105 protein-coding genes and 3 tRNA genes are annotated in these 101,077 nt (G+C 68.4%); 18 read left to right on the top strand and 90 right to left on the bottom strand.

What is annotated here, in order from left to right:
- Positions 1-90: 90 nt before the first annotated feature.
- A complete protein-coding gene (locus ACZ7NC_RS33705; protein ID WP_471493789.1) occupies positions 91-1,020 on the bottom strand; it encodes a L,D-transpeptidase family protein in 930 nt (309 codons plus the stop codon).
- A gap of 98 nt (positions 1,021-1,118) precedes the next feature.
- On the opposite strand from ACZ7NC_RS33705, the gene ACZ7NC_RS33700 reads away from it, so the two are divergent.
- The 3 genes from ACZ7NC_RS33700 (at position 1,119) to ACZ7NC_RS33690 (ending at position 4,552) form a co-directional block, all read left to right on the top strand.
- A complete protein-coding gene (locus tag ACZ7NC_RS33700) occupies positions 1,119-1,490 on the top strand; it encodes a holo-ACP synthase (protein WP_471493787.1) in 372 nt (123 codons plus the stop codon).
- A gap of 382 nt (positions 1,491-1,872) precedes the next feature.
- Positions 1,873-3,309 carry an NAD(P)H-hydrate dehydratase gene (locus ACZ7NC_RS33695; RefSeq protein WP_471493785.1) on the top strand — a complete coding sequence of 479 codons (1,437 nt, stop codon included), beginning with the start codon at positions 1,873-1,875 and terminating at the stop codon, positions 3,307-3,309.
- A gap of 61 nt (positions 3,310-3,370) precedes the next feature.
- Positions 3,371-4,552, top strand: coding sequence for an FAD-dependent monooxygenase (locus tag ACZ7NC_RS33690; RefSeq protein WP_471493783.1), 1,182 nt, complete (start codon positions 3,371-3,373; stop codon positions 4,550-4,552).
- Positions 4,553-4,716: 164 nt separating this feature from the next.
- On the opposite strand, the gene ACZ7NC_RS33685 is transcribed toward ACZ7NC_RS33690, so the two are convergent.
- Both ACZ7NC_RS33685 and ACZ7NC_RS33680 read right to left on the bottom strand, forming a co-directional pair.
- Positions 4,717-5,667: a hypothetical protein gene (locus ACZ7NC_RS33685; RefSeq protein WP_471493803.1), complete on the bottom strand. Its 951-nt coding sequence runs from the start codon at positions 5,665-5,667 to the stop codon at positions 4,717-4,719.
- Positions 5,668-5,771: 104 nt separating this feature from the next.
- Positions 5,772-6,182, bottom strand: coding sequence for an ATP-binding protein (locus tag ACZ7NC_RS33680; RefSeq protein WP_471493781.1), 411 nt, complete (start codon positions 6,180-6,182; stop codon positions 5,772-5,774).
- 199 nt (positions 6,183-6,381) lie between these two features.
- Between ACZ7NC_RS33680 and ACZ7NC_RS33675 the strand changes: the two genes are divergently transcribed.
- The gene (locus ACZ7NC_RS33675) at positions 6,382-7,233 is read left to right on the top strand and encodes a helix-turn-helix domain-containing protein (RefSeq protein WP_471493779.1); all 852 of its coding nucleotides are present in this window, start codon (positions 6,382-6,384) and stop codon (positions 7,231-7,233) included.
- A gap of 5 nt (positions 7,234-7,238) precedes the next feature.
- Complete coding sequence (locus ACZ7NC_RS33670; protein WP_471493777.1) at positions 7,239-7,460, top strand: DUF397 domain-containing protein; 222 nt, start codon at positions 7,239-7,241, stop codon at positions 7,458-7,460.
- On the opposite strand, the gene glmS is transcribed toward ACZ7NC_RS33670, so the two are convergent.
- The gene (gene glmS / locus ACZ7NC_RS33665) at positions 7,421-9,268 is read right to left on the bottom strand and encodes a glutamine--fructose-6-phosphate transaminase (isomerizing) (RefSeq protein WP_471493775.1); all 1,848 of its coding nucleotides are present in this window, start codon (positions 9,266-9,268) and stop codon (positions 7,421-7,423) included. The two genes, ACZ7NC_RS33670 and glmS, sit on opposite strands and share 40 nt — an antisense overlap.
- A 642-nt stretch (positions 9,269-9,910) precedes the next feature.
- Here glmS and ACZ7NC_RS33660 point away from each other — a divergent pair.
- The 4 genes from ACZ7NC_RS33660 to ACZ7NC_RS33645 all read left to right on the top strand — a co-directional run bounded on the left by ACZ7NC_RS33660 (position 9,911) and on the right by ACZ7NC_RS33645 (position 17,324).
- The gene (locus ACZ7NC_RS33660; protein ID WP_471493773.1) at positions 9,911-14,812 is read left to right on the top strand and encodes a polymorphic toxin type 27 domain-containing protein; all 4,902 of its coding nucleotides are present in this window, start codon (positions 9,911-9,913) and stop codon (positions 14,810-14,812) included.
- An 82-nt stretch (positions 14,813-14,894) separates the two neighbouring features.
- Positions 14,895-15,254 (top strand): hypothetical protein, encoded by a 360-nt coding sequence (locus tag ACZ7NC_RS33655; RefSeq protein WP_471493771.1) that lies wholly within the window; start codon positions 14,895-14,897, stop codon positions 15,252-15,254.
- Between the two features lie 136 nt (positions 15,255-15,390).
- The gene (gene coaA / locus ACZ7NC_RS33650) at positions 15,391-16,359 is read left to right on the top strand and encodes a type I pantothenate kinase (RefSeq protein WP_471493769.1); all 969 of its coding nucleotides are present in this window, start codon (positions 15,391-15,393) and stop codon (positions 16,357-16,359) included.
- Between the two features lie 17 nt (positions 16,360-16,376).
- Complete coding sequence (locus ACZ7NC_RS33645; protein WP_471493766.1) at positions 16,377-17,324, top strand: DUF389 domain-containing protein; 948 nt, start codon at positions 16,377-16,379, stop codon at positions 17,322-17,324.
- On the opposite strand, the gene ACZ7NC_RS33640 is transcribed toward ACZ7NC_RS33645, so the two are convergent.
- The 5 genes from ACZ7NC_RS33640 to ACZ7NC_RS33620 form a co-directional block, all read right to left on the bottom strand.
- Positions 17,321-17,815, bottom strand: coding sequence for a hypothetical protein (locus ACZ7NC_RS33640; RefSeq protein WP_471493764.1), 495 nt, complete (start codon positions 17,813-17,815; stop codon positions 17,321-17,323). The two genes, ACZ7NC_RS33645 and ACZ7NC_RS33640, sit on opposite strands and share 4 nt — an antisense overlap.
- 89 nt (positions 17,816-17,904) lie before the next feature.
- The gene (gene glmM / locus ACZ7NC_RS33635) at positions 17,905-19,263 is read right to left on the bottom strand and encodes a phosphoglucosamine mutase (RefSeq protein ID WP_471493762.1); all 1,359 of its coding nucleotides are present in this window, start codon (positions 19,261-19,263) and stop codon (positions 17,905-17,907) included.
- 228 nt (positions 19,264-19,491) lie between these two features.
- Positions 19,492-20,016, bottom strand: a complete 525-nt coding sequence (gene rpsI / locus ACZ7NC_RS33630; RefSeq protein ID WP_356583573.1) for a 30S ribosomal protein S9 — start codon at positions 20,014-20,016, stop codon at positions 19,492-19,494.
- Between the two features lie 42 nt (positions 20,017-20,058).
- Entirely contained in the window at positions 20,059-20,502 is a 444-nt protein-coding gene (gene rplM / locus ACZ7NC_RS33625) for a 50S ribosomal protein L13 (protein ID WP_030046395.1), read from the bottom strand.
- Positions 20,503-20,719: 217 nt separating this feature from the next.
- A complete protein-coding gene (locus ACZ7NC_RS33620; RefSeq protein ID WP_471493758.1) occupies positions 20,720-21,922 on the bottom strand; it encodes a glycosyltransferase family 87 protein in 1,203 nt (400 codons plus the stop codon).
- A 70-nt stretch (positions 21,923-21,992) separates the two neighbouring features.
- Here ACZ7NC_RS33620 and ACZ7NC_RS33615 point away from each other — a divergent pair, with 70 nt between their 5' ends.
- Entirely contained in the window at positions 21,993-22,874 is an 882-nt protein-coding gene (locus tag ACZ7NC_RS33615) for a hypothetical protein (protein ID WP_471493756.1), read from the top strand.
- Positions 22,875-22,913: 39 nt separating this feature from the next.
- On the opposite strand, the gene ACZ7NC_RS33610 is transcribed toward ACZ7NC_RS33615, so the two are convergent.
- The 5 genes from ACZ7NC_RS33610 to ACZ7NC_RS33590 form a co-directional block, all read right to left on the bottom strand.
- Positions 22,914-23,990, bottom strand: a complete 1,077-nt coding sequence (locus tag ACZ7NC_RS33610; RefSeq protein WP_471493753.1) for a C40 family peptidase — start codon at positions 23,988-23,990, stop codon at positions 22,914-22,916.
- Positions 23,991-24,010: 20 nt separating this feature from the next.
- Entirely contained in the window at positions 24,011-24,493 is a 483-nt protein-coding gene (locus ACZ7NC_RS33605; RefSeq protein WP_030950648.1) for a poly-gamma-glutamate biosynthesis protein PgsC/CapC, read from the bottom strand.
- 75 nt (positions 24,494-24,568) lie between these two features.
- Positions 24,569-26,257 carry a poly-gamma-glutamate synthase PgsB gene (pgsB, locus tag ACZ7NC_RS33600; protein WP_471493749.1) on the bottom strand — a complete coding sequence of 563 codons (1,689 nt, stop codon included), beginning with the start codon at positions 26,255-26,257 and terminating at the stop codon, positions 24,569-24,571.
- Between the two features lie 6 nt (positions 26,258-26,263).
- Positions 26,264-28,519 carry a HAMP domain-containing protein gene (locus ACZ7NC_RS33595; protein ID WP_471493799.1) on the bottom strand — a complete coding sequence of 752 codons (2,256 nt, stop codon included), beginning with the start codon at positions 28,517-28,519 and terminating at the stop codon, positions 26,264-26,266.
- Between the two features lie 209 nt (positions 28,520-28,728).
- Complete coding sequence (locus ACZ7NC_RS33590) at positions 28,729-29,877, bottom strand: CapA family protein (protein ID WP_471493747.1); 1,149 nt, start codon at positions 29,875-29,877, stop codon at positions 28,729-28,731.
- A 221-nt stretch (positions 29,878-30,098) separates the two neighbouring features.
- On the opposite strand from ACZ7NC_RS33590, the gene ACZ7NC_RS33585 reads away from it, so the two are divergent.
- Positions 30,099-30,911: a hypothetical protein gene (locus ACZ7NC_RS33585; RefSeq protein WP_471493745.1), complete on the top strand. Its 813-nt coding sequence runs from the start codon at positions 30,099-30,101 to the stop codon at positions 30,909-30,911.
- A gap of 14 nt (positions 30,912-30,925) precedes the next feature.
- On the opposite strand, the gene truA is transcribed toward ACZ7NC_RS33585, so the two are convergent.
- The 50 genes from truA to ACZ7NC_RS33335 form a co-directional block, all read right to left on the bottom strand.
- Positions 30,926-31,786 (bottom strand): tRNA pseudouridine(38-40) synthase TruA, encoded by an 861-nt coding sequence (truA, locus tag ACZ7NC_RS33580; RefSeq protein WP_471493743.1) that lies wholly within the window; start codon positions 31,784-31,786, stop codon positions 30,926-30,928.
- Positions 31,787-31,930: 144 nt separating this feature from the next.
- Complete coding sequence (gene rplQ, locus ACZ7NC_RS33575) at positions 31,931-32,422, bottom strand: 50S ribosomal protein L17 (protein WP_471493741.1); 492 nt, start codon at positions 32,420-32,422, stop codon at positions 31,931-31,933.
- 85 nt (positions 32,423-32,507) lie between these two features.
- On the bottom strand, positions 32,508-33,530 hold the full coding sequence (locus ACZ7NC_RS33570; protein ID WP_003966937.1) for a DNA-directed RNA polymerase subunit alpha: 1,023 nt from the start codon (positions 33,528-33,530) through the stop codon (positions 32,508-32,510).
- 120 nt (positions 33,531-33,650) lie between these two features.
- Positions 33,651-34,055, bottom strand: coding sequence for a 30S ribosomal protein S11 (gene rpsK, locus ACZ7NC_RS33565; protein ID WP_003956432.1), 405 nt, complete (start codon positions 34,053-34,055; stop codon positions 33,651-33,653).
- A 70-nt stretch (positions 34,056-34,125) separates the two neighbouring features.
- Entirely contained in the window at positions 34,126-34,506 is a 381-nt protein-coding gene (gene rpsM, locus ACZ7NC_RS33560) for a 30S ribosomal protein S13 (protein WP_471493738.1), read from the bottom strand.
- 184 nt (positions 34,507-34,690) lie between these two features.
- A complete protein-coding gene (gene rpmJ / locus ACZ7NC_RS33555; RefSeq protein WP_003998809.1) occupies positions 34,691-34,804 on the bottom strand; it encodes a 50S ribosomal protein L36 in 114 nt (37 codons plus the stop codon).
- Between the two features lie 58 nt (positions 34,805-34,862).
- Positions 34,863-35,084 (bottom strand): translation initiation factor IF-1, encoded by a 222-nt coding sequence (gene infA, locus ACZ7NC_RS33550; protein ID WP_003948620.1) that lies wholly within the window; start codon positions 35,082-35,084, stop codon positions 34,863-34,865.
- 206 nt (positions 35,085-35,290) lie between these two features.
- Entirely contained in the window at positions 35,291-36,127 is an 837-nt protein-coding gene (gene map / locus ACZ7NC_RS33545) for a type I methionyl aminopeptidase (protein ID WP_471493735.1), read from the bottom strand.
- A 201-nt stretch (positions 36,128-36,328) separates the two neighbouring features.
- On the bottom strand, positions 36,329-36,991 hold the full coding sequence (locus ACZ7NC_RS33540) for an adenylate kinase (protein ID WP_471493732.1): 663 nt from the start codon (positions 36,989-36,991) through the stop codon (positions 36,329-36,331).
- Positions 36,991-38,304, bottom strand: a complete 1,314-nt coding sequence (gene secY, locus ACZ7NC_RS33535) for a preprotein translocase subunit SecY (RefSeq protein ID WP_471493729.1) — start codon at positions 38,302-38,304, stop codon at positions 36,991-36,993. The genes ACZ7NC_RS33540 and secY overlap by 1 nt, the downstream gene beginning before the upstream one ends.
- A 244-nt stretch (positions 38,305-38,548) precedes the next feature.
- On the bottom strand, positions 38,549-39,004 hold the full coding sequence (rplO, locus tag ACZ7NC_RS33530) for a 50S ribosomal protein L15 (protein ID WP_031477826.1): 456 nt from the start codon (positions 39,002-39,004) through the stop codon (positions 38,549-38,551).
- 2 nt (positions 39,005-39,006) lie between these two features.
- Positions 39,007-39,189: a 50S ribosomal protein L30 gene (gene rpmD / locus ACZ7NC_RS33525; RefSeq protein ID WP_005481207.1), complete on the bottom strand. Its 183-nt coding sequence runs from the start codon at positions 39,187-39,189 to the stop codon at positions 39,007-39,009.
- Positions 39,189-39,794: a 30S ribosomal protein S5 gene (gene rpsE / locus ACZ7NC_RS33520; protein ID WP_007494753.1), complete on the bottom strand. Its 606-nt coding sequence runs from the start codon at positions 39,792-39,794 to the stop codon at positions 39,189-39,191. Before rpsE ends, rpmD begins: the two co-directional genes overlap by 1 nt.
- A 41-nt stretch (positions 39,795-39,835) precedes the next feature.
- A complete protein-coding gene (rplR, locus tag ACZ7NC_RS33515; RefSeq protein ID WP_007494754.1) occupies positions 39,836-40,219 on the bottom strand; it encodes a 50S ribosomal protein L18 in 384 nt (127 codons plus the stop codon).
- A 3-nt stretch (positions 40,220-40,222) separates the two neighbouring features.
- Positions 40,223-40,762 carry a 50S ribosomal protein L6 gene (gene rplF, locus ACZ7NC_RS33510; RefSeq protein ID WP_215167410.1) on the bottom strand — a complete coding sequence of 180 codons (540 nt, stop codon included), beginning with the start codon at positions 40,760-40,762 and terminating at the stop codon, positions 40,223-40,225.
- Between the two features lie 24 nt (positions 40,763-40,786).
- The gene (gene rpsH / locus ACZ7NC_RS33505; RefSeq protein WP_015658459.1) at positions 40,787-41,185 is read right to left on the bottom strand and encodes a 30S ribosomal protein S8; all 399 of its coding nucleotides are present in this window, start codon (positions 41,183-41,185) and stop codon (positions 40,787-40,789) included.
- 212 nt (positions 41,186-41,397) lie between these two features.
- On the bottom strand, positions 41,398-41,583 hold the full coding sequence (locus ACZ7NC_RS33500) for a type Z 30S ribosomal protein S14 (RefSeq protein ID WP_003948630.1): 186 nt from the start codon (positions 41,581-41,583) through the stop codon (positions 41,398-41,400).
- 5 nt (positions 41,584-41,588) lie between these two features.
- A complete protein-coding gene (gene rplE / locus ACZ7NC_RS33495; RefSeq protein WP_016434630.1) occupies positions 41,589-42,146 on the bottom strand; it encodes a 50S ribosomal protein L5 in 558 nt (185 codons plus the stop codon).
- A complete protein-coding gene (rplX, locus tag ACZ7NC_RS33490) occupies positions 42,146-42,469 on the bottom strand; it encodes a 50S ribosomal protein L24 (protein WP_030671805.1) in 324 nt (107 codons plus the stop codon). Before rplX ends, rplE begins: the two co-directional genes overlap by 1 nt.
- 2 nt (positions 42,470-42,471) lie before the next feature.
- Positions 42,472-42,840, bottom strand: a complete 369-nt coding sequence (rplN, locus tag ACZ7NC_RS33485) for a 50S ribosomal protein L14 (RefSeq protein ID WP_003998823.1) — start codon at positions 42,838-42,840, stop codon at positions 42,472-42,474.
- 105 nt (positions 42,841-42,945) lie between these two features.
- A complete protein-coding gene (gene rpsQ / locus ACZ7NC_RS33480) occupies positions 42,946-43,233 on the bottom strand; it encodes a 30S ribosomal protein S17 (protein WP_053753927.1) in 288 nt (95 codons plus the stop codon).
- The gene (rpmC, locus tag ACZ7NC_RS33475) at positions 43,233-43,457 is read right to left on the bottom strand and encodes a 50S ribosomal protein L29 (RefSeq protein WP_005481220.1); all 225 of its coding nucleotides are present in this window, start codon (positions 43,455-43,457) and stop codon (positions 43,233-43,235) included. The genes rpsQ and rpmC overlap by 1 nt, the downstream gene beginning before the upstream one ends.
- Positions 43,457-43,876, bottom strand: a complete 420-nt coding sequence (gene rplP, locus ACZ7NC_RS33470) for a 50S ribosomal protein L16 (protein ID WP_030745246.1) — start codon at positions 43,874-43,876, stop codon at positions 43,457-43,459. Before rplP ends, rpmC begins: the two co-directional genes overlap by 1 nt.
- Positions 43,877-43,881: 5 nt before the next feature.
- On the bottom strand, positions 43,882-44,706 hold the full coding sequence (gene rpsC, locus ACZ7NC_RS33465; protein WP_383420660.1) for a 30S ribosomal protein S3: 825 nt from the start codon (positions 44,704-44,706) through the stop codon (positions 43,882-43,884).
- A complete protein-coding gene (rplV, locus tag ACZ7NC_RS33460) occupies positions 44,706-45,053 on the bottom strand; it encodes a 50S ribosomal protein L22 (protein ID WP_062706767.1) in 348 nt (115 codons plus the stop codon). Before rplV ends, rpsC begins: the two co-directional genes overlap by 1 nt.
- A 43-nt stretch (positions 45,054-45,096) precedes the next feature.
- Positions 45,097-45,378 carry a 30S ribosomal protein S19 gene (gene rpsS / locus ACZ7NC_RS33455; RefSeq protein WP_147995160.1) on the bottom strand — a complete coding sequence of 94 codons (282 nt, stop codon included), beginning with the start codon at positions 45,376-45,378 and terminating at the stop codon, positions 45,097-45,099.
- A gap of 12 nt (positions 45,379-45,390) precedes the next feature.
- The gene (gene rplB, locus ACZ7NC_RS33450) at positions 45,391-46,227 is read right to left on the bottom strand and encodes a 50S ribosomal protein L2 (protein ID WP_189933359.1); all 837 of its coding nucleotides are present in this window, start codon (positions 46,225-46,227) and stop codon (positions 45,391-45,393) included.
- A 40-nt stretch (positions 46,228-46,267) separates the two neighbouring features.
- A complete protein-coding gene (gene rplW, locus ACZ7NC_RS33445; RefSeq protein WP_471493717.1) occupies positions 46,268-46,687 on the bottom strand; it encodes a 50S ribosomal protein L23 in 420 nt (139 codons plus the stop codon).
- Positions 46,687-47,343, bottom strand: a complete 657-nt coding sequence (gene rplD, locus ACZ7NC_RS33440) for a 50S ribosomal protein L4 (RefSeq protein ID WP_471493714.1) — start codon at positions 47,341-47,343, stop codon at positions 46,687-46,689. The genes rplW and rplD overlap by 1 nt, the downstream gene beginning before the upstream one ends.
- An 8-nt stretch (positions 47,344-47,351) precedes the next feature.
- Positions 47,352-47,996 (bottom strand): 50S ribosomal protein L3, encoded by a 645-nt coding sequence (gene rplC, locus ACZ7NC_RS33435; RefSeq protein ID WP_471493712.1) that lies wholly within the window; start codon positions 47,994-47,996, stop codon positions 47,352-47,354.
- Positions 47,997-48,013: 17 nt separating this feature from the next.
- Complete coding sequence (gene rpsJ / locus ACZ7NC_RS33430; RefSeq protein ID WP_003948644.1) at positions 48,014-48,322, bottom strand: 30S ribosomal protein S10; 309 nt, start codon at positions 48,320-48,322, stop codon at positions 48,014-48,016.
- 403 nt (positions 48,323-48,725) lie between these two features.
- Positions 48,726-49,847, bottom strand: coding sequence for a pyrroloquinoline quinone biosynthesis protein PqqE (pqqE, locus tag ACZ7NC_RS33425; RefSeq protein ID WP_471493710.1), 1,122 nt, complete (start codon positions 49,845-49,847; stop codon positions 48,726-48,728).
- Positions 49,844-50,116 carry a pyrroloquinoline quinone biosynthesis peptide chaperone PqqD gene (gene pqqD / locus ACZ7NC_RS33420; protein ID WP_471493707.1) on the bottom strand — a complete coding sequence of 91 codons (273 nt, stop codon included), beginning with the start codon at positions 50,114-50,116 and terminating at the stop codon, positions 49,844-49,846. The genes pqqE and pqqD overlap by 4 nt, the downstream gene beginning before the upstream one ends.
- Positions 50,113-50,844: a pyrroloquinoline-quinone synthase PqqC gene (gene pqqC, locus ACZ7NC_RS33415; protein WP_471493705.1), complete on the bottom strand. Its 732-nt coding sequence runs from the start codon at positions 50,842-50,844 to the stop codon at positions 50,113-50,115. The genes pqqD and pqqC overlap by 4 nt, the downstream gene beginning before the upstream one ends.
- Positions 50,841-51,740: a pyrroloquinoline quinone biosynthesis protein PqqB gene (pqqB, locus tag ACZ7NC_RS33410; RefSeq protein WP_471493702.1), complete on the bottom strand. Its 900-nt coding sequence runs from the start codon at positions 51,738-51,740 to the stop codon at positions 50,841-50,843. Before pqqB ends, pqqC begins: the two co-directional genes overlap by 4 nt.
- An 8-nt stretch (positions 51,741-51,748) precedes the next feature.
- The gene (gene pqqA, locus ACZ7NC_RS33405; protein ID WP_471493699.1) at positions 51,749-51,889 is read right to left on the bottom strand and encodes a pyrroloquinoline quinone precursor peptide PqqA; all 141 of its coding nucleotides are present in this window, start codon (positions 51,887-51,889) and stop codon (positions 51,749-51,751) included.
- A gap of 40 nt (positions 51,890-51,929) precedes the next feature.
- Entirely contained in the window at positions 51,930-53,033 is a 1,104-nt protein-coding gene (locus ACZ7NC_RS33400) for a PQQ-dependent sugar dehydrogenase (RefSeq protein WP_471493696.1), read from the bottom strand.
- A 38-nt stretch (positions 53,034-53,071) separates the two neighbouring features.
- Positions 53,072-54,175 carry a PQQ-dependent sugar dehydrogenase gene (locus ACZ7NC_RS33395; RefSeq protein WP_471493694.1) on the bottom strand — a complete coding sequence of 368 codons (1,104 nt, stop codon included), beginning with the start codon at positions 54,173-54,175 and terminating at the stop codon, positions 53,072-53,074.
- 116 nt (positions 54,176-54,291) lie between these two features.
- Complete coding sequence (locus tag ACZ7NC_RS33390) at positions 54,292-54,780, bottom strand: FAD synthase family protein (RefSeq protein ID WP_471493797.1); 489 nt, start codon at positions 54,778-54,780, stop codon at positions 54,292-54,294.
- Entirely contained in the window at positions 54,777-56,300 is a 1,524-nt protein-coding gene (locus ACZ7NC_RS33385; RefSeq protein WP_471493691.1) for a fibronectin type III domain-containing protein, read from the bottom strand. The genes ACZ7NC_RS33390 and ACZ7NC_RS33385 overlap by 4 nt, the downstream gene beginning before the upstream one ends.
- Positions 56,301-56,392: 92 nt before the next feature.
- Positions 56,393-57,880 carry an oligosaccharide flippase family protein gene (locus ACZ7NC_RS33380; RefSeq protein WP_471493688.1) on the bottom strand — a complete coding sequence of 496 codons (1,488 nt, stop codon included), beginning with the start codon at positions 57,878-57,880 and terminating at the stop codon, positions 56,393-56,395.
- A 53-nt stretch (positions 57,881-57,933) separates the two neighbouring features.
- The gene (locus tag ACZ7NC_RS33375; protein WP_471493686.1) at positions 57,934-59,529 is read right to left on the bottom strand and encodes a hypothetical protein; all 1,596 of its coding nucleotides are present in this window, start codon (positions 59,527-59,529) and stop codon (positions 57,934-57,936) included.
- The gene (locus ACZ7NC_RS33370) at positions 59,504-60,964 is read right to left on the bottom strand and encodes a hypothetical protein (protein ID WP_471493684.1); all 1,461 of its coding nucleotides are present in this window, start codon (positions 60,962-60,964) and stop codon (positions 59,504-59,506) included. The genes ACZ7NC_RS33375 and ACZ7NC_RS33370 overlap by 26 nt, the downstream gene beginning before the upstream one ends.
- Before the next feature lie 7 nt (positions 60,965-60,971).
- The gene (locus ACZ7NC_RS33365) at positions 60,972-61,661 is read right to left on the bottom strand and encodes a class I SAM-dependent methyltransferase (protein ID WP_471493794.1); all 690 of its coding nucleotides are present in this window, start codon (positions 61,659-61,661) and stop codon (positions 60,972-60,974) included.
- 119 nt (positions 61,662-61,780) lie between these two features.
- Positions 61,781-62,983: a glycosyltransferase family 4 protein gene (locus ACZ7NC_RS33360; RefSeq protein ID WP_471493682.1), complete on the bottom strand. Its 1,203-nt coding sequence runs from the start codon at positions 62,981-62,983 to the stop codon at positions 61,781-61,783.
- A 28-nt stretch (positions 62,984-63,011) separates the two neighbouring features.
- Positions 63,012-63,992 carry an NAD-dependent epimerase/dehydratase family protein gene (locus ACZ7NC_RS33355; protein ID WP_471493680.1) on the bottom strand — a complete coding sequence of 327 codons (981 nt, stop codon included), beginning with the start codon at positions 63,990-63,992 and terminating at the stop codon, positions 63,012-63,014.
- Positions 63,993-64,115: 123 nt separating this feature from the next.
- Positions 64,116-65,228: a glycosyltransferase gene (locus tag ACZ7NC_RS33350; RefSeq protein ID WP_471493678.1), complete on the bottom strand. Its 1,113-nt coding sequence runs from the start codon at positions 65,226-65,228 to the stop codon at positions 64,116-64,118.
- Positions 65,225-65,773 (bottom strand): LbetaH domain-containing protein, encoded by a 549-nt coding sequence (locus tag ACZ7NC_RS33345; RefSeq protein WP_471493676.1) that lies wholly within the window; start codon positions 65,771-65,773, stop codon positions 65,225-65,227. Before ACZ7NC_RS33345 ends, ACZ7NC_RS33350 begins: the two co-directional genes overlap by 4 nt.
- Positions 65,774-65,808: 35 nt before the next feature.
- A complete protein-coding gene (locus tag ACZ7NC_RS33340) occupies positions 65,809-66,369 on the bottom strand; it encodes a CDP-alcohol phosphatidyltransferase family protein (RefSeq protein ID WP_471493673.1) in 561 nt (186 codons plus the stop codon).
- A 324-nt stretch (positions 66,370-66,693) separates the two neighbouring features.
- Positions 66,694-68,103, bottom strand: coding sequence for an exopolysaccharide biosynthesis polyprenyl glycosylphosphotransferase (locus ACZ7NC_RS33335; protein WP_471493670.1), 1,410 nt, complete (start codon positions 68,101-68,103; stop codon positions 66,694-66,696).
- 421 nt (positions 68,104-68,524) lie between these two features.
- Here ACZ7NC_RS33335 and ACZ7NC_RS33330 point away from each other — a divergent pair, with 421 nt between their 5' ends.
- Positions 68,525-69,043: a hypothetical protein gene (locus ACZ7NC_RS33330; RefSeq protein ID WP_471493668.1), complete on the top strand. Its 519-nt coding sequence runs from the start codon at positions 68,525-68,527 to the stop codon at positions 69,041-69,043.
- Positions 69,044-69,143: 100 nt separating this feature from the next.
- Here ACZ7NC_RS33330 and tuf read toward each other — a convergent pair whose 3' ends face one another.
- The 16 genes from tuf to ACZ7NC_RS33250 form a co-directional block, all read right to left on the bottom strand.
- Positions 69,144-70,337, bottom strand: coding sequence for an elongation factor Tu (tuf, locus tag ACZ7NC_RS33325; protein ID WP_062706810.1), 1,194 nt, complete (start codon positions 70,335-70,337; stop codon positions 69,144-69,146).
- 154 nt (positions 70,338-70,491) lie between these two features.
- On the bottom strand, positions 70,492-72,618 hold the full coding sequence (fusA, locus tag ACZ7NC_RS33320; protein WP_471493666.1) for an elongation factor G: 2,127 nt from the start codon (positions 72,616-72,618) through the stop codon (positions 70,492-70,494).
- A 39-nt stretch (positions 72,619-72,657) separates the two neighbouring features.
- Positions 72,658-73,128 carry a 30S ribosomal protein S7 gene (rpsG, locus tag ACZ7NC_RS33315; RefSeq protein WP_003992340.1) on the bottom strand — a complete coding sequence of 157 codons (471 nt, stop codon included), beginning with the start codon at positions 73,126-73,128 and terminating at the stop codon, positions 72,658-72,660.
- A 2-nt stretch (positions 73,129-73,130) separates the two neighbouring features.
- Positions 73,131-73,502, bottom strand: a complete 372-nt coding sequence (rpsL, locus tag ACZ7NC_RS33310; protein WP_003948652.1) for a 30S ribosomal protein S12 — start codon at positions 73,500-73,502, stop codon at positions 73,131-73,133.
- A gap of 352 nt (positions 73,503-73,854) precedes the next feature.
- Positions 73,855-74,457, bottom strand: a complete 603-nt coding sequence (locus ACZ7NC_RS33305) for a DUF1707 and DUF4190 domain-containing protein (protein WP_471493664.1) — start codon at positions 74,455-74,457, stop codon at positions 73,855-73,857.
- A gap of 172 nt (positions 74,458-74,629) precedes the next feature.
- Positions 74,630-78,529 (bottom strand): DNA-directed RNA polymerase subunit beta', encoded by a 3,900-nt coding sequence (locus tag ACZ7NC_RS33300; protein ID WP_471493661.1) that lies wholly within the window; start codon positions 78,527-78,529, stop codon positions 74,630-74,632.
- Between the two features lie 94 nt (positions 78,530-78,623).
- On the bottom strand, positions 78,624-82,109 hold the full coding sequence (gene rpoB, locus ACZ7NC_RS33295; protein WP_471493657.1) for a DNA-directed RNA polymerase subunit beta: 3,486 nt from the start codon (positions 82,107-82,109) through the stop codon (positions 78,624-78,626).
- A 579-nt stretch (positions 82,110-82,688) separates the two neighbouring features.
- Positions 82,689-83,075, bottom strand: a complete 387-nt coding sequence (rplL, locus tag ACZ7NC_RS33290; RefSeq protein WP_471493791.1) for a 50S ribosomal protein L7/L12 — start codon at positions 83,073-83,075, stop codon at positions 82,689-82,691.
- Between the two features lie 110 nt (positions 83,076-83,185).
- A complete protein-coding gene (rplJ, locus tag ACZ7NC_RS33285; protein WP_055622549.1) occupies positions 83,186-83,716 on the bottom strand; it encodes a 50S ribosomal protein L10 in 531 nt (176 codons plus the stop codon).
- 290 nt (positions 83,717-84,006) lie between these two features.
- The gene (locus ACZ7NC_RS33280; protein WP_471493655.1) at positions 84,007-84,894 is read right to left on the bottom strand and encodes an SCO4651 family lipoprotein; all 888 of its coding nucleotides are present in this window, start codon (positions 84,892-84,894) and stop codon (positions 84,007-84,009) included.
- A gap of 114 nt (positions 84,895-85,008) precedes the next feature.
- Complete coding sequence (locus ACZ7NC_RS33275) at positions 85,009-85,821, bottom strand: SCO4651 family lipoprotein (protein WP_471493653.1); 813 nt, start codon at positions 85,819-85,821, stop codon at positions 85,009-85,011.
- Between the two features lie 129 nt (positions 85,822-85,950).
- Positions 85,951-86,676 (bottom strand): 50S ribosomal protein L1, encoded by a 726-nt coding sequence (gene rplA, locus ACZ7NC_RS33270; RefSeq protein WP_129799294.1) that lies wholly within the window; start codon positions 86,674-86,676, stop codon positions 85,951-85,953.
- A gap of 78 nt (positions 86,677-86,754) precedes the next feature.
- The gene (gene rplK / locus ACZ7NC_RS33265) at positions 86,755-87,189 is read right to left on the bottom strand and encodes a 50S ribosomal protein L11 (RefSeq protein WP_028805116.1); all 435 of its coding nucleotides are present in this window, start codon (positions 87,187-87,189) and stop codon (positions 86,755-86,757) included.
- A 264-nt stretch (positions 87,190-87,453) separates the two neighbouring features.
- A complete protein-coding gene (gene nusG, locus ACZ7NC_RS33260) occupies positions 87,454-88,287 on the bottom strand; it encodes a transcription termination/antitermination protein NusG (RefSeq protein WP_471493649.1) in 834 nt (277 codons plus the stop codon).
- An 80-nt stretch (positions 88,288-88,367) separates the two neighbouring features.
- Positions 88,368-88,649, bottom strand: coding sequence for a preprotein translocase subunit SecE (gene secE, locus ACZ7NC_RS33255; RefSeq protein ID WP_471493647.1), 282 nt, complete (start codon positions 88,647-88,649; stop codon positions 88,368-88,370).
- 110 nt (positions 88,650-88,759) lie between these two features.
- Positions 88,760-88,832: transfer RNA gene (locus ACZ7NC_RS33250), tRNA-Trp, on the bottom strand.
- A 283-nt stretch (positions 88,833-89,115) separates the two neighbouring features.
- Between ACZ7NC_RS33250 and ACZ7NC_RS33245 the strand changes: the two genes are divergently transcribed.
- Positions 89,116-90,342, top strand: a complete 1,227-nt coding sequence (locus ACZ7NC_RS33245; protein ID WP_471493644.1) for a pyridoxal phosphate-dependent aminotransferase — start codon at positions 89,116-89,118, stop codon at positions 90,340-90,342.
- 125 nt (positions 90,343-90,467) lie between these two features.
- Entirely contained in the window at positions 90,468-91,496 is a 1,029-nt protein-coding gene (locus ACZ7NC_RS33240) for an adenosine deaminase (protein WP_471493641.1), read from the top strand.
- Positions 91,497-91,512: 16 nt separating this feature from the next.
- Here the strand turns inward: ACZ7NC_RS33240 and ACZ7NC_RS33235 are convergent, their stop codons facing one another.
- Positions 91,513-92,109 (bottom strand): TetR/AcrR family transcriptional regulator, encoded by a 597-nt coding sequence (locus ACZ7NC_RS33235; protein ID WP_471493639.1) that lies wholly within the window; start codon positions 92,107-92,109, stop codon positions 91,513-91,515.
- 105 nt (positions 92,110-92,214) lie between these two features.
- Between ACZ7NC_RS33235 and ACZ7NC_RS33230 the strand changes: the two genes are divergently transcribed.
- Positions 92,215-92,847 carry an NAD(P)-dependent oxidoreductase gene (locus ACZ7NC_RS33230; RefSeq protein WP_471493636.1) on the top strand — a complete coding sequence of 211 codons (633 nt, stop codon included), beginning with the start codon at positions 92,215-92,217 and terminating at the stop codon, positions 92,845-92,847.
- 32 nt (positions 92,848-92,879) lie between these two features.
- Here ACZ7NC_RS33230 and ACZ7NC_RS33225 read toward each other — a convergent pair whose 3' ends face one another.
- From ACZ7NC_RS33225 to ACZ7NC_RS33185, 9 genes are all read right to left on the bottom strand, one after another.
- Entirely contained in the window at positions 92,880-93,935 is a 1,056-nt protein-coding gene (locus ACZ7NC_RS33225; protein ID WP_471493634.1) for a UDP-N-acetylmuramate dehydrogenase, read from the bottom strand.
- Positions 93,936-94,021: 86 nt separating this feature from the next.
- Positions 94,022-94,402, bottom strand: coding sequence for a DUF3291 domain-containing protein (locus ACZ7NC_RS33220; protein WP_471493632.1), 381 nt, complete (start codon positions 94,400-94,402; stop codon positions 94,022-94,024).
- A gap of 69 nt (positions 94,403-94,471) precedes the next feature.
- The gene (locus tag ACZ7NC_RS33215; protein ID WP_471493629.1) at positions 94,472-95,944 is read right to left on the bottom strand and encodes an MFS transporter; all 1,473 of its coding nucleotides are present in this window, start codon (positions 95,942-95,944) and stop codon (positions 94,472-94,474) included.
- Between the two features lie 98 nt (positions 95,945-96,042).
- The gene (locus tag ACZ7NC_RS33210) at positions 96,043-96,606 is read right to left on the bottom strand and encodes a TetR/AcrR family transcriptional regulator (protein WP_471493627.1); all 564 of its coding nucleotides are present in this window, start codon (positions 96,604-96,606) and stop codon (positions 96,043-96,045) included.
- Positions 96,607-96,734: 128 nt separating this feature from the next.
- A complete protein-coding gene (locus tag ACZ7NC_RS33205; protein ID WP_471493626.1) occupies positions 96,735-97,163 on the bottom strand; it encodes a MaoC family dehydratase in 429 nt (142 codons plus the stop codon).
- A gap of 6 nt (positions 97,164-97,169) precedes the next feature.
- Positions 97,170-97,634 carry an FAS1-like dehydratase domain-containing protein gene (locus ACZ7NC_RS33200; protein WP_471493624.1) on the bottom strand — a complete coding sequence of 155 codons (465 nt, stop codon included), beginning with the start codon at positions 97,632-97,634 and terminating at the stop codon, positions 97,170-97,172.
- A gap of 150 nt (positions 97,635-97,784) precedes the next feature.
- Positions 97,785-97,949, bottom strand: a complete 165-nt coding sequence (gene rpmG, locus ACZ7NC_RS33195; RefSeq protein WP_003948671.1) for a 50S ribosomal protein L33 — start codon at positions 97,947-97,949, stop codon at positions 97,785-97,787.
- 89 nt (positions 97,950-98,038) lie between these two features.
- Positions 98,039-98,111, bottom strand: a tRNA-Met gene (locus ACZ7NC_RS33190).
- Between the two features lie 46 nt (positions 98,112-98,157).
- Positions 98,158-98,230, bottom strand: a tRNA-Thr gene (locus ACZ7NC_RS33185).
- Between the two features lie 230 nt (positions 98,231-98,460).
- On the opposite strand from ACZ7NC_RS33185, the gene ACZ7NC_RS33180 reads away from it, so the two are divergent.
- The 3 genes from ACZ7NC_RS33180 (at position 98,461) to ACZ7NC_RS33170 (ending at position 100,986) form a co-directional block, all read left to right on the top strand.
- Positions 98,461-99,726: an amidohydrolase family protein gene (locus ACZ7NC_RS33180; RefSeq protein WP_471493622.1), complete on the top strand. Its 1,266-nt coding sequence runs from the start codon at positions 98,461-98,463 to the stop codon at positions 99,724-99,726.
- A gap of 220 nt (positions 99,727-99,946) precedes the next feature.
- Positions 99,947-100,603, top strand: coding sequence for an SDR family oxidoreductase (locus tag ACZ7NC_RS33175; protein ID WP_471493620.1), 657 nt, complete (start codon positions 99,947-99,949; stop codon positions 100,601-100,603).
- 2 nt (positions 100,604-100,605) lie between these two features.
- Complete coding sequence (locus tag ACZ7NC_RS33170; protein ID WP_471493618.1) at positions 100,606-100,986, top strand: nuclear transport factor 2 family protein; 381 nt, start codon at positions 100,606-100,608, stop codon at positions 100,984-100,986.
- Positions 100,987-101,077 lie beyond the last annotated feature (91 nt).

The raw sequence follows: 101,077 nt of genomic DNA, 5'->3' as shown, positions 1-101,077 counted from the left end.
CGCAATCCACACCGAACCCAGGGGCCCTCACCTCGTTCAAGGACCACTCACGGGCGTGTCGCCCGTCACCAACGTCCCCGGACAACACACCTAGGCCGCCGGCTTGTGCCCCCACACGTACACCCGGTCGTTCTTCTTCAGCAGCCCCCACAGCTTTCGGGCGTCGCCCATGCGCAGATTGACGCAGCCCATGGAGCCGGGGCCGGTGAAGACGTTGCCGTAGATGCCGTGGAAGGCCTGGCCCCCGCTGAAGAACTGGGAGTAGGGCATGGGGCTCTTGTAGAGCGACGACACATGGTTCTTGTGCCGCCAGTAGATGCGGTGCCACCCGTTCCGCGTGCCGTACCCGTCCCGCCCGCTGCGGATGTGCACCGGCCCGTACACGACCTTGTTGCCCTGCTGCACCCAGGCCATCTGCCGGTCGAGATCGACGCAGGCGACCCGGTACTCCCGTACGGGGCACTGCTTGGCGGCGTTGGGGTTCGCGCCGGCCGAGAGCAGCTGCATGGTGGCCCAGGTCACAGGGCCGGCGTATCCGATGGCGGGCCTGATCTTGTACTTCTTCTGAAAGGTGCGGATGGCCCGGCAGTCGTCGGCCGACTGCTTACCGTCCACGCGCCGCTTCAGCCACTTCTCGACCTCGCGCTGCCGCAGGCCCGTCTCCTCGCTGCACTTCACATCCCCGAAGGAGTCCATGGGATCGACGTACTCGACGAGGTCGTCCGCCCCCTCCGGCGCGTCCTGCGGCTCGACGTCCTCCTCCTCGACGCTGGGCGTGTACACCTTCGGCGGCAACGCCTGGTCGGGCGTGTCGGTCTGCCAGAGCGGGAGCAGGCTCAGGGGGATTCCGGGCGCGACCTCCGCGTCGGGCCCGGACACCGGGGGTGCGGGGTCGGACTGCGGTCCGGAGACCGGTGGTACGGGGTCGGCGGTGTCCGCCGATGCGCTGCCGATGGGCCACAAGGTGGCCCCGGCGAGCAGCACGGCGATGCTCCGGCATGCGATACGTCCGCTGATCATGCGCACAGGGAAGCGTGAGGGTCCGCCCGGGCGGGGACGCCGCGCGGCGGGGTCACTCTTTTGAGGACCATGTTTTCGGGCCCCATAGGGTGCTCGGCATGAGCATCATCGGGGTCGGCATCGACGTGGCCGAGATCGACAGATTCGAAGCGGCACTGAAGCGCACACCCGGGTTGGCCGAACGGCTCTTCCTGGAGCGCGAGTTGCTGCTGCCCAGCGGCGACCGCCGGGGCATCGCCTCACTCGCCGCCCGCTTCGCCGCGAAGGAGGCCCTCGCGAAGGCGCTGGGCGCACCGGCGGGCCTGCTCTGGACCGACGCCGAGGTGTGCGTGGAGGACAGCGGACAGCCACGCCTGCGGGTGACGGGGACGGTGGCGGCCCGCGCGGCCGAACTCGGCGTCCGGTCCTGGCATGTGTCGCTGAGCCATGACGCCGGGGTGGCTTCGGCGGTGGTGGTGGCGGAGGGCTGAGCCGGGGCGGCGAGGAGTTGGCTTGGCCGGGGCCGAGTCTCGGCGGCGAACAACCAAGACGGCTGGGGCTGATCCGGGGCGGCGAACAACCACCACAGCCAGGGCCGAATCGCGGCGGCGAACAGCCGCCAGGGCCGGGGGCCAGCCGCGGCGGCGAACAACCACCACAGCCGGAGGCCAGCCGCGGCAGCGAACAACCAACACGGCCGGAGCTGAGCCAGGGCGGCGAACCGCCCACACGGCCGACCGCTGAGCCACGACGGCGAACAACCGCCCCAACCACGGACCGAACCACGACAACGAACCACCGCCACAACCGCCAACTGAGCCACGACGGCCAATGAATGCGACGCGCCTCGCCCCGTGCGGGAGACTCGTTCCCATGCGGACTGCATACAGCGTGGAGACGGTAAGGGCGGCCGAACGGGAGCTGATGGCACGGCTTCCGGACGGGACGCTGATGCAGCGGGCGGCGGCCGGACTCGCCGCGGCCTGCGCGGATCTGCTGGGCCGGGTGTACGGCAGCCGGGTCGTGCTGCTGGTCGGCAGCGGCGACAACGGCGGCGACGCCCTGTACGCCGGCGCCCGCCTGACCCGGCGCGGCGCGGGAGTCACGGCGGTGCTGCTGTCGCCGGAGCGAGCGCACGCGGAGGGGCTTTCGGCGCTGCGGCGGGCGGGCGGCCGCGCTGTCGGCATCGATGCGGCCGGGGAGTTGATCGAGCGCGCGGATCTGGTCCTGGACGGAATCGTCGGGATCGGCGGCAAGGGCGGCCTGCGCCCGGATGCGGCACCCCTGGCCGACGCGGCGGCGCGGTCGAGGGCCGCGGTGGTCGCCGTTGACCTGCCGAGCGGCGTGGACGTGGACACGGGCGAGGTACGCGGCACGGCGATGCGGGCCGACCTCACGGTCACCTTCGGCACTCACAAGCCGGGCCTGCTGATCGATCCGGCGCGGGAGTACGCCGGTGTGGTGCGGCTGGTGGACATCGGACTGGCGCTGCCGAACGACGCGGTGGAGCTGCAGGCGCTGCAACACGCGGACGTGGCAGGGCTGCTGCCGCTGCCGGCGGCGGAGACGGACAAGTACCGGCGCGGGGTCGTGGGCATCGCGGCGGGATCGTCGCGGTACCCGGGCGCCGCCGTGCTGGCCGTGTCGGGCGCGCTGCGGGGCGGGGCCGGGGCCGTACGGTACGTCGGTCCGGCCGGGGACGCGGTGATCGCCCGGTTCCCCGAGACGCTGGTGTCGGACCGGGGGCCGAAGAAGGCGGGGCGCGTGCAGTCCTGGGTGGTCGGCCCGGGCGCCGGTGACGACGCGGCGACGGTGGCGGAGGTGCTGGCGACGGACGTACCGGTGCTGCTGGACGCGGACGGGCTGCGGCTGGCGGACGCGGATGCGGTACGGGGCCGTACGGCACCGACCCTGATGACCCCGCACGCCGGGGAGGCGGCGGCGCTGCTCGGTGTCTCCCGGGAGGAGGTCGAGGGGGCTCGGCTGGCTTCGGTACGGGAGTTGGCGGGGCGGTATGCGGCGACCGTGCTGTTGAAGGGGTCGACGACGCTGATCGCGGACGCGGGCGGCACCGGGCCCGTACGGGTGAACCCGACGGGAACCGGCTGGCTGGCCACGGCCGGCAGCGGGGACGTGCTGTCCGGCCTGGCGGGATCGCTGCTGGCGGCCGGGCTCACACCGCTGGACGCGGCGAGCGTGGCGGCGTATCTCCACGGCCTGTCGGCGAGGTTCGCGGCGGACGGGGCGCCGGTCGGGGCGCATGACGTGGCGGAGGGGATTCCGGAGGCTTGGCGGGATGTGCGGGGGTGAGCGGCCAATCATCACCGGGACATGAACAGGCGGGCAGATCCGGCGGAGTGAGGTCGTGGGGATGCGGGCGATCGTCGTGGGAGCGGGCATCGGCGGACTGGCGGCGACGCTGAGCCTGCGCCGCGCGGGTGCCGAAGTGACGCTGGTCGAGCAGGTACAGCGCTTCTCGGAGACCGGCGCCGGAATCCAATTGGCTCCCAACGCCACGAGGGAGCTGCGCCGCCTGGACGTACTCGACGCGGTCGCCGCACAGGCCGCCCACCCCGCCCACGTGACCTTCCGCACCTGGTCGGACGGGTCGGAGATCTGCCGTTACGCGCTTGGCCGTGAGGCGGAGGAAGAGTTCGGGGCGCCGTACCTGGCGATCCACCGAGCGGATCTGCACGGCGCGCTGGCCGCCGCGGTGCCGCCGGAGTCGGTACGCCTGGACACCACGGTCGTCGGAATCGACCAGGACGACGACGCCGCCCATGTGACGACGGCGGCCGGCGAGCGCCTGACCGCGGATCTCGTGGTGGCCGCCGACGGGATCCGCTCCGCGGCCCGCCAGTGGCTCTTCGGCAAGGACGAGGCGGTCTTCTCGGGAACGGCCGCCTACCGGGCCCTGCTCCCGTCCGCCGAGGTGGCCGATCTGGACCTCCCCCCGCTCGCCGTCTGGCTCGGCCCGGCCCGCCACTTGGTGCACTACTGGGTGCGTCGCGGCGAACTGCTCAACATGGTGGCCGTGTTCAGCACGGAGGCGGCGGCACAGGAGTCATGGACGGCGAAGGCGGAACCCGGCGAGCCGCTGCGCGCGTTCCCCGACTGGGCCCCCCGGGTCCGCACGCTCCTCGAACGCGCGGGCCAGGTCTTCCGCTACGGCATCTACACCCGCACGCCCCTCACCCGCTGGCACGTCGGACGCGTAACGCTCCTGGGTAACAGCGCCCACGCGATGGTCCCGTTCCAGGCGCAGGGGGCGGCCCAGGCGATCCTGGACGCGGCGGTACTGGGCGACGCCCTGAAGGCCGCGACCCCGGCGGAGGTGCCCGAAGCCCTCGACGCCTACGTCCACCGCCGCCTGGCAACCGCGACCGGCATGGAGTCCCGCTCGGCCCGGGCAGGCGACGAATTCCACTTCCCGGACGGCCCACAGGCGCAGGCGCGCAATGCCCGGATGGCGGCGTACGCGGCCGAGCACAGGTTCATGCCGCAGGCGCAGGCGTGGAGAGTGGACGTACTGGAGGAGAAGCCGGAGCCGTGAGCAGCGCATCATCGGCCCCCGGGCGTTCTACGATCCGGCCGGCTCACAGGTTGACGCCCCGATGGAGATGTTTGTCGAACACGACTCCGCGCGCGTCCAGGACGGGCAGGACGGCTGCCGCCCAGGCCGATCGATACCCCTCGGCGAAGCCTGCCGCCCACTCCTCAGGATGGTCCGTGGCCTCCCCCGCCTCCCGAACCTGCGCCCGGGAGGTCCGGGTCCTCGGCGAACAGGTCCTCGGCCCGCTCGACCGTACGGGAACGCTCCAGCCAGGCATCCATGCGATCGAGGTCGGTACAGCTGGTGATGCGCTCACGCACACTGTCCGGTACGGGGATGCCACGCACCTCCAGCACGGACAGGATCCCCTTGGCCTCGCCTTTGGCCTGGCCTTTGGCCTGGCCTTCGGCTTCGCCGTCGGCCTTGCCTTCCAGGTAGGCCGTCTCACGGACCGTCCCCCGGCCGGGGAAGTAGCTGACGAACGTCGACATGATTGCCTTCCATTTCTCTCCGGCTGGAGTCTTACCCAGGGTGACTTCCAGGAAGTCGAAGAAGTACTTGGCGGTGTCAGGATCGGTTTTCTGCAGTTCCTGAAGGGCGCTGCTGATGGCCTCCAGTATGGCGCCGCACTCGGGGCTGCGGGCGTGTGCCAAGGCGGAGAGCGCGGCCATTGGGAGGTTTTTCGCCGCGGTCCGGGCGTCGGTGATCACCGGTAGGTTGTCCGGCCCGGCGACCAGGGGAAACGTCCGCAGAGCCGTCCAACCGCTTGTGCCGCAGTCGAAGGGACCGGCGGCCCACTTGGCCGTGGCTCTGTCCTGACAGACGACGAGAAGCAACACGGGCAGCCCGTACTTCGCCTGGAGGTAGCCGATGTAATACGCCCAACTCCACTCCTTGCCCGCGACCTTGCCCGACTGTGCCTCGACGGCAAGCAGAAAGTCCTCGCCGTCGGACGGGCCGATGCGCAGCACGGTGTCCACGCGACGTTCCAGCGGCCGGGTCTCCGTCACGTCCGTGGTGACGGCATCAACAGTCGCCTTCGCGGATAACGGCACACTCAGCACCCCGAACACGGGAGCCAGGATCTCGGGCCGCTCCTGGAAGATGCGGTGCATGCCCTCGTGAGCTGATGTGACCATGTGTGCAACCTTGATGGCGCGATGGATCGAAGATCCAGATGATGAGGGTACGTTCACTCTTTCGAGCAGCGAGTAAACGTTCACGCCGCCGAGGTCAGCTCGCACCACACGTATTTACCCGGGTTGCCGTCTCTGGTCAGCGGCTGCCACCCCCAAAGATCGGCACACGCCCGCACCAGAGCCAGCCCCCGCCCCTCTTCGGCCTCCCCGAGCCGCTCCAGCTCCCTCGGCGGCTCAGGCGGTTCGGGATCCGCATCCCACGCCCCGATCCGCAGCACGCCGGCCGACCAACGCACCCGTAGGGCAGCGGGCCCTTTGGTGTGGCGTACGGCGTTGGCGACCAGCTCGGTGGCGAGGAGTTCGGCGGTGTCGGCGAGGTTGATGAGGCCGTGCATGGTGAGGATGAGCCGGAGGGTTCGGCGGGAGACGGTGACGGCTCGGACGTCGTTCGGGATGTACAGCGTGTACTCCCAGGGTTCGGATTCGGGCATGCGTGAACTCCGTTCTGATGGAGGGGAGTTGTGCGGTGTCATTGCCGCGGCCGTCATGGCAGGACGGAGCGGTGCACTTCCGCAGCGTGTGCGTTGCATCACCGACGGTAGACCTTAGATTTAAGAAACAGCAAGCCGATCGCATACTCTGACCCCCGAACGAGTCGCGCTCACAAGCGCGTTGCACCGAGGAGCGTCGATGGGGACGAAACGCGAACCAACGGCACGTCAGATGCGTCTAGCAGTCGAACTACGCAGACTCCGCGATGCAGCAGGACTCAGCGCCCGCGAGGCGGCAGCGCTGCTCGGGGTGAACTCCGTCCAGATCAGCCAGATCGAATTCGGCACCTCAGGCGTGAGCGAGAAGCGCCTGCGTCGCATGGCGGCCCACTACGTGTGCGCGGACGAGGAGTTCATCGGCGCCCTGGTCGCCATCGCGACCGACCGAACACGCGGCTGGTGGGAGGAGTACCGGGGCCTGTTGCCCACGCCCTTCCTCGATCTCGCCGAACTGGAACACCACGCCACGTCCCTGCGAGAGGCCCAGTTTCTGTACGTCCCCGGTCCGCTACAGACGGAGGGCTACGCTCGCGCCGTCTTCTCCTACAGGGTTCCTGAACTACCCCAGGAGGAGCTGGAGTTGCGCGTCCGACACCGGATGCAACGAAAGGTGATCCTCGAGGGCCCTGCCCCTACACCGTACGAAGCCGTCATCCACGAGGCGGCACTGCGCATCATGGTGAGCGACCGCGCCACCTCACGGCTCCAGCTCGCCCGCCTCCTCGAACTCTCCGAAGCGGACCACGTCACCGTACGTGTCGTCCCCTTCGACTTGGAGGGGTTCGCCGGCGCCGCCAGCGCCATGACGTACGCGAGAGGCGCCGTACCCAGGCTGGACACGGTCGTACGCGATGGCCCCCATGGCGCGGCGTTCATCGATTCCGAAGGCCAGCTCGGCGCCTATCGAACGCTCTTCCGTAAAGTGGAGGACGTATCGCTCGATCCCGAGCGTTCGCGTGACTTCATCCACCGGCTGGCGAAGGAACTGTGAGGCCCATGGACACCCCCGACGCCTGGCGGAAGTCGTCCTACTCAGGCCCCGGCGACGGCGACTCCTGCGTGGAAATCGCAAACCGCCGCACGCAAATAGCCATCCGGGACTCGAAGGATCCGGCCAGGGCAACCCTCACCTTTCCAGCCGGATCCTTCGCAGCCTTCCTGGACGGCGTAAAAGCCAACTACTCCACCGTCACCGACTTCGCCAGGTTCCGAGGCTGATCCACCTCGTTCCCCCGGGCGGTGGCCAGCTCACAGGCGAAGACCTGAAGCGGCACCGTGGCCACCATCGGCTGAAGCAGGGTCGGAGTCGCCGGAATCCGGATCAGGTGATCCGCGTACGGCACCACCGCCTCGTCCCCCTCCTCCGCGATCACGATGGTCCGCGCACCCCGGGCCCGGATCTCCTGAATGTTGGACACGATCTTGTCGTGCAGAACGGACCGCCCCCGCGGAGAAGGCACGACCACAACCACCGGCAGATCGTCCTCGATCAGAGCGATCGGCCCGTGCTTCAACTCCCCCGCCGCAAACCCCTCGGCGTGCATATAGGCGAGTTCCTTGAGCTTCAGCGCACCCTCAAGGGCGACCGGATACCCCACATGCCGGCCGAGAAAGAGCACGGTGTTCTTGTGAGCGAGGCTCCTGGCCAACGCCCGCACCGGCTCCATGGTCTCCAGAACCCGCTCGACCTCACTACCGATGTGCGAAAGATCCCGCACCACGGCGTGAATCTCGTCCCCCCACTTGGTGCCACGCACCTGCCCCAGATAGAGCGCGACGAGATAACAGGCCACGAGCTGCGTCAGAAAGGCCTTGGTGGACGCGACCGCGACTTCCGGCCCGGCATGCGTGTAGAGCACCGCATCCGATTCCCTCGGGATGGTCGACCCGTTCGTGTTGCAGATCGCCAGCACCTTGGAGCCCTGCTCACGGGCATGCCGTAGCGCCATGAGGGTGTCCATGGTCTCGCCGGACTGAGAGATGGCGATGACGAGGGTCTGCTGATCGAGAATCGGATCCCGATACCGGAACTCACTCGCCAGCTCCACCTCACACGGAATCCGCGTCCAGTGCTCGATGGCGTACTTGGCGATCAGCCCGGCGTGAAAAGCCGTACCGCACGCGACAATCACCACCTTGTCGACTTCCCGCAGCTCGGAGGCGCTGATCCGAACCTCGTCCAGCGTCAGGGAGCCGGCGGCGTCGATGCGCCCCAGCAAGGTATCGGCGACCGCCTTGGGCTGCTCGGCGATCTCCTTGAGCATGAAGTAGTCGTAGCCGCCCTTTTCCGCGGCCGAGGCGTCCCAGTCGATGTGATACGGCCGCACATCCGCCGGCCGCCCGTCGAACCCGGTGACGGTGACCCCGTCCCTCCGCAGCTCGACGACCTGGTCCTGTCCCAGCTCGACCGCGGAGCGGGTGTGGTCGATGAACGCGGCGACGTCGGAGGCGAGAAAGGCCTCCCCTTCCCCCACGCCCACCACAAGCGGCGAGTTCCGCCGCGCCCCGACGACGACATCGGGCGCATCCGCATGCACGGCAACGAGCGTGAAGGCGCCCTCCAGCCGCCGACAGACAAGCCGCATGGCCTCGGCGAGATCGGCACAGACGGAGAACTCCTCGGCCAGCAGATGGGCCACGACCTCGGTGTCGGTCTCGGAGCCGAGCTCATGCCCCCGCTCCTCCAACTCGGCCCGCAGCCCGGCGAAGTTCTCGATGATCCCGTTGTGCACGACGGCGACGCGTCCGGCGTTGTCGAGATGCGGATGAGCGTTGGCATCGGTGGGCCCGCCGTGAGTGGCCCACCGGGTGTGCCCGATCCCGGTGGTCCCCGTCGGCAGGGGCCGCTCGGTCAACTCCTTCTCGAGATTGACGAGCTTCCCGGCCTTCTTGGCGGCCGCCAGCCCTCCGTCCGCGAGGACAGCGACCCCCGCCGAGTCATACCCCCGGTACTCCAGCCGCTTCAGCCCGGCCATCACGATCTCAAGCGCCGACTGCGACCCCACGTATCCCACGATTCCGCACATGCGGGGCAGCCTACGACCGAGTCGACGCCGGAAAGGGCCTGCGCGTGCCCGGATTCGGAAATTTCCATTGGCTGCGTGACTGACGAGTGCCTCATCAGGACCGTCGAAAATCGGCCATCTCTGCGAGCGTCGAACGCCGGACTTACACGACTCATACACAGCTGCCCCACAAGTTTCCCCACGATATGAGGGAATCGTGCACTCCGGAACGCGTTACCGGGCGGTAGGAGGTTTTACGCCAGCCACATCCGACCAGGTGGCCACCCCTTGTCCCGGCCTGCCGCCGTATGCCTATGGTTGCGCCCGCGCATGGCCGGATCTTGACCAGTCCGTCGCCGCGCGAGCCAATCAGCGACCGGGGGAACGGTGTCGCTACGGGGAGGGACCTTCTGTGCCGCAGTACCTGCAATCCGCGCGTCCCGCGCCGGCCTGCTCCTGGCGTTCCTGACACCGGGCAAAGCCGACTCGCTCGCTCTCAACGCCGCCTGAGCCTCGGTGCGCTGTGCATCCGCAGGCTCCGGGCCGGTTCCTTGCGATGAAAGGGACACGCTCTTGCGTTCCAGACCACCAACCTTCCTGACCCCACGGCCGGGAAGAAATGGGCTCTTCGCCCGAATAATTCTTCAATCGAGCATGGTGGCGATGCTGGCCTCGCTCGCCGTGCCGCCCGCTCTCGCGGCGCAGCCGGCGGGTAATGCCACAACCCGGTCCAGCGAACGGCCGGACGACTGGTTCGAGACCACGGCCGACGAACAGCTGCGGTTCGACCAGTGCCTGATGGCCGACGCCGTACGCCTTGGCGCCCCGCGCATGTACGGCTTCGCCCAGGACGCCCTCAACCAGACACCGCAGAAGCTGCGTGAGCTGGCCACGCTGGACGGCGCGTTCGACGGACCGCTGCGACAGGCCCACGAGAAGGACCGGAGCGACTGGAGCGCCACCTGGGAGCGCCTCCACGCGCGCAGGGACGCGTGGGAGAAGCCTCTCGACGGGCTGGAGACTCCGGGGGGATTCAACGAGACCACGTTCCACTGGGTCCCCGGCGTGCACAACGGCGATGACTTCTACGACCAGACCGGCCTGGGCAAGTGGGCCGGCGGCCTTCCGGACTGGAACAAGAGTTTCGACTTCTACGACCCGACGCCTGAGGCCGACGACAAGACCGCCAAGGCCGTCAAGGATCTCGGCACTCCGCTCTACGGTCAGGACCCCCACCCCGACCCGTCGAATCCGAATGACGACTGGAACCGGCGGTACTACGAACACCAGGCGTTCGAGGCGCTGTTCGACACCTTCCACGGTGACGGCGCCGATGACGCCCGTCTCTTCCTGGCCTCCGGTGGCTTCCCCCGCACCGCCCCCCAGCCGGGCACGGCCGAGTACCGCATCGCCGTGGAGGACATGAAGACCCGCTTCGCGTCCTGCGCCTGGCGGGACCCGATCGACCCGAACAAGGCCCTGCGCGAGGTGGAGGACACCGCCGCGCAGGAGTGGCAGCAGGAAATCACCTCCCAGGCCGCCGAGCGCAACCAGATCCTCAACGCCAATCGTGACGCCACGGCAGCGCTGACCAAGGGCGCGGAGTCGATGGCCGATCTGCTCGGCCAGTCGTGGATCGCCGACCACCTGGCGCGCTGGCAGGACTACTGGGCCCCAGGCGGTCTTGGCTGGATCGGTGATTCGCCGATGGTGATCCAGGTCGAAGCGGCCAAGGGCAAGTGTCTCGACGTCGCCGGGGGCAAGAAGGACAACGGCACCCCTGTACAGCTCTACACCTGCAACAACGGCGCGGCACAGCAGTGGCAGCTCTACCACAGCGATGGCGGCTTTGCCCTCTCCAACGTCAATTCCAACAAGTGCCTGGATGTGCAGAACGGCAACTCCGCCAACGGCACGAAGATCCAGATCTGGTCGTGCGACAGCGGCAAGGCCGTGAAGTGGCAGTTCGACGTGCGTGCTGCGGGCGAGCTGCGCAACGTGGCCACGGGTAAGTGCCTTGACCTGCACACCTTCGACAACAGCCAGGACTCGTGGCTGTGGACGTGCAACGGCTCCAACCCGCAGAAGTTCCGGATCGTCCCCAAGGGCCACCAGGGCGCGGACAGCCTCGGCTACCCGGACAAGGCCCAGTTCACCAAGGCCAAGGCGGGCATCACGGCCGCTCAGGCGCAGGCGGCCAAGCAGTTGGCGGCGCTGAAGGCGCAGTTGGCGACGGCGAAGAAGGCTGCCACCGCGAGCGACACCGCCGAGCAGGCCGCCTACAAGATCGCGGACACCAACGGCGCCCCGCGCGGCCGAGGTCTGCTGGTCGGCCAGCAGAAGGCCCAGGTCACCAAGGGCGCCGTCGCTGGTCTGGAAGCATTGGTGAAGGCCGGTGAGACGGCCGAGGCCGCCACCCGCGCCTCCGCCGGGGACAGCGAGACGATCACCCAGCGCGCTCTGGCACAGGCCGCGCAGTCGAAGGCCGAGTTCCGCAAGGCCGCCGCCGCGGCGGCAGAGGCGCAGGCCAAGGCCGCGGCGGATGCGGCCAAGCTGCACCGGGACAACGCCAAGAAGGACAAGGAGACGGCGGAGGCCAAGCTCTCCGTCGCGCTGAAGGCCGAGGGCGACGCGAAGGCGGCCGCCGCCGACGCCCACGCCAAGCGGCTCGCGGCCGAGGCCGAGGAGAAGACGGCCAAGGCGGAGAAGGAGAAGGCGGAGGCCAAGCAGGCCGAGGCCGCCCAGCACCGCAAGAACGCGGAGTCCGAGGCGACGAAGGCCAAGAACGCCAGGGACAAGGCCGAGTCCGCCGAGAAGACCGCCGAGGGCAAGCGCGACGACGCGGTCAAGGCCCGCGACAACGCCAAGGCCAAGCGCGACGACGCGTGGGACGCCGAGCAGAAGGCGGACGCCGCCCGCGCCAAGGCGGACGCGAAGGCCGCCTACGCCGACTCCCTGGACTCGGGCGAGGCGGCGGAGGCCGCTCGTGCCGCCGCCAATGACGCGGACAAGCACGCCGACGACGCCGAAGCAGCCGCCGGCCGGGCCCGTTCCGAGGCCAACGCCGCCACACAGGCCGCTGCCGACGCGGACGCGGCAGCCACCCGCGCCGAGGCGGCCGCCAAGCGGTCCCGCGCCGACGCCGACGCCGCGCAGGCCGCGAAGCTCAAGGCCGACGCCGCGGTGAAGACCGCGACCAGCGCGGCAGCGGACGCGATCGCAGCGGCCAAGCACGCCGCTTCCGAAGCGAAGGCCGCGGTCAAGCTGGCCGACGAGGCGGAGCAGCACGCCAAGGACGCCAAGTCCCAGGCCAACGAGGCGAACAAGGAGGCCGCCAAGGCCCTGGCCGCCTCGGCGAAGGCCGCCGGCTTCGCCCACGTCACCGCCCAGGCCGCCGTCGACGCCGGCAAGGCCGCCGCCAAGGTCGCCAAGCCCGCCAACGACGCCATCCAGCTCGGCTCCCCGTACGTCGACACCGACTCCGCCGCAGGCCTCGTCGTCCTGACCGGACAGGCGTCGAAGTCGATCGCCGACCAGCAGAAGGCCGTCGCCGACACCCACGCCAAGAACGCGAAGGCGGAGGCCGACGCGGCCAAGAACCTGGCCGAGCAGGCCAAGGGCGACGCCAAGGCCGCCTACCAGCACGCCGCCAACGCCGCCGCCTACGCGGCTGACGCCCGCGGCTACGCCAAGGAGGCCCTGGGCTACGCCGCCGACGCCGCCAAGGCAGCCTCACAGGCCTCGGCATCCCTGGCCCGCACCATCGAGTACGACCGTCAGGCCACCGAAGACGCCGCGGCCGCCGACAAGGCAGCAGGCCGCGCCGAGGGCTACGCCAAGGAAGCCCGCGACAGCGCCGACCAGGCAGCCCTGGACGCTGAAGCCGCCCGCTCGGCGGCCTCGGAGGCCGAGCAGGCCGCCAAGGACGCACGCGCCGCGGCCGACCGTGCCGACGCCGCCGCCACCGAAGCCGAAAAGGCGGCGAAGGACGCGGAGAAGTACGCCAAGGAAGCCCAGGAGGCAGCTCGGCGAACGGAGACCAAGAACCGCAACGACGAGATCGAGACCGGCGCCGGCGGCGTCGATGGCGTCTTCTTCAAGACGCGGGTCGAACCCGTCGGTGACCCGGAGATCCTGAACAAGGAAAACTGCAACGTCATCGTCCACTTCGGTGACTGCGTCATCACCGCGAACATCACCGCCAAGACGATCGTCGATGTCTACCTGTGCACGGCCACGAACATCCCGGATGTGCAGTCCGGATGCCCCGCTTCCGAAACCCTGTTCCTCGACACCGTCGAGCTGAAGCCTGAGACCAAAAAGGTCACCTACACGATCTCGCAGGCGGAGTTCAACGACGCCGTCGCCAAGGGCTTCGTCAAGGCCCTCACCGAGAACTTCACCGGCTGCTGGGACCGGATCACAGGTAGCGGCGGAACCCTGGGCAACTGCGGATGGGCACTCTTCGACATCGGCACCCTCGTCTTCGGCAACTTCGCCATCAAGGCCATCAAGGACGGCGTGACGGCCCTCGATGCCGCCTTGAGAACCGGTATCGCCATTGAGGATGCCTGGAAGGCCCTGCGCACGGCCGGCCTCACCCAAGCCGCCATCGAGGGAGTGACCTCAAAGCTCCTGCTGACCAGGTGCTTCCCGGCCGGCACCAGGGTGGCGACGGAAAACGGTCCCAAAGCCATCGAGGACGTCGAGGTCGGTGACCGGGTCTGGTCGCAGGACCAGGTCACGGGCAAGAAGTCCCTGCAGCCGGTGCTGAACCTGTTCCGCCACACCGTCGACTCCCTGGTCCGGATCAGAACCGCTGACGGTCACGTCGAAGCGACCGACTCGCACCGCTTCTGGGTGAGAGAACGGGGCTGGGTCGAGGCCGGCGAGCTGCGCGCCGGGGACACCCTGGAGGCGCGGGACGGCGGCGCCACACACGTCCTTGGCACCACGGTGGTCAGGGGATCTGTTGAGGTCTTCAACTTCGAGGTGGCGCGAAGCCACACGTACTACGTGTACACGGGATCGACGCCGGTCCTGGTGCACAACGAGTGCCTCGAGGGGATCGTCAAGGAACTCGTCAAGGACGGCGACCACATCGTTCTGGGGATCAATCCGTACTCCGATACGCTGGCCAGAGGGACCCTGGGCGGTGTCGGCGGCCTGAGCGGTGCCGGGGCACGGACGTTCAACCACAAGCTCCTCGGCAAGCCGGCCCCCAACGGTGACGGTCGTCCCATCTGGATGGTCGGCGTGGAGAAGGCGCTGGACAATCCGTCGGTGAAGTTGAGCATTTCACTGGACGGTGTACCGGACGCGAAGACCGCGGCGGAAGCCCTGAGCAAGCTTGTCGACCGTGGGAAGCCCTTGGTCGGCGGCGACTGGCAGACGGTGGCCAAGGTGGGAAGCAACAACGGCACCGCATGGGAAGTGGCGACGCTGCGTCTCAAGGTGATCCTCGGCCGCCGGGACTTCGACGCCGTCGACTGGTACTTCACCAAGCCGGGTGACAAGGCGCCGAGCCTGGTCAAGGACATGCCGAAGCCGGACTGGGCCCAGTGACCCGAAGACCGCGAGAACAGGAAAAACACAGAGAATGCCAGATTTGGTACGAGAGGGACGTCTGTTCCGGGTGGTCAGCTTCATGGCATCGCACCGGCAGCTGCTGCTGCGCAGCGACGCCACCGCCGTCGACGGAACGGACACCCGGGTCGAGGTGTACTTCGGACATGTGGAGCTCATGCTCCTCAAGCCCATCTACCCGAAGGGCATCCATGTCCGGCCGGCGTCGGAGGCGGAGTTCGCGGTGCTGAAGGAGCGGCATGACCTCCCAGCGGGGGATGCGGGCTTCACCTGGATGATCGAACCGGACGGGGACAGCTTCGTCGTCTCCGCCGAACCTGCGTGGCGCGAGGCGGACCGCAAGTTCGAGGACCCGTCCCTGTTCGACTTCGCCCAGCCCTGGCCCCCGGACTTCCCCGTGGAGTACGGCAGCGTCGGCTGACGCGAATGAGACGCTGAGGGCGCCACCTGCCACAGGGGGCGCCCTCAGCGCCAGAATCGTGAGGGCGTGACACACCCCACCCCCCACCCCGTTCAAACAGCGTTAACAATGGACTGTGATCTCTCCGGTCTCCCCGATGCCCCGGAGCGCCCACCGGCAGCGGCCGGAGGCGACTCCCTACGTCGACCTCACCCGCGCCGAGTGGAGCGCACTGCGCGAGAAGACCCCCCTCCCGCTCACCGCGGAGGAGGTCGAGAAGCTGCGCGGTCTCGGCGATGTCATCGACCTCGACGAGGTCCGCGACATCTACCTCCCGCTCTCGCGCCTGCTCAATCTCTACGTCGGCGCCACGGACGGCCTCAGAGGCGCGCTGAACACCTTCCTCGGCGAAAAGGGCTCCCAGTCGGGCACCCCCTTCGTCATAGGAGTCGCCGGCTCGGTCGCCGTAGGGAAGTCCACGGTCGCCCGACTCCTCCAGGCCCTGCTCTCCCGCTGGCCCGAGCACCCGCGCGTCGAGCTGGTGACGACGGACGGCTTCCTCCTGCCCACCAAGGAGCTCCAGGCCCGCGGCCTGATGTCGCGGAAAGGATTCCCCGAGTCCTTCGACCGCCGCGCGCTCACCCGCTTCGTCGCCGACATCAAAGCGGGCAAGGACGAGGTCACGGCCCCCGTCTACTCACACCTGATCTACGACATCGTCCCCGACCAGCGGCTCACGGTCCGCCGCCCGGACATCCTGATCGTCGAGGGCCTGAACGTGCTCCAGCCCGCCCTGCCCGGCAAGGACGGCCGCACCCGGGTCGGCCTCGCCGACTACTTCGACTTCAGCGTGTACGTCGACGCCCGCGCCGAGGACATCGAGCGCTGGTACCTCAACCGCTTCAAGCGACTGCGCGAGACCGCCTTCCAGAATCCCTCCTCGTACTTCCGCAAGTACACCCAGGTGTCCGAGGAGGAGGCCCTCGACTACGCCCGCACGATGTGGCGGACCATCAACAAGCCCAACCTGGTGGAGAACATCGCCCCCACACGCGGGCGGGCCGCCCTCGTCGTACGCAAGGGCCCGGATCACAAGGTGCAGCGGCTGAGCCTGCGCAAACTGTGACGGCTAGTCTGCCGTCCATGCTGCACCTGCGCCTGATCACCCCGGCCGACAAGACCGATGACGTGGTCCGCCTGATCGAGAATACGGTCGGGACGACCCACCTCGTCGTCCTGCCCGGTGCGGCCCGCGATCCCGCCGGGGACGTGGTGATGTGTGACGCGGCGCGCGAGGCGGGCGACGAACTCCTCACCGGACTCCAGCAGTTGGGCATCGAGGCCAACGGGTCCATCGCCGTCGAGAACATCGACCTGTCACTGTCCAAGCGCGCCGACAAGGCCGAGGAGGAGGCACCCGGCGAGGGCGCGGACGCGGTGCTCTGGGAGCACCTGGCGGACGCGACGCACGAGGAGTCGACCCTCTCCATCACCTACCTCGCCTTCATCACGCTCGCCACGATGATCGCGGCCTGCGGTGTGGTGCTGGACAACGCGATCCTGATCGTGGGCGCGATGGCGGTGGGGCCGGAGTTCGGCCCGCTGGCCGGCATCTGCACGGCCGTGGTGCAGCGGGCGCCACGTCTGGCACTGCGCTCGCTGATCGCCCTCCTGGTGGGCTTCGCCGTGGCGATGGTGGCGACGGTGGGCTTCAGCTACTTCATGGACGCCGTCGGCCTGTTCACGGAGGCCAAGCTGGAGGCCGACCGGCCCAACACCGGCTTCATCTACGCCCCCGACTGGTTCTCCTTCGTCGTGGCGGTACTCGCCGGCGCCGCCGGCACCCTCTCCCTGACGTCCGCCAAGTCCGGCGCCCTGGTCGGCGTCGCCATCTCGGTGACGACGGTCCCGGCCGCCGCCAACGCGTCCGTAGCCCTGATCTACGGCGATTCCAAGCAGACCTGGCTCTCGACGGGCCAGCTGCTGCTGAACCTGCTGGGCATCATCCTGGCGGGCACGCTCACGCTGCTGGCCCAGAAGTGGCTGTGGGCCAGGCAGCGCGAACTCAAGGCGAAGGCGGACGTCGTCTAGAAGCGCTGTTCGCAATCGGCGGCGATGTTGTCACCGACGTCGCGGAACACCACGTCCGCGCCGCCGTTACAGGTCACCGTGTCGCCGGGCATGCCGTCGCTCACGCCGATCGTGTCGTTGCCGGCGCCGGTCGCCACACTGTCGGTGCCCGGGCCGGCGTCGACGGTGGTGCGGACCGTGATCATTCCCTGGAAGGTGTCGTTCCCGTCGCCCATCCCGATCGCGAGACGCCCGACGGTGGCGGCGCTGCCGCAGTCGGCACTCGTGGCGGACAGTCGCGTACAACCCGGTCCCACCGCGACGCCCGTGGTGTCCATGAGGATCAGACGACCGCTGACGACGCTGGCCGTCATATGGTTCGCCACGCCGGCGCGTGCGCTGAGGAAGGCGTTGCCGAAGACACGGAACGCGGTGGAGCCGGGAGTCTGGGCCGCCGCCGGGGTGGCAAACGCGGTGACGAGGAGACCGGCGGCCAGGGCCGGGCCGACCACTCGCCTCAGGGTACCAGTCACCGGATGCGCACTCTTTGTTGCGCCGCCGGGGCAGCAGACCGAACCGCCCCGGACGGCGTCCCGTGGAACTAGCCCAGGGCCGACTTCACCACGTCGGCCAGCCGACCCGCCACAGACCTGGCCTGCTCGATGTCCGCGGCCTCGACCATCACCCGCACCAAGGGCTCGGTACCGGAGGGCCGCAGCAACACCCGCCCCGTCGAGCCGAGTTCCCGCTCCGCGTCGGTGACCGCCGCCGCGAGCTCCGCCGATGTCTTCACCCGCGACCTGTCCACGTCGGGCACATTGATCAGCACCTGCGGCAGCCGCTCCATCACGGCGGCGAGGTCCCGCAGCGTACGACCGGTCTGCGCGACCCGGGCCGCCAGCAGGAGCCCGGTCAGGGTGCCGTCACCGGTCGTCGCGTGATCGAGGATGATGACGTGCCCGGACTGCTCGCCACCGAGGGCGTAGTCGTGCTCCTTCATCTCCTCCAGCACATACCGGTCACCGACGGCGGTCTGCACCAGCTTCAGCCCCTCGCGCTCCATCGCCAGCTTGAAGCCGAGGTTGGACATCACGGTCGCCACCACGGTCTCGGACCGCAGCGCGGACCGCTCCCGCATCGCGAGCGCGAGCACGGCGAGGATCTGGTCGCCGTCCACCTCGTCGCCGGTGTGGTCCACGGCGAGGCAACGGTCGGCGTCACCGTCGTGCGCGACGCCGAGGTCGGCCCCGTGCTCGCGGACGGCGGCCTTCAGCTTGTCCAGATGCGTGGACCCGCAGCCGTCGTTGATGTTGAGCCCGTCCGGCTCGGCACCGATGGTGACGATCTCGGCCCCGGCCCGGGTGAACGCCTCCGGCGAGACGCCCGCCGCGGCACCGTGCGCCTCGTCGAGGACGATCTTCAGCCCGTCCAGCCGGTTGGGCAGGACACTGAGGAGGTGGGCGATGTACTCCTCGAACCCTTCGTCGTACGACCGCACGCGCCCGACAGCCGCCCCGGTCGGCCGCTCCCACGGCTCGCCGTGCCGGTGCTCGTCGTAGACGGCCTCGATACGGTCCTCCAGCTCGTCGGCGAGCTTGTGGCCGCCGCGGGCGAAGAACTTGATGCCGTTGTCGGGCATGGCGTTGTGGCTGGCGGAGAGCATGACACCGAGGTCGGCGCCGAGCGAGCCCGTGAGGTACGCCACCGCCGGCGTCGGCAGCACACCGACGCGCAGGACGTCCACGCCGGCGCTCGCGAGGCCCGCGACCACGGCGGCCTCCAGGAACTCCCCGGACGCGCGCGGGTCCCGCCCGACCACCGCTTTCGGCCGGTGGCCCGCGAAGGTGCCCGCCTCGGCCAGTACGTGCGCCGCCGCCACGGACAGACCGAGCGCCATCTCGGCCGTCAGATCCGCGTTGGCGACACCACGCACGCCGTCCGTGCCGAAGAGTCGTCCCACTTGTCCTCCTGAGGAAACATCAGTTCCGGAAGCGGAGCCGGCGCTCGCTGTGCCGCCGGGGGCTCCCGCTTCCAGGCATTCCATGCCTGGGCATCGGATCACACAAGCCTTTGAACGTCTTGTGCCGTTATACGCCCGAGGCCGGGGATAAGACGAACGCCCCGGCGGCACTGTGGCGTGCCGCCGGGGCGTTCGGAGTACCGGAGTACGAGCAGAGGCAGCTTGCGCTTAGCGCTTGCTGTACTGCGGGGCCTTGCGGGCCTTCTTCAGACCGGCCTTCTTGCGCTCGACCGCACGGTCGTCGCGCTTGAGGAAGCCGGCCTTCTTCAGCGGGCCGCGGTTGTTGTCGACGTCGGCCTCGTTCAGCGCGCGGGCGACACCGAGACGGAGCGCACCGGCCTGGCCGGAGACACCGCCACCGGCGATGCGGGCGACGACGTCGTAACGGCCCTCGAGCTCGAGGACCTTGAACGGCTCGTTGACTTCCTGCTGGTGCACCTTGTTGGGGAAGTAGTCCTCAAGGGTGCGACCGTTGATCTTCCACTTGCCGGTGCCCGGAACGATCCGGACGCGGGCGATGGCGTTCTTGCGACGGCCCAGGCCGGCGGCCGGCTGGGGCTCACCGAAGCGCGAGGCGAGGGACTCGGAGGTGTACTCACCCTCCACCGGAACCTCGGACTCGGTGGTGTAGCTGTCGATGTCGATGTTCTCGACGTTCTCGTCGAGCGGCTGCTCGGCAGTGGTCTCGGCCACGATTCTCCTCAGATTCTCTTCAGTCTTAGGGGGTGGCCGGACTTACTGCGCGACCTGGGTGATCTCGTACGGCTGCGGCTGCTGCGCGCCGTGCGGGTGCTGGTCACCCTTGTAGACCTTCAGCTTCGAGAGCATCTGACGGCCCAGCGTGTTCTTGGGGAGCATGCCCTTGACGGCCTTCTCGATGGCCTTCTCGGGGTTCTTGTCGAGCAGCTCGTCGTAACGGACGGAGCGCAGACCACCCGGGTAGCCGGAGTGGCGGTACGCCATCTTCTGGGTCCGCTTGTTGCCGGAGAGGTGCACCTTGTCGGCGTTGATGATGATGACGAAGTCACCGGTGTCGACGTGGGGCGCGTAGATCGGCTTGTGCTTGCCCCGCAGGATGGAGGCGGCGGTGCTGGCGAGACGGCCCAGGACGACGTCCTGAGCGTCAATGACGTGCCACTGGCGCGTCACATCGCCGGGCTTGGGGCTGTACGTACGCACGGTTCGTAGCCTTCGCTTCGAGTGAATGGTCCTGAACAGGTCACCGAAACGATCACGACAGCCTGAGCCACTGCGGCGACGCATACCGCGTACGTGGGGTTGCTGGTCATCGGCCCGGTGGACCGGTGTAAGGGCCCGTCCCGTGAGAATGAGCAAGCCAATACACAACGAACATGCAGGATACCCGCGGGGCCGTGGCCGGGTCAAAACGGGACGGCTACCGCTGGGCAACCCCCATTTTACGGGCTTCCGGCACGGTGCTGCGCACGCCGGGCCGACGCTCCCCGCTTCTGGAGCAGTGCACCGCCAGCGTCACCGCCAGACCGCACAGCGTCACCGCGTCCCTGAAGGCCCGCCGCTGCACCGTTTCCAGATAGGGCCACGTCACCCCGGGCAGCTGCGGCACCAGTACCAGCCAGAACCAGGGCCCCCGCCCCACCGATCCCTCGCACGGCAGCCCGGACAGCAGCACCGGCACGACGACCAGCAGATAGTGGTCGTACGACGGCCTGGAGACCAGGAACGCCGAGAGCATCAGCATCGCCCCCGTCTCCGCGAACCTCAGCGGCCCCCCGCTCCCGCTCCGCCACCGCCGGTACGCGCACCCCACCCCCACCCCGGCCATCCCGAACGCGATCAGCCCGGCCGCCGTCCCCGGCACCCCCACCCGCGGCAGCACCGCGACCGGCGACGCCTCATAGAGCCGTACGAAACCGTCGTCGCCGCGGAGCAGAAACGGCAGGGTCCGAGTGAGGAACCCCGCAGGGTCCGGCAACGACAACGCAGCCCCCACGGACGCCGCCACCGGCACCCCGGCCATCGCCCCCAGCCCCCGCCACCGTCCCGCGAACACGAACAGCAACCCCATCGGCGCCAGCAACGGCTTCAGCGCGACCGCCGCCCCGAACACCACCCCCGCGGCCACCCACCGCCCCCGTCCGGCCAGCAACAAGCCGAACGGCAGAGCGAGCGCGGCCGTCGCCGTCCAGTTGCCCAGCAGGACGAGATGGGCGAACGGCGCGAATCCGGCCGCGAGGCCGATCAGGCCGAGGGCCGCGAAGCGGCTGCGCAGACCGACACCGTGCAGCCGTAGCGCGCACACCCAGCCGGCCACCAGACATCCGGTCACCGCCACCGGCACCAGCACACTCAGCGCCCACCGCGGCACCAGCGCCTGCGGAGCCGCCGCCAGCACCGCGCTCGGCAGATAGAGGAAGTGGGAGTCGTCATACGGCGAACCCCCGGCCAGCCAGACCCGCGCCGCCCGCACGACGATCGCGTTGTCCATCCCGCCGTCCGAGGTCACCCGCGCCGTACGCACCGCGAGGGCGACCAGTACGGCCCCGAGCGCCGCCCACAGATGCCACGTGGCGCGTCGTACCAACCACCCGGAGATGTCGCTTTTGTGCTCGCTCACCATGTGAACGCTAGGTGCCTGTGCGCCTCTTGGGGCGGACCGGCACACCCCGGCTCCGTCTAAGATGCGGCCCATGAGCTATGGGCAGCAGGGGGGACCCCAGTCCCAGTGGGATCCCTGGAAACCGCATTCCCAGCAGCCGTGGAACGACGGCGCCGACGGGACCCCGGACTGGGCCGCGCTCGCCGAGGCGTCCGAGAGCCGCAACAAGCGGCGCCGGCTGCTGTTCATCGGCGGGGGCGCGCTGGCCACCGTCGCCATCGGTGCAGCCGTCGCCGTGGCCGTGGTGTCGGCGAACGACGGCAACTCGACGGCAGGCAAGCCGACTTCGAACCTGCCCGCCACGGCGGATCTGCCGGGCGAGTCCGCCTCGGCGCCGTCGTTCGAGCCGACGAGTGCTCCGCCGCCGCTGGACCCGAAGGACTTCATCTCCAGCAAGAGCAAGGACACCGCCCCGCTCGGCGCCCAGATCCTCTTCCCGGGCACACAGCTGACCATGGGCGAGACGGTGTACAAGAAGGGCCCGACGGACGACACGAAGAACTGCTCCGCGGTCACCAAGGGCGGTCTCCCGAAGATCCTCACCACGGGCGGCTGCACCCGCTTCCTGCGCGTCTCCTACATCAGGGACGGCATCGCGGTGACGGTCGGGGTCGCCGTCTTCGACTCCGAGGCGCAGGCCGCCAAGGTCAAGGGCCAGGTCAACACCAAGAAGGACATCGTCAGGTCCCTCTCGGGCAAGGGCGTCGCGGACTTCTGCACCTCGTCCGTCTGCCGCTCGACCTCCAACTCCTACGGCCGCTACGCCTACTTCACCATCACCGGCTTCACCAACGGCCGGGACATGACGGACAAGGACACCAAGGCGTTCCAAACCGGCGACGACCTGGCCGAGTTCACGTTCCGCCAGATCCGCAGGCGGGGCGAGGCACAGGCGTCGGCAGCCGCCGAGTAGCAGGAGCGGCCGGCGACTCGTCCGCCGCCGGCCGCCCGCTCACAACCGCTTCGCGCTGCGCAGCGTCTTCGCGTAGTACCCGTTGCCGTCGAGCCGGGACACTCCGCCGACGTCGCCGATGGTCGGCCCATTGACCTCCTCGCGGCTCGACACGAAGATCAGATGCCCCTCGGTGTCATGGCCGAGGACCATGCCGACGTGGTCGAGTCGCTCGCCGGTGCGGGTGTCGAGCTTGAAGAAGACGAGGTCGCCCGGCTGGAGCTGGTCGATGGCCGAGGGCCGGTCCTTCGCCGAGATCCCGGCGAGCGGCAGGATGTCGACGCCCGCCTTGGAGCGGGCCATGCCGTTGGCGGTACGGGGCAGTCCGTCGCCGGAGGTGTCCGAGGACATCAGGGGGTAGCGGGCCCGGTAGCCCAGCACCATGCGCATGAAGCCCGAGCAGTCGATCGAGCGGGCCTTGGCGCCCTCCGGCTGCCCGACGACGCCGTCCCGGAACGGGTACTGCACCCCGAGGTAGTCGTAGAAGTCGGACTGCTCCAGGCGCAGGTCCCCGCCCTCGGCCCCGGTCGTGTTCAGCGGACCGAAGTTCGCGTCACCGGCGTAGACGGTGCCCTGCGCGTCCTTCTTCACCGGTGCGCCCGCCACGTACTGGAAGGCGAACGCGAAGATGTCGTCCTTCTTGCTGTCCTTGAACTCGGCGTACCAGTCCTTGAACCACTTCTTCCGCTCCGCGCCCTTGGCCCACGGCTCCGGCATCAACCGCACCCAGTCCGTGGTGCTGACCTTGGACGCGGTCGAGGCCGGCTCCTGGAAGGTGCGGGCCGGCCCGGTCAGGGTCGCGGTGCGCGCGCCGTCCGTGAAGACGGCCTTGATCTGGCCGTCGGACCCGCGCAGCACGGAGCGCGCCGGGTTCTCCAGCCGGGACCAGGTCTGCTTCCCGGTGTCCGTGGAGGCGGCGGTGCTGCGGCCGCCCTCCAGGACGCCGACGTTGCGCACCTCGGTGACGCCCTGTTCGTCCTGCCCCCGCAGTTCCACCGTGAGGTAGCCGGAGGTGCCGACGAGCGCCAGCAGTACCAGGCCCGTGACGACGGGCCGCGACTTCTTCTTCCCTGCCATCGTTGTGTGCTCCTCGGTTCTCAGACGGTCGGCATGACGCCGAGCAGCAGGCCGGCGGCGACGACGATGTAGGCCATGAGGGAGACGGTGCCGGTGGCCAGCAGCGTGGCCCCCTTGGGCTGGCGCACCATCTGGTAGGCGATCAGGCCCGGCACGATGAAGCCGAGCGTCTGGTTGCCGTACAGCAGCGGGAATTCGAGCGAGAGCACGATCATCACCGTGGCCTGCAACAGCACGCCCAGCAGCACCACCGCGGCGAACAGCCGCTTGCCGTACAGGATCACCAGCCGCTGCATGATCTTGGTGCCGCCATAGGTCAGGGCGGTGACGCCCACCACCATGGCCGCGCGCTGGAGGTCCTCGATGAGGGTGAGCGCGAGCCAGCCGGGGGTGATCATGCCGCCGGGCGACAGATTGGTCGTGAGATAGCAGAGCAGCGAGAAGAACAGGCCTATGGCAATGCCGAGGGCAGCCATCTCGGGGGTCAGGGCGGCGGTGGTCAACGGGGTCTCCGGACGAGGGGATGCGGGTTCAGGGGCGGAGCGGGCACACGGTCGGCGCCGGGCGCGGGACGGGTGTCAGGCGCGCGGCGGGTGTCCACCTCCGTCGTCGTCCGCCGGCCGGCGGAAGGGATCGTCGCCGTACGGCTGCTCCGGACCCGGGCCCTGCCCCTGGCCCTGACCGGGCCCGGGCGACGGCTGACGCGCGGTGCGGAACCATGCCGAGACCTCCGGGTGCCCGCCCTCGTACGGCTCCTGCCCCGAGCCCTGGGGCCCGCCGGAGGCGTACGACGGCCCTCCGCCGTGCGGCAGGCCCTGGCCGTACTGCCCGCTCTCCCCGTGGTACTGCCCCTGGCCGTACGACTGCGCCCGGTGCTCCCCGCCCGGCGCGGCCGAGGCATACGCCCCCGGCGCCTCGGCGTACCGCCCCGACGGCGGCCCCGGGATGGTGATCACCGGGATCTCCTGGGTCTGCGAGGCCTGGTACCGCTCCTCGTAGGCCGTGGGGTACGAGGCGTAGGGGTCCAGGCGCTGCGGCTGGTGCGGTGCGGCGGCGGCCGGCTGCCCGGGCTCGTCCGCGTCGCTCTCGTCGGCGGGGAGCTCGGCCAGGTATTCGAGGAGTTCCTCGCCCTGTCCGTGGATGTTGCCGATGGCGACCAGGGAGGAGCCGTCGGACATCCGGCCGAGCAGGGTCGGCATGAACTCGTCCGCCGCGCGGCGCTCACCGCCCAGGTCGACCGCACGGTCGCGCCAGTCCGCGGGGATGGCGTCGATGGCGCTCTTGGAGGGGTGGCCGATGACGAAGACGTTGTCCGGTTGCAGGTCGGGGATGATCTCGCCCATCTGCCCGTTGCGCTCCACCCGGTCCGGGCGGCAGTTGATCACGACGTTCAGCGGGCGGCGGATCGCGCCGAGGTCGAGCAGCTGGTTGATGTTCATCAGCGTCGACTCGGGGTCGTTCGCCGCGAACACGTTGGCGAAGGCGAGCCGCTTGCCGTCGGGGGCGACGTACTTTTCCACGGACAGCACGCCCGGGTCCGGCGGGGCGTCGTACATGCCCTGCAGCGCGACCTTGCGCTCGACGCCGAGCAGCTCCGCCACGACCAGCGCGATGGCGACGTTCTCCTTGAAGGTGAACCAGCTGAAGCCGCGCAGCTCCTCGTCGGTGACCGTCTCCGGATCGGCGTAGACCAGCTTGCAGTTACGGGCGTCCGCCTCCTCCTGGAGGATGTGGAAGCGCTCCTTCTCCGCGGTGACGCAGATGCCGTCCTCCGGCATCGAGCGGCACAGCGAGCGGGCCACGTCGTCCAGGGTCGGGCCCATCTCGGCGAGATGGTCCTCACGGACGTTGCACAGCACGCCGATCGTCGAGCGGATCAGCTTGCTCTGGTTGACCTCCTGGAGGGCCGGCATGACCGCCATGCACTCGATGACGAGGGCGTCGGGACGGTAGGTGGCGGCCCGGCGGACGATGCCGATCTGCTCGACCACGTTGGCGATGCCGAACTTGCGGTAGACCGGCTCCTCCGTCGCGTCCGGGTGGATGAAGCGCGCGGCGGTGCCCGTCGTCTTGGCGACGGTGACCAGGTCACCGCCGCGCAGGGCACCCGCGCACAGCCGGGTGATGGAGGACTTGCCGCGGATGCCGTTGACCAGCACCCGGGAGGGGATGGTGTGCAGGGCGGCGTAGTGCCTGCGCTGTTCGATGATGCCGGCGATCAGCAGGAACACCCCGCCGATCAGCAGCACGAAGTAGAGGTAGAGCACGGCCGGTCACCTTCCTCCGGCGCCGAGCCGGGGCTCGGCACTTAGGCGCGCCTGGTTCTGCCTGCGGGCCTGCAACTGCTGCCGGACCAGTTCGAGGCTGCGGACGACGGCCCCCACCTCGTCGTGATAGCGGGGGTACAGCACGGTCTTGAGGTCGCCGTCGGCCAGCTTCTCGGCGCTGCTCGCGAGGGCGCGCAGCGGCCGGACCACGACCAGGTGGATCCAGCCCAGGCAGACCACGATCAGCGCGAGCCCGAGCATCCCGGCGAGCACGCTGCGGTCCTCGCGCTCGTACGGGGCGATCTCGAAGTGCTTGGCGTTCTGCCAGCTGACCACGGTCCAGCCGACGTCGGCCGCCACACCGCCGCCGGAGAAGGGCGCCGCGGCGGCGACCGTGACCGAGCGCCCCTCACGGATGAGCAGCCCGTTCTCCACCGGACCCGCGCCGACGTGGACGCCGCCCGCCCGCACGAGGTCGGAGAGCGACTCGCGCGGCAGGTTCTCGAAGGCGAGGAAGCCGTCGCTGCCGGCGATGGTCCTGGCCTTGGTGTCGACCACGCGGACCTCGCCGAGGCCGGGCCGGACCAGGAGCGAGTTGAGGAACTCCACCCGTACCTCGCCGACCAGGGTCATGCCCTTGTGGTCCGGTACGGCGGCCCCGGCCTGGATCACCGGCTTCTTGCCGCCCTCGCCGGACACCCGGATGAGCGAGTCGCCCCCCTCTTCCTCACTCCAGTCGGCGTGCGGCTCGTCCCCGGCGCGGGCGACCATGTCGCCGCCCCGGTCGACGACGTACAGGGAGCCGTAGCGGGTGTGCTTGCGCAGGGCGTCGTCGAGCACGCCGGTTGTGGCGTCGGGCTCGTCCACGTCGATCAGCCGGGTGATGGAGACCAGGTCGGCCTGGGCCTCGTTGAGGGCCCGGCGGACCCGGTCGGCGACGAGGTCGGTGCGGTCGCGCTGGTCGTTGACCATGGTGCTGGGCACGCTCACCGAGGCATCCGTGCGGTTGAGCAGCAGACCGACGGGCACGCACCACAGCAACAGCAGTACGGCGGTCAGCGCCAGCGGCACCCGCAGCCCGAGCCGGGCCCTGCGGCCACCGCCCTCGCCGGAGCGGGGCTGCGCTCCCCCGCCGGACAGCTGCCCGCGCAGCCGTTCCAGGGCGGCGCCCACACGGGCGGCCTCGCCCCAGCGGGGCACGGCGACGGGGCGGGTGAGGTCGCCGCGGGCGAGCCGGCGGGACTCCAGGAAGAGCGCCAGCAGGGGCCGCTGCACCGCCATCCACAGCAGGGCCGCCGCAAGCAGCCCGAACACCACCAGGACTCCGGCCGCCACCAGTCCGTACAGCTCCCGCTCCTGCCCGACGGCGTGTTCCTGCACCACGGGCAGCATGGCCACGACGGTCAGGCCGAGGCCCGCGCCGACGCTGTGGCGCTGCTCCGGGTCGGCGGAGGCGAGGGAGGCGTATCCGGCGGTGGCGATACGGCCGTTGTAGGAGTTGCCGAGCAGGGTCCCGCTGACGCCCGGGTAGCCGCGGGAGCCGGGCTCGCGCGCGCTGACCGGGTCCGCCTCGGTCTCCTTCGCCGCCCGCTCGGACAGCCGGGTCATCTGCTTCGACAGGAAGGAGAGTTCTTTGCGCTCCGCGTCCGAGTTGAGCGCCTCGGCCTGCTCGAAGCCGGCCGTGGCGAGGACCTCGCCGCCCCGGGCCACGACCGCCATCGCGCGGAACGGGCCCAGGTTGATGGCGGGCACGGAGAGGCTGTTGGAGGCGATCAGCAGCTGCTGCGGACGGTCCTTCCAGTCGAGGAGGGCCATCGTCATCAGCCGTACGTCACCGGTCTCCAGGCGCACCATGCGGGGCGTCAGGGCGTGCTCACCGGTGAGGACGTCCTTGTCCAGCCAGGCGAGAGGAATCGTTTCACCCCTGGCGGCGAGCACCTTCCCGCTCTCCAGGTCCAGCACCGTGGTGCCGGTCCACTTCTGGTACGTGTTGCTCAGATCCGAAAGCACCCGCTCCGGGTCCGCGGGCTTCCCCGCGTTCAGCGCGGCCGCCGTGCGGTTCAGGTCGGTGACCCGCTCGTCGATCGACGCGCGTAGTGCGATGGCGCCGTCCTGCGCGAAGTGCTGCTGGGAGCCCAGTACCGCCTTCGGCACGGCAGGCTCGCCCGCGGGGCCGAGCACCTTGGCGGTCAGTGCGGCCAGGGCCAGGATCAGCAGGCACAGCAGCGCGATCGGCGGTCGTATGCCGCCCAGGAGCGGCATGTCCGCGCGTCTGCGCAAGCGTCGCCGCCCGCCCCGTCCGGGACGCGGCGCGCCTTGGGTTGAAGTCACCGGTGGTTTCCTTCGCCTCTTCACTACACAGGCGCTCGCAGGAGCCACCGCTGACGCGGGCATGAGACGCCGTCCCTTTAAAAGACTGTTGGCACGCGCCGGGGTTGGGTTCCGACGGGCAACACTGTCTGTGTCGCTCGTCACGTCCCCAAAGACAGCTGCTCAAGACCGTCGCCGCCCGGGGCGCCCCGGTTGTAGAGGAAGCCGCGGGTGCGGTCGGCGGCGAGCTGGTACCGGGCGAGCCGGTCCTCCGACAAGTCGCCGGGGTGGTCGAGCATCTGCTGAACATCCCTCAGCCGGTGGTCCACGACCGCACCCTCGGGCGCCTTCTCCCCGGCCTCCAGCTCCGGCGGGATGTCGACCAGGGTGGTCCGGTAGCGGGCGCCGACGTCCCAGCCGTCGGCCGTCTCCTTGAACTCGAACCAGCCGATCGCGCCCTCCTCGGTGAGCCCGCTCGGCGAGGAGTGCCGGGCCACCTGGTTGCCCAGGCCGTAGGCGATCCAGGTGCCGTTGAGCTTCTGGATGGGCTGCACCACATGGGCGTGGTGGCCGATCACCAGGTTGATCCCGGTCTCCTTGGTGATCCGCTCCGCCAGCTGCAGCTGCGGGACGCTCGGCTCGTTGTAGTGCTCCAGGCCCCAGTGGACCGAGAGGATCACCACCTCGGCGCCCTTCTTGCGGGCCCGCGCCTCGGCCTTCCTGATGGCGTCGATGCCGATCCGGTTGAAGGCCCAACGCTCCTTCTCGGGCGTGGGGTTGAGGAAGGACTCCCAGGAGAAGGCGAGATGGGCGACCTTGACGCCGTTGACGTCCCGGATGTTGATCTGCTCTGCTTCCTCGGGCGTACGCGCGGAACCGGTGTGACCGAGGCCCGCCTTGTCCATCGCGTCCAGGGTGCGCTTCACGGCCCCCAGGCCGTGGTCGTAGGTGTGATTGGAGGCCGTCGAGCAGGTGTCGTAGCCCACGTCCTTGAGGGTCGTGAGGATCTGCGGTGGAACGAGAAACTCCGGGTATCCCTCGAAGGGGCCCTTGGGCGTGCCGACCGGCGTCTCCATGTGACAGATGGCCAGATCGGCCTTGCTGATGACCGGCTTCACCCCGGCCATGAGCGGCCCGAAGTCCAGCCCGGCCTGTCCCTCACCGGTCTTCTTGGCGTCCTTGGCCGCCTGTTCGACCAACTCGGGGTGGATGAGCACATCACCCGCGGCGGCGACGGTGAACGAGCGTCCACCAGGCTTCAGCTGAGACCCGGACGGCCCGGAGGTACAAGCGGCGACCAGACCGGCCACAGCCCCCAGAACCGCCAGAGAGCGACCTATACGGAGAGACTTACGAAATGTCACCGCGACATATTCACACGCGCCTCACAACCCAACCGGTCTCTCGCGTCACAAGACAGTCACGTTTCGCTCGCATTCTTGCTCAAACGGTTTTGATTCTGGCGTTGGCCGGTTGTGACACGGCATCACCCGACGGGTCGGAACACTCGGTTCCGCAGGCTCGGGAGCTCGTGGACCTCCGCAGCCGGATCCTCACGTACACGGCCGACTTCGCGCCCGACGACCCGTACACCCCGCCCGGCGAGAGCCGGCTGGAGGAACTGGCACGCGGCGTCGCGCGCCTCCTGGACGGCGACGCGGCGGAGGCGGAACGGCTGCTCGCCCCGCTCGGCCTCGGCGTCACCCGCCTCACCGACACCGACTCCGGCCGCCGCTACGACGAGATCGCCGCCCTACGACCGAACGGCGAGGCCGCTCGCTGGGGCCGCCTCTATCTGACCGCGGACTCCGCGGTGCGCTGGAACGTACAGGTGCCGCACCCGGTGTCCGACCGCGACACCGAGGCACTCGGCGTCCGGCTCCTTGAGAACACCCCCTCGGGCTCCCTGGTGGTGGCCGGCGCCCACCGCCGCGCCGGCCGCACGGACGCCGCGGACGTCGCCCACCGCGAGGACAGCGCCTTCCACACCATCGTCGTCGAACTGCAGAAGCGCGGGGTGCCCGGTCTCCAGCTCCACGGCTTCGGCGAGTCGGACGACCGCCCCTACGAGGCCGTCGTCTCCGGCGGCTCGGCCCAGAGCACGTCCCGCGAGGCAACGGCGCTGGCCGACCGACTGGAGGCCGACGGGCTGCGGGTCTGCCGGGGCTGGTCGGCACGCTGCCCGCTGGAGGGCACCACGAACGTCCAGGGCATGTCCGCCGAGCGCCGGCACGCCGGCTTCCTGCACGTGGAACTGGCCCCCGACGCCCGGGACGACGGCCCCGACTCCGACGAGACCGCGGACGCCCTAGGCGATCTCCTGAGGAGCTGGGCGAACGGCTGAGGCCCCGGCCCCGCTCAGCAGCAGCCGGCCGGCCCGGGCAACGACCGCTTGTTCCGCGCCTCCTTGTTCCGCGCCGCGAGCAACTCGTCGGCGGGGTACCCGACCTCTTCGAGGGTCAGCCCATGCGGCCGTACGACATGCACGGCAGAGTCCCTGACGCCCGCGGCGAGCACCTTGCCGGGCCAGTCGGCGGGCCGGTGCCCGTCCCCCACGAACAGCAGCGCCCCGATGAGCGAGCGCACCATGTTGTGGCAGAAGGCGTCGGCGCGCACGGTGGCGGTGACGATCCCGTCGTCCCCCCGCACCAGACTCAGCTCCTGCAGCGTACGGATGGTGGTGGCGCCCTCCCGCTTCTTGCAGTAGGCGGCGAAGTCGTGCTCACCGAGCAGCCGTTGGGCAGCCTCGTTCATGGCGTCGACGTCGAGCGGCCAGTCGTGCCAGAGGACGTGACCGCGCAGCAGCGGGTCGACGCCGCCGGGATTGTCGGTGACGCGATAGGCGTAGCGCCGCCAGATCGCCGAGAACCGCGCGTTGAAGCCGCCGGGCGCCTCCCTGAGGGCCCACACCCGCACGTCCTTGGGCAGCCGCCCGGCGAGCCGCTTGAGCAACTTCCCGCTGTGCTCGGCCCACACCTCCCGCGGCAGATCGACATGCGCGACCTGCCCCCGCGCATGCACCCCGGCATCGGTCCGCCCGGCCACGGTCAGCTCGTACGTGGTGCCCCCGGACCGTGTGACAGTCCGCAGCGCGTCCTCGATCTCCCCCTGCACGGTCCGCCGCCCCCCGGCCTGCTTGGCCCACCCGGAGAACTCGGTCCCGTCGTAGGACAGATCGAGGCGGATACGTACGTGGTCGGGCTGTACTTCGTCACTCACCCCAGGATCCTCTCAAGTACACAAAAGCGGGCCCGCCCCTCGAAAGGAACGGACCCGCTGACGCGCCCCTTCAGGGGCGCGGGGAACTGCGCGAGCAACCACGACAAACCCGCAGCCGCAAACCGACCAGCACCCCGCAGACGCTTACGCGTCCTTGCTCTCCTCGGCGGAGCCCTCGTCGGCCTTGGTCGTGTCGACCTTGGCCTCAGAGACCTCGGCGTCCTTGGCAGCGCGCTTCGTCGCGGCCTCGGCCTCACCCGTCGCCTCCTGAGCGACCGTCAGCGCCTCGACCAGCTCGATGACAGCCATGGGCGCGTTGTCGCCACGGCGGTTACCGATCTTGGTGATGCGGGTGTAGCCACCCGGACGGTTCTCGTAGCGCGGGCCGATCTCGGTGAAGAGCGTGTGGACGACGCTCTTGTCCGTGATGACCTGGAGCACCTGACGGCGGTTGTGAAGGTCGCCCTTCTTCGCCTTGGTCACCAGACGCTCGGCGTACGGCCGCAGACGGCGGGCCTTCGCCTCGGTGGTGGTGATACGGCCGTGCTCGAAGAGCGCCTTCGCGAGGTTCGCGAGAAGCAGCTTCTCGTGCGCGGCACTGCCGCCCAGACGGGCACCCTTGGTGGGCTTCGGCATTGTTCTTCTCCTGTGTGTCTGCCCCGGCCGTGTCAGGTACCGGGGTCAGGAACCCGATGAGCGGATGCTCACCGGCAACGACCGATCAGTACTGCTCGGTCTCCACGAAACCCGCGTCCGCGTCGTCGTCGGCGCCGAAGGCGTCGGCAGCGGCCGTGGGGTCGAATCCGGGCGGGGAGTCCTTGAGCGCCAGGCCCATACCCGCCAGCTTCGCCTTGACCTCGTCGATGGACTTCGCACCGAAGTTGCGAATGTCGAGGAGGTCGGCCTCGGAACGAGCCACGAGCTCACCCACGGAGTGGATGCCCTCGCGCTTGAGGCAGTTGTACGACCGAACGGTGAGCTCCAGCTCCTCGATCGGCAGCGCCAGATCGGCGGCAAGGGCGGCGTCCGTGGGGGACGGGCCCATGTCGATGCCCTCGGCGTCGATGTTCAGCTCGCGGGCGAGACCGAACAGCTCGACCAGCGTCTTACCGGCGGAGGCCATGGCGTCACGCGGACGCATCGCCTGCTTGGTCTCGACGTCGACGATCAGCTTGTCGAAGTCGGTGCGCTGCTCGACACGCGTGGCCTCGACCTTGTACGTGACCTTCAGCACCGGCGAGTAGATGGAGTCGACCGGGATACGGCCGATCTCCTGGCCCACCTGCTTGTTCTGCACGGCGGAGACATAACCGCGGCCACGCTCGACCGTGAGCTCCATCTCCAGCTTGCCCTTGCCGTTGAGCGTGGCGAGGACGAGGTCGGGGTTGTGCACCTCGACACCGGCCGGGGGCGCGATGTCGGCGGCGGTGACCAGACCCGGGCCCTGCTTGCGCAGGTACATCACGACCGGCTCGTCGTGCTCCGAGGAGACGACCAGCTGCTTGATGTTGAGGATCAGGTCGGTGACGTCCTCCTTGACGCCCGGCACGGTGGTGAACTCGTGCAGCACGCCGTCGATACGGATGGACGTGACCGCCGCACCCGGGATCGAGGACAGGAGGGTCCGGCGCAGGGAGTTGCCGAGGGTGTAACCGAAGCCCGGCTCCAGCGGCTCGATCACGAACCGGGAGCGGAACTCGTCGACGACCTCTTCGGTCAACGAGGGACGCTGAGCGATCAGCATGTTGCGTTCCTTCTGTCAGGGGCGCCCGCTATTTGACGCCCTGATGTATTGCAAGGGTACGGGCGATACAGCCCCGAAGAGCCGTACCGCCCGAAATACCTCAGACCGAGCAGCCGTGCGTCAGACGCGGCGGCGCTTCGGCGGACGGCAGCCGTTGTGCGGGGTCGGGGTGACGTCCTGGATGGAGCCGACCTCGAGGCCCGTGGCCTGCAGGGAGCGGATCGCGGTCTCACGACCCGAACCCGGACCCTTCACGAACACGTCGACCTTGCGCATGCCGTGCTCCTGAGCGCGGCGGGCAGCCGACTCGGCGGCCATCTGCGCGGCGAACGGCGTGGACTTCCGGGAGCCCTTGAAGCCGACGTGGCCGGCGGAGGCCCAGGAGATCACGTTGCCGGACGGGTCCGTGATGGAGACGATCGTGTTGTTGAACGTGCTCTTGATGTGCGCGTGGCCGTGAGCGACGTTCTTCTTTTCCTTGCGGCGCACCTTCTTGGCAGCGCCCTGACGTCCCTTGGGGGGCATCTACAAACTCCTACGGGGAGGTGGTCGGTCCTACAGCGAAGACCGCTGATGAAGCGTTGTCCGCTGCGGACTACTTCTTGCCCGGCTTCTTCTTGCCGGCGATGGCGCGACGCGGGCCCTTGCGGGTGCGGGCGTTGGTGCTGGTGCGCTGACCGCGGACGGGCAGGCCGCGGCGGTGACGCAGACCCTGGTAGCAACCGATCTCGACCTTGCGGCGGATGTCGGCCTGGATCTCGCGACGGAGGTCACCCTCGGTCCTGATGTTGTTGTCGACGTACTCACGAATCGCGACGAGCTGCTCCTCGGAGAGGTCGCGAACGCGGGTGTTCGGGTCGACGCCGGTCGCAGCCAGCGTCGCCTTCGAGAGGGTCCGGCCGATGCCGAACACGTAGGTCAGGGCGACCTCCACGCGCTTTTCGCGCGGGATGTCAACACCGGAAACGCGTGCCATTCAATGGCTCCTGGTGATCTTCGGAGGTCTTCCGCAGAATCGGATCCCAGCCGCCGTACCAGGTACGAACTGGGTCCCCGGCCTCCGAACCGGGGGTGTCAGGCGAACGCCTGGATCCTGCGTATGAACATATTCAGCTCGCGTCGCGCGAAGTACTGCGAATGCAGATGGAGCGGTCTTGCGATCAGCCCTGGCGCTGCTTGTGGCGCGGGTTCTCGCAAATGACCATGACCCGACCGTGACGGCGGATCACCCTGCACTTGTCGCAGATCTTCTTGACGCTCGGCTTGACCTTCATTGGTGAGGTTCTCCGGGTCAGTGCCATCACCCCGGGGAGCCCGGGGCGCGGGCAAGATCTACTTGTACCGGTAGACGATCCGGCCACGCGTGAGGTCGTACGGAGACAGCTCCACCACGACCCGGTCGTCAGGGAGGATGCGGATGTAGTGCATACGCATCTTGCCGCTGATGTGTGCCAGGACCTGGTGGCCGTTCTGGAGCTCGACCTTGAACATGGCGTTCGGCAGAGACTCGACGACAGTGCCCTCGATCTCGATGGCACCTTGCTTCTTGGCCACGCTTCGCCCTTCGGAATCGACTACCTTGATCAGCTCTCGCGAAACTTTCACACCGCCTGCGAGTGCATGCGGACATGCGGGTACACGAGAGCCGACGAGTCAGTCTACGTCAGCGCATCCGGAAAGACGAATCGGGGAAGTGTGCCCAGACAGGCAGATCGTTAAGCGCCGGGAGGGTACGCCGTCAGGAGCGCCGTAAGGCGGACTCAGGCCAGCGGATCCGGAGCCGCGACGATCCCGTGCTCCGCCAGCTTCGCCTTGCCGCCGTCGGGAGCGGTGAGCACCAGGGGCCCCTCTTCGGTCAGCGCGACCGAGTGCTCCCAGTGCGAGGACCAGGTCCCGTCCGTGGTGATGACGGTCCAGTCGTCCGACAGGACCTCCGTCTTCGGCGTACCCAGCGACACCATCGGCTCGATCGCGAGGCAGAAGCCGGGGACCAGCTTCGGGCCCTTGCCGCGGCGCTTCTCGACGTAGTTCAGCAGGTGCGGGTCCATGTGCATCTCGGTGCCGATGCCATGACCGCCGTAGTCCTCGATGATCCCGTAGCGGCCGCCGCCCGGCTTCGGCTGGCGCCGGATGTACGTCTCGATGGCACGGGAGACGTCGACGAGCCGGTTGCCCTGCTTCATCGCCGCGATGCCGGCCCACATCGACTCCTCGGTCACCCGGGAGAGCTCGATCAGCTCCGGAGCGTGACCGGAACCCACGAACGCGGTGTAGGCGGCGTCGCCGTGCCAGCCGTCGATGATGGCACCGCAGTCGATGGAGATGATGTCCCCGTCCTTGAGGACGACGTCCTCGGACGGGATGCCGTGGACGACGACGTCGTTCACGGAGGTGCAGATCGTCGCGGGGAAACCGCCGTAGCCGAGGAAGTTCGACTTGGCGCCGTTCTCGGCGAGCACCTTGCGGGCGACCTCGTCCAGATCCCTGGTGCTGGCCCCGGGCACCGCGACCTCACGCGTGGCCGCGTGAATGGCGGCGACGACCAGCCCCGCCTCACGCATCTTGGCGATCTGCTCGGGGTTCTTGATCTGCACCATGATTGGTTGCGCCCTCCTGGCCACTGGTATCGCGGCGATCCAGGATACGCGTACGTCCAGGCCTACGGCGAAGCGGCCGAGGCCTCGTATGAGCCACGGCCGCCGGGCGGCCGCATACCCGCCGAGCCCAGCCGGCCACTCACGCCGGACGCCCGGCCGGGAAACCCCGGCCGGGCGTCTGCGTACACACGTGGAGCGGTTCTACTGGCCGTCCTCATCACGCTTCAGCGCCTCCATGGCGCGAGCCGTGACCTCCTCGACCTTGCCGAGCGCGGAGATGGTCACGACCAGCCCCTGCGCCTTGTAGTAGTCGATGATCGGCTCGGTCTGCGTGTGGTAGACCTCCAGCCGCTTGCGGACGGTCTCCTCCGAGTCGTCGTCCCGCTGGTACAGCTCGCCGCCGCAGACGTCGCAGACGCCTTCCTTCTTCGGCTGGCTGTATGTGACGTGGAAGACGTGGCTGGAGTCCTTGCGGCAGATCCGGCGCCCGGCGATCCGCTTGACGACCTCTTCCTCGGGGACCTCGAGGTCGAGCACCGCGTCCAGCTTCATGCCCTCGGACTGCAGCATCTCGTCGAGCGCCTCGGCCTGGGACACATTGCGCGGAAAGCCGTCCAGCAGGAAGCCGTTCTTGGCGTCCGGCTTCTCCATGCGGTCCTTGGCCATCCCGATGGTGACCTCGTCCGGCACCAGGTTGCCCGCGTCCATGTAGGACTTCGCGAGCTTCCCGAGCTCCGTCTGCTGGCTGATGTTGGCTCGGAACAGGTCGCCCGTGGAGATGTGCGGGATCGACAGGTTCTTGGCCAGGAACGCGGCCTGCGTTCCCTTTCCGGCACCCGGCGGCCCGACGAGGACGATTCGCATCAGCGGAGGAACCCTTCGTAATTGCGCTGCTGGAGCTGGCTCTCGATCTGCTTCACCGTCTCAAGACCGACACCCACGATGATCAGGATGCTGGTCCCGCCGAACGGGAAGTTTTGGTCTGCCCCAAAACCAGCCAACGCCATCGTTGGCACGAGAGCGATCAGGCCCAAGTACAGCGAGCCCGGCCAGGTGATCCGGTTGAGCACGTAGGAAAGGTACTCAGCGGTCGGTCGGCCAGCCCGGATGCCCGGGATGAAGCCACCATACTTCTTCATGTTGTCCGCGACTTCCTCGGGGTTGAACGAGATCGCCACGTAGAAGAACGCGAAGAAGACAATCAGGAAGAAGTAGAGAGCGATGTGAACCGGCGCCGACGTCTTCGCCAGGTTCTGCTGGATCCAGGTCGACCATCCAGAATCCGAATTCGTGAACTGGACGATCAATGCGGGGATGTAGAGCAGCGACGACGCGAAGATGACGGGAATCACACCCGCCTGGTTCACCTTGAGCGGGATGTACGTAGACGTACCGCCGTAGGAACGGCGGCCGATCATGCGCTTGGCGTACTGCACGGGGATACGGCGCTGAGCCTGCTCGACGAAGACCACCAGGCCGACCATCACCAGGCCGACCAGGATGACCGTGCCGAACTCGATCCAGCCGTCGGCCAGGGTGCCCTGCTGCTTGATGGCCCACAGAGCGGCCGGGAAGGTCGCGGCGATCGAGATGAACATCAGGATCGACATGCCGTTGCCGATACCGCGGTCGGTGATGAGTTCGCCGAGCCACATGACGACGGCCGTACCGGCGGTCATGGTGATGACCATCGTGATGGTGGTGAAGATCGAGCGGTCCGGGACGATCTGGCCGGCCACCTGGCAGTTCGGGAACAGTGAGCCACTGCGGGCGGTGGCCACCAGGCCGGTGCCCTGCAGGATGGCGAGCGCCACGGTCAGATAACGCGTGTACTGCGTGATCTTCGCCGTGCCGGCCTGTCCCTCCTTCTTCAGGGCTTCCAGTCGCGGGATCACGACGGTCAGCAGCTGCAGGATGATGCTCGCCGTGATGTACGGCATGATCCCGAGCGCGAAGATCGTGATCTGCAGCAGCGCGCCGCCACTGAACATGTTGACCAGGCCGAAGATGCCCTGGTTGGTGCTCGCCTGGTCGACGCAGACCTGAACGGCCCTGTAGTCGACGCCGGGGATCGGGATGTGCGTACCGACCCGGTACACCACGACGATGCCGAGCGTGAAGAGCAGCTTCTTGCGCAGGTCGGGCGTCTTGAACGCCCGGGCGAACGCGGTGAGCACGGTGCCTCCTGCGACCCCCGCGCAACTGCGTCAAGGGTGACGGTCTTGAGGTTCGACTAATAGGACGACTTAGCTAACGGTCAACTGCCGCTCAGAGTGCCTCACAAGAAGCACTAAGTAGAAGTGGGCAGTGCAGGCCACCTTACCGGCGAGACCGCCCCCCTTGGAACGACCAACCGGGGATACCCCATTTGTGGGGTATCCCCGGTCGGGATCGCTCAAGTCATCGAGACGCCTGATTCGTTCAGACGAGCTCGGTGACGGTACCGCCGGCGGCGGTGATCTTCTCCTTGGCGGAGCCGGAGACGGCGTCGACCGTCACCTGCAGCGCCACGGAGATCTCGCCCTGGCCGAGAACCTTGACGAGGCTGTTCTTGCGAACGGCACCCTTGGCGACCAGACCCTCGACGGTGACCTCGCCACCCTCGGGGTACAGCGACGCCAGCTTGTCGAGGTTCACGACCTGGTACTCGGTCTTGAACGGGTTCTTGAAGCCCTTCAGCTTCGGAAGACGCATGTGGAGGGGCATCTGGCCACCCTCGAAGCGCTCCGGAACCTGGTAACGGGCCTTCGTGCCCTTGGTACCACGACCGGCCGTCTTACCCTTCGACGCCTCACCACGACCAACACGGGTCTTGGCGGTCTTGGCGCCCGGGGCGGGACGGAGATTGTGGATCTTGAGCGGGTTCTGCTCCGCCATGATCAGTCGACCTCCTCGACCGTCACGAGGTGGCGGACGGTGTGCACCATGCCGCGGAACTCGGGGCGGTCCTCCTTGACGACCTGCGTGTTGATGCCCTTGAGACCAAGGGAGCGCAGGGTGTCACGGTGGTTCTGCTTGCTGCCGATGTACGACTTCGTCTGCGTGATCTTGAGCTGTGCCATTACGCACCAGCCCCGGCACGCGCACGCAGCAGAGCCGCGGGGGCGACGTCCTCGAGCGGCAGACCACGGCGGGCCGCGACCTCCTCGGGACGCTGCAGGCCCTTCAGGGCCGCCACGGTCGCGTGCACGATGTTGATCGCGTTGTCGGAGCCGAGCGACTTCGACAGGATGTCGTGGATACCGGCGCACTCGAGCACGGCACGCACCGGACCACCGGCGATAACACCGGTACCGGGCGACGCGGGCTTGAGCAGCACGACGCCGGCAGCCTTCTCACCCTGGATCGGGTGCGGGATGGTGCCCTGGATACGGGGGACCTTGAAGAAGTGCTTCTTGGCCTCCTCAACACCCTTGGCGATGGCGGCCGGCACCTCCTTGGCCTTGCCGTAACCGACACCCACGGTGCCGTCACCGTCGCCCACCACGACCAGCGCGGTGAAGCTGAAGCGACGACCACCCTTCACAACCTTGGCGACACGGTTGATCGCGACAACGCGCTCAACGTAAGCGGTCTTCTCGGCGGCAGCTGCGCCGCCGTCACGGCCCTTCCGGTCCCGCCGCTCGCCGCCACCGGCACCGCCACCGCGGCGCTGGGGTCCAGCCATTGGAATTACCTCTCTCTTTTTCCGCTAGCTACGGAAGCGGCTCAGAACTTGAGCCCGGCTTCGCGGGCGGCGTCCGCCAGGGCGGCGATGCGCCCGGCGTACTGGTTGCCACCACGGTCGAATACGACGGCCTCGACGCCGGCGGCCTTGGCGCGCTCAGCGACCAGGGCACCGACCTGCTTGGCCTGCGCGGACTTGTCGCCCTCGCCACCGCGGATCGAGGTGTCCAGGGTGGACGCCGACGCGAGGGTGTGCCCCTTGATGTCGTCGATCACCTGGGCCACGATGTGGCGGTTCGAGCGGGTAACGACCAGACGCGGACGCTCCGCCGTTCCGTTGATGTGCTTACGGATCCGGATGTGGCGGCGCTTGATCGCGGCGCGCTTGTAGGCGTCGCCCTTGAGGATCTTCTGTCCGTATGCCATGGCTTACTTACCCGCCTTTCCGACCTTGCGGCGGATGACTTCGCCCTCGTACTTGACGCCCTTGGCCTTGTACGGGTCGGGCTTGCGCAGCTTGCGGATGTTGGCCGCAACCTCGCCGACCTTCTGCTTGTCGATGCCCTCGACCGAGAAGCGGGTGGGGGCCTCCACCTTGAAGGTGATGCCCTCGGGCGCCTCGACCAGGATCGGGTGGCTGTAACCGAGGGAGAACTCCAGGTTCGAACCCTTGGCGACAACGCGGTAACCGACACCGCTGATTTCGAGCTTCTTCACGTAACCCTGGGTCACGCCGGTGATCATGTTCGCCACCAGCGTGCGGGACAGGCCGTGCAGGGCCTTGTTCTGACGCTCGTCGTTGGGGCGGGTGACGTTGAGCACGCCGTCCTCACCCTTGGCGATCTCGATCGGCGCCACGACGGTGTGGGTCAGGCTGCCCTTGGGGCCCTTGACCGAGACCGTCTGGCCGTCGATGGTGACGTCCACGCCGGCGGGAACCGCGATGGGGAGCTTGCCGATGCGCGACATAGCTGTTTCCTCCGTTCCCTTCTGCTACCAGACGTAGGCGAGGACTTCTCCGCCTACGCCCTTCTTGCCGGCCTGCTTGTCGGTGAGAAGCCCGTGGGACGTGGAGATGATCGCCACGCCGAGGCCGCCGAGCACCTTCGGCAGGTTGGTGGACTTCGCGTACACCCGGAGACCGGGCTTGGAGATCCGCTTGATGCCCGCGATGGAGCGCTCACGGTTCGGGCCGAACTTCAGCTCGAGGACGAGGTTCTTGCCGACCTCGGCGTCCTCGACCTTCCAGCCCGTGATGAAGCCCTCCTGCTGGAGGATCTCCGCGATGTGCGACTTGATCTTCGAGTGCGGCATCGCCACGGTGTCGTGGTACGCCGAGTTCGCGTTCCGCAGACGCGTAAGCATGTCTGCGATCGGATCAGTCATGGTCATGAATTGGCCTTCGGCCTCTCTCGCCGGGGTTTCCTGGTGCGCCATCCCTCTCCCCGATCCGAGACGGGACGGGTGCGGCGCGGTGGACCTACGGCGTAGTAAGTCGTACGGGCGCGACAGGCGCCCAACCCCACAAGCCTAAGCCATGCGGGGGTGGGCCCCTGTCCACCCAGATGCTTACCGAGAGACTCCGGAATCCCTTATTAAGGGGATTACCAGGAGCTCTTGGTCACGCCCGGCAGCTCGCCACGGTGAGCCATCTCACGAAGGCACACGCGGCACAGGCCGAACTTGCGGTACACGGAGTGCGGACGGCCGCAGCGCTGGCAGCGGGTGTAGCCACGCACACCGAACTTGGGCTTGCGAGCAGCCTTGGCAATCAGAGCCTTCTTCGCCATCTCGCTCACGCCTCCTTGAAGGGGAAGCCGAGGTGACGAAGGAGCGCGCGGCCCTCAGCGTCGTTGGTCGCCGTGGTGACCACGGTGATGTCCATACCCCGGACGCGGTCGATCTTGTCCTGGTCGATCTCGTGGAACATGACCTGCTCCGTGAGACCGAAGGTGTAGTTGCCACGGCCGTCGAACTGCTTGGGGGACAGACCACGGAAGTCGCGGATGCGCGGGAGCGCGAGCGACAGGGTGCGGTCCAGGAACTCCCACATGCGGTCGCCACGAAGCGTGACGTGGGCACCGATCGGCTGGCCCTCACGCAGCTTGAACTGCGCGATGGACTTACGGGCCTTGGTGACGGCCGGCTTCTGACCGGTGATCGTGGTGAGGTCGCGGATGGCGCCCTCGATCAGCTTGGAGTCGCGGGCGGCGTCGCCCACACCCATGTTGACCACGATCTTGACGAGACCGGGAATCTGCATGACGTTCTCGTACTTGAACTCGTCACGCAGCTTGCCCGCGATCTCCTCGCGGTACTTCTGCTTCAGACGCGGAGTGGTGGTGGTAGCCATCAGATGTCCTCACCCGTCCGCTTGGCAACGCGGATCTTGTTGCCTTCGTCGTCGAAGCGGTAGCCGACACGCGTGACGACCTTGTTGCCGTCCTTCTCAACGACCAGCTGGACGTTGGAGACGTGGATCGGCGCCTCGGTCGTGACGATGCCGCCGGCCTGCGAACCGCGAGCGGTCGGACCGGCCTTGGTGTGCTTCTTGACCCGGTTGACACCCTCGACCAGGACACGGTCCTCGCGGGGGTAGGCCGCGATGACCTTGCCCTGCTTGCCCTTGTCCTTACCGGTGATGACCTGGACCAGGTCGCCCTTCTTGATCTTCATGCTTACAGCACCTCCGGAGCCAGCGAGATGATCTTCATGAACTTCTTCTCGCGCAGCTCGCGCCCGACCGGGCCGAAGATGCGGGTGCCGCGAGGGTCGCCGTCGTTCTTCAGAATGACGGCGGCGTTCTCGTCGAAGCGGATGTACGAGCCGTCCGGACGGCGGCGCTCCTTGACGGTGCGAACGATGACCGCCTTGACGACGTCACCCTTCTTCACGTTGCCACCGGGGATCGCGTCCTTGACGGTGGCGACGATGACGTCACCGATGCCCGCGTAGCGGCGACCGGAGCCACCGAGCACACGGATGCAAAGGATTTCCTTCGCACCAGTGTTGTCGGCGACGCGCAGTCGCGACTCCTGCTGGATCACGTCTATCTCCTGTGTGTCTGCCGGTTCCCGGCAGGGGCCGCCTCGTTACGAGGCGAGCCCCTGCCGAGCCTGGCGGAACTGACCTGCGGGTTTGCCCGCAGGAAATTACTTGGCCTTCTCGAGGATCTCGACGATGCGCCAGCGCTTGGTCGCCGACAGCGGACGCGTCTCCATCAGGAGGACGCGGTCGCCGACGCCGGCAGCGTTCTGCTCGTCGTGCGCCTTGAGCTTGTTGGTACGGCGGATGACCTTGCCGTACAGCGCGTGCTTGACGCGGTCCTCGACGGCGACGACGACGGTCTTGTCCATCTTGTCGCTGACGACGAGACCCTCACGGGTCTTGCGGAAGCCGCGGGCCTCTGCAGTCTGCTCAGTCACGTTGCTCTCACTCATCAGGCGCTCTCCACCGTCTCGATGCCCAGCTCGCGCTCACGCATCAGGGTGTAGATCCGCGCGATGTCCTTACGGACGGCCTTGAGCCGACCGTGGTTCTCGAGCTGGCCCGTCGCCGCCTGGAAGCGGAGGTTGAACAGCTCTTCCTTGGCTTCGCGGAGCTTGTTCAGCAGCTCCTCGTCACCCAGTTCGCGCAGCTCGGACGCCTTGGTACCGGCCGACATCACGCTTCACCTGCCTCGCGCTTGACGATCCGGCACTTCATCGGCAGCTTGTGGGCCGCACGAGTCAGCGCCTCACGGGCGATCTTCTCGTTGGGGTACGACAGCTCGAACATCACGCGTCCGGGCTTGACGTTGGCGATCCACCACTCCGGAGAACCCTTACCGGAACCCATGCGGGTCTCGGCGGGCTTCTTGGTGAGCGGACGGTCCGGGTAGATGTTGATCCAGACCTTGCCACCACGCTTGATGTGACGCGTCATGGCGATACGAGCGGCCTCGATCTGACGGTTCGTCACATACGCCGGGGTGAGCGCCTGGATGCCGTACTCGCCGAACGCAACCTGCGTTCCACCCTTGGACATACCGCTGCGCTTCGGGTGGTGCTGCTTGCGGTGCTTGACCCTACGGGGGATCAGCATTTCGGTCAGGCCTCCGTTCCGGTGCTCTCAGCCGGAGCGGACGCGGGAGCCTCGGCCTTGGGGGCCTCGGCGCCGGCAGCCTGCTGCGGCTTGCGACCGCGCCGCTCGCCACCACGGCCACCACGGGCCGGGCGGTCGGAGCCGCCACCGCGAGCCGGGCGGTTACCCGCACGGGCGGCAGCGTTCTCGGCGCGGACCTCGGCGATGTTCTTGACGTCGCCCTTGTAGATCCAGACCTTCACACCGATGCGGCCGAAGGTCGTCTTGGCCTCGAAGAAGCCGTAGTCCACGTTCGCGCGGAGCGTGTGCAGGGGCACACGGCCCTCGCGGTAGAACTCCGAGCGGGACATCTCGGCGCCACCGAGGCGGCCACCGCACTGGATCTTGATGCCCTTGGCGCCGGCCTTCATGGCGGACTGCATGCTCTTACGCATGGCCCGACGGAAGGAGACGCGGGAGGAGAGCTGCTCGGCAACGGCCTGGGCAACCAGCTGAGCGTCGGTCTCGGGGTTCTTGACCTCGAGGATGTTCAGCTGGACCTGCTTGCCCGTGAGCTTCTCGAGGTCACCGCGGATGCGGTCGGCCTCGGCGCCACGGCGGCCGATGACGATGCCCGGACGCGCGGTGTGGATGTCCACGCGGACACGGTCACGGGTGCGCTCGATCTCAACCTTCGAGATACCGGCGCGCTCCATGCCGGACGTCATCATCCGACGGATGGCGACGTCTTCCTTGACGTAGTCCTTGTACAGCTTGTCGGCGTACCACCGGGACTTGAAGTCCGTGGTGACACCGAGCCGGAACCCATGCGGGTTAACCTTCTGGCCCATTACCGGGTTCCTTCCTTGCTGGCGACGACCACGGTGATGTGGCTGGTCCGCTTGCGGATCCGGTAGGCACGGCCCTGGGCACGCGGACGGAACCGCTTCAGGGTCGGGCCCTCGTCGACGTACGCCTCGCTGATGAACAGCGAGGTGGCGTCCGGGTGGTCGTAGTTGTGCGCGGCGTTGGCAATGGCGCTGTCGAGCACCTTGCCGACCGGCACGGAGGCTGCCTGCGGAGCGAATCGCAGAACAGCCTGGGCCTCCGTGGCGTCCATGCCACGGATGAGGTCCACCACGCGGCGGGCCTTCATGGGCGTGACGCGGATGTACCGCGCCTGGGCCCTGGCTTCCATGGTTGTCCCTTCAGTTTCTTACGTGTCTGAATGCGATCCGCTACTAGCGGCGCTTCGACTTCCGGTCGTCCTTGACGTGGCCCCGGAAGGTGCGCGTCGGCGAGAACTCGCCGAGCTTGTGGCCGACCATCGACTCGGTGACGAACACCGGGATGTGGGTCTTGCCGTTGTGCACCGCGAGCGTGTGGCCGAGCATGGCCGGCACGATCATGGAGCGACGGGACCAGGTCTTGATGACGTTCTTGGTGCCTGCCTCGTTCTGCGTTTCCACCTTCTTGATCAGGTGGTCGTCGACGAAGGGCCCCTTCTTGAGACTGCGCGGCATCTAAACCCGCTCCTAGCGCTTCTTGTTCGTCTTGCGGCGGCGGACGATGTACTTGTTCGAAGCCTTCTTCGGCGAACGAGTACGACCCTCCTTCTGACCCCAGGGGCTGACCGGGTGGCGACCACCGGAGGTCTTGCCCTCACCACCACCGTGGGGGTGGTCAACCGGGTTCATCGCCACACCGCGAACGGTCGGACGAACGCCCAGCCAGCGCTTGCGGCCGGCCTTGCCCCAGTTGATGTTGCTCTGCTCGGCGTTGCCGACCTCGCCGACGGTGGCGCGGCAGCGCACGTCGACCAGGCGGATCTCACCGGAGGGCATGCGGAGGTGGGCCATCGAGCCCTCCTTCGCGAGCAGCTGCACGGAGGCACCGGCGGAGCGGGCGAACTTCGCGCCGCCACCGGGACGGAGCTCGATCGCGTGGATCGTGGTACCGACCGGGATGTTGCGCAGCGCCAGGTTGTTGCCCGGCTTGATGTCGGCCCCGGGACCGTTCTCGACGCGGTCACCCTGCTGCAGGTTGCGCGGGGCGAGGATGTAGCGCTTCTCGCCGTCGGCGTAGTGCAGCAGCGCGATGCGCGCGGTGCGGTTGGGGTCGTACTCGATGTGCGCGACCTTCGCCGGCACGCCGTCCTTGTCGTGACGACGGAAGTCGATCACGCGGTAGGCGCGCTTGTGGCCACCACCCTGGTGGCGGACGGTCACACGACCGGAGTTGTTACGGCCACCCTTGCTGTGCAGGGGGCGGACCAACGACTTCTCCGGCGTGGACCGCGTGACCTCGACGAAGTCGGCGACGCTGGAGCCACGACGGCCCGGCGTAGTCGGCTTGTACTTGCGGATTCCCATTTCTCAGTCCTCGTCCGATATCGGACGATCCGGACCGCCCTTAGGCGGTCGGACCGCCGAAGATGTCGATACGGTCGCCCTCGGCAAGGGTCACGATCGCGCGCTTGGTGCCGGCACGCTGGCCGAAACCGGTGCGGGTGCGCTTGCGCTTGCCCTGGCGGTTGATCGTGTTGACCCCGGTGACCTTGACCTCGAAGACCGCCTGGACGGCCTGCTTGATCTGGGTCTTGTTGGCGCTCGGGTCAACGATGAACGTGTACTTGTTCTCGTCGAGAAGCGCGTAGCTCTTCTCGGAGACGACCGGCTTGATCAGGACGTCACGGGGGTCCGTGTACGCCTTGCTCGCCGGGGTCTCGACGGTGTTCTTGCCCTCGGCGGCGTGGCGACGCGCCTTCGCGACGCGCGCGGCCTTGGCGGCCTTGGCCGCCTTGGAGGCAATGCTCGGGTGACGCGTAGCCATCAGGCCTCGCTCCCTTCGGTGTCATTGGCCTTCGGGCCGGACACGAAGGACTCGAAGGCGGCCTGGGTGAAGACCACGTCGTCCGAGACGAGAACGTCGTACGTGTTCAGCTGGCCCGGCTCCAGGATGTGGACCTGGGGCAGGTTGCGGGCGGACAGCCACGCGGCCTCGTCGGCGCGCTCGACGACCAGGAGCAGGTTCTTGCGCTCCGAGATCTTGCCGAACAGGCTCTTGGCGGCCTTCGTGGACGGGTTCTCGCCCTCGATCACGCCGGAGACGACGTGGATGCGGTTGTTGCGGGCCCGGTCGGTGAGGGCGTGGCGCAGGGCCGCGGCCTTCATCTTCTTCGGGGTCCGCTGCGAGTAGTCACGCGGCACGGGACCGTGCACGACGCCACCACCGGCGAACTGCGGCGCGCGGGTCGAACCCTGACGGGCGCGACCGGTGCCCTTCTGGCGGTAAGGCTTCTTGCCACCACCACGGACTTCGCCGCGGGTCTTGGTCTTGTGCGTGCCCTGACGGGCAGCGGCCAGCTGCGCGACGACGACCTGGTGAAGCAGCGGAACGCTGATCTTCTCTACGTCGAAGATCTCCGCGGGGAGCTCGACGGAACCGGCCTTGTCGCCCGCCGGCGAAAGGATGTCAACAGTGCTCATCGGTTACCTCAGGCCCCCTTGGCCGCGGTGCGGACCAGGACGAGGCCGCCGTTCGGACCGGGAACCGCGCCCTTGATGAGCAGCAGACCCTTCTCCGCGTCAACGGCGTGGACGGTCAGGTTCTGGGTGGTGACCCGCTCGTTGCCCATGCGACCCGCCATGCGGAGGCCCTTGAACACACGGCCCGGGGTGGCGCAGCCACCGATGGAACCGGGAGAGCGGTGCTTGCGCTGGGTGCCGTGACCGGCGCCGAGGCCCTTGAAGTTGTGACGCTTCATGACACCGGCGAAGCCCTTGCCCTTGCTCTTGCCGGTGACGTCGACCTTCACGCCTGCCTCGAAGACCTCAGCCGTGACTTCCTGGCCGAGCGTGTACTCGGAGGCGTCAGCGGTGCGGATCTCGACGAGGTGGCGACGGGGGGTGACGTCGGCCTTCGCGAAGTGACCCTTGAGGGGCTTGTTCACCTTGCGCGGGTCGATCTCGCCGAAGGCGAGCTGCACGGACTCGTAGCCGTCGGCGTCGTTCGTACGGACCTGGGTGACGACGTTCGGGCCGGCCTTGACGACGGTGACCGGAACAACACGGTTGTTCTCGTCCCACACCTGCGTCATGCCGAGCTTCTCGCCCAGGATGCCCTTGATCTGCTTAGCCATCTTTCAGATCACCGGCCTCAGAGCTTGATCTCGATGTCGACACCGGCCGGGAGGTCGAGTCGCATCAGAGAGTCAACGGTCTTGGGGGTCGGGTCGAGGATGTCGATCAGGCGCTTGTGCGTGCGCATCTCGAAGTGCTCGCGCGAGTCCTTGTACTTGTGCGGCGACTTGATGACGCAGTACACGTTCTTCTCAGTGGGCAGCGGCACCGGGCCCGCGACCGACGCACCAGTACGCGTCACCGTCTCGACGATCTTCTTCGCCGAGCTGTCGATGACCTCGTGGTCGTAGGCCTTGAGCCGGATGCGGATCTTCTGTCCCGCCATGGCTACTCAGTAGTCCTGTCTCTCTTACGCTCTGGAACCCGGTGTTCCCTTGCCCTGCTCCGACCCACGCGGTCGGGCGTGTCGCACTCCCGCTGACACAGATGCCCCTTGTTCGAACATCCCTGCGTGGGAACACGGCCCTTCCGGAACCGCAAGCCGGGAGCTAGGAGGCCCACCGGATGCCTGGCCGGTGCCGCGCTCACACTTCCCGGAAGATTCCCGTACGTCCGCCCCAGCGCTGCCTTACGGCAGTTAGGGCGACGAGTACTGTGGGACTCGCTTCCAGTCCTCCCGGCGGGAGGCGCGCAGCATCAACACTCGACCGAGCAACTCGGACAGTCTGCCATACGGGGCCCGGGCTCCGCCAATCGAGCCGGAGAGAATACCCCGAGGGTGACGCAGATCAAACCCTGCTCGCCGCGCCCTTGGACCGGCCGGGTACACGCCGTTGGATCTGTACGTTTCCGTCCGGCTTGTCCTCGGTCAGCGCCCGGATCACCCCATGATCCGGGGACAGCCGGCACGCGGGATCCGTCCGGGCGGCGTCCCCGGTGAGTGCGTAGGCCTGGCAGCGGCAGCCGCCGAAGTCCTGGTCGCGGCGGTCACAGCCGCGGCAGGGATCCGGCATCCAGCCGGTGCCGCGATAGCGGGTGAAGGCCCGGGAGTGGTCCCAGATCCAGTCCAGCGGATGGTCCCGTACGTTCGGCGGGTCCAGGTCCGGCAGCGCGGCGGCGGCCGGGCAGGGCAGGACGGTGCCGTCCGGGGTGACGGTGAGCGAGACCGCTCCCCAGCCGCCCATGCAGGGCTTGGCGACCCCGTCGAAGTAGTCGGGGACGACCCAGACGAGCTCGGGCCCGCCCGGCAGCCGCTCCCGCCACCGCCGCACGGCGTCCCGCGCCCCGGCCAGCTGCTCGCGCGTCGGCAGCAGCGCGGCGCGGTTGAGCAGGCCCCAGCCGTAGAACTGGACGTTCGCCAGCTCGACGCGGTCCACGCCCCAGGCCACCCCCAGCTCGACAAGGGCGTCGAGGGCGTCGAGATTCTCGCGGTGCAGGACGACATTGAGGCCGAGCGGGAGGCCGGCGGCCCGGACCAGCTCGGCGGCCCGTTCCTTCGCGGCGAAGGACCGACGTCCGGCGATCTTGTCGGAGGCGTGCGGGTCGGCGTGCTGGACGGAGAGCTGGACGCTCTTCAGCCCGGCGCGGGCGAGCTCGGCCAGGCGGGCCTCGTCCAGGCCCACGCCGCTGGTGACCAGCTGGGTGTAGATCCCGGCGGCCTCGGCGGCGGTGACGATCCGGTCCAGGTCCCGGCGCAGCAGCGGCTCGCCGCCCGACAGATGGGTGTGGACGACGCCGAGCTCGCCCGCCTGGCGCATCACGTCCGCCCACTGCTCGGTGCTCAGCTCACGCGAACGGCGCGTCAACTCAAGGGGGTTGGAGCAGTACCCGCAGCGCAGCGGGCAGGCGTGGGTGAGCTCGGCCAGCAGGGCCCAGGGGCGTGCGGGCGGTGGCGGATCGGCCGGGGTCATCGGAGCCAGCCCTCCTCGCGCAGCCGCTGGAGGAAGGGAGGGACCTCGGTGGCGACTGGGGCGCCGGGGAAGCGGGTGGCCAGCTCGTCGACGATGTCGCCCACCGCGCGCGTGCCGTCGCACAGGCCGACGACCTCTGCGGCCGAGCCCCTCAGGACACCGACGCGCTCCGGGAGGAGCAGCAGGTCGGCGTCCCGTACGGGGTCGTGGCGGCGCACGATGGCGGGGGCCAGGGCGGGCCGCCAGTCGGTGCCGGGCGGCGTGCTCACTCCTGCTCCCGGTGGCCCGCACGGTCCACGGCGTCCAGCAGCGACCACAGGACGTCGCACTTGAAGCGCAGCGCGGCCACCGCACGCTCCTGGTCGTCGCGGGCGCGGGCCCAGCCCAGCACCAGGTCGAGCGCCTCGCGGCTGTCGCGCCGCCCCTGGGCGACCCGGGTGCGGAAGTAGGCGAGGCCGTCGGACTCGATCCACGGGTAGTGGCGCTCGAAGGCGTCGATGCGGGTGCGCATCAGGTCCGGCGCGGACAGTTCGGTGAGCGAGGCGGCGACGGCTTCGAGAAGTGAGCGCAGCCGGCAGAAGTTGACGTATCCGTCGACCGCCAGCCGCACGCCCGGCAGCGCCGAGTCGGTGCGCAGCATCGTCTCGCGGTCCAGGCCGGCTGCCTCCCCGAGCCGCAGCCAGCGCTCGATGCCGCCCTCGCCGGTCTGCGCCCCGTCGTGGTCCTGGATCCGGCGCAGCCACATCCGGCGCAGCTCGGAGGTGGGGAGCTTGGCGGTGATCAGGGCGTCCTTGACGGGGATGTGGCGCTGGTAGTGGAAGCGGTTGACGATCCAGCGGCGCAGTTCCTCGGGGCTCAGGTCGCCGCTGTGCATCCGGATGTTGAAGGGGTGGCGGTGGTGGTAGCGCTCCTCCCCCACCGCGCGCAGTCGTGCCTCGAACTCCGCTGGGCTCCAGGGCTCCCCGAGCGGGGCGAGGGTCGTGGCTGCCGTGTTCATGGCTCGATCACCATCCCGTCGTGCGCCACCTCGATGCCCAGCCGGGCGAGCCGCTTGTGCTGGGGTGCGGCCGGGTCGACGAGGGGGTTGGTGTTGTTGAGGTGGGTGTACAGGCACCTCGCGGAGAGCTGGGCCAGCCGCTCGGCGGTGCCGGCCGGCCCGTCGATGGGCAGATGGCCCATGCCGGTGGCGGTGCGGGAGGAGATGCCGGTACGGCGGGGCTCCTCGTCGTCCCAGAAGGTGCCGTCCACGATGACGCAGTCGGCCTCCTCGGCGGCCTGCTGAAGGCGCTCGGGCCAGGCGGCCAGCGCCGGGGCGTAGAGGGCGGAGGTACCGGAGGCGGGGTCGTACAGGCGCAGCGCGACGACCCAGGCCTCGTCGTCCGGGGCGTCGGCGGCGTACCGCGGGCGTTTGCCGGACACCGGGATGCCGCTGATCTGCAGGCCGGGGGCGTCTGCGGCCAGTGGCTCGGCACCGTGCCCGGGCAGTTCCCGCCAGGTCACGTCGGTGTACGGCGCCAGCACCTCGCCGAGGCGCAGGCGCTCCAGCAGCGCCTGCCGGACCGGGGCCGTCGCCAGCACCTCGAAGCCGTCGGCCTCGCGCAGCCGGGCGATGCCCAGGGTGTGGTCGAGTTCGGCGTCGGTGAGGATCACTCCGGCGAGCGGGGTCTGCCGGGGGCCGGGGCCCGGGTGGAGCTCGGGCCGGTCTTCGATCTGGTCACCGAGGTCGGGGGTCGCGTTGACGAGGTACCAGCGGCCCTCGCCCGTCCGAACCGCGAGCGAGGCATGCCGGCGGCGCCGCCGCGGATGGGCGCGTGCACCGGAGCAGCCGGGGCACGCGCAGTTCCACTGGGGGATGCCGCCGCCGGCGGCCGTGCCGAGTACCAGCAGCAGCATGGCGGCCGCTAGCGCGTGCTGAGGGAGTAGGCGGTGACCTCCAGCGCGGTGTCGACGACCTCGAAGGCGGGGGCCTGCCAGGTGGCGTCGTCCTGCCGCGCCGAGGGGGTCTGCTCAACCGGCTTCAGCGGTTCCTTGGTCTCGTGCATCGCTCGTACGTCCTTTCCCTGTCGGTTACTTGACGGTGGGTCACTTGATGGGGACGCGGAGGATCTTGTCGTTGCCGTACCCCAAGTCGCTTGTGCCGACCCACAGTTCGTTCGCGCCGGGCACCTTGGCGATGGCGCGCAGCCGGCCGTACCTGCCCGGGTAGAAGGCGGTCTTCGTGCCGAGGCGCTCGCTGTTGCCGTCGATTGGGACGCGCCACAGCCGCCGGCCGCGCAGCGACGACACGTACAGGACGTTGCGCACGACGGCGATCTGGGCGGGCACGCCCCGCTCCGGGCTGAAGGTGGCCTTGGGGTCGGTCATGCCCTTGCGGGAGCAGGTGCCCTCGCAGTGGGGCCAGCCGTAGTTGGCGCCCCGCTTGATCAGATTGAGCTCGTCCTTCGCTTCCTGCCCGATCTCCACCGACCACAGCCGGCCCTTGCGGTCCCAGGCCAGGCCCTGCGGATTGCGGTGCCCGTAGCTGTAGATGTGGTTGCCGAACGGGTTGCCGGGGGCCGGCTTCCCGCTCTTGGTGATCCGCAGGATCTTCCCGTTGATCGAGTTCTTGTTCTGCGCGAGCCTCGGCTGAAGCGCCTCGCCGGTGGAGACGTAGAGGTACTTGTCGGGGCCGAAGGCGATCCCGCCGCCGTTGTGGTCGCCGCCCCGCCGGATGCCGGTGAGGATCGGCCGGTAGTTGCGGAGCGAGGAGCCGTCGTAGTCCATCCTGACGACCCGGGTCTCGGTCTTCGTGGTGTGCATGAAGAACACCTGCTTGTCCTTCCTGCCGTCCCAGGTCGGAGACGGGGCGAGACCCAGGAGCCCGCCGGCGCCCTCGTCGTACGGCTCGGGGACGGTGTACGGCACCTCGCCGACCCATCTCTTCCTGCCGTCCCGGTCCAGGCGATGGACCTGGTACGACAGCCGCTCGGTCACCAGGGCGGTGCGGCCGTTCGGCAGGAACGAGATGCCCCAGGGGGTGTGCCATCCCTTCGAGAGCGTCTTGACGCCGGCCGGCGCGCCGCCGTCGGCGTTCGGGGCGGCGGACACCGGCTGCGCCAGGCCGGTCGCCAGCAGTGCGGCCGCGGTGGCGAACGAGGCTAGGCCGAACCGGGATGAATGCGCCGTCGAGCGGCGTATGTCGGTCATGGAGACGTCCTTCGTCCTTGCTCGGGGCGTGCGGCCGGCTAGCCGACGGTCACGCGAAGGATCTTGTCTTTGCCGTCCGCGCTCCTCGAAGTGCCCAGCCACAGCTCGTCCTTGCCGGGAACCTTCGCGAGGGCGCGGAACGCGTAGCCGGAGTGGACGGCGGTCTTCGCGCTGTCGCCCCTGCCCGCGAGCGCAGCGTCGACGGGGACGCGCCAGAGCTTCCAGCCGCGCAAGGTCGACACATAAAGGTGGTCGCCGGCGACAGCGATCTGGGCGGGAGCCGTGGTGTGGTCCCAGGTGAGCTTCGGGTCGGTCATGCCCTTGGCGGAGCAGACGCCCTCGCAGCCGGGCCAGCCGTAGTTGGCGCCCCGCTTGATCAGATTGAGCTCGTCCTTCGCTTCCTGCCCGATCTCCACCGACCACAGCCGGCCCTTGCGGTCCCAGGCCAGGCCCTGCGGATTGCGGTGCCCGTAGCTGTAGATGTGGTTGCCGAACGGGTTCCCGGGAGCCGGCTTCCCGCTCTTGGTGACCCGCAGGATCTTCCCGTTGATCGGGTTCTTGTCCTGCGCGAGCCGCGCGTGGGTGGCCTCGCCGGTCGCGACGTAGAGGTACCTGTCCGGGCCGAAGGCGATCTTGCCGCCGTGGTGGTTGGAGCCCCGCTTGAGTCCTCCGAGGACGACCTTGTAGCCGCTCAGCGACTTGCCGTCGTAGTTCATCCGCACGACCCGGCTCTCAGACGCCGTGGTGTGCATGAAGAACACCTGCTTGTCCTTCCTGCCGTCCCAGGTCGGAGACGGGGCGACCCCCAGCAGCCCGCCCTTCGCGGCGTCACCGGGCTGGAAGACGGCCACCTTCGGGACCTTGCCGATCAGGGTCCGGGTGCCGTTGTCGCGGAGGCGGTAGACGCGGGCGGACTCGTTCTCGGTCACCAGCGCCGAGCGCCTGCCGGGGAGGAAGGAGATGGCCCACGGGTTGGACCAGCCCGTGGAGAACGTCGATACGTCGACGGCGGCTCGCGGCGGGAGATCGCCGGCCGCGGCGGCGGTGGCCGGTACCGCGCCGGCCAGCAGGGCGGCCGCAGCGGTGAGTGAGGTTATGCGGAACCGGGACGAGAACCGCACCCAGTGGCCTGAACGTGCCATGCCGAACCTTTCGTGATCCCCTCACAGCAATCTCCGCGAGGCGTGATCGGCATGCCACTTGGGTGGGCCGCGGGGGTGAGACCCCGCGGCCCCCGCGGCCGAGATGGTGGCGAGCCTCAGCCCTCCACCCGGCCCCGGCGCGGCCCGGCGAGTTGTCGCGGGGCCGGCTCGGACGGGTCCTGCGGGGCGAGAAGGCGTAGCGCTTCCCGTAGCAGCGTGCTTGAGGTGTGCACGGTGTAGGGGAAGTAGACGACCTCGACGCCCACCCTCGCGAACTCGGTCTCGTACGTCGTCCAGACCTCCGTACCGAGCCAGTCGTCACCTTTGAAGATGACGTCGAAACCGACTTCCTTCCAGATCTCGATCTTGTCGTCCACGGTCGCGACGAAGGCCTCGTCCACATGACGCACACTGCGTACGATCTGCAGCCGTTCCGAGAGCGGTACCACGGGCGGCCTGCCTTTCAGGCGCGCCACGAGTTCGTCGGAGCAGACGCCGGCGATGAGCCGGTCGCAGTGCCCGCGCGCTCGGCGCAGGATGTTCAGATGGCCCACGTGGAAGAGGTCGAAGACCCCCGGCGCGTAGCCGAGACGTTCTCCCATCAGCGCTTTTCCTTCGGACGCTCATCGGCGACCGGGGTGACTACGAGCGCGTCCGACCTGAGTGAGGTGTTCTTGCCGTCGGTGACGGCGATCCGGTAGCGATGACGGGAGCCGGGGACGACGGAGTCCGTGTACTTCATCGTGGGGCGGTTCCACTCCGCGGACCGCCGCGTCGGCGAGGCCACGAGCCTGCCGTCCCGGTAGATCAGATACGTGAGCTCCGCGTCGTCCCGGTCCCATGAGGCACGCCAGGTGAGCGTGACACGACCGGCGCTCGAGGTGGAGGCCTTGAGCTGGGGCACCTCTTCCGGGGCGCCCTGGTCGGGCCCGGGCGAGAAGCGGGTCAGACTCTGCTGGGGCCTGCCATTGACCATGGTGAACTCGCCGCCCGCCCAGAGGACTTCACCGGCCATCTTCAGCGTCCGGGGGCCGTTGCCCTCGCCGGTCCCTCCGTCCGTGTCGGGGAACCAGTGCAGGATGTGCCGGTCGCGGACGGACTGGGCCAGGAAGTGCTGGCGGCCGTTGTGCTCGGGGAAACCGCCGGGTGTGTCACGGCAGTCGTGGGCGTGGGACCCGCTGTAGAGAACGCCGTTGTGCACGGCGACGGCCTGAGTGGCGCCCAGGCAGGTGTCCTTCCACACCATCTTGCCGCTGCCGAGGCGCCCGGCGAGACGGCCGTCGAAGATGCCGGTCCCCCTGCCCTCAGCCGCGACGTAGAAGTTGGTCGCGTCGCGTGTCAGCGCCTTCACGGACGATCTCGGCGGCAGCCAGTCCGCGTACGAGGTCACCGTCTTGCCCGTGACCGGATGCAGGGCGACGAGCGACTTCTCCAGCTCGCCGTTGAGCAGGTAGAAGTCGCCGCCGACGAGGAGCTTGCCGAACTCCGGCGCGGCGAGGACGGCGTGTACGGGAGCGTCGATCTCCGCCTTGAAGGGCAGCAGCTTCCCGCCGCGGGTGAACGCCGCGATGCGCTCCCTGTCCTGACCGTTGACGAGCGTGAAGTCGCCCCCGAGATAGACCGCGTCCTTCGTGACATCGATGGCCCGCACCCACGACGACATGGTCGGACGGAAGTCGTCGCGCAGCGAGCAGCCGGCGGTGTTGAGCGCGGCCGCACCGGACGCCCCGGACGTACCGGCCCTGGTGAACGAGCCACCGACGTACAGCACCTTGCCGCCAGGCGACGCCTTCAGCGCCCGTACGGTGTCACCGCTGCCGGAGAACGGCAGGGCGCACGGCAGGAGCCTTCCGGTGGCGGCGTCGAACGCGGCGAAGTTCTTGCGTGCGACCTCGCCTTCACCGGGCTTCGCGCCCGGAGGGCGGACCTTGTCGAAGGTTCCGCCGACGTACACGACACCGTTCGCGTACTCGATCGACCAGACGATGCCGTCGGTCTGCCAGGTCGCCAAGGTGTCGGCGGTCAGGGTCTTTTCGTCGCCGACGGCTGCCGAAGCGGTGGCGGTGAGGAGCGAGGCAGCCGCGAGGAGGGCCACGGCCGATGCCGTGGTGGCCCCCCTCTTCATGCTTTTTCTGAGGCGCATGGAACTTCCCGGGTTGCAGCGAGTACGAGTGATGAGAGGGAGAGAGGGTGTGGCTGTCTCGATCGGAGACGGCCTCATGTGGCGCGTTCGCGCAGAACACCGACGAGTTCACGCACCCCCAGAGGTGTGCGAAATCGCCACAAACTTATACCAAATACGGAAAATCCCGTCGCCATTGCGACGGCAAGTCCGACGGCCGTGTCACCCACCAGGAACCTCGTGGGAAGGACCAGAGCCGCCGTGAGGCAGAGGCCGGCACCGGTCGCCATGAGGTACCCGCCGTCGACGATGGAGAAGCCCGGGTGTCGTCGCACCAGGGCAGCCGACGCGACGTTCTCGACGACGATCGCCGCTCCCCAGGACAGGGCGGCTCCCAGGGCGCCCCATCGGGGCACCGCGAGAAGACCGACGGCCAGCTGCACCGCGAACGCGGCGCCGGTCACGGCGAGATGCCATGAACTCTTACCGGCCATCAGAAGCACCGTCTGGGCGTTGCCCACCCCGACATTGACCGCCGAGGCGAAACAGAGCAGGACCAGCGCGTCCGCCCCCTGCACGAACTCGGGCCCGAACAGGGAGAGGACGGTGCCGGGGAAACTCACGAGGAACACCAGCAGCGGCCAGGAGAACAGCACGCTCCAGCGCGTCGAGATGCGATGCAGATGGCAGGCCAGCTGCTTCTCGTCCACGGCGAGGAGGCGGCTGATCTCCGGAGCGACGGCCAGGCGGATGGCGAGCTGGAGCAACGTCGCCGCGACGATGACACGGCCGACGGCTGTGTAGATGCCCGCCTCTTCGCTGGTGGCCAGGCTCGACAGCAGGATGACGCCCACCCAGATCGCGCTGATGTCGAACACGGAGGAGATCGCCCGCGGTGCGGAGAATGCCCAGAATCCGTGCCGTGGGTCAGCCACCTCGGGTCCGGGCGGGTGTCCGAGGCTTCTACGGCGGCACCGGCGCACCGCGTACCAGGCGACCAGGACACCGCCCAGGGCGGGAACGAGCCAGGCGGCGGCCAGACTCAGCACACCGGGAGCCAGCAGCGCGACCGGTACGGCGATCAGAACGCGCAGTACCGGTTTGCCGATCTGCTCGACCCCGACCAACGCAATCACCGTGCCGTAGCCCTGGGTCGCGCCGAGCAGGATCAGGGTGACCGTGGCCAGGGGGAGAAACAGTGCGAAGAGCCGGACCAGAGTGACCGCGTCCTGCGGAGGGAGGTTCGGCAGCAGTGAGGTGGCGGTCGCGGGAGACAGAAACAGCAGCGCGGCGGCCCCGGTGCTCACCACGGCTCCCGGTAGGAGCGCCGTACGCAGCAGCGCCCCCACCTGCCGGCCGCCGCCTGTGGCCACGTCACGGGAGACGAAGCGCACCAGTCCCGTGTCGGCGCCGAGCTTGCAGGTGTTGCTGAGGATGGTGAAGACGGCGACGCCGGTGAACACCGCTCCCGCCCCATGCGCGCCGAGGGCACGAGTGACCAGCATGACGAGGACGTAGCCGAAGACGGCGCTGACCGTCGAACCCAGGAAGCCCCACCAGCCGCCCCGAGCGGTGGCGGCCACCCCGCTCCGGGTGGCCTCACCGCCTGCGCCGACAAGGGTCGTTCCGGAGGCGCTCATCCTTTGGCGGCGCTGAGCGTGTCGTCCTGGGACAGGCCCTGGGCTCCGTCGGCACGGGCGGCCGGCATGGCGAGCGAGCCCGGCCCGCCCGGACGGCGGCCACCGTCCGCGGCACCGGGGAGCAGGCTCCGCCGGGTGCCCGTGCAGAGCACCACGCCCACGATGCGTCCGCCCGAGCAACCCATCAGCTCGCGGACCTGTCTGAGGTGGTCGCGCCTGGTGTGCTCCAGGCCGCCCACGATGAGGACACCGTCCGCACGTTGGGCGACCGCGAGGCCGTCGGCGTGTTCGAGCAGAGCCCTCGTCACGACGACCTTGGACCTTTCGGGACCGGCGCCCGCGACGGCACGCGTCACCATCAGGGACATCGGGATGTCGCCGGTGGTGGTGTCACGTGTGTCGGGAGAGAGCGTGATACGCCCCGCCGTACCCGCGTCGACGACGGCCCGGCCGTCCACGAGAGGGAGCGCGTCGGCGTCGTCACTCGGGTCCTCCGTCGTCAGCGGCAGGCGTGCCGCGAGGCCCGGTGTACTCGCCGTGGCGTCCACCAGCAGTACGTCCTCACCGAACTCGGCGAACGCTGCGGCGAGATTGACTGCGGCCGCCTCGGCGTCGTGGACCCGCTTCGGCGCCACGACCAGCAGTGTGCCGCCGGCCGTACGGGCCGCGCCGTGCCGGAGGTGGAGGGCGAGAGCGCGGTACGACTCCGCGCGGCTGCTCGCGACCCGGCCGACCTCCAGCAGTTCGCCGTTCGCGGCGGTGCCCGGGATGATGGCCAGCACCGGGGCGCCGACGGCGCCTTCGGCCTCGCCGAGCGAGCGGATCCGTGGTTCGAGGGCGGACCGCAGCCAGGCGAGCACGATGGCCAGGACAAGACCACCCATCAGGCCGAGACCGATGAGCGCCACGGGCCCCGGTCCCGCCGGGTGCTTCGGGGGTTCGGCCTTGCGTACGACATCACCTCCGGTGGTGTCGCGGGATTCGAAGTCGGAGATCCGCTTCTGCAGCGCGTTGATCTGCTCCCGCAGAGCCGCGTTTCCTTTGCCGCCTTCCGCGGTGCTCTTCTTGATCAGCGGGGCGACCTGGCGTTTCAGCGTGGTCGTCATGCGGGCCACCGTGGCGTCGGTCCGCTCCTTGCGGTCGGCGAGATAGGCGTCGACGAACGCGTTGGTGACCCGGGCCGCCCGCTTCGGGGTGCCGGCCGTGTACTCGAACCGGAGAATCTGGGTGTGCGGCGGATTGCTGACACGCAGCTCCTCCAGCAGCGCGTCGGCACGGGACGGTTCGCGCAACGCTCCTGCCGCACGGGCCGCGACGGTGGCGCTGAGCGCGATCTGCTGTTCCGTGCCCATGCTCACCTGGTTGTCGACGGACACGCCGTAGGTGCTGAAGGGGTCCACCGTCGACCGGACGAGGACCTCACCGGTGGAGGTGTAGCTGCCCGCACGGAGCAGCAACAGCAGCACTCCCCCGAGCAGCCCGAGGACGATACCCAGCGCGATGGTCACGCGGTACCTCAGCAACTGGCGCAGCTGGTCGCGGAGCTGGTCCGGTTCGCCGTACCGGTCATCGAAACTGGCGGAGCTGGTCACGGGTGCCTCCTGTTCCGAGGATGGATGCGTGGCCGCCGGTCGCGGGCGGCGGCGCCGGTGAGGGGAGCCGGAATGACCGGGCGGCGGGGCGGGTGATGAACAGCGGGGTGATCAGGAGCAGCAGCATCGGCCCCACGATGGCCAGGAGGCTGCCGCGCAGGAAGATCAGCTGGTAGAAGGCGAAGGCGGGGATCAGCAGGAACGCCAGCGTGGCCGGCCGGCCCCGTAGCCGTTCCCTGATGTCGTCCATACGGCGTCCGGCCGCACCCAGCAGACAGAAGACGGCCACCACGGCGGGGAAACCGGCCCACGAGTAGCTCTCGATCCACAGCGGTGCCGAAAGATTCCAGAACTCGTAGCCCGCGTGCTGAGCGAGAGTGATACCGAGGGCCTGCGGCTTTTCCGGCCACACGGAGCGCGGCACCATGAACGCCACGGGTCCGAGCGCGCCCGACGGAGAGAAGCCGTTCTCCTCCACATGGTCGACTCCCGTCTGCATCTGCTGGAAGGAGTCGTAGTCCATGTTCGAAGTGAGCTGCTCCGTCAGGCTCACCACATGGACGGCTTCACGCTGGCTGTAGCGGAAGTAGTCGCTGTAGGGAAAGACGAGCAGCACGACCGCCGTGAGCGCCGCGGCGGTGATGCGAAAGGCCCGCGGGCGGTTGAACCGGCTCCATGAGAACAGCAGGGCCAGAAGGACGGTCCCGGCCCAGAAACGCGGCCTGCTGATCGGGTTGTTGACGACCACGTTGAGCCCGAGCAGCAGCGGGAGCAGCATCCAGCGGGCGCTGCGCAACCACCGGTCGCCCCTCGGCCGGCGGGGCAGGTGGATCAGGCCCATCAACGCCCAGAAGGCGGGGACGGCGAGGATCCAGGTGCGCAGCGTCCGCTCCGTGTCGGTCGCGGCTTCCGACTGCCACAGGGCCTGTCTGCTGGTGAAGAAGGCACCCAGCCCTCCCATCCGAGGGATGAGTACGACCGCGAGAACGAGCGACAGGCCGGACAGGACGAGCACGGGCAGGGGCGCGAGCCTGCGGGAGAGCAGCGGTTCGAGAACGACCGAGCGTTTGCCGGCGCGCCCGGCGGCCAGGAGCACTCCGGCGCTGTAGGCGAGGAGCCCGACTTCGATCAGCACGGTGGCGGAGAAGGCGTTGGCTTCGTCGGTCCGGTATTCGAGGGGATAGGTGTCGGTGGCGAGCATGGCGAGCGGCGCCAACCCGAGCCATACATAGGCGAAGAGCCAGAAACCGAATGCGACGAACCGTACCGATGTGCCAGTGAGCACCCACGCGAGCGCACTGCCGGTATGCACGACGACGACGCACTGCACCACGAGCGCGGCGCCGACGTGCCCCTCGCAGGTCTGGAGGACCAGCCCCGGCAGGAGGCCGATGAGTACAGCGGCCCAGGCGCATACCGCGGCCACGGAACGCACAACCGATTCACCCTCTCGCCTTCGGCCGACAGGTCATGAAGTACTGCGAGCTCAGCCACCAGGGCATGTTCGGCACCGGGCTCATCTGCTCGGCCGCGATATAAAACCGCTCGCTGACGGTCTCGCGCAGCTCACGGAAATCAAAACCCTTGTGTGTTGTGCGCGGATCCCGCGGTCGACTCACCGGCATTCCGACCATCGCCTTCAGAACTTCCGTGGGCGTGTACTCCGACTTGAGCGAGCGGCTGCGAATCATCCAGTTCGACACCTTCGGCGCGATGGCCAGGCCGCACATGATGGGCACGGAAATCACAAGCGCGCCGTTCGGTTTGAGAATGCGCAACGCCTCTTCGAGCAGAGCGTCGAGTTCGTCGTCGTAAAGATGCTCACAGACCTCGAATGCGGTCAGCACATCCACGCTGTGCGCAGCGATGCCTTCCATCGATTCCGAATACTCCGATTCGGGGTACGCCGGTTCCATGTACGGGTCGTGCCCGATGAGCGTGATGTCGGGGCGCACCTCGCCAAGCATGTGCAGAAAGAGTCCCGGCCCTGCGCCGAAATCGACGACCGTGCCGCGTTTCGGGCATACCCGGACGACAAGATTGACCGCTGTCGACATGCGGCTGCGATGAGCAAAACGGGCGAGCGGATTGCCGGACTTGACCGTCTGCTCTTCGTAAGAGATTGTGCGCATCACTCTTCGAACGTAACAGGGATGTCCATCACACAAAGAGCGACGCGCCGCAATAATTCACAGCTGCCCATAACACAAAACACCATCGAAGCCATACCGAAATTCCGTTTCGAAATAGCTCACCCGGCATCCGAGCGGCGCACGGTCCGCAGGATGTCCTCGAATTGTGAAGCGCAGCCCTCCAGGGCGAACTCCCGCTCGGCCAGTGCCCGGCTCTCCTTGCCCAGGGCCTCCGCGCGCACCGGGTCGTTCAGGATCTCGCGGACCCATGCGGCCGCTTCGGCCAGCGAGGACTCCTCGGGGGCGAACACCGCCGAGCCGGCCTGCCGGAGCAGCTTCGCCGCCAGGTTGTCCGCGGGCATCAGGCCCAGCACCGGGCGTCCGGCGCACAGATAGGACAGCGTCTTGGAGGGGACCGAGAACTCGCCGGCGTCCGCTGCCAGAAGCACGACCAGCACATCGCCCGATCCCAGCACCTCGGGCAGCCGGTCGTAGGGCTGGAAGGGCAACAGGGTCAGGTCGACACTTCGGGCGAGGGCGGCCTCCCTGATGACCGGGACGGCCGGGCCGTCGTTGACGACGACCAGCCGGACCCGTTCACCCTGCTCCCGCAGCGTCTCGGCGAGCCGCACCAGCAGGACGGGGTTGTGCTTGAGGCCGATCGTGCCGGAGTACAGCACGGTTCTGACGCCGGTGAGAGCGTGCTCCGCCGACCAGGCGTTGGCACGCGCCTCGGGGCGGATCTCGTCCAGCGGCGCCCAGTTGGGGATGACGGTGACCTTGTCGGCGGTGCCCCACTCCCGGTGGATCCGCACGAAGGAGTCGGCGATCACCACGATCGCCGCGGCGCGCCGCGCCGACCACTTCTCGCCCTGCTCGAAGACTCTGGCGGCGACGCCCATCAGCCTCGACACACCGGCGGCGGCGAAGCTCTTCAGCGCGACGGCGGTGATGTCCTGGTGCCACAGCACCCAGGGGATGCGCAGCGCCCTCAGCGCCGCCGCGGCCACCACCAGGGTGGGGATCGGCAGGTTCCCCAGCAGCGCCACATCCGGCTGCTCGCGCCGTACCTGCCGGGCCAGCTCCAGGCCCAGCCTGGTCTCCTGGAAGAGGCGTCGGACGTAGGCGCCCTTGTCGAGCGCGATGTGGTCGCCGATGGTGACGAAGCGGAGCCCGGCGACCGCGTCCCGTGCGAGGTTGCCCTTCCCGGAGACATAGGCCGGGCAGGTGGAGTGGACGACGTCATGACCGCGGCGCGCCAGCTCACGGCTGAGCTGAGCCTGGAACGGGTGCCCGCTGTAGTCGTGGACGAGGATCCTCATCGGCTGCCCTCCCGGCCGGTTCGAGGGATCAGGAGCCGGCGCGCTTGACCTGGTCGTAGACCCAGGCGTAGGTCTTCTCCAGTCCTACGGCCAGGGGGATCGACGGCTCCCAGCCGTACAGTTCGCGGATCAGGGCGTTGTCGGAGTTGCGGCCGCGCACCCCCTGCGGGGCGTCCAACTGGTACTTGCGCTCGCAGCGGATGCCCGCGATCTCCTCGACGATGTCCACCAGTTGGTTGATGGTGACCAGTTCGGAGGAGCCGAGGTTGACGGGGACACTGCTGGCCCCGTTCATGAGCAGCTGTGTGCCGTGGAGGCAGTCGTCGATGTACATGAAGGAACGGGTCTGCCGGCCGTCGCCCCAGATGTCGATGCGATGGTCGCCGGAGATGACCGCCTCGGCGATCTTGCGGCAGACAGCCGCCGGGGCCTTCTCGCGGCCTCCGGTCCAGGTGCCCGCGGGACCGTACACGTTGTGGTAGCGCGCGACACGGCAGGTGAACCCGTAGTCCTCCTCGAAGTGGCGGCACATGCGCTCGGAGAAGAGCTTCTCCCAGCCGTAACCGTCCTCGGGCTGCGCCGGATACGCGTCCTCCTCCCTCAGCGCCGTGACGTTCGCGGCGACCTGCTTGTCCGCGGCGTACACACAGGCGGACGAGGAGTAGAAGTAGCGCTCGACGCCGGCCTCGTGCGCGGCCTTGAGCATATGGGTGCTGGTCAGCACCGACATCATGCAGGCGGCCTTGTGGTTCTCGATGAATCCCATGCCGCCCATGTCGGCGGCGAGCATGTACACCTGGCCGGCGTCGCGGACAGCGTCACGGGCGCTGTCCAGAAGCGACAGATCGGCGACGACGTTCTCGGCGTCGCGGTGCAGTTGATGCCATTCGTGCTGCGGCCTGATGTCGATGCAACGGACCGTCAGCCCCTGGGAGAGGAGGTCGGCAGCGAGGTGCCCACCGATGAATCCTCCGCCGCCGGCAACAACGACGTCCACCTGCTTGGTCATGGCAGCTCCTTCAGAAACCCAAGATCTGATGTGAGACCCGCCTGGTAGGTTATGCACCAATTATCCGGATTAGCGCAATATGCCACGCTCTTCCGCACCTTGAGTCACCTGGTTGGTGAGCGTTCAGAGACCGCGGTAGAGCTCTTCCAATCGGTCCGCCACCGCGTGGATGGAGTAGCACTCCTCGACAGCGCGCCGGCCCGCTCGCACCAGCCCGTCTCGCCTGTTCTCGTCGGTGAGCACCGCGCAGACCGCGTCGGCCATCGCCCGCGGGCTGCCGTCCGTGACGACCGCCGCTTCGCGGCGCGCGAGTTCGTCCGCCATGCCGCAGGTGTCGGTGCACACCACGGGCGTCCCCGCGGACAGGGCCTCGATCACGGTCATGGGGAACGGCTCGTCCACGCTCGGCAGCACATACACCGCCGCTTTCGCATGGGCCCGCAACGCCTCGGCGTACGACAGCGCCCCACCGTAGGAGACGACGTCCCCGAGCCGATGGGCGGCGATGAGCCGACGCACGGTGGGCAGCAGGCCCTCGTCGGCCCCGTACAGGGTGAAGCGCACAGCGGGCAGTTTCGCGTGAACCAGCGCGGCCATCTCGACGAACGCATCCGGGCGCTTGCGTGGGTGCAGCCGCGCCATGAAGAGCACCTCAGGAGCGTCCGGCCGGCGCTCCACCGCCGCGTCGCCCCCGGGCCGCACCCCGTTGGGCAGCGTCAGCAGGGGCGGCCCCTCGGGTCCGACGACCTCGGCCACGGCCCGCCGCTCGCGCTCGGTGAGCACGAGACAGCCGCGCGCGCGGCGCAGGAGAGGCACGTACAGCCGGTCGAAGAGTCTGGCGACAACCCGGTGGCGTGGCTCCACCATTCCATGCGTCTGCGTGAAGAACCTCTTGCCGCGCAAGGTGGCCACGGCCAGCGCGGTGAGGGAGACGAGGTCGCGCCCCGCGTGGATGTGCACCACATCGGCTCTGCCCATGGAGCGCCACATGTCGCCGACGAGCAGCGGGTGCATGATCCCGGTGAAGCGGCCGGGCAGCAGCGCGCGCGCCGGACGCGTTCGCAGCGGCACGGAGCCGATGTGTGCCGGTGCCCGGGAGCTGCCTCGCCACAGGGACAGGAGCGTGACCTCGTGGCCGCGCGTCGCGCACTCCTCCAGCTGTCCCGTCGCCACGCTCGTGGGGCCGCCGAACGCTCCGTCCTCGCTGACGAGCGTCACCACATGAACGAGCTTCATCTCACTCCCCTCGCCGTGACGAGCTCACCCTGCGCGATGTCGCGACGGGCGACCGCCGAGGCGCCCACCACAGCACCACGGCCGACGGTGACCCCTCGCAGCACGACGGCCCGTGCCGCGATCCAGGCGCCGGGCTCCAGGCGGATGGGCCCGTTGTCGAACTCGAAGGTGGGGATGCGGCATTGATGGCTTCCGGTGCACAGCAGGGCGTCCTGGGAGACACAGACATCGCTGCCGATGGTGATCCGCTCGAGGTTGAGCAACCAGGCGCCCTCGCCGATCCACACGTCGTCGCCGACCTCCAGCCGCCACGGCCAGTGCACCCGCACCCGGTGCCGGATCAGCACCCGCCGCCCGATCCGCGCGCCGAAGGCCCGCAGCAGAACGGGCCGCAAGCGGGCCGGGAACCACCACTTGACGAAGACAAGGTTGAGAACGGCGAACCAGAGCGCCTGAACGAGCAGGGGGCGCCCCTTGTCGTAACCGGCTCCGGTGAAGCCTCGCAGGGAGCGTTCCACGGCGGTCGGCGCGGCGGTGTCTGCCACGGGTCGGGCCTTCCTTGTGACGGGAACGAATCGAGTCAGGAGAGTTCTCGGAACCACTTGGCGAAGAACGCGGGCACAAGCAGCAGGTGGGCCGCGAGCAGGGCGGCATACAGCGCGAAGAAGAGCTTCTGGTTCCCCAGGAACAAGAAGCTCAGGCACAGCAGGCCGTAGTCGACGGGCAGCAGTGCCACACCGCGCACTGTGGAGGGCGGGCGCGGCGGGCCGGAGTGTCCGTCGGCTCCTCGCCGTCTCAGCTGTTCGGTCAGGATTCCGCCGAAGAACAGCAGGACGGCAGCGAACTGGAAGGCGATCGGTGTGAGGAGCAGGGCGGGGCGCGGCAGGTCGAAGAAGCGGTAGAAGGAGATCAGAACCGCCGCATGGACGCTCAGGAGCTTCGCGCAGTCCACCACGTGGTCGATCCACGCCCCGGCGGAGCTGGCCGACCCGTGCAGCCGGGCCAGTTGACCGTCCGCCGAATCGAGCGCGAACCCCACGAGCAGGGCGAGCGCCACCCATCCGCCGAGCGTGTGCGAGGGGGAGCAGAGGGCGATCGCGACAATGGCCGGAAAGCTGACCAGCCCGCTTGCGGCGGTCACGTGGTTGGGCGAAAGCCCGATGCGGTGAGCCGCGGCCGCCAGCAGCCGTCCGGCCGGCCGGTTGACGAATCGTGAGTAGCCGGGAACCCCACGGGCGGGCTTCTGCGCTTTCGAGAGTTGCGTCAGTGTGCTGAGGAATTCCACTCTCTCAACCCCATGCCTGAAGTAATCGCGCCCAACGTAAATGCTTGGCCCTCCGCACCTGATGCGACAAGCCGACTTATTACGGGATTTACCCGATTGGCCGCGACTATGAGCATTGCCGGTCCGGCTCCTTGAGATGCCGGCATGGGATTGATGCCGCACCCTTGTCGAGTCCGGTCATCAGTAAGCCCCGCGTCCGTCCAGCACAGCGCGCACCGTGCGGCCCATGACCGTCATGTCCCATGCCCACGACCAGTTGTCGACGTACCGCAGATCGAGCGAGACGGTCTCGTGCCAGGACAGGTCGGATCTGCCGCTCACCTGCCACAGTCCCGTGAGGCCGGGTTTGACGCTCAGTCGGCGCATCTCCACCTGGTTGTAGCGGGCGACTTCCTCGGGCAGCGGCGGGCGGGGTCCCACCAGCGACATATGGCCGAGCAGGACATTGACCAACTGGGGCAGCTCGTCCAGCGAGTAGCGGCGCAGAAAGCGCCCGACCGACGTGACCCGCGGATCCCGGCGCAGCTTGAACATATGGCCGTCGTGCTCGTTCGCCGTCGCCAGAGCACCCTTCATCCGGTCCGCGTCCACGACCATGGTCCGGAACTTCCACATGGGGAAGGGCATTCCCTTCCGACCGACGCGGGTCTGGCGGTAGAGGACCGGGCCCGGCGAACTCATACGCACCGCGAGTGCCAGCGCCGCGAACAGCGGGGCCAGCGCCAAGAGCAGGACGAGCGAGCCCGTCCGGTCCGTGACAGCCTTGAGCAGCATCGGTAGGCCACGGCGTGCCGGCGGTGAGACGTCCAGCAGTGTGAGCCCGGCCGCCGAGGTGATCCGGACCCTGCGCCGGGCCACTTCGACGACGCCGGGCAGCACCATCAGCCGACGGCCCCGGTCGTGCAGAGCCCAGGACAACCTACGAAGCCGGTCCCCGCACATGTGCCTGTCTGTGGCGGCGAAGACCAGATCGGCACCGAGCGCCTCAGCCGCACCCGCCACGGGCGCGGCGTCCTCGTCCGGAGCGGTCGGCGCACCGACCCGCAGCCGGGCGGACACGGGCACACCGGAGACCACGCCGCCCTCGCCCAGCACACATGCCCCGACCACCACGTAACCGTGGTCCGTACGCTCGGCAAGCTGTCCGACCACGGCATCCACGGTCGCGGCCTCCCCGATGACGAGGACGCGTCGAAGCCCTCGCGCGCGTCGGCGCAGGGTCAGTAGGTAGCGGTGGATCGCCTTCCGGCAGACCACGGTGACCGCCAACGACGGGCACAGTGCGGCAAGAACCGCGGCAGGGGCGTCGCCGAGCCCGGACACGGTACGCAGCACGGCCAGGACGCCGAGCAGTACCAGCCAGTCCCGCACCACTGGTCCGACCGGAGCGCCTTCGTCCCATGTCCAGGGTGCGTAGCGGCCGGCGGCAAGGCCCATGAGAACCCAGACGACGGTGATCGCCAGCGCCTGGTGCACAGGGTGGGCCGCACCGATCGCGGAGAACGTCACTGCCGTCGGCAGCGCCATCCCAGCGGAGTCGACACCGATCGCGAGCGGTGGACACCACCTGTCCGCGGGGGCTTTGCGCATGGTTGTCCGGTGCGGCGTGAGGGGTACCGCCTGCCCTGACACCGCGCTGGTGGACTGCCGCATGGTTCTCCCTGTGACCCCGGCCCTCAGCGAACACGTGGGGCGCGGCTGCATCGGAGAAGCAGCTCACGCCCTGCGCAAGGGTTGTATCAACCTTTTTCACGTATGTCCTACTTACATGAATTACTGCCAGGTTCGACTTCCTGCCCTCAACGCCGCGCCGACGCTCGGCCTTTCCAGTGCTCTGGAACCCGGACGGCCTACGAGGACGAACCTCGGAGAGTGACACCGGTCCGATTGTGCAAATGATCAGATTGCCCGGCGGCCGATGACAGTCCGTCAGAGCCCGCGCAGCCGAAGAAGCGGCGCGAGGGTCCGCAAGGGCGAGATCCGGTACACCAGAACAGAAGGAGCACTCGTCGTGCGAGCAACCACTCGAACAACTACCCGGTCGACACGAGCGAGATGGGGAGCGCGGTGCGTCGGCCTCGGCCTGACCACGGCGCTCGCGGTCACCCTCGCGGCCGGTCCCGCGTCGGCTCAGCCGGGGCCCCCCAGCGCCTCCGGCGAGCAGCCGGTGGAGGTGGAGGACAACCCGACCTTCACATCGCTGCCCACCAACATCACCCCCTTCACCTGCGACCGGATCGTCAAGGTCGATCCGGTGACGGCGGGGTCGTTCGGGGACGACGACGAGATCACCATCCTCAACATCGGCACCGACAACACCTTCGACTTCGAAATCAGCGACGACTTCGCCGCTGTCGGCGTCATCGTCAAGGGCGGCCCGAACGCCAACCTCTATGACTACCGGCCCACGGGCATCCAGGCGGACCAGGACCTCCACGCGCCGCTCAACACGAGCAGCTCGCCCCCGGACGACTTCTACGGCCTCAGCCACGTCGACTTCTGCCTCGTCGAGGACGGCTCCAACACCTGACGCGTCCCACACGGCGGGAAAGCAAAGGGGCCCGTACGACCGAAGTCGTACGGGCCCCTTCAGGAGCTCGCGCTGGAGCTACCAGGTCAAGTCAACAAGCTTACTTGTTGATCTTGGTGACCTGGCCGGCGCCCACGGTCCGGCCACCCTCACGGATGGCGAACTTCAGGCCCTCCTCCATGGCGACGGGCTGGATGAGCTCGACCTTCATCTCAGTGTTGTCGCCCGGCATGACCATCTCCGTGCCCTCGGGGAGGGTCACAACACCGGTCACGTCAGTCGTACGGAAGTAGAACTGCGGACGGTAGTTGTTGAAGAACGGCGTGTGGCGGCCACCCTCGTCCTTGGACAGGATGTAGGCCTGCGCCTCGAACTCGGTGTGCGGGGTGACCGAGCCCGGCTTGATGATGACCTGGCCGCGCTCGACGTCCTCGCGCTTGATGCCGCGGAGGAGCAGACCGACGTTCTCACCGGCCTGGCCCTCGTCGAGCAGCTTGCGGAACATCTCGATGCCGGTGACCGTGGTGGTGGTCTTCTCCTGCTTGATGCCCACGATGTCAACGGTCTCGTTGACCTTCAGGACACCACGCTCGATACGGCCGGTGACGACCGTACCGCGACCGGTGATCGTGAAGACGTCCTCGATCGGCATCAGGAACGGCTTGTCGACGTCACGCTCGGGCTGCGGGATGTTCTCGTCGACGGCCTTCATCAGGTCGAGGACGGTCTGGCCCCACTCCTTGTCGCCCTCAAGGGCCTTGAGCGCCGAGACCTTGACGACCGGCAGGTCGTCGCCCGGGAACTCGTACTCGGAGAGCAGCTCACGAACCTCGAGCTCGACGAGCTCCAGGATCTCCTCGTCGTCCACCATGTCGGCCTTGTTCAGGGCGACGACGATGTACGGAACACCGACCTGGCGGGCCAGGAGCACGTGCTCCTTGGTCTGCGGCATCGGGCCGTCGGTGGCGGCGACCACGAGGATGGCGCCGTCCATCTGGGCAGCACCGGTGATCATGTTCTTGATGTAGTCCGCGTGACCGGGGCAGTCGACGTGGGCGTAGTGACGCGTCTCGGTCTGGTACTCGACGTGCGCGATGGAGATGGTGATACCGCGCTGGCGCTCCTCGGGAGCCTTGTCGATCTGGTCGAAGGCCGAGGCCTCGTTCAGGTCCGGGTACGCGTCGTGCAGCACCTTGGTAATGGCGGCCGTAAGGGTCGTCTTACCGTGGTCGATGTGACCGATGGTGCCGATGTTGACGTGGGGCTTAGTCCGCTCGAACTTCGCCTTCGCCACGGGGTCCTCCTGTGGAGTGGTTCTGAACGCCTTGCTTCATCGGCGCCAGGTGATCTTTGCTGGAAAGCCCGGGCCTCGGGGCAAACATCCGTGTTTGCGGGTGTTTGCCCCTCAAGGCTCCGGAGTCAAGCCTAAAGCGTGTGAACGCGGAGCGTTACTCGCCCTTGGCCTTCGCGATGATCTCCTCGGCGACGTTCCGCGGAACCTCGGCGTAGGAGTCGAACTGCATGGAGTAGCTGGCCCGGCCGGACGTCTTGCTGCGCAGGTCGCCGACGTAACCGAACATCTCCGAGAGGGGCACGAGGCCCTTCACGACGCGGGCACCGGCCCGCTCCTCCATGGCCTGGATCTGGCCACGGCGGGAGTTGATGTCGCCGATGACCTCACCCATGTAGTCCTCGGGCGTGGTGACCTCGACGGCCATCATCGGCTCAAGGAGCACGGGGCTGGCCTTGCGCGCGGCCTCCTTGAAGGCCTGCGAACCGGCGATCTTGAACGCGAGCTCGGAGGAGTCGACCTCGTGGTAGCCACCGTCGATCAGGGTGACGCGCACGCCGGTCATCTCGTAACCGGCGAGGATGCCGAACTGCATGGCCTCCTGCGCACCGGCGTCGACCGAAGGGATGTACTCCTTCGGGATACGACCACCGGTCACCTTGTTCACGAACTCGTACGAGGCGTCGCCGCCCTCGATCGGCTCGATCGCGATCTGCACCTTGGCGAACTGGCCGGTACCACCAGTCTGCTTCTTGTGCGTGTAGTCGACGCGCTCGACGGCCTTGCGGATCGTCTCACGGTAGGCGACCTGCGGCTTGCCGACGTTGGCCTCGACCTTGAACTCACGGCGCATACGGTCGACCAGCACCTCGAGGTGCAGCTCGCCCATACCACCGATGATGGTCTGGCCGGTCTCCTCGTCCGAGTGGACCTGGAAGGACGGGTCCTCCTCGGCCAGGCGCTGGATCGCGACGCCCAGCTTCTCCTGGTCGCCCTTGGACTTGGGCTCGATGGCGACCTGGATGACCGGCGCCGGGAAGTCCATGGACTCCAGGATGACCGGGTTCTTGTCGTCGGACAGCGTCTCACCGGTGGTGGTCTGCTTCAGGCCCATGACGGCGACGATGTCGCCGGCGCCCACCGACTCGATCTCCTCACGCTTGTTCGCGTGCATGCGGTAGATCTTGCCGATGCGCTCCTTCTTGCCCTTGACGGAGTTCAGCACGGCGGTGCCGGACTCCAGGCGGCCCGAGTAGACCCGGACGAAGGTGAGCTTGCCGAGGTGCGGGTCGCTCATGATCTTGAACGCCAGCGCGGACAGCGGCTCGTCGTCGGACGGCTTGCGCTTGACGACCAGCTCGGGGTCCTTCACGTCGTGGCCCTCGATGGCCTCGACGTCGAGCGGGGTCGGCAGGTAGCGCACGACCGCGTCGAGCAGGGGCTGGACGCCCTTGTTCTTGAACGCGGTGCCACAGAACACCGGGGTGACCGTGGTGTCGCTGGACTTGCCGGACGCGATGGTGATGCGACGGATCGCGGCGTACAGCTGCTCCTCGGTGGGCTCGACGCCCTCCAGGTACAGCTCCATGATCTCTTCGTCGTTCTCGGCGACGCCCTCGATCAGCTTGCCGCGGTACTCCTCGGCAGCCTCGGTGTGCGTGGCCGGGATGTCGACGACGTCGTACATCTCGCCCTTGGCGGCCTCGGCGGACCACACGAGCGCCTTCATGCGGACCAGGTCCACAACGCCCTTGAAGTCGGCCTCGGCACCGATCGGAAGCTGCATGACCAGCGGCTGCGCACCAAGGCGGTCCGAGATCATGTCGACGCAGCGGTGGAACTCGGCACCGGTGCGGTCCAGCTTGTTCACGAAGCAGATGCGCGGCACGCCGTAACGGTCGGCCTGACGCCACACCGTCTCGGACTGCGGCTCGACACCGGCGACCCCGTCGAACACCGTGACGGCACCGTCGAGGACGCGCAGCGAGCGCTCCACCTCGACCGTGAAGTCGACGTGCCCGGGGGTGTCGATGATGTTGATCGTGTAGTCGTTGTCCTCGAGCGGCCAGTGACAGGTGGTGGCAGCAGAGGTGATCGTGATGCCACGCTCCTGCTCCTGCTCCATCCAGTCCATGGTGGCGGCGCCGTCGTGGACTTCACCGATCTTGTAGCTGACGCCGGTGTAGAAGAGGATCCGCTCGGTGGTGGTCGTCTTGCCCGCGTCGATGTGGGCCATGATCCCGATGTTGCGGACCTTGGCCAGGTCAAGTGAAGTGGTAGCCATAAGGCTTCAGTCTTCTCTCGGTCTCGATGGGGTCTGCGACTACCAGCGGTAGTGCGCGAAGGCCTTGTTGGACTCGGCCATCTTGTGGGTGTCCTCGCGCTTCTTCACGGCCGCACCGAGGCCGTTGGAGGCGTCGAGAAGCTCGTTGAGGAGACGCTCGGTCATGGTCTTCTCGCGACGGGCGCGCGAGTAACCGACCAGCCAGCGCAGCGCGAGCGTGTTGGCACGACCGGGCTTGACCTCGATCGGAACCTGGTACGTCGCACCACCGACACGGCGGGACTTGACCTCGAGGGTCGGCTTGATGTTCTCCAGCGCGCGCTTCAGCGTGATGATCGGGTCGTTGCCCGTCTTCTCACGCAGGCCCTCCATGGCGCCGTAGACGATGCGCTCGGCGGTGGAGCGCTTGCCGTTCAGCAGCACCTTGTTGATGAGCGACGTGACAAGAGGGGAACCGTAGACCGGGTCGATGATGACCGGGCGCTTCGGGGCGGGGCCCTTACGAGGCATTTCTACTTCTCCTTCTTGGCGCCGTAGCGGGAACGGGCCTGCTTGCGGTTCTTGACACCCTGGGTGTCGAGGGAGCCACGGATGATCTTGTAGCGAACACCCGGCAGGTCCTTCACACGGCCGCCGCGCACGAGCACGATGGAGTGCTCCTGCAGGTTGTGTCCCTCACCCGGAATGTAAGCGGTGACCTCGATCCCGCTGGTCAGACGCACACGCGCGACCTTACGCAGGGCCGAGTTCGGCTTCTTCGGGGTGGTCGTGAACACACGCGTGCAGACGCCACGGCGCTGAGGGGAACCCTCGAGTGCGGGCGTCTTGTTCTTCTCGACCTTGTCCTGCCGGCCCTTACGGACCAGCTGCTGGATCGTAGGCACTACTTCTCCGGTTTCTGTGTGCCGAATGGTGAAGCTAACCTGGAACGTCGCCGACCCACGCGGTCGGGTGTGTCGAATCCGGCGGATTCCCGCCGCGAGGCGAAAAGAGCACAGATTACGGTGGCCGCTCACAGCTCGCTATGCGGTTGAAGGCACGCACGAGAGCCAGGGCACACCCCAGGCACAAGGTCTGAGCGTACCTACCTCATTCGCTGCGGTCAAAACAAATGGGCCTCGCCCGCATCGCCATACGGCCGATGTCAAGACCGCACGAGGTGTTTGATCTTCGAATTGCCGATTCGGGCACGCCGGACCCCGATCCGCGCACCTCTCCGACCGCGCGCCCACGAGGCTACGCCGACACTGCGACGGCCACGAGCATCAGCGTCATCACGAGCGCCCAGGCCCCGGTCGACAGCCATCCCAGCACCAGCCCGGTCAGCGCGAGGGCGTCGCCGCCCTCCCCGGTGCGCCGTATCTCGGTACGCGCCGCGTGCCCGAGGACCACGGCCGGGATTCCGGTCAGCCCGAAGCTCACCAGACACAGCACACCGCAGATGGCGGAGCCGACCGCCTTGCCGTTGGTCCGCGGCCGGGACGCCGGCAGGAAGGTCTGCGGCACGGGCGTGACGGGCGCCGGATGCGGCATCGGGCCCTGGGGCAGGTCGGCCACGAGCAGGGCGAGCTCGCCCACCGTACGGGCCGTGTAGGCGCGCGTGACCCGCTGCTCGAACTCGGGCTGCTCCAGCCGCCCTTCGCCGTAGCCGGCCCTGAGCACGTCCACGGCGCGCTCACGGTCGGCGTGCGAGGCGAGCATCGCCGGGAGGGCGGGCCCGGACCACGGCTGCGGGACGCCGCCGCCCTGCCGCCGCTGTGGGGCGCCTTCGCCCTGCCATGGCCCCGGAGTGCCGCTCCCCTGCCACGGCTGCCAGGGCTGCCACGACGGTTGCGCCATGGAGAGCACCTCCCCCGTACTGGTCGGAGTCCTTCCATGATGCTCCGAACCGGCATTCCAGGCATCGGGGTCCACCCGGATAAAACCCGGAGACGGCCCGGAGATGGCCCGGGAACGCCGAAGGGCGGCCACCCCGAGAGGTGACCGCCCTTCAGTGCTTCAGACGCACGCCTTACTGGTTGTACGGACCGTAGTCGTAGTCCTCCAGCGGAACGGCCTGGCCGGAGCCCGTGCCGAACGGCGAGTAGTCGATGTCGTCGTAGCCGACGGCCGAGTACATCGCGGCCTTCGCTTCCTCGGTCGGCTCCACCCGGATGTTGCGGTAGCGGGACAGACCCGTACCGGCCGGGATGAGCTTACCGATGATGACGTTCTCCTTGAGGCCGATGAGGCTGTCGGACTTGGCGTTGATCGCCGCGTCCGTCAGAACTCGGGTCGTCTCCTGGAAGGAGGCGGCCGACAGCCAGGACTCCGTCGCCAGCGAGGCCTTGGTGATACCCATCAGCTGCGGACGACCGGAGGCGGGGTGACCGCTCTCCTGGACCACACGACGGTTCTCGGTCTCGAACTTGGAGCGCTCGACCAGCTCACCGGGCAGCAGCTCGGCGTCGCCGGACTCGATGATCGTCACACGGCGCAGCATCTGCCGGATGATGATCTCGATGTGCTTGTCGTGGATCGACACACCCTGCGAGTTGTAGACCTTCTGGACCTCGCCGACCAGGTGGACCTGGACGGCACGCTGGCCCAGGATGCGCAGCACGTCGTGCGGGTTGGTGGCACCCACGGTGAGCTTCTGGCCCACCTCGACGTGCTCGCCCTCGCTGACCAGGAGTCGGGCACGCTTCGAGATCGGGTACGCCGTCTCGTCGCTGCCGTCGTCCGGGGTGACGACGATCTTCTTGGTCTTCTCGGTCTCCTCGATCCGGACGCGGCCGGTGGCCTCGGAGATCGGGGCGACACCCTTCGGGGTACGGGCCTCGAAGAGCTCGACGACACGCGGCAGACCCTGGGTGATGTCGTCACCGGCCACACCACCGGTGTGGAAGGTACGCATCGTCAGCTGGGTACCGGGCTCACCGATGGACTGGGCGGCGATGATGCCGACCGCCTCACCGATGTCGACCAGCTTGCCGGTGGCCAGCGAACGGCCGTAGCACATGGCGCAGGTGCCGACGGCGGACTCGCAGGTCAGGACCGAACGGGTCTTGACCTCCTCGATACCGGCCTTGACCAGCTGGTCGATGAGGACGTCACCGAGGTCGACGCCCGCCGGGGCGAGCACCTTGCCGTCGACGACGATGTCCTCGGCGAGGCAGCGCGCGTACACGCTGGTCTCGGCGTTGTCCGCCTTGCGCAGGACGCCGTCGGCGCCGCGCTCGGCGATGGCCAGCTTGAGGCCACGGTCGGTGCCGCAGTCCTCCTCGCGAATGATGACGTCCTGGGAGACGTCGACCAGACGACGGGTGAGGTAACCCGAGTCGGCGGTACGAAGGGCGGTGTCCGCCAGACCCTTACGGGCACCGTGCGTGGAGATGAAGTACTCCAGCACGGACAGGCCCTCACGGAAGGACGCCTTGATCGGACGCGGAATCGTCTCGTTCTTGGCGTTCGACACCAGACCACGCATACCGGCGATCTGACGCATCTGCATCATGTTGCCTCGTGCGCCCGAGTTCACCATCATGAAGATCGGGTTGGTCTTCGGGAAGTTCTCGTTCATGGCCTCGGCAACCTCGTTGGTCGCCTTGGTCCAGATCGCGATGAGTTCCTGGGTGCGCTCGTCCTTGGTGATCAGACCGCGCTCGTACTGCTTCTGGACCTTCTCGTCCTGCGCCTCGTAGCCCTTGACGATCTCCTTCTTCGCCTCGGGAACGACGACGTCGGAGATGGCGACGGTGACACCGGAACGGGTCGCCCAGTAGAAGCCGGCCGCCTTCAGGTTGTCGAGCGTCGCCGCCACGATGACCTTGGGGTAGCGCTCGGCGAGGTCGTTGACGATCTCGGAGAGCTGCTTCTTGCCGACCTCGTAGTCGACGAACGGGTAGTCCTCGGGCAGCAGCTCGTTGAAGAGCGCGCGGCCCAGGGTCGTCCGCAGACGGAACGAGTCACCCTGCTGCCACTCCGGCTCGCCCTCCTCCTGCGCCGGCGGGGTCCAGCCGCGCGGCGGGATGGTGCCGACCGGGAAGCGGATGTCGATCTTCGACTGGAGCGAGAGCTCGCCCGCGTCGAAGGCCATGATCGCCTCGGCCACGGACGCGAAGGAGCGGTCCTCGCCCTTCACGTTCCGCATCTCGGAGTCGGTGGTGAGGAAGAACAGACCGAGGACCATGTCCTGGGTCGGCATCGTCACCGGACGACCGTCGGCGGGCTTGAGGATGTTGTTCGAGGACAGCATCAGGATGCGGGCCTCGGCCTGCGCCTCCGCGGACAGCGGAAGGTGCACGGCCATCTGGTCACCGTCGAAGTCCGCGTTGAACGCGGTGCAGACGAGCGGGTGGATCTGGATGGCCTTGCCCTCGACCAGCTGCGGCTCGAAGGCCTGGATGCCGAGACGGTGCAGGGTGGGAGCACGGTTCAGCAGCACCGGGTGCTCGGCGATGACCTCTTCGAGGACGTCGTACACGACCGTGCGGCCGCGCTCCACCATGCGCTTGGCGCTCTTGATGTTCTGCGCGTGGTTCAGGTCGACCAGGCGCTTCATCACGAACGGCTTGAAGAGCTCCAGCGCCATCGCCTTCGGCAGACCGCACTGGTGCAGCTTCAGCTGCGGACCGACGACGATCACGGAACGCGCGGAGTAGTCCACACGCTTACCGAGCAGGTTCTGACGGAATCGACCCTGCTTACCCTTCAGCATGTCGCTGAGGGACTTCAGCGGGCGGTTACCGGGACCGGTCACCGGACGGCCGCGACGACCGTTGTCGAAGAGGGCGTCAACAGCCTCCTGAAGCATGCGCTTCTCGTTGTTGACGATGATCTCGGGCGCGCCGAGGTCGAGGAGCCTCTTCAGACGGTTGTTGCGGTTGATCACACGGCGGTACAGGTCGTTCAGGTCGGAGGTCGCGAAGCGGCCACCGTCCAGCTGCACCATCGGGCGAAGGTCCGGCGGGATGACCGGGACGCAGTCCAGAACCATGCCCTTGGGGCTGTTGCTGGTCTGCAGGAAGGCGGAGACGACCTTGAGCCGCTTCAGGGCACGGGTCTTCTTCTGACCCTTACCCGTGCGGATGATCTCGCGGAGCCTCTCGGCCTCCTCGTCGAGGTCGAAGGACTCCAGGCGCTTCTGCAGCGCCGCGGCACCCATCGAGCCGTCGAAGTACGTGCCGAAGCGGTCACGCAGCTCGCGGTAGAGGAGCTCGTCGCCCTCCAGGTCCTGGACCTTGAGGTTCTTGAAGCGGGTCCACACCTCGTCGAGGCGGTCGATCTCGCGCTGCGCACGGTCACGCAGCTGCTTCATCTCGCGCTCGGCACCCTCGCGCACCTTGCGGCGCACGTCGGCCTTGGCGCCCTCGGCCTCCAGCTCGGCCAGGTCGGTCTCGAGCTTCTTGGCGCGGGCCTCCAGGTCGGCGTCCCGGCGGTTCTCGATCTGCTGACGCTCGACCGAGACATGCGCCTCCAGGGAGGGCAGGTCGCGGGTACGGCGCTCCTCGTCGACGAACGTGATCATGTACGCCGCGAAGTAGATGACCTTCTCGAGGTCCTTCGGCGCCAGGTCCAGCAGGTAGCCGAGGCGCGACGGGACACCCTTGAAGTACCAGATGTGCGTGACGGGGGCGGCCAGCTCGATGTGGCCCATCCGCTCACGGCGCACCTTGGCGCGAGTCACCTCGACGCCACAGCGCTCACAGATGATGCCCTTGAACCGGACACGCTTGTACTTGCCGCAGTAGCACTCCCAGTCCCGGGTCGGACCGAAGATCTTCTCGCAGAAGAGTCCGTCCTTTTCGGGCTTGAGGGTGCGGTAGTTGATGGTCTCGGGCTTCTTGACCTCGCCGTGGCTCCACTGACGGATGTCGTCAGCCGTGGCCAGACCGATCCGGAGCTCATCGAAGAAGTTGACGTCGAGCACTATGCGTCAATCCCTCTCAGGGTTGTAAGTCATGGGGTCTGATACGGGGGTCCTGGGGCCGGAGGCCTTCATGACGAAGGCCTCCGAACTCCCGTCAGACCTCTTCGACGCTGCTCGGCTCACGCCGGGACAGGTCGATGCCAAGCTCCTCCGCAGCGCGGAAGACGTCCTCGTCGGTGTCGCGCATCTCGATGGACATGCCGTCCGAGGACAGCACCTCCACGTTGAGGCACAGGGACTGCATCTCCTTGATGAGCACCTTGAAGGACTCGGGGATGCCGGGCTCGGGGATGTTCTCGCCCTTGACGATGGCCTCGTAGACCTTCACGCGGCCGGTGACGTCGTCGGACTTGATGGTCAGCAGCTCCTGGAGGGCGTACGCGGCGCCGTATGCCTCCAGCGCCCACACCTCCATCTCACCGAAGCGCTGGCCACCGAACTGGGCCTTACCACCCAGCGGCTGCTGGGTGATCATCGAGTACGGACCGGTCGAACGGGCGTGCAGCTTGTCGTCGACCAGGTGGTGCAGCTTCAGGATGTACATGTAGCCGACCGAGATCGGCTCCGGGAAGGGCTCACCCGAGCGGCCGTCGAACAGCGGCGCCTTACCGGTCGGGAGCACCATGCGCTCGCCGTCGCGGTTCGGGATCGTGTGCTCCAGCAGACCGGCGAGCTCGTCCTCGCGCGCACCGTCGAAGACGGGGGTCGCGACGTTCGTGCCCGGCTGGACCGCGTCGGCGCCGATCGCCTGGAGGCGCTGCGCCCACTCCTCGCCGAGGCCGGAGACGTCCCAGCCGCGGCTGGCGAGCCAGCCGAGGTGGATCTCCAGGACCTGTCCCGGGTTCATTCGGGACGGCACACCCAGCGGGTTGAGGATGATGTCGACCGGGGTGCCGTCCTCCAGGAACGGCATGTCCTCGATCGGCAGGATCTTGGAGATGACACCCTTGTTGCCGTGACGGCCGGCGAGCTTGTCACCGTCGGTGATCTTGCGCTTCTGCGCCACGTACACGCGCACAAGCTGGTTCACACCGGGGGGAAGCTCGTCGCCCTCCTCGCGGTCGAAGACACGGACGCCGATGACCTTGCCGATCTCGCCGTGCGGCACCTTCAGCGAGGTGTCACGGACCTCACGGGCCTTCTCACCGAAGATCGCACGGAGCAGGCGCTCCTCCGGCGTCAGCTCGGTCTCACCCTTCGGCGTGACCTTGCCGACGAGGATGTCACCGGCGACGACCTCGGCACCGATACGGATGATGCCGCGCTCGTCGAGGTCGGCGAGGACCTCCTCGGAGACGTTCGGGATGTCCCGGGTGATCTCCTCGGGGCCGAGCTTGGTGTCACGGGCGTCGACCTCGTGCTCCTCGATGTGGATCGAGGAGAGGACGTCGTCCTGCACGAGGCGCTGCGACAGGATGATCGCGTCCTCGTAGTTGTGACCCTCCCACGGCATGAACGCCACGAGCAGGTTCTTGCCCAGCGCCATCTCGCCGTTCTCGGTGGCCGGACCGTCGGCCAGGACCTGGCCCTCGATGATCCGGTCGCCCTCGAGGACGATGACCTTCTGGTTGACCGAGGTGCCCTGGTTGGAGCGGGCGAACTTGGCCAGGCGGTACGTGATGTACGTGCCGTCGTCGTTGGCGGTGGTGATGTAGTCCGCGGAGACCTCCTGGACCACACCCGCCTTCTCGGCCTTGACCACGTCGCCGGCGTCGACCGCGGAGCGGTACTCCATGCCGGTGCCGACGAGCGGGGCCTCGGACTTAATCAGCGGCACGGCCTGACGCATCATGTTCGCGCCCATGAGGGCACGGTTGGCGTCGTCGTGCTCGAGGAAGGGGATCATGGCGGTCGCGACCGACACCATCTGGCGCGGCGAGACGTCCATGTAGTCCACATCGTCACCGGCGACGTAGTCGACCTCGCCACCACGGCGGCGGACGAGTACGCGGTTCTCGGCGAAGCGCATGTCGTCGTTGAGCGTGGCGTTGGCCTGCGCGATGACGAAGCGGTCCTCTTCGTCGGCCGTCAGGTAGTCGACCTCGTCGGTGACCACACCGCCGGTGACCTTGCGGTACGGCGTCTCCACGAAACCGAACGCGTTGACGCGGCCGTAGGAGGCGAGCGAACCGATCAGACCGATGTTCGGGCCTTCGGGCGTCTCGATCGGGCACATACGGCCGTAGTGTGACGGGTGCACGTCACGGACCTCGAAGCCGGCCCGCTCACGGGAGAGACCACCCGGGCCGAGCGCGGAAAGACGCCGCTTGTGCGTCAGACCCGACAGCGGGTTGTTCTGGTCCATGAACTGCGACAGCTGGCTGGTGCCGAAGAACTCCTTGATGGAGGCGACGACCGGCCGGATGTTGATCAGGGTCTGCGGCGTGATCGCCTCGACGTCCTGGGTCGTCATGCGCTCGCGGACGACGCGCTCCATACGAGCCAGACCCGTGCGGACCTGGTTCTGGATGAGCTCGCCGACGCTGCGCAGACGGCGGTTGCCGAAGTGGTCGATGTCGTCGGTCTCGACGACGATCGTCTGACCGCTGTCGGCGACCGTCTCGGTCTCGCCCGCGTGCAGCTTGACCAGGTACTTGATCGTCGAGATGACGTCCTCGACGGTCAGGATGCCCGCGTCCAGCGGAGCGTCCGCACCCAGCTTCTTGTTGACCTTGTAGCGGCCGACCTTGGCGAGGTCGTAGCGCTTCGGGTTGAAGTACAGGTTCTCCAGAAGCGTCTGCGCGGCCTCACGCGTGGGGGGCTCGCCCGGACGCAGCTTGCGGTAGATGTCGAGCAGCGCGTCGTCCTGGCCCTGGGTGTGGTCCTTCTCCAGGGTGGCGCGCATCGACTCGTACTCGCCGAACTCCTCGAGGATCTGCTCGGTGGTCCAGCCGAGAGCCTTCAGGAGAACAGTGACGGACTGCTTGCGCTTGCGGTCGATGCGGACACCGACCATGTCGCGCTTGTCGATCTCCATCTCCAGCCAGGCACCCCGGGACGGGATGATCTTGGCGGAGAAGATGTCCTTGTCGGACGTCTTGTCGATGGAGGAGTCGAAGTAGACACCGGGCGAACGGACCAGCTGCGACACGACGACACGCTCGGTGCCGTTGATGACGAAGGTGCCCTTGTTCGTCATGAGCGGGAAGTCGCCCATGAAGACCGTCTGGGACTTGATCTCACCGGTCTCGTTGTTGGTGAACTCCGCCGTCACGAAGAGCGGGGCGGCGTAGGTGAAGTCGCGCTCCTTGCACTCGTCGATCGAGTTCTTCGGCGGCTCGAAGCGGTGGTCCCGGAACGTCAGCGACATCGACCCGGAGAAGTCCTCGATCGGGGAGATCTCCTCGAAGATCTCCTCGAGGCCGGACTTGGTGGGGACATCCTGACCGGACTCCAGAGCCTCCTCGACCCGACTCTGCCAGGCGGTGTTGCCGAGCAGCCAGTCAAAGCTCTCGGTCTGCAGCGCGAGCAGGTTGGGAACCTCGAGGGGCTCCTTGATCTTTGCAAAGGAGATGCGCAGCGGGGCAGTGCTGGCGCCGTTGTTCATATTCGCGGTCGAGGCGTTGCGCGAGGCGGCCAAGAGGGGGTCCTTCCGAGGGCTCGGACTCACTACGCGCGTACCGGCCCCTCACTGGCGCACAGAGACAGGTGTTTCCTTCTCCGACCAAAAATGGCCAGGTCAGGGACGGTCCGGTCATCGATGCTAAAGCGAGGGCATGCCCCTGGTGACGGGCAGGGGACAGCTAACAGGCAGCGCAAAGGGTCAGTGTAGCCACTTGGCACACTGATGTCCAGTGCGGGTTTTTCGCGACCCTCGTTGTTCTCAACGCCCTCGGCATGCTGCCCTCAATGCACGTTGATACTGCCCTCTTCGTCGCCGATCCATGCCTCGGATTCGGATCCTTGTGGCGACGCGTCCTGAGAATTGCGCGCTGCGTGCGGTTCGTCAAGGCCCCCATGCCCGAACCCAGGACGGCCCGGAGACACGACGAAGATCACCATACCCCCCGCCTTAGCGGGCGCAAGGTAACCGCGGCCGCGCCCCCAGGAACGCCGAAGAGCGACCACCCGAATGGATGATCGCTCTTCGGTGCGACTGCGTTACAGCCTCAGGAGGCTGGATTCAGCAAGCGCGGCGGTCGAACTCGACCGAAAGGTCTTACTTGACCTCGACGGAGGCGCCGGCGCCCTTGAGGGACTCGGCGGCCTTCTCGGCGGCGTCCTTGGCGACCTTCTCGAGGACGGGCTTCGGGGCGCCGTCCACGAGGTCCTTGGCCTCCTTCAGGCCCAGGGAGGTCAGCTCACGCACGACCTTGATGACCTGGATCTTCTTGTCGCCGGCGCCGGTGAGGATGACGTCGAACTCGTCCTTCTCCTCCTCGACCGGGGCAGCGGCACCCGGGGCACCCGGGGCGGCGACAGCGACGGCCGCAGCGGCGGCGGTGACGTCGAACTTCTCCTCGAACGCCTTCACGAACTCGGAGAGCTGGATCAGGGTCATGTTCTCGAACTCGGCGAGCAGTTCGTCCTGGGTGAGAGCCACGATGGCTTTCCTTCCACTTAATCGGCTGGTGCCGGGATGTACATGTCTGGCGGGCGTACGTTGGCCCGCTACGACCTCCGCCTCAGGCGGCGGCGGTCATCGTGCGAGCCGAATTACTCGGCACCGCCCTGCTCGTCCTGCTTGGCACGAAGCGCGTCCACGGTGCGGACGAGCTTCGACGGGAGCGCCTGGAAGACCTGAGCAGCCTGGGTCTGCTTGCCCTTCAGGGCGCCCGCCAGCTTGGCGAGCAGAACCTCGCGGGACTCGAGGTCCGCAAGCTTCTTGATCTCGTCGGCGCTGAGCGCCTTACCGTCAAGGACACCGCCCTTGATGACGAGATTCGGGTTGTCCTTGGCGAAGTCACGGAGACCCTTCGCCGACTCCACCGGGTCACCGGTGACGAAGGCGACAGCCGTCGGACCGTTGAACAGGTCGTCAAGCGTCGAGATCCCGGCCTCGTTGGCCGCAATCTTGGTCAGCGTGTTCTTCACCACGGCGTACTGGGCGTTCTCACCGAGCGACCGGCGCAGTGTCTTGAGCTGCGCCACGGTGAGACCGCGGTACTCGGTCAGCACAGCGGCGCTGGAGTTGCGGAACTGCTCCGTCAACTCGGCAACCGCGGCAGCCTTGTCGGGCCTCGCCATGAGCCTCGGCCTCCTTCCGGGTGATTCGGACCGCGCGGACCCGAAGGAGGACTGTGGAAAACGAAACGCCCCGGCGCAGGCGCACGGGGCGGACTCGACCGGCTGCACACACGTGGACGTGCGTACTCCGGGAGCTCTTCCACTGTCACCTGCGCGGGTCGTCCGCATTTTCAGCGGATCCTTCGGCCACCGCGCCCTCTTGTGAGCGCACGGTAACGACCAGCGGTCTTGGGCTTCTGTAGGAGAGTACGGGACGCGGCCGCCGTCAGGCAAATCGGCCCTTACGCCTCTCAGCTCCCGCTCTTCTTCAGCGGCTTGCGCAGGTCAGCCGTGTCGTCGGGGCGGGGCGCCCGGACCTGCACCGGCTTGCCGTAGTCGAGGAAGGTGAAGGTGAGGTCGAGCTCACCGTGGCGGCCGAGGCCCTGGGTGCGCAGGCGCTTGACCCGGTCGTCGCCGTCGATCCACACGTCGAGGGTGAGCTCGTCCACGCCCAGCTTCTCGTACTGGTCGAGGCTGCGCTCGTGTCCCGCTCGGGTGGCCTTGTCCCCGGTCTTCTTGATCGCCGCCCGCAGCTCGTCGACGGTGGCCTTGCCGACGTAGTGCGTGGTGCCGGCGTCGTCGACCGTCTCGCTGCCGACCCGGCGCACGTCGTCCGCGGCGGCCAGGAAGGCGGCCTCGCGGGCCGGGTTGCGGCCGACCTGGTCCCGCATGCTGCCGACGTTCATGCGCAGGCCGCTGTCCGTGGTGAACTCGGCGGCCGGGCCGTAGCTGATCCAGTGCCTGCCGCCGATCTGATCGACCATGTCGCCGGTCGCGCTGCCGTACAGCACGCCGTCGACCAGCCGCATCTCGGTCTCGCCCCGCTGCTCGCCACTCAGGCCGACGATCTTGAGGCTGGCCGCCACCGGCTTCGTGCGGACGGTCCCCTCGTCGGCTATGCGCCCGCGCTCCGGGAACTGGCCGGTCACCCGGTAATGCAGCGACGGGGCGCCCTCGCTCTCCGCCACGGCCCGCGCGACGGCGTCGGCGGCCGAGGAGCCCCCGGCTGGCCCTTCCGCGCCGGCTCCCGTCCCACAACCGGCGAGCAGCAGCACCGCGGCCGGCAGAGCGGCACGTGCGGAGACGGGCAGCGCGGCGCGTGCGGAGACGGGCAGCGCGGCGCGTGCGGTAAGTCTCATTGATTCCCCTAAGGAACACATGGCCGGTGCTCGGTCGGGGCACCGCAAGATCGGGAGCGTAGCCCAGGCAGCCCGAGCGGACCTCCGAATACTCCCGAGCGGACCTCCGAATACCTACGAGGCGCCGCCGACAGTCCCTTCCTTCAGCAGCTCCTTGAGATCGGCGGTGTCCCCCGTCGGAGGCTTCTCGACCGCCGCCTTCACTCCGTAGTCGCTGTAGTACGCGGTCTGGGTCAGCGGCCCCGTGGCCGTACGGCCCTTCTCGACCTTCTTGACCAGCAGGTCCCGGTCGTCGACCCATATGTCGACGGTCTGGGTGGCGGCGCCCTCCAGGCTCACCGTGCCGGAGTAGCGCGTGGTGCGCTTGCCGCTCACCGACTCCTCGCCGACCTTGCGAACGTCCCTGGAGGACATCAGCAGCTTCACCGAGGCGTGCGGGGCGGTGCCGCGCATCTGGTCGGCGAGATCGGCTCCGGAGCTGCCGGCGAGGTTCTTCAGGTCGTCGTAGGCGTACTTGATCCAGTGCTTGCCGTCGGCCTTCTCGGCGAACGCCTCGCCCATGCGCGCGTAGTAGGCGTCGGGGAGATAGCGGGCCTCCATCGACGTGGTGCCGAGGCGGCGCATCGTCTCGGCCGTCGTGCCGCCGGTGTATGTGATCGTCAGGGCGCCGGTGAGGCCGTCGCTCCAGGCGAGGGCGCCCTGGGCCTTCATGGACAGCGTCGAGCCCACGGTCGTCGTGGACCTCACCCTGGCGGATTCGGCCCGGTCGGTGGAGCGCTCGACGGTGCGCAGGGCGGCCGTCACGGCGCGGGAGGGCGTGGGGAGGTCCTCATCGGTGCGGTCGGAGGAGGTGCAGGCGGCCAGGGCCGTCAGTGCGGTCAGCAGCGCGATCCAGAACGCCGACCGACGCGCCCTCGTGCTCGTCATTCGTCCCCCCTGTGCGATCCCCGTGAATGCACGTTAACCCAGGGCACTGACAAACAGCCGTGGAACGCGGACGGGCCCCGCACCCGGGAAGGGTGCGGGGCCCGTCGTCGAGCCTGGTGAGCCGATGGCTCAGACCGCGGCCGGGTCCTCCTCGACGAGGAGGTTGCGGGTGCGGTTCGGGTCGACGGGGATGCCAGGGCCCATCGTGGTGGTGATGGCGGCCTTCTTGATGTAGCGACCCTTGGCGGCGGACGGCTTCAGACGGAGGATCTCCTCCAGCGCGGCGCCGTAGTTCTCCACCAGCTTGGTGTCGTCGAAGGACGCCTTGCCGATGATGAAGTGCAGGTTCGAGTGCTTGTCGACGCGGAACTCGATCTTGCCGCCCTTGATCTCGGTCACGGCCTTGGCCACGTCCGGGGTCACGGTGCCGGTCTTCGGGTTCGGCATCAGACCACGCGGGCCGAGGACACGGCCGAGGCGGCCGACCTTGCCCATGAGGTCCGGGGTGGCGACGACGGCGTCGAAGTCCAGACGGCCCTTCGAAACCTCGTCGATCAGCTCGTCGGCACCGACGATGTCGGCGCCCGCGGCACGCGCGGCCTCGGCACGGTCACCGGTCGCGAAGACCAGGACCCGGGCGGTCTTACCGGTGCCGTGCGGAAGGTTCACGGTGCCACGGACCATCTGGTCGGCCTTACGCGGGTCGACACCCAGACGGAAGGCGACCTCGACGGTGCCGTCGAACTTGGTCGTGGACGTCTCCTTGGCGAGACGGACGGCCTCGAGCGGGGCGTAGAGCTTCTCCCGGTCGACCTTGGCGTCCGCAGCGCGGAGAGACTTGCTGCGCTTGCTCACTACTGCTCCTGGGTTTTCTTAGGAGTTGTGGTCCGGGCCGAGCAGGCCCCGCCACTCACTTCTGCTTGGGGGTTGAGGTCAGCCCTCGACCGTGATGCCCATGGAACGGGCGGTGCCAGCGATGATCTTCGCGGCGGCGTCCAGGTCGTTGGCGTTGAGGTCGGGCATCTTGGTGGTGGCGATCTCGCGGACCTGCGCCTCGGTGATCTTGGCGACCTTGGTCTTGTGCGGCTCGCCAGAGCCCTTCTCCACGCCCGCGGCCTTGAGGATCATCTTGGCGGCCGGCGGCGTCTTGGTGATGAAGGTGAAGGAACGGTCCTCGTAGACCGTGATCTCCACCGGGATGACCCAACCGCGCTGCGACTCGGTCGCGGCGTTGTAGGCCTTGCAGAATTCCATGATGTTGACGCCGTGCTGGCCCAGCGCGGGGCCGACAGGCGGGGCCGGGTTGGCGGCGCCGGCCTGGATCTGGAGCTTGATGAGCCCCGTGACCTTCTTCTTCTTGGGAGGCATGCTCTCTCCGGGTCCTTAGTGAGAGGTGTTCCGCCGCCATCCGTACCGTGGGCCACCTGGAACGGTGAGCGTCCGGATCATCCGGATGGAGGCATACCGCACAACGATAACGGGTAACGCGTCAGGGCCAAAACCGGCAGCTCAGGCGCTTGACCAGAACTCCAGCTCCGCCACTCCGCTCCCCAATCCGACGGCGTACGACGAAAGGGCCTCCCATCAGCGGAATCCGCCGACGGGAGGCCCTTCGCGAGAGCTGCTGTACCGCTAGTTCTTCTGGATCTGGTCGAAGGAGAGCTCGACCGGCGTCTCGCGGCCGAAGATCTCCACCAGGCCCTTGACCTTCTTGGAGTCGGCGTTGATCTCGTTGATCGTGGCCTGCAGCGTGGCGAACGGGCCGTCGGTGACGGTGACCGAGTCGCCGACCTCGAAGTCCAGGACCTGGACCTCGACCTTGCGCTGCGGGGCGGGCTTGCCCTCGGCCTCGGCGGCCTCGCGGGCGGCCTTCTCCTCGGCCTCCGGGGCGAGCATCTTGACGATCTCGTCCAGGGTCAGCGGGTACGGGTCGTAGGCGTTGCCCACGAAGCCGGTGACGCCGGGGGTGTTGCGGACGACACCCCAGGACTCGTTGGTCAGGTCCATGCGGACCAGGACGTAACCCGGCAGCTTGTTCTGCTTGATCGTCTTGCGGTCGCCGTTCTTGATCTGGACGACCTCTTCCTGCGGCACCTCGGCCTGGAAGATGTAGTCCTCGACGTTCAGCGAGACGGCGCGCTGCTCAAGGTTGGTCTTCACGCGGTTCTCGTAACCGGCGTAGGTGTGGATGACGTACCACTCGCCGGGCAGCGTGCGCAGCTCCTCGCGCAGGGCGGCGACGGGGTCGACGGGCTCGGCCTCCTCGGCGGCCTCTTCTTCCTCGCCCGCGTCCTCGTCCTCGACGTGCAGCGCGGCCTCCTCGGCCGGCTCACCCGCCTCGGCGTCGGCAGCCTCGACCTCGTCCAGGTCCTCGTCAGCGCCTTCGACGATGTCGAGCTCGTCTTCCACGGACTCGGCATCCTGCCCGAGCGGCTCGACGGCGTCGTTCAGGTTCTGGTCAGACACGGTGGCTGCTTCTTCCTGGATACAAGGGGTGGAACATGCGAAAAGGGGCGCCGGTAACCACGGCGCCCTTCGCTCTTGGCTCAGCCGAAGACGTACTTGGCAGCGTGGTCGAGCCCATAGTCAATCACGGTCACCAGGGCGATCATGATGGCGACGAAGAAGATCACCACGGTGGTGTACGACGTCAGCTGGTTGCGCGTCGGCCAGACGACCTTGCGGAGTTCCGCAACGATCTGACGGTAGAAGAGGGCGAGCCGCTTCAGCGGGCCCTTCTTCGCGCGCTTGCCGCCTTTGCGGCTCTTCTTCTCCTGCGCCTCATCCTGGGCGTCAGGCGTGTCGATGGAGCCCACGGCGTCCGCCATTCGTCCTCACCTGAAATCCCGGGTCGTGGCCGTGCCGCGCCCGGTCTGAGCCGCACGGCGTTGCAATGCTGTACGTACATGCGCACACATCCTGGCGAAGGTGTGTGTAGCAGGGCCGGAGGGACTTGAACCCCCAACCGCTGGTTTTGGAGACCAGTGCTCTACCAATTGAGCTACGACCCTTTGTGTGCCCCCCAACGTACCGCATCCGGACGAGTGCTCGCTGTGCACTCTCGGCTGTGGGCTGCTGAAGGCCAACGAGGTGAGAGTGTACGTGGTCCTGGGCGCGTCGTCGAACAGAAAGTGGCCGATGGGGGCTTGATACGCGAAAGATCGCCGGGGGAACGACGGTGCGGCAACGCAAGATCGCCCAGGCCGGGGGCCCGATCCGGACGGATGTTCAGCCGATGTTCAGTCCGTGAAACCCGTGTGCCAGGCGCGTTTCCTGTCTGAAACGATGGGCCCCATGAGCGCTGCAACCCCTCCGACCGAGCGCCGGGTCTCCGCCCGAGTCGGCGCGATCTCCGAGTCCGCCACCCTCGCCGTGGACGCCAAGGCCAAGGCTCTCAAGGCCGCCGGGCGTCCGGTGATCGGCTTCGGCGCCGGTGAGCCCGACTTCCCGACCCCGGACTACATCGTCGAGGCCGCCATTGAGGCCTGCAAGAACCCGAAGTACCACCGCTACACGCCGGCCGGCGGTCTCCCTGAGCTGAAGGCCGCCATCGCCGCGAAGACGCTGCGCGACTCCGGCTACGAGCCCGACGTCTCGCAGATCCTCGTCACCAACGGCGGCAAGCAGGCCATCTACGAGGCCTTCGCCGCGATCCTCGACCCGGGCGACGAGGTCATCGTCCCGGCGCCGTACTGGACGACGTACCCGGAGTCGATCCGGCTGGCCGGCGGTGTCCCGGTCGATGTCGTCGCCGACGAGACGACCGGCTACCGCGTCACCGTGGAACAGCTGGAGGCGGCCCGTACGAGCCGGACGAAGGTCGTCCTCTTCGTGTCGCCGTCCAACCCGACCGGCGCCGTCTACAGCGAGGCCGAGACCGAGGCGATCGGCCGCTGGGCCGTCGAGCACGGCCTGTGGGTGATGACGGACGAGATCTACGAGCACCTGGTCTACGGCGAGGCCGCCGCGGTCTCCCTCCCGGGGCTCTTCCCCGAGCTGCGCGACAAGTGCGTCGTGGTCAACGGTGTCGCCAAGACGTACGCCATGACGGGCTGGCGGGTCGGCTGGATCATCGGCCCGAAGGACGTGGTGAAGGCCGCGACCAACCTCCAGTCCCACGCGACGTCGAACGTCTCGAACGTGGCACAGGTGGCCGCCCTCGCCGCCGTCTCCGGTGACCTTGAGGCGGTCGCGAAGATGCGCGAGGCGTTCGACCGCCGCCGCAAGACGATCGTGCGGATGCTCAACGAGATCGACGGCGTGCTCTGCCCCGAGCCCGAGGGCGCCTTCTACGCGTACCCGTCGGTCAAGGCCGTGCTCGGCAAGGAGATCCGCGGCAAGCGCCCGCAGAGCAGCGTCGAGCTGGCCGAGCTGATCCTGGAGGAGGCCGAGGTCGCGGTCGTCCCGGGCGAGGCCTTCGGCACGCCGGGGTATCTGCGGCTGTCGTACGCGCTCGGTGACGAGGATCTCGTCGAGGGAGTGAGCCGGATCCAGAAGCTGCTGGCGGAGGCCAGGGACTGACGTCCGCCTTCTGCCCATGAGGGCACCTCCGAATTTTCGGAGGTGCCCTCATTTGTTTGTGCGAGCAAGACCACTAAAGGGGAAACGGCTACCGGGACGGCGGACACGTACGGCAGGATCCTGGAATGGAGCGTGTACGTGATGTCTCTGAACTGCCGAAAGCCCATCTGCACCTGCACTTCACCGGTTCGATGCGGCCGACGACCCTGCTGGAACTGGCCGACAAGTACGGTGTGCGTCTGCCCGAGGCGCTGACCGACGCGCTGACCAGGGGGGAGTCACCGAAGCTGCGGGCTACGGACGAGCGAGGCTGGTTCCGCTTCCAGCGCCTGTACGACGCGGCGCGCTCGTGCCTTCGGCAGCCGGAGGACATTCAGCGGCTGGTCAGGGAGGCCGCGGAGGAGGACGTCAAGGACGGCTCCGGCTGGCTGGAGATCCAGGTCGACCCGACGTCGTACGCGCCCCGGCTGGGCGGTCTGATCGCGGCACTGGAGATCATCCTCGACGCGGTGGAAACGGCGTCGCGGGACACGGGGCTCGGGATGCGTGTCCTGGTCGCCGCGAACCGGATGAAGCACCCGCTGGACGCCCGCACGCTGGCGCGGCTCGCGGTGCGGTACGCCGACCGGGGCGTGGTCGGCTTTGGGCTGTCGAACGACGAACGCCGGGGCATGGCGCGGGACTTCGACCGTGCCTTCCACATCGCCCGCGAGGGCGGTCTGCTGTCGGCCCCGCACGGCGGCGAGCTGACCGGGCCGTCCTCGGTCCGTGACTGCCTGGACGACCTGCACGCGAACCGGGTAGGTCACGGGGTGCGGGCGGCGGAGGATCCTCGGCTGCTGAAGCGCCTCGCCGAGAGAGGCGTGACGTGCGAGGTGTGTCCAGCGTCGAACGTCGCCCTCGGTGTCTACGAGAAGCCCGAGGACGTGCCGCTGCGCACGCTGTACGGGGCCGGCGTCCCGATGGCCCTGGGCGCCGACGACCCTCTGCTCTTCGGCTCACGGCTCGCCGCCCAGTACGACATCGCCCGCCACCACCACGCCTTCACGGACGAGGAGTTGGCGGAACTGGCCCGGCAGTCGGTGCGCGCGTCGGCGGCGCCGGCGGAGGTGAAGGCCAAGCTCCTGTCCGGGGTGGACGACTGGCTCGTCTAGCCCATGCCGGCAGGGGTCAGCCGGCGATTCCGACGAGCAGCGTGCGGGCCAGCCGGGCGGCGAACTCGTCCACCGGCGGCCGTACGGCCTCCCTGGTCGCGTCATAGGCGAACGCCCGCTGCGCGCAGGCCCCCATCAACAGCGACGCCGCCGCGAAGGTGTCGGCGTCCGCGCTGACCCGGCCCATCTCCTGCTCGGCCCGGAGATAGAGGTCGAGCTCCTGGATCGGTACGTGCGGGCCCGCCCCCATCTGCCGTACGGCGTCGTCGTGCCGCCGCTTGAGCTCGGTCTGCGCGTACAGCGACGCGGCGATCGGGAAGCTCTGCTCGTAGAACAGCGCCGCCTGGCGGGCGATCTCGGTGAGATTCTCCTCCAGGGAGTGCCGGCCCGGCTCGGCGGCGAGGCTGCTGAGCAGCGGGCGGAGCGGGGGCAGCCGTTCGGTGAGCACCCGGATGAACAGCTCCTCCTTGCTGTCGAAGTGCTTGTACAGCGCCGCCTCGGAGCATCCGGCCGCCCGCGCGATCTCCTTCGTCGTGGCCTTCGCCAGCCCGACCGTGAGCATCAGGTCGTGCGCGGCGTCGAGCAGTCGGACGCGGGTGGGCCGAGTCTCCATGGAATCTCCAATCGCCCTTGACGGGTGGGTGAGTACTTACTCACCCTAGAGGAAGCAGGGGTGAGTAAGTACTCACCCACCCATCTCATGGGGACGGGAGCACTCATGAAACTCACCGTTTTCGGCGCCACCGGAGGCATCGGCACGGAGATCGTCCGCCAGGCTCTGGACGCCGGTCACGAGGTCACGGCCGTCGTACGGGACCCCGCGCGACTGCCCCTTGTCGGCGACCGTCTGGAGGTGTTCCGCGCGGATCTCACCGACCCCGGTGCGCTGCGGCCCGCCGTCGCCGGACGGGACGCCGTGCTGTCCGGCCTCGGTGCGCGCGGGCGCGGGGACGCCGGGGTCGCGACGCGGCTGACACGTACGGTGCTGGCGGCCCTGGAGGCGGAGAAGGTGCGGCGGCTGCTCGTGGTGAGCGCCGCGCCGGTCGGGCCCGAGCCGGAGGGGGACGGGTTCCTGGACCGTGCTGTGCGCGGTGTCGTCTCGGCGGTCCTCAAGGACATCTACGCGGACCTGCGGGAGATGGAGTCCGAGGTCGCCGGTGCCCCCGCGGACTGGACGCTCGTACGGCCCCCGCGTCTGCAGGACAAGCCGCTCACCGGCAGGTATCGCACCGTCGTAGGCGGGTTTCCGCTCAAGGGGCGCTTCATCGGGCGGGCGGATGTGGCGCACGCGATGCTGGGGATGGTCGGGGACCCGGCGACGGTGAAGCAAGGGGTGGGCGTGGCCTACTGAAGGCCTACTGAAGACCCACCGGAGGGCAGCGCCTAGAGGCTGACTCCGACCGTCACCGGTTCGTTGACCAGCGTGATCCCGAAGGCCTCCCGGACCCCGGCGACGACCTCGCGGGCGAGCGCGAGGAGGTCCTCGGTGGTCGCTTCGCCGCGGTTGGTGAGCGCGAGGGTGTGCTTGGTGGAGATGCGGGCGGGGCCGGTGCCGTATCCCTTGGTGAAGCCCGCCTTGTCGATGAGCCAGGCCGCGGAGGTCTTGGTGTGCCCCTCCCCCGCCGGGTAGGCCGGCGGCTCCACGCCGTCGCCGAGGTGGGCGCGCACGCGCGCGTGGAACGCGGCGAACTGCTCGTCGGTGAGGATCGGGTTGGTGAAGAACGATCCGGCCGACCAGGTGTCGTGATCCTCGGGGTCCAGGACCATGCCCTTCCCGGTGCGCAGCTTCAGCACGGTCTCGCGGGCGGCGGCCAGGGGCACGCGGTCGCCGACCTCGACACCGAGGGCACGCGCCGTCTCGGCGTACTTGATGGGCGCCGAAAGGCCGCCCGCGTCCTCCAGCAGGAAGCGGACGCGCAGGACGACGTAGCGCTCGGGGTCGGCCTTGAAGCGGCTGTGGCGGTAGGAGAAGGCACAGTCGGAGTTCGGGATGACGACGGTCTCGCCGGTGCGGCGGTCGTACGCGATCACCTCGGTGATCGTCGAGGAGACCTCCTGGCCGTAGGCGCCGACGTTCTGAATCGGCGTGGCGCCCGCGGAGCCGGGGATTCCGGCGAGGCACTCGATCCCGGCGAGCCCGGCCTCGACGGCGCGGGCGACGGCGTCGGTCCACACCTCGCCCGCGGCCAGTTCGAGCGTGCTTCCGGAGAGCTCGAAGCCCTTGGTGGCGATGACGAGTGCGGTGCCCGCGAAGCCCTTGTCGCCGATGACCAGGTTCGATCCACCGCCGATGAGCAGCAGCGGGGTCCCGGCGGCGTCCGCCTCGCGCACGACGTCGATCACCTCGGCGTCGGTGGTGGCGGTGACCAGGCGGGTGGCGGGGCCGCCCAGCCGGAAGCTGGTCAAGGGGGCGAGGGGAGCGTCGTGGAGTTCCTGCACGCGCTCAAGACTACGAGACGGCACTGACAGCCCCGGCACCCATGGGGAGTGCCGGGGCCGATGCGCGTGCCACGCGCGCGTGCCGTTCACGTCAGCCTCCGGAAGGCCTCCTTCCAGTCCAGCGGAAGCTCGTCGCTCGACACCTGCCAGGTGGCGAACTTGGCGTCCCGCATCTGCGCGGACAGACCCTTCGAGGTCGGGGCATGAGTGCCGGAGCGGGCGAAGTCCTTGAGCGCGGACGGTGACTCCCAGGCGGACAGCGTCCAGAAGGTCCGCTTGAAGGGCTCGGCCTTCAAGGTGGCCCCGTATGCGCCGGGCGCCCGGCTCACCTGCCGCCACACGCCCGGCGTACGGGCGAGGAAGCGGAGCGCTCCCCAAAGGGTGCGGGTCTCGAAGCGGGAGGCGAAGACGTGGACCTCGGCGCCCTGCGGTGCGGGGTTCGGAACGGTCCAGGGAAGGGTGGGCATGACTGCTCCTCATGGTCCGGGGTTCGGGTGCGGTCAGTGGGGCGAGTCGGGGTCACTCGGGTCGGTGGCTCAGCGGGAGGCCGTCTCCAGCGCCCGCTCCGGCGCCTGCTCCGGCATCTGCTCGGCCGCGCTCCCAGCCACGCCGTCGTGCCGCCGCGACGGGATCAGCAGGGCCGCGATGCCGGCGAGCGCCACGACCGCGGCGCCGGTGACCAGGGCGGGCTGCAGGCCGTCGACGAAGGTCTGGCCGGTCTCGTAGCCGCCCTGCGCGGAGAAGATCGACCCCATGACCGCGATGCCGAGCGCGCCGCCGACCTCGCGCAGTGCGTTGTTGGCGCCGGAGGCGATGCCCTGCTCCGAGGCGCGGACGCTGGACATGACCAGGTGGGAGGCCGGGGCGAAGAACAGGGCCATGCCGACGCCGCTGATGATCAGGCCGGGCAACTGGGCGGCGTAGGAGACGTCGACGGTGACCACGGACGCCATGTAGGCGAGGCCGGCGGCCTGGAGGAACAGGCCGGTGGCGACGACGGGCCGGCCGCCGATGCGGTCGGACAGAATCCCGGCGATCGGCGCGACGACCATCGGCATACCGGTCCACGGCAGCATCCGCAGCCCCGCCTCGGTCGGCGAGTAGCCGAGCACGCCCTGCATGTACTGGCTGAGCAGGAAGATCGACCCGAACATGCCGAGGAACATCAGCATGCTCGCGGCGTTGATCCCGGAGAACGCCCGGGAGCGGAACAGCCGCATCGGCAGCATCGGGTTCTTGGCGCGGGTGCTGTAGAGGACGAAGCCGACCAGCAGCGCACCTCCGGCGAACAGGCCGGTCAGGACCAGGCGTCCGGTCCATCCGTCGGCGGGGCCACGCACCAGGCCGTACACGATCCCGAAGAGTCCGCCACTGGCGAGCAGGGTGCCGGGGATGTCGAGCCGGGCGCCGGTGCCGTACGACTCGGCGAGGCGAAGTCGGGCGAGCGGCAGCAGGACGATGCCCAGCGGAACGTTCAGCCAGAAGATCCACTGCCAGGAGATGTGCTCGGTGAGGCTGCCGCCGATGAGCGGCCCGGACGCGATGGCGAGCCCGTTGACGGCGCCCCAGATGCCGTACGCCATCCCGCGCTTGGCCGCGGGCACGGCCGCCGTGAGCAGGGTCAGCGTCAACGGCATCATGATCGCCGCACCGGCGCCCTGCACCGCGCGGGCGGCGATCAGGGAGTCGATGCCGGGCGCGAGGGCCGCGGCGGCGGACGCGCCGGTGAAGATCGAGATGCCGACGACGAAGAGCCTGCGACGGCCGAAGCGGTCGCCGAGGGCCGCACCGAACATCAGCAGGACGGCGAAGGTGAGTGTGTAGGCACTGACCGTCCACTCCAGGTCGTGCAGCCCTCCGCCCAGGTCCTCGCGAATGGAGGGCAGTGCGGTGGTGACGACGAGGTTGTCGAGCGCGGCCATGAACCCGGCGATGCTGGTGATGACGAGAGCCCATACGGCCCCGCCCGGGCGGCCTGTCCGCGCGTTCTGATCGGTGTGGTGTGACATCGCTCCCCCTGGGGTGATGCGTTCCGGTTTTCCAGTTCTGATGGATAGTTATCGATCACTAACTTTCGCGGTCATAAAAAGGGCAGACCTCCCCGCCCCTACGGCCGATTCTCGTCCCGCTCCGCCGGATTCATGCCCGCCCAGACCCGGTGATCGGGCGGGAAACCCATGGCCACCAGGCAGTTGATGAGCATGCCGTACGCCATGAAGGTCGTCGTCTGGTTGACGTCCGCCCCCAAGGGCAGATGGACGGTGTCCCACAGGCGCGTCCAGCCGGCGCGCACGGCCTCGCCGAACTCGTGGTCGCCCTCCTGCTCGGCGGCCGCCACGGCGAGGTACATCTGCATCTGCATCATCAGCCGGTCGGGCTGCTCCGAGACGACCTTCCGGTACGCGTCACCCATGGCGTGCAGGGCCTCTTCGCCCTCCAGGCCCTCGGAGGCCTCCGCGAACATCCGGATGGTGTCCTCCACACAGCGCTCGGCCGCCGCGAGGAAGATCGCCTTCTTGCCCGGGAAGAGCCGGAAGAGATACGGCTGCGAGACACCGACCCGCTTGGCGATCGCCTCGGTCGACGTGCCGTAGTAGCCACCGCGGGCGAACTCGGTCGTCGCCGCGCGGATGACGCTCTCGCGCCTCTCTTCTGCGCTCATCCTGACCATGCAAGTAAGTTAGTACTCAATCACTAACTAGGTCAAGGGGGATCTGCCGGAATAACTCGTCGGCCGGAATGTGTAAGGGGCGCCCCGCCACGGAGAACGCCCCTTACCTCACGGCACGCGCGTGCCGCTCACGCAAGCTGTACGACCGCGCGCGACATGCCGAGCACCTTACGCCCCTCGCTGGCCACGGTCAGGTCCACTCGGACCCTGTTGTCGTCGAGCTTGACCGCGACCTTGCCGCTGACCTCGATCGTGGCACCCAGGTCGTCGTTCGGCACGACGACGGGCTTGGTGAAGCGGACGCCGTACTCGACGACCGCGCCCGGGTCGCCGACCCAGTCGGTGACCACACGGATCGCCTCGGCCATGGTGAACATGCCGTGCGCGATGACGTCCGGCAGCCCGACCTCCTTGGCGAACTTCTCGTTCCAGTGGATCGGGTTGAAGTCCCCCGACGCGCCCGCGTACTGAACGAGCGTGGCACGGGTCACGGGGAAGCTCCGGGCGGGCAGTTCGGTGCCGACCTCGACGTCGCCGTACGCAATCTTCGCCGTCATAGCCGCTCAGGCCTCCCCTTCTTCGGCGTCCGCACCACGGGCCACGAGCTTCGTCCAGGCGGTCACGACGTGCTCCCCCGCCTCGTCGTGGACCTCGCCACGGATGTCCACGATCTCGTTTCCGGCCATGGACTTGATGGCCTCGATGGTGGAGGTGACGGTCAGTCGGTCACCTGCGCGCACCGGGCGGGTGTAGGCGAACTTCTGGTCGCCGTGCACCACCCGGCTGTAGTCCAGGCCCAGCTGGGGGTCCGCCACGACCTGTCCCGCGGCCTTGAACGTGATCGAGAAGACAAAGGTCGGCGGGGCGATCACATCGGAGTGGCCGAGCGCCTTGGCGGCCTCCGGGTCGGTGTACGCCGGGTTGGTGTCCCCCACGGCCTCCGCGAACTCACGGATCTTCTCCCGACCCACCTCATAGGGGGCGGTGGGCGGGTAACTCCGCCCCACGAAGGACTGGTCGAGCGCCATGGCTCGGTACCTCCTGCTGTCTGCTGCGGTTGACCTGCTGGTCCGCCGGCTGATTTCACCCGGGCTCGGCCCGAACCGACCGGTAACCCGGCCTGAAACGACACGAGGCCGCCCCCGCAATCGGGGGGCGGCCTCGTGTACGAGCCTGATTTATCGCGTCTCGCGATGCGCGGTGTGCGCATTGCAACGCGGGCAGTGCTTCTTCATCTCAAGACGATCCGGGTTGTTACGCCGGTTCTTCTTGGTGATGTAGTTCCGCTCCTTGCACTCCACGCAGGCCAGCGTGATCTTCGGGCGGACGTCGGTGGCAGCCACGTGAGTGCTCCTTGACGAACGGATGGAATGAACTAACGCAAGAAAGAGTAGCCGATCGAAGGACCGACCCCGCAATCGGCTACTGTCAGTAGCGGTGACCGGACTTGAACCGGTGACACAGCGATTATGAGCCGCTTGCTCTACCGACTGAGCTACACCGCTGTGATGCGATCGGGCCCCGCCTTGCGACGGGAACCTCTCACACCAGAGCCCCAAAACGGAATCGAACCGTTGACCTTCTCCTTACCATGGAGACGCTCTGCCGACTGAGCTATTGGGGCGAGCGATGAAGACATTACACGCTCAGTCGCCGTTCACCCAAATCCGTTTCGCGGGCCCCGCCCACGGCCGATCGGCGCAGCGCACCCCCGCCTCGCAGGCCCCCGAGGCACCGCGGAAGCGGCTCCCGTGCGGCGGACCACACCGGTACGACTATTGCGCTCCTGCGCGCCAAGGCCTGGCCGTCACCCTAGGCTCGACTCACTCTGCGTGATCTTGTCTCTGGAGCACGATGCCCGACAGCAACCCCCAGCCACCCCACTCGTCGTCCCCGTCGGGCTCGTCCGGACCGGCCGAGCCAGGTGCTCTGCTGCTGTGCGGGGCGCGGCTCACCGACGGCCGGACCGTGGACGTACGGCTGGACGGCGGGCGCATCGAGGCGGTCGGCACGGCCGGAAGCCTGGCGGCGGGCGGCACGCGCGCGTGCGGCGCGCGAGTGGACCTCGGCGGCTACCTGCTCCTGCCGGCCCCGGCCGAACCACACGCCCACGGCGACACCGCGCTCTCCGCGGACGAGGGCGGACCGGTCTCCTACGACCCCCATGACGTCCAGCGCAGGGCCACCGAGGCCGCCCTGCTCCAGCTCGGGCACGGGGCCACGGCGCTGCGGGCACACGTGCGCGTGGGCGAGATCCAGGAGCTCAACGCGCTCGCCGCCGTACTCCAGGCCCGGCGTTCGCTGCGCGGGCTCACCGAGTTGACGACGGTGGCGATGCCTCGGCTGCTGACCGGAGTGGCCGGAGCCGACGGGCTCGCGATGCTGCGGGACGCATTGAAGATGGGCGCGTCGGTGGTCGGCGGCTGCCCCGACCTGGACCCGGATCCGACGGGTTATGTGGAGGCGGTCCTGGAGGTCGCCTCCGAGCACGGCTGCCCCGTCGACCTGCACACCGACGCCACCGACCCGGCCCGTCTGTCCCGCCTCGCCGCGATGGCCGGCGGCCTTCGACCCGGTGTGACGCTCGGCCCGTGCGGCGGCCTGGGGCACCTGCCCTCCCAGCTGGCCTCCCGCACCGCGGACCAGCTCGCCGCGGCCGGAGTGACCGTCGTGTGCCTGCCGCAGGGCGGCTGCGGGGGCGTGGAACGGCGCGCCACGGCGCCCGTACGACTGCTGCGCTCCGCCGGGGTACGCGTCGCCGCCGGAAGCGGCGCCCTGCGGGACGTCTCGAACCCGGTGGGCCGCGGAGACCCGCTGGAGGCCGCCTATCTGCTGGCCTCACGCCACGGACTGCGCCCCGAGGACGCGTACGACTGCGTGAGCGGGTCGGCGCGGGCGGCGCTGGGGCTGCCCGAGGTGCGGGTGGAGGCGGGCTTCCCGGCCGAGTTGCTGGCGGTGCGCGGGGAGCGGCTGGCGGGGGCGCTGTCACTGGCGTACAGCCGGATCGTGGTGCACCGGGGGCGCGTGGTGGCGCGGACGAGCGCGGTGCGGGAGTACTGCAACTCGGCCGCGACCGCGGAGTTGGGGCTGCCTCGGCAAGGGCGGGGGGAGTTGTCGTGAGGGATGGCTTGCGTTAGGGGCGGGGTGTCCGTGCGTCAGGGGCGGGGTGGCGTGCGTCAGGGGCGGGTGAGGTGCGTCGCGGGGCATGTGGGTGGCGAGCACGTGGGTGGCGCACGCGCCCGGCGTACGCGTATGAGGTGCACGGTCCCAGAGGCGTGAGGCGTGAGGCGTGGCTGAAGTCGTGCGGCGAATGCGGCTGTCCGGGCGTACGGTCGGAAACATGCGCATTGTCATCGCTGGTGGTCATGGTCAGATCGCGCTGCGGCTGGAGAAGCTGCTCGCCGCGCGCGGAAACGAGGTCGCGGGGATCATCCGCAAGGCGGAACAGGGCGACGACCTGCGGGAGGCGGGCGCCGAACCCATCCTGCTGGATCTGGAGTCGGCCTCGGTCGAGGAGGTCGCGGCCCAGCTCCAGGGCGCGGACGCGGCGGTGTTCGCGGCCGGTGCGGGTCCGGGCAGCGGAACGACCCGCAAGGACACGGTGGACAAGGGCGCGGCGGTCCTGTTCGCCGACGCGGCGGTCCGGGCGGGCGTACGGCGCTTCCTGATCGTGTCGTCGATGGGCGCGGACCCGAAGCACGAGGGCGACGAGATCTTCGACGTCTACCTGCGCGCCAAGGGCGCGGCCGACGAGTACGTCCGCGGACTGGACGCCCTGGACTGGACGATCCTGCGCCCCGGAATGCTGACGAACGACGCCGGAACCGGCCAGGTGCGGCTGGAGGCCCACACCGGCCGCGGCCCGATCCCGCGCGACGACGTGGCCGCCGTACTGGCGGAGTTGCTCGACACCCCGGCAACGGCCGGCCTGACGCTCGAAGTGATCAGCGGCTCGGCCCCGGTGTCCGTGGCGGTGAAGTCGGTGGCGGGGAACTGAGGATGGAGTCGGAGGGGGTTCCCGCGGCGCGGGACGCGCTGTTGCGGCGCATGTACGAGGTCTTCTCGACGGACGAACGAGAGCCCTTCATGCAACAGTGCCTCGCCCCCGACGTGGACTGGCCGAATGTCCTGGACGGAGCCCGGCTACACGGCCGCGAGGCGGTACGCGCGTACTGGGCACGGCAGTTCGCCGCCGGCCACCCCCTCGTACGGCTGGAGGGGCTGCGTCCGGACAGCGACGGCGAGGCCGTGGTGGCGACCGTACGGACCGGGATGCGCGACGCGTCGGGAGAGCGGTGGGCCGAGGAGACGGTCGAGCATGTGTACCGGTTCGACGCGGACGGGTTGGTGGCCCGGATGGATGTGCGGGCGGGCGGCTAGTGATCTGGTTGTGAGTTGGTTCGGCACCACGTGGGTTGCTTTCCGTACCACTTCACGGGTTCGCATACCTGGTGCCGATTGGCTGCGGTCT

The organism is Streptomyces sp. NPDC111802 (assembly GCF_055634335.1).
The sequence above is the reverse complement of the archived record's forward strand: the minus strand, read 5'-3'. Positions and strand labels throughout refer to the sequence as shown.

Excerpts from the sequence above, each read along its gene's own strand:
- ACZ7NC_RS33705 (WP_471493789.1), bottom strand. The coding sequence starts at position 1,020 with ATGATCAGCGGACGTATCGCATGCCGGAGCATCGCCGTGCTGCTCGCC.
- ACZ7NC_RS33700 (WP_471493787.1), top strand. The coding sequence starts at position 1,119 with ATGAGCATCATCGGGGTCGGCATCGACGTGGCCGAGATCGACAGATTC.
- ACZ7NC_RS33695 (WP_471493785.1), top strand. The coding sequence starts at position 1,873 with ATGCGGACTGCATACAGCGTGGAGACGGTAAGGGCGGCCGAACGGGAG.
- ACZ7NC_RS33690 (WP_471493783.1), top strand. The coding sequence starts at position 3,371 with ATGCGGGCGATCGTCGTGGGAGCGGGCATCGGCGGACTGGCGGCGACG.
- ACZ7NC_RS33685 (WP_471493803.1), bottom strand. The coding sequence starts at position 5,667 with ATGCACCGCATCTTCCAGGAGCGGCCCGAGATCCTGGCTCCCGTGTTC.
- ACZ7NC_RS33680 (WP_471493781.1), bottom strand. The coding sequence starts at position 6,182 with ATGCCCGAATCCGAACCCTGGGAGTACACGCTGTACATCCCGAACGAC.
- ACZ7NC_RS33675 (WP_471493779.1), top strand. The coding sequence starts at position 6,382 with ATGGGGACGAAACGCGAACCAACGGCACGTCAGATGCGTCTAGCAGTC.
- ACZ7NC_RS33670 (WP_471493777.1), top strand. The coding sequence starts at position 7,239 with ATGGACACCCCCGACGCCTGGCGGAAGTCGTCCTACTCAGGCCCCGGC.
- glmS (WP_471493775.1), bottom strand. The coding sequence starts at position 9,268 with ATGTGCGGAATCGTGGGATACGTGGGGTCGCAGTCGGCGCTTGAGATC.
- ACZ7NC_RS33660 (WP_471493773.1), top strand. The coding sequence starts at position 9,911 with ATGCTGGCCTCGCTCGCCGTGCCGCCCGCTCTCGCGGCGCAGCCGGCG.
- ACZ7NC_RS33655 (WP_471493771.1), top strand. The coding sequence starts at position 14,895 with ATGGCATCGCACCGGCAGCTGCTGCTGCGCAGCGACGCCACCGCCGTC.
- coaA (WP_471493769.1), top strand. The coding sequence starts at position 15,391 with ATGCCCCGGAGCGCCCACCGGCAGCGGCCGGAGGCGACTCCCTACGTC.
- ACZ7NC_RS33645 (WP_471493766.1), top strand. The coding sequence starts at position 16,377 with ATGCTGCACCTGCGCCTGATCACCCCGGCCGACAAGACCGATGACGTG.
- ACZ7NC_RS33620 (WP_471493758.1), bottom strand. The coding sequence starts at position 21,922 with ATGGTGAGCGAGCACAAAAGCGACATCTCCGGGTGGTTGGTACGACGC.
- ACZ7NC_RS33615 (WP_471493756.1), top strand. The coding sequence starts at position 21,993 with ATGAGCTATGGGCAGCAGGGGGGACCCCAGTCCCAGTGGGATCCCTGG.
- ACZ7NC_RS33610 (WP_471493753.1), bottom strand. The coding sequence starts at position 23,990 with ATGGCAGGGAAGAAGAAGTCGCGGCCCGTCGTCACGGGCCTGGTACTG.
- ACZ7NC_RS33595 (WP_471493799.1), bottom strand. The coding sequence starts at position 28,519 with ATGCCGCTCCTGGGCGGCATACGACCGCCGATCGCGCTGCTGTGCCTG.
- rplQ (WP_471493741.1), bottom strand. The coding sequence starts at position 32,422 with ATGCCGAAGCCCACCAAGGGTGCCCGTCTGGGCGGCAGTGCCGCGCAC.
- ACZ7NC_RS33570 (WP_003966937.1), bottom strand. The coding sequence starts at position 33,530 with ATGCTGATCGCTCAGCGTCCCTCGTTGACCGAAGAGGTCGTCGACGAG.
- rpsK (WP_003956432.1), bottom strand. The coding sequence starts at position 34,055 with ATGCCCCCCAAGGGACGTCAGGGCGCTGCCAAGAAGGTGCGCCGCAAG.
- rpsM (WP_471493738.1), bottom strand. The coding sequence starts at position 34,506 with ATGGCACGCGTTTCCGGTGTTGACATCCCGCGCGAAAAGCGCGTGGAG.
- rpmJ (WP_003998809.1), bottom strand. The coding sequence starts at position 34,804 with ATGAAGGTCAAGCCGAGCGTCAAGAAGATCTGCGACAAGTGCAGGGTG.
- map (WP_471493735.1), bottom strand. The coding sequence starts at position 36,127 with ATGGTGCAGATCAAGAACCCCGAGCAGATCGCCAAGATGCGTGAGGCG.
- ACZ7NC_RS33540 (WP_471493732.1), bottom strand. The coding sequence starts at position 36,991 with ATGCGAATCGTCCTCGTCGGGCCGCCGGGTGCCGGAAAGGGAACGCAG.
- rplO (WP_031477826.1), bottom strand. The coding sequence starts at position 39,004 with ATGGCGGAGCAGAACCCGCTCAAGATCCACAATCTCCGTCCCGCCCCG.
- rpmD (WP_005481207.1), bottom strand. The coding sequence starts at position 39,189 with ATGGCACAGCTCAAGATCACGCAGACGAAGTCGTACATCGGCAGCAAG.
- rpsE (WP_007494753.1), bottom strand. The coding sequence starts at position 39,794 with ATGGCTGGACCCCAGCGCCGCGGTGGCGGTGCCGGTGGCGGCGAGCGG.
- rplR (WP_007494754.1), bottom strand. The coding sequence starts at position 40,219 with ATGGCATACGGACAGAAGATCCTCAAGGGCGACGCCTACAAGCGCGCC.
- rplF (WP_215167410.1), bottom strand. The coding sequence starts at position 40,762 with ATGTCGCGCATCGGCAAGCTCCCCATCGCGGTTCCCGCCGGCGTGGAC.
- rpsH (WP_015658459.1), bottom strand. The coding sequence starts at position 41,185 with ATGACCATGACTGATCCGATCGCAGACATGCTTACGCGTCTGCGGAAC.
- ACZ7NC_RS33500 (WP_003948630.1), bottom strand. The coding sequence starts at position 41,583 with ATGGCGAAGAAGGCTCTGATTGCCAAGGCTGCTCGCAAGCCCAAGTTC.
- rplE (WP_016434630.1), bottom strand. The coding sequence starts at position 42,146 with ATGGCTACCACCACCACTCCGCGTCTGAAGCAGAAGTACCGCGAGGAG.
- rplX (WP_030671805.1), bottom strand. The coding sequence starts at position 42,469 with ATGAAGATCAAGAAGGGCGACCTGGTCCAGGTCATCACCGGTAAGGAC.
- rpsQ (WP_053753927.1), bottom strand. The coding sequence starts at position 43,233 with ATGAGTGAGAGCAACGTGACTGAGCAGACTGCAGAGGCCCGCGGCTTC.
- rpmC (WP_005481220.1), bottom strand. The coding sequence starts at position 43,457 with ATGTCGGCCGGTACCAAGGCGTCCGAGCTGCGCGAACTGGGTGACGAG.
- rplP (WP_030745246.1), bottom strand. The coding sequence starts at position 43,876 with ATGCTGATCCCCCGTAGGGTCAAGCACCGCAAGCAGCACCACCCGAAG.
- rpsC (WP_383420660.1), bottom strand. The coding sequence starts at position 44,706 with ATGGGCCAGAAGGTTAACCCGCATGGGTTCCGGCTCGGTGTCACCACG.
- rplV (WP_062706767.1), bottom strand. The coding sequence starts at position 45,053 with ATGGAAGCCAGGGCCCAGGCGCGGTACATCCGCGTCACGCCCATGAAG.
- rpsS (WP_147995160.1), bottom strand. The coding sequence starts at position 45,378 with ATGCCGCGCAGTCTCAAGAAGGGGCCCTTCGTCGACGACCACCTGATC.
- rplB (WP_189933359.1), bottom strand. The coding sequence starts at position 46,227 with ATGGGAATCCGCAAGTACAAGCCGACTACGCCGGGCCGTCGTGGCTCC.
- rplW (WP_471493717.1), bottom strand. The coding sequence starts at position 46,687 with ATGGCTACGCGTCACCCGAGCATTGCCTCCAAGGCGGCCAAGGCCGCC.
- rplD (WP_471493714.1), bottom strand. The coding sequence starts at position 47,343 with ATGAGCACTGTTGACATCCTTTCGCCGGCGGGCGACAAGGCCGGTTCC.
- rplC (WP_471493712.1), bottom strand. The coding sequence starts at position 47,996 with ATGGCTAAGCAGATCAAGGGCATCCTGGGCGAGAAGCTCGGCATGACG.
- rpsJ (WP_003948644.1), bottom strand. The coding sequence starts at position 48,322 with ATGGCGGGACAGAAGATCCGCATCCGGCTCAAGGCCTACGACCACGAG.
- pqqE (WP_471493710.1), bottom strand. The coding sequence starts at position 49,847 with ATGACCCCGGCCGATCCGCCACCGCCCGCACGCCCCTGGGCCCTGCTG.
- pqqC (WP_471493705.1), bottom strand. The coding sequence starts at position 50,844 with ATGAACACGGCAGCCACGACCCTCGCCCCGCTCGGGGAGCCCTGGAGC.
- pqqB (WP_471493702.1), bottom strand. The coding sequence starts at position 51,740 with ATGCTGCTGCTGGTACTCGGCACGGCCGCCGGCGGCGGCATCCCCCAG.
- pqqA (WP_471493699.1), bottom strand. The coding sequence starts at position 51,889 with ATGCACGAGACCAAGGAACCGCTGAAGCCGGTTGAGCAGACCCCCTCG.
- ACZ7NC_RS33400 (WP_471493696.1), bottom strand. The coding sequence starts at position 53,033 with ATGACCGACATACGCCGCTCGACGGCGCATTCATCCCGGTTCGGCCTA.
- ACZ7NC_RS33395 (WP_471493694.1), bottom strand. The coding sequence starts at position 54,175 with ATGGCACGTTCAGGCCACTGGGTGCGGTTCTCGTCCCGGTTCCGCATA.
- ACZ7NC_RS33385 (WP_471493691.1), bottom strand. The coding sequence starts at position 56,300 with ATGAAGAGGGGGGCCACCACGGCATCGGCCGTGGCCCTCCTCGCGGCT.
- ACZ7NC_RS33365 (WP_471493794.1), bottom strand. The coding sequence starts at position 61,661 with ATGCGCACAATCTCTTACGAAGAGCAGACGGTCAAGTCCGGCAATCCG.
- ACZ7NC_RS33360 (WP_471493682.1), bottom strand. The coding sequence starts at position 62,983 with ATGAGGATCCTCGTCCACGACTACAGCGGGCACCCGTTCCAGGCTCAG.
- ACZ7NC_RS33355 (WP_471493680.1), bottom strand. The coding sequence starts at position 63,992 with ATGACCAAGCAGGTGGACGTCGTTGTTGCCGGCGGCGGAGGATTCATC.
- ACZ7NC_RS33350 (WP_471493678.1), bottom strand. The coding sequence starts at position 65,228 with ATGAAGCTCGTTCATGTGGTGACGCTCGTCAGCGAGGACGGAGCGTTC.
- ACZ7NC_RS33335 (WP_471493670.1), bottom strand. The coding sequence starts at position 68,103 with ATGCGCAAAGCCCCCGCGGACAGGTGGTGTCCACCGCTCGCGATCGGT.
- fusA (WP_471493666.1), bottom strand. The coding sequence starts at position 72,618 with ATGGCTACCACTTCACTTGACCTGGCCAAGGTCCGCAACATCGGGATC.
- rpsG (WP_003992340.1), bottom strand. The coding sequence starts at position 73,128 with ATGCCTCGTAAGGGCCCCGCCCCGAAGCGCCCGGTCATCATCGACCCG.
- ACZ7NC_RS33305 (WP_471493664.1), bottom strand. The coding sequence starts at position 74,457 with ATGGCGCAACCGTCGTGGCAGCCCTGGCAGCCGTGGCAGGGGAGCGGC.
- rplJ (WP_055622549.1), bottom strand. The coding sequence starts at position 83,716 with ATGGCGAGGCCCGACAAGGCTGCCGCGGTTGCCGAGTTGACGGAGCAG.
- ACZ7NC_RS33280 (WP_471493655.1), bottom strand. The coding sequence starts at position 84,894 with ATGAGACTTACCGCACGCGCCGCGCTGCCCGTCTCCGCACGCGCCGCG.
- ACZ7NC_RS33275 (WP_471493653.1), bottom strand. The coding sequence starts at position 85,821 with ATGACGAGCACGAGGGCGCGTCGGTCGGCGTTCTGGATCGCGCTGCTG.
- rplK (WP_028805116.1), bottom strand. The coding sequence starts at position 87,189 with ATGCCTCCCAAGAAGAAGAAGGTCACGGGGCTCATCAAGCTCCAGATC.
- secE (WP_471493647.1), bottom strand. The coding sequence starts at position 88,649 with ATGGCGGACGCCGTGGGCTCCATCGACACGCCTGACGCCCAGGATGAG.
- ACZ7NC_RS33245 (WP_471493644.1), top strand. The coding sequence starts at position 89,116 with ATGAGCGCTGCAACCCCTCCGACCGAGCGCCGGGTCTCCGCCCGAGTC.
- ACZ7NC_RS33240 (WP_471493641.1), top strand. The coding sequence starts at position 90,468 with ATGGAGCGTGTACGTGATGTCTCTGAACTGCCGAAAGCCCATCTGCAC.
- ACZ7NC_RS33235 (WP_471493639.1), bottom strand. The coding sequence starts at position 92,109 with ATGGAGACTCGGCCCACCCGCGTCCGACTGCTCGACGCCGCGCACGAC.
- ACZ7NC_RS33230 (WP_471493636.1), top strand. The coding sequence starts at position 92,215 with ATGAAACTCACCGTTTTCGGCGCCACCGGAGGCATCGGCACGGAGATC.
- ACZ7NC_RS33220 (WP_471493632.1), bottom strand. The coding sequence starts at position 94,402 with ATGCCCACCCTTCCCTGGACCGTTCCGAACCCCGCACCGCAGGGCGCC.
- ACZ7NC_RS33215 (WP_471493629.1), bottom strand. The coding sequence starts at position 95,944 with ATGTCACACCACACCGATCAGAACGCGCGGACAGGCCGCCCGGGCGGG.
- ACZ7NC_RS33210 (WP_471493627.1), bottom strand. The coding sequence starts at position 96,606 with ATGGTCAGGATGAGCGCAGAAGAGAGGCGCGAGAGCGTCATCCGCGCG.
- ACZ7NC_RS33205 (WP_471493626.1), bottom strand. The coding sequence starts at position 97,163 with ATGACGGCGAAGATTGCGTACGGCGACGTCGAGGTCGGCACCGAACTG.
- ACZ7NC_RS33200 (WP_471493624.1), bottom strand. The coding sequence starts at position 97,634 with ATGGCGCTCGACCAGTCCTTCGTGGGGCGGAGTTACCCGCCCACCGCC.
- ACZ7NC_RS33180 (WP_471493622.1), top strand. The coding sequence starts at position 98,461 with ATGCCCGACAGCAACCCCCAGCCACCCCACTCGTCGTCCCCGTCGGGC.
- ACZ7NC_RS33175 (WP_471493620.1), top strand. The coding sequence starts at position 99,947 with ATGCGCATTGTCATCGCTGGTGGTCATGGTCAGATCGCGCTGCGGCTG.
- ACZ7NC_RS33170 (WP_471493618.1), top strand. The coding sequence starts at position 100,606 with ATGGAGTCGGAGGGGGTTCCCGCGGCGCGGGACGCGCTGTTGCGGCGC.